The sequence below is a fragment of the Mesorhizobium sp. B2-3-14 genome, assembly GCF_006442175.1.
In the GTDB taxonomy this organism is placed as follows: Bacteria; Pseudomonadota; Alphaproteobacteria; order Rhizobiales; family Rhizobiaceae; genus Mesorhizobium; species Mesorhizobium australicum.
This window is the reverse complement of the sequence record NZ_VFVP01000004.1, coordinates 54879-163459: the sequence shown is the minus strand read 5'-3', so window position 1 is coordinate 163459 and position 108581 is coordinate 54879. Positions and strand designations below refer to the sequence as shown.

Genomic DNA, 108581 nt, shown 5'->3' with positions numbered 1-108581 from the left:
GCACCCAAGCGCGATCAGCAAAAGTGGAATCCGGTTTTGCGTCGGATCGCGCGCCAACAAGGAGTCCGCGATCAGCAAAAGTGGAATCCGGTTTTGCGGCCGGCGCGGATGGCATTTGCGAATCCTTGCCTCATCCATGCCGCTGGCGTAATGAGGCGCCGCGCAAGGGCAGCGCCCGCATGCCGCGACGGGGTCGTCCCGCAGATCAGATCCGGAAAGCTCCCGCGATGAACAGAAACTACCTCTTCCTCTTTCTGTTCAGCTTGGTCATGAGTTTCAGCGGCTTGGCGAGCCTTCCGCCGATCGACCGCGACGAGTCCCGCTTTGTCCAGGCGACCAAGCAGATGGTCGAAACCGGCGACTATATCGACATCCGCTTCCAGGATGTCTCGCGCTACAAGAAGCCGATCGGCATCTACTGGCTGCAATCGGCTGCCGTCGCATTGAGCGGCGAGGGCGCGGCCGCACCGATCTGGGTGTACCGCCTTGTCTCGATGCTCGGAATCGCGCTCGCTGTCCTAGGCATCGGCTGGACGGGCACAAAATTGTTCGGCGCCAATGCCGGCCTTGCCGCCGGCCTGATGATGGCGGCGATCTTCGCAACCGCGTTCGAGGGACGCGACGCCAAAACCGACGCCATGCTTCTGGCCTGCTGCGTGGCCGCGCAGGGCGCGCTGGCGCAAGTCTACCTGGCGTCGCGCCGCAACGAGCCGGTGGCCGGCCATCTGCCGTGGATATTCTGGTTCGCGCAAGGCGTCGGGATCCTCATCAAGGGGCCCGTGGCCCCGCTTCTGTCACTGCTGACGGCGGCCGCGCTGTTTGCTTTCGAACGCGACTGGCGCTGGCTTTTGAAGCTGAAGCTCGTGCGCGGCGTCGCGCTCGTTTTGCTCATCGTGCTGCCCTGGGTCGCTTTTATCGGCTGGAAGAGCGGCGGCGCCTTTTTTCAGGAAGCCGTCGGCAAGGATATGCTGAACAAGGTCGCGTCGGGAGAGGAATCGCACGGCCTGCCGCCTGGCTTCTACATGCTAACCTATTCGCTGTTCATGTGGCCGTTCGGCCTGATCGCGGTCGGCGCCGGCCTGCAGGCCCTCAATCGTGTGCGCGACGATTTCAGGCTGCGCTTTTGCCTGGCATGGTACATTCCGTTCTGGCTGGTGTTCGAACTCATCCCGACCAAACTGCCGCATTACGTCCTGCCGGCCTATCCCGGCATGGCGCTGCTGATCGGCTGGCTGCTGACGTTGTCGCCGCAGGACGCCAATGCGCCGCTCAAGCGCTGGCAGCAGTGGTTGTGGTGGTCGACCGCGTTCGGTCTGGTGGTGGTCAGCCTCGGGCTGGCGGCGGTCTGTATCGGGGCACCGATCTACCTTACGCACAGTTTCTCCTGGTGGAGCATTCCTGCGGCAGCGTCAGCGCTGGGCGCCGGTTATCTCGCATTCTCCAGGCAGTTGCAGGTGCCGCTGCCTCGCATTGGAGCCACCGCCGCCTGCGCGGGCATCACCTATGCCTTGCTGTTCGGGGTCATCGCGCCGTCGCTGAAGCCGATGTGGCTGAGCCCGGCGATCAGGCAAGCCGTGCTTGCCAACCAGGCATGCGACACAACGGTGCTGGCCTCGGCGCGGTATCAGGAGCCGAGCCTGGTGTTTCTGGTCGGCACGAAAACGGTGCTGACCGATGTCGGAGGCGTGGCGGAGCACCTGCTCGCCGATCCTGCCTGTGCCTTGGGGCTGGCCCCGATCGGGGATGAGCAGAAGCTGAATGGCATGCTGTCGGTGCGAGGCAAATCGGTGAACCGCGTCGCTGAAATCGATGGCCTCAACTATTCGTCGGGAGACAAACTGTCGCTCGGCCTTTATCGTGTGGCCCAATGACGGCTGGGTCGATGACAGAGTCCAGTTTCCAATGCTCGTGAAATCACGCCCACCAGTTACCAGCTTCCCCCTCGGGATAGGACGCCGGTCCCTCGGCAATTTTCGTGACACCCTGCGGATCGCAAGGCGGCGCCTCGCCGTTCGGCCCGCTCGCTATCCAAACATCTCATGGTGGGCGTGGGGACTGGTCTGGGTCTTTCTGACGGCAGCCGCCTTTGTTCGTCTCGATAGGCCGGCGGGGGTAGCCCATGGCCAATGGTCGGCGGGTGCCGCCAGGCTTGCCGAATTCTTCACGCAGTTCGGACTGGGCGGCTGGTATCTCATCCCGTCCGCGCTTCTGCTTGTCGCGGCCAATCTGACGGATTGGCGAAGCCTTTCGCGGCGCGCGCTGATGCTGGTCTACAGTTGGACTTGTCTCGCTTTTCTGGTGCTGAGCGCCGTTGGCTTGTCGGGCCTGACCGTCAATGTCCTGAAATATGCCATTGGCAGGGCGCGCCCGCTCTACTTCCAGGATTTTGGCGTCCTTGCACTGCACCCGTTTGCCTTCGATGCGCGCTTTGCCGGCTTTCCGTCCGGCCACGCCACGACGATGGGCGCCGTCTTCGGTATCCTGCTGCTTTTGTTTCCGCGGCGTTGGTATATCGCCCTGGTGGTCACCGGCTGCATCGCCTCGACCAGGATATTCGTCGGCGCGCACTATCCGAGCGACACCGTCGCCGGCTTCGGCCTCGGCTGTGCCTTCGCGGTGGCGTGCGGACTGGTCTTTGCCAGGCTCGGTTTCATCTTCCGGCCGGCAGCTTCAGGATTGCCGGTCCGCAAATCATCGTTCCGGCTTGTTGCCCCAGAAAAATAAGTCGCTGCCGAACCGTACCGCGGCATATGGCGAGGCGGACATTGCCCGCCCGCCCATAGCCCCGCGAACACGCCTGGCCTGATGTCTTAACGCAGCCGCTTTGGCCTCGGATCGGACAATTCTCCCGCCAGCCGTCGATCGAGATAATCGGAGCATTCCTCGATCAAGAGATCGGCGTCGTTGGCGAAAAAGTGGTTGGCGCCGGGCAGGGTCTTCTGCGTGATGGTGATGCCCTTCTGCGTATGCAGCTTGTCGACCAGCCCTTGCACATCCTTCGGCGGCGCCACCTTGTCGGCGTCGCCATGAATGATCAGGCCCGAAGACGGGCAGGGCGCCAGGAAGGAAAAATCATAGGTGTTGGGCTGCGGCGCGATCGAGATGAAGCCCTCGATCTCGGGCCGGCGCATCAGCAGCTGCATGCCGATCCACGAACCGAAGGAATAGCCGGCGACCCAGCAGCTCTTGGAATCCGGATGCAGCGACTGCACCCAGTCGAGTGCCGCCGCCGCGTCCGACAACTCGCCGGTGCCATGGTCGAACTCGCCCTGACTGCGGCCGATGCCGCGAAAATTGAAGCGCAGCGTGGTGAAATCACGCTTCTGGAACATGTAAAAGAGGTCGTAGACGATCTTGTTGTTCATCGTGCCGCCGAACTGCGGGTGCGGATGCAACACGATGGCAATTGGCGCGCTCTTTTCCCGCGAGGGCTGGTAGCGTCCCTCCAGGCGGCCGGCCGGACCGGTGAAAATGACCTCAGGCATGAAATACTCCACGTGACATACAAGTGCGCGGTGCCCGGAAACTGTTCCTCTGGCCCCGCTTCCACAGACCTTGACGCAGGGCGAGCGTCTTCATAGAAGCTAGTTTAGAATTGTTCAAAACTGGGTGGCCGAAACGCAATCGCCCGGTCGCCCTCGCCGCAAGCCGCGTAAATAGGACGGCTTGCCTTGGAATTTCAAGGAAATAACGCCATACGTCGGCGGAATGGCTTCTGACGGGAAGAACTGGACAAAAATGGCCGCGAGACGCGCCTATCTCGACTATAATGCCAGTGCGCCGCTGCTTTCAGCGGCGCGCGAGGCCATGGTCGCGGCGTTTGATGCGGCCAACCCTTCTTCGGTCCATGCCGAGGGGCGCGCCGCGCGTAGGCTCGTCGACAATGCCAGGCGCGACGTGGCGGCACTGGTCAACGGCAAGGCCGAACATGTCGTCTTCACTTCGGGTGCGACCGAGGCCGCCTCGGCGCTTCTGACGCCGGACTGGCGGATGGGGCGCGGCGCCATTCGCATGAGCCGGCTCTACGTGTGCGAGGCCGACCATCCGTGCCTGCTGAATGGCGGACGTTTCCCGGCAAGCCAGGTAACGCGGATCGGTGTCGACGCCGATGGCATCGTCAACCTCGACGCCTTGACCGCGGCGCTCGCCGGCCACGACAAGGCCGACGGTCTGCCGCTGGTGGCGATCCATGCCGCCAACAACGAAACCGGCGTCATCCAGCCGATCGATCGCATTGCCGAAATCGTCAAGGCGGAGGGCGGCATTCTTGTCGTCGATGCCGTGCAGGCCGCTGGCCGCGTCTCGATCGACATGGCGGCTGGATACGCCGACTATGCGATTGTGTCCTCACACAAGATCGGCGGCCCCAAGGGCGCCGGTGCCATCGTCGCCGCGGCCGACCTGATGATGCCGACGCCGCTGATCAATGGCGGCGGCCAGGAAAAAGGCCACCGTGGCGGCACCGAGAACCTGCCTGGCATTGCCGGGTTTGGCGCCGCTGCACGAGAAGCCCTGGCCGGACTGAAGGCCGTCGGTGCCGTGCGGCAGCGTCGCGATGAGGCCGAAGCCATCCTGAAGACGCTGGTGCCGGACGTGGAAATCTTCGGAACGGACGCGCCAAGGCTTGCCAACACGACATTCTTCGCTATTCCCGGCGTGAAAGCCGAAACCGCCCAGATCGCCTTCGATCTGGCAGGCGTGGCGCTTTCCGCCGGATCCGCCTGCTCGTCGGGCAAGGTCGGGCCGAGCCATGTGCTGAAAGCCATGGGGCACGGCGACAGCCTTGGCGCCCTGCGCGTCTCGGTCGGTGCCGCGACCGCCGCCGAGGACATCGAACTGTTCCGCACCGCGCTGGCAAGCATTGCCGCGCGTCGGGCGGGTAGAGATAAGGCCGCCTAGCGGTTGGAGCATCGGACCGGAGAATCCGATGCTTGAGAAAAACGGATTTGGGCCTTTCGGCCTGGTAGAGCCGTGCGTTTCATGCTGGCCGGGTGAATTTCCGGTGGAGGCGCACTATATTGAACTTACGCTGCCGCGGATGCTGCTCGGGCGTCCATTTGGCGGTGCCATAGTTTGAAAACTGTCGGGCCTTGACCCCGGCGTGGATGGAGAACGCTTATGCCTGCTGTGCAGGACACGATCGATCGGGTCCGAAAGATCGACGTCGACCAATACAAATACGGATTCCAGACCGAGATCGCCGTCGACAAGGCTCCCAAGGGCCTGAGCGAAGACATTATTCGTTTCATCTCGGCCAAGAAGGACGAACCGTCCTGGATGCTGGAATGGCGCCTCGAAGCCTATCGGCGCTGGCTGACGCTGGAAGAGCCGACCTGGGCGCGCGTCAACTACCCCAAGATCGACTTCCAGGACATCTACTATTACGCGGCGCCCAAGAGCACGCCCGGACCGACTTCGCTCAGCGACGTCGATCCTGAGATCTTGAAAGTCTACGAGAAACTCGGCATTCCGTTGAAGGAGCAGGAGATCCTCGCAGGCGTCCAGAAGACCGACGCCTCGGAGTTCGAGGAAGCCAGCGACAACGTCTACAAGTCGGGCCGCGTCGCCGTCGACGCCGTGTTCGATTCCGTGTCCGTCGTCACCACCTTCAAAAAGGAACTGGCGCAGGCCGGAGTCATCTTCTGCTCGATCTCCGAAGCCATCCGCGAGCATCCCGAACTGGTGCAGAAATATCTCGGCTCTGTCGTGCCGACCTCCGACAATTACTACGCCACACTGAATTCGGCCGTATTCACGGACGGGTCCTTCGTCTTCGTGCCGAAGGGGGTGCGCTGCCCGATGGAGCTGTCGACCTATTTCCGCATGAACGAGAAGAACACCGGACAGTTCGAGCGCACGCTGATCATCGCCGAGGAGGGGGCCTACGTCTCTTATCTCGAGGGCTGTACGGCGCCGCAACGCGACGAGAACCAGCTTCATGCGGCGGTGGTCGAACTGGTCGCGCTCGACGATGCCGAGATCAAATATTCGACGGTACAGAACTGGTACCCCGGCGACGCCGAGGGCAAGGGCGGCATCTACAATTTCGTCACCAAGCGCGGCGACTGCCGTGGCGACCGTTCGAAGATTTCGTGGACCCAGGTCGAGACCGGCTCGGCAATCACCTGGAAGTATCCAAGCTGCATCCTTCGCGGCGACGATTCCTCGGGCGAATTCTATTCGATCGCCGTGTCGAACGGCTATCAGCAGGTCGACAGCGGCACCAAGATGATCCATCTCGGCAAGAACACGTCGAGCCGCATCATCTCCAAGGGCATCGCCGCCGGCTTCTCGCAGAACACCTATCGCGGTCAGGTCTCGGCGCACCGCAAGGCGACCAATGCCCGCAATTTCACCAACTGCGACAGCCTGCTGATCGGCGACCAGTGCGGCGCCCACACCGTGCCCTACATGGAAGCCAAGAACTCGACGGCGCAGTTCGAGCATGAGGCGACGACGTCGAAGATTTCCGAGGACCAGAAATTCTACGTCATGCAGCGCGGCATTCCCGAGGAGGAAGCCATCGCGCTGATCGTCAACGGCTTCGTCAAGGACGTCATCCAGCAACTGCCGATGGAGTTCGCCGTCGAGGCGCAGAAGCTGATCGGCATCTCGCTGGAAGGCTCGGTGGGCTGACCAGCCCAGATAAATATTCAGGAAACAAAGAATGCTTGAGATCAAGAACCTGCACGCCCGCATCGTCGATGACGGCACCGAGATCATCCGCGGCCTGAACCTGACGGTGAAAGCCGGCGAGGTCGCCGCGATCATGGGCCCGAACGGCTCGGGCAAGTCGACCCTGTCCTACATCCTCGCCGGCCGCGAGGACTATGAGGTGACCGAAGGCGACATCCTCTACAACGGCCAGTCGATCCTCGAAATGGATCCGGCCGAGCGCGCTACGTCAGGAATTTTCCTCGCTTTCCAGTATCCGATGGAGATACCGGGCGTCGCGACCATGGAATTTCTCAAGGTGGCCATGAACGAGCAGCGCAAGGCGCGTGGTGAAGAGCCGCTGAAAATCCCGGAATTCCTCAAGCGCGTGAAGGAAGCCGCCGCCTCGCTCAGCATGGACATGGCGATGCTGAAGCGGCCGCTCAATGTCGGTTTTTCCGGTGGCGAGAAGAAGCGTGCCGAGATCCTGCAGATGAAGCTTCTGGAGCCGAAACTCTGCGTGCTCGACGAGACCGATTCCGGCCTCGACATCGATGCGCTGAAGATCGTCTCCGACGGCGTCAACGCGCTGCGGGCGCCGGACCGGGCATTCCTGGTCATCACCCACTATCAGCGCCTGCTCGAGCACATCGTGCCCGACAGCGTGCACGTGCTCTACAAGGGCCAGGTCATCAAGTCGGGCGACAAGTCCCTGGCGCTCGACCTTGAAGCCAATGGCTATGCCGGTGTGATCGGCGAAGCCGCGTGAGATGCCAGGTCATTTTGTGCCAAAAGACGGGGCAAAGCTGATGAATATGCACACACAACCGCAGCGCACACCGGCCGAGACAGCGTTGATCGACGCGTTCGGCGACCGGCTGTCGCTGTTGCCGGGCGACGGCGCGGTGATGCTGAAGCGCGACGATGCCATCGAAGCGATCAAGCACGGCTTGCCGACGCGACGCATCGAATCCTGGCATTATACCGACCTGCGCCGCCTTTTGAAGGCGGTGCCGGAGTTCGACCCGGCCGCCACGGCGAAAGCCATCGCGCCAATCGTCGACGGTTCGACGGTTCTAAGCCTGTTGAACGGCGTATCGAGTGCCAAGGCGCCGGTTGTCGAGGGCGTCAGCGTCCAGCGCCTGTCGGAAAAACTGACCGACGGCAGCATCGCGCCGGGCCTCGATCCCTATGGCAATGACGATGCCATCGGTGCGCTGAACACGGCTTTCGTTGCCGACGGCTACTTTGTCGAGGTCGCCGATGGCGCCGAACTGGAAAAGCCGATCGAGCTGCAGAATTTGCAGGCCGGCGGCCAGACCCATGTGCGCTTGGCCGTTCGCGTCGGCACCGGCGCCAAGGCCGTCATCGTCGAGCGTCAGGCGGGCGAGGGCGCGGCGCTGACCAGTTCGGTCAGCGAACTCGTGCTCGGCGAGGGCGCCGAGGTAACGTGGCTGATCGTGCAGGAACAGCCGGAGACGGCGACGCATCTGGCACAGTTCAAGGCCCATATCGGCAAGAACGCGAAACTGACGCTGTTCGTCATGAACGCCGGCGGCAAGCTTGTGCGCCAGGAGATCATGGTCAGGACGACAGGTGAGGGCGCCGACTTCCAATTGCGCGGCATCAACCTGCTCGCCGGCGACACCCACACCGACGTGACCATGGTGCTCGACCACGCCGTGCCGCACACGACCTCGACGGAGATCGTCCGCAACGTGGTGACGGGCAAGGCACGTGGCGTCTTCCAGGGCCGCATCAACGTCCATCAATATGCGCAGAAGACCAACGCCAAGATGGCCTGCAACACGCTGTTGCTGTCCGACGATGGCGAGTTCTCCACCAAGCCGGAGCTCGAAATCTTCGCCGACGATGTCGTCTGCGGCCACGGCGCGACGGTGACCGAGATCGACCACGACCATCTGTTCTACCTGATGGCGCGCGGCGTCGACGAAAAGAGCGCACGCGGTCTGCTGGTCAAAGCCTTCGTCGCCGAGGTGATCGAGGAACTGGACGACGAGACGATTGTCGAGGCGCTGGAAGCGAAGCTCGACGAGTGGTTTGTGACGCACGGGTGAAGCTGATGAACGCACCGGGCAAGATTGGAGATTTCTACGACGTCGAGGCGATCCGCCGCGATTTCCCGATCCTGTCGCGCGAAGTCTACGGCAAGCCGCTGGTCTATCTCGACAATGGCGCCTCGGCGCAGAAGCCGCGGGTGGTGCTGGACACGATCCAGCACGCCTATTCCCAGGAATACGCCAACGTCCATCGCGGCCTGCATTTTCTGTCCAATGCCGCCACCGACGCTTACGAAAAGGCGCGGGAAACGGTGCGCCGCTTTCTCAATGCGCCAAGCACCGACAACATCGTCTTCACCTCCAACACCACGTCGGCCATCAACACCGTCGCCTATGGCTATGGCATGCCCAATATCGGCGAGGGCGACGAGATCGTGCTGTCGATCATGGAGCACCACTCCAACATCGTGCCCTGGCACTTCATCCGCGAGCGGCAAGGCGCCAAGCTGGTCTGGGTGCCAGTCGACGATCTCGGCGTCTTCCACATCGAGGAATTCGAGAAACGGCTGACCGACCGCACCAAGCTCGTGGCCATCACGCAGATGTCGAACGCGCTGGGCACGGTGACACCGATCAAGGAGATCGTGCGCATCGCGCATTCGCGTGGAATTCCCGTGCTCGTCGACGGCAGCCAGAGCGCGGTGCACATGCCGATCGACGTGCAGGATCTCGACTGCGATTTCTTCGTCTTCACCGGCCACAAGGTCTATGGTCCCTCGGGCATCGGTGTCCTCTACGGCAAGAAGGATAGTCTCGCCGGCATGCGGCCTTTCATGGGCGGCGGCGAGATGATCGAGGAGGTGACGGAAGACATCGTCACCTACAACGAGCCGCCGCATCGCTTCGAGGCCGGCACGCCGCCGATCGTCCAGGCGATCGGACTGGGCGCCGCGCTCGACTATATGGACTCTGTCGGTCGTGAGCGCATCGCCGCGCATGAGGAAGACTTGAAGACCTACGCCCACGAGCGCCTGCGCGCCATCAACTCGCTGCGCATCTTCGGCGATGCGCCCGGCAAGGGCGCCATCATCTCCTTCGAGCTGCAAGGCATTCATGCCCATGACGTGTCGATGGTGATAGACAGGCAAGGCGTGGCGGTCCGTGCCGGCACCCATTGCGCCCAGCCGCTGTTGAAACGTTTCGGCGTAACCTCCACATGCAGGGCATCGTTCGGCATGTATAATACCAGGGCAGAAGTCGACGCTTTGGCCGAGGCGCTTGAAAAAGCGCGCAAATTCTTCGGATGACGATTTTTTCGGGTGACGACCATGGATGATGTGACCACCACCGAAGCTACGCCGGAAAACTCGGGTAACGGCGTCGTTTCCGCCTCGGCCATTCCCGCTGATGAGCTGGCGCGGCTGACCGACGATATCGTCTCGGCGCTGAAGACGGTCTACGACCCGGAAATCCCGGCCGATATTTACGAGCTTGGCCTCGTCTACAAGATCGACGTCGAGGACGACCGCTCGGTCAAGATCGACATGACGCTGACCGCGCCTGGCTGCCCGGTGGCCGGCGAAATGCCCGGCTGGGTGGAAAATGCCGTCGGCGCCGTCGAGGGCGTCTCCGGCGTCGAAGTCAACATGACTTTCGACCCACCCTGGACGCCCGACCGCATGTCGGAAGAGGCGCAGGTGGCGGTGGGCTGGTACTAGCGCCGCACCTGGCACACTTGCGCCGGTGGTAAAACTTCACCATTTTAGGTGAGGAATCATTCGGCAGGCCTTGAACCTGCATGGAATGGAGAAGGAAAAACATGGGACGCTTTGCCGTCATCACGATGACCGAAAAGGCCGCTGACCGGGTGCGCGAGATCGTCGCCACGCGCGAAAACGCGCATGGCATCCGCCTTGGCATTAAGAAGGGCGGCTGCGCCGGCATGGAATACACGGTCGATCTGGTGACCGAGCCCAACACCAAGGACGACCATATCGAGCGCGATGGCGCCCATGTCTATGTCGCGCCGGAAGCCGCCCTGTTCCTGTTCGGCACCGAGATGGATTTCGAGCAGACGACGCTGCGCACCGGTTTCACCTTCCACAACCCGAACCAGAGTTCGGCCTGCGGCTGCGGCGAGTCGGTCGAGTTGAAGCCGGCCGATCTCAAGGCGCTGGCCGAGGCGCGCGCCACGGCCTGATCTTCCTTCGCCCCGTAAACGGGGCGAAGAAAGCTACTCCACCCACATACCCGTCCGCTTGTGCCAGTCCGCGATCGATTCCTCGGGATAGACGTCGAACGTCTTGTCGCCTTTGCCGATCTCAGGCTCGACCCAGTTCGCCTTGTATTTCAGCATCAGATGCACTTTTTCGGGTGGTTTCGGCAGGTCGCTGTCGATCGCCGAGGCGAAGGGATGCACCAGCTCCGGCCAGGTTGGGTCGTAGAGCCAGAGCGCCGACCCGCATTTGCGGCAAAAATTGCGCTCCCCGGTCGAGATCTCGCAGTGGGGATGCTCGTCATCCTCGATCTCGGCGCGATAGACGCCGAGATTGCTCTTGCCCCTGATGTTCAGCGTCTCGTAGGCGGCGCCGAGATTGATGGCGAAACCGCCGCCGCCCTGCTGCTTACGGCAGATCGAGCAGTAGCACAGCATGAACGGCACGGGCGTGTGGCTTTCCACCTCGAAACGCACGGCGTTGCAGCGACAGGACCCCTTGAGCAGCACAGGCATGGCTAAAACTCCGACAGGATAGCCACAACCTGTCAGCATGATTTTGGTTGCGGCGATGACAAGGCCAAATGCCAGTGACATGATCGCGGCATGGACAATGAGCGCATCGCGGAACTGTTCGAGGGCCTCGGTCCGGTCAGCATCCGAAAACTATTCGGCGGCAAAGGCATCTATTTCGATGGCGTCATCGTCGCCATCGTGCTGCGCGGCGAATTGCTGCTGAAAGCCGACGCGCAGAGCGCATCGGAGTTCGAAGCCGCGGGCTGCCGGCAATGGACCTACACCGGCTCTCGCCACGGCAAGCTTGTCGCCATGCCCTATTGGAGCATTCCCGACAGCGCTTTCGACGATCCCGACGAAATGACGGTGTGGGCGCGACGCGCCTACGAAGCTGGGCGGCGGGCGGGGAAGTAGGCTCCCGCCAGCGCGAGGCCACCCCTCATCCGGCCGCTTCGCGGCCGCCTTCTCCCCGGCGGGGAGAAGAGGTTTGCGCTGAGGCCGCAAGTTCCTCTCCCCTCGGGGAGAGGTCGGATTGCCCCGAATTGCTCTTTGCAATTCGGTCTTGGTAATCCGGGTGAGGGGGACTCTCTTGGCAGTCCCTACAGCGCCTTGGCGATCTCAGCCGCCAGCCTTGCATTGTTCTCGACCAGCGCGATGTTGGTCTTCAGGCTGCGGCCGCCGGTGAGTTCGAGGATTTTTCCCAGCAGGAACGGCGTCACGGCCTTGCCGGTGACGTTGAGGGCTTCGGCCGCCTTTTGCGCGGCTTCGATGTAGCCCGCCATTTCTTCAGCGGGGATTTCGTGGGATTCCGGCACGGGATTGGCAATCAGCATGCCGCCGCCCAAGCCCAGAGCCAGGCGTGTCCGGTAGAGATGCGCGATATCTTCCGGTCCGTGCAAGGTCAATGGCGCCCGGAACGGTGACTGCCGCGACCAGAAGGCCGGCATCGTCTCGCAGCCATGGCCGACCACGGGCACGCCGCGCGTCTCCAGCACTTCCAGCGTCTTTTCGATATCGAGGATCGCCTTGGCGCCGGCCGAGACGACGATCACCGGTGTACGCGCCAATTCATCGAGGTCGGCCGAGATGTCGAAGCTCTTTTCCGCCCCCTTGTGCACGCCGCCAATGCCGCCGGTGGCGAACACCTTTATCCCGACCATGTCAGCCGCGATCATGGTGGCGGCGACCGTGGTGCCACCGGTGCGGCCCTGCGCGACGGCGAAGCCGAGATCGGCGCGCGACAGCTTCATGGCGTCACCGGTCATCGCCAGCGATTCGCGTTCGCCGTCCGAAAGCCCGATCTTGATGCGGCCGTTGACCACCGCGATGGTTGCCGGCACGGCGCCGCCGTCAGCGATGATCTTTTCGACGTTGGCCGCCATGGCGCCATTGTCGGGATAGGGCATGCCATGGGTGATGATGGTGCTTTCGAGCGCCACCACCGGGCGCCCGGCGGCCAGGGCCTGCGCCACCGGTGCGTGGATATCGATGAAGGGGCGGGCGGTCTCTGGCGTCATCTCTGATCTCCAATCCGGAGTGCGGCGCATCCATCAGGAAAGCGTAGCTTCACCGCGCGTTATGAACTTGCCGGGTCTCATGCCACTTCCCTGGCATCCGGCACAAGGGCCAGCGCTTCCGCGAAGCTCGCCGCGGTGAATTCGGGCACCGCGTCGGCGCTTTCGATGGCCAGCGTTGCCGCGGCGACGCCCTCGCGCACGGCGTGGCGCAGCGGCTGGCCCCGCAGCAGTGCTGCGACCGTCGCACCTGCCAGCGCGTCGCCGGCGCCGGTGACATCGGCGACTTTTCTGGGGGCAGGCGGCAGGATCGAAAAGGCGCCTGTCTCATCGAAACCCAGCACAGGGCCGCTGCCGGCCGTGACCACGCCGCTGGCAAGGCCGCTGCACCGCAACCCGTCGACCATTTCCCGCTCGGCGGCCGCTGCATTGACACCGGCCAGCACGACGGCCTCTCGCCGGTTCATGAAGAGCTGGGCCAGCCCGCCGAGAACCGGTATCAGCCGCGTTACCTTCGCCGGCGAAATCGCGATGGCGAAAACCGGTTTACCGGCGGCGAGCGACAGCAGCCGCTCCAGGGCGGCCGACGGCAGATTGGCGTCGCACAGGATGGCATCGGCGGCGGCCACCTCCTGGCGTATCTTGGAACGCCTGATCTGCTTGGGAAAAGCCAGGTCGTACAGTGCCATGTCGGCAAAGCCGACGATCAATTCGCCCTCGCGATCGATCAATGCCGTGTAGCTCGGCGTGGTACGGTCGAGGAACACCGCCGAAAGATCGGCGATGCCTGCCTCGGCGATGGCCCGTGAAACCGTATCGGCCGATGCATCGCCGCCCCGCATCGACACCAGGGAGGCCGACACGCCGCGCCGTACCATGCTGCGCAACGCGTTGAAGACGCCGCCGCCGACATCCTCGCGCATCGTGCCGGGATTGGAGGCTGCCGGCACGTAGGGACCGTACACCTGGCCACGCCGGTCGATATGGGCGCCGCCCACGGCCAGGATCTTCGGGGATTCCACCATGGCGGCGATATGACCTTTGTTGTTGCGGCCGCACAAGCGCTAGAGTGCGCGACAGAGCTTCGCATGCTGGTCGGCGATTCGGCCGGGCGATACGATCGAGCCGTCTGGCCCAATGCGGAGCCCGTTCGTGCCAGAGCTTGCGAGACAAAAAAAGAACAAACCGCGATATCCTTTGTTTTTCAGTTGGTTGTCACCCCTTGCCAAATGAGAACAAAAAAGGTACAAAATGGTAGGGATTACGGATTGTCCGGCCTTCATTGACGACCAAGGGGTGATGTATCATGGCTCAGAATTCTTTGCGGCTGGTAGAGGATAAGGCAGTGGACAAATCAAAGGCTCTGGATGCGGCGCTGTCGCAAATCGAGCGGGCTTTCGGCAAGGGCTCGATCATGCGGCTCGGCGCCAACGAGCAGGTCGTCGAGATCGAAACGGTGCCGACCGGCTCGCTCGGCCTCGACATCGCGCTCGGCGTCGGTGGCTTGCCGCGCGGCCGTATCATCGAGATCTATGGGCCGGAAAGCTCCGGCAAGACGACCCTGGCCCTGCACACCGTGGCTGAAGCCCAGAAGAAGGGCGGCATCTGCGCCTTCGTCGATGCCGAACACGCGCTCGATCCGGTCTACGCCCGCAAGCTCGGCGTCGATCTTGAAAACCTGCTGATCTCGCAGCCCGACACCGGCGAGCAGGCGCTCGAGATTTGCGACACGCTGGTGCGTTCCGGCGCCATCGACGTGCTGGTGGTCGATTCGGTGGCGGCGCTGACGCCGCGTGCCGAGATCGAGGGCGAGATGGGCGATTCGCTGCCGGGTCTGCAGGCCCGCCTGATGAGCCAGGCGCTGCGCAAGCTGACCGCGTCGATCTCGCGCTCCAACACCATGGTCATCTTCATCAACCAGATCCGCATGAAGATCGGCGTCATGTTCGGTTCGCCCGAAACCACGACCGGCGGCAACGCGCTGAAATTCTACGCTTCGGTTCGCCTCGACATCCGCCGTATCGGCTCGGTCAAGGATCGTGACGAGGTCGTCGGCAACCAGACCCGCGTCAAGGTGGTCAAGAACAAGTTGGCGCCGCCCTTCAAGGTGGTCGAGTTCGACATCATGTATGGCGAGGGCGTCTCCAAGACCGGCGAACTGGTCGACCTCGGCGTCAAGGCCGGCGTGGTCGAGAAATCGGGCGCCTGGTTCTCCTATAATTCGCAGCGTCTCGGCCAGGGCCGCGAGAATGCGAAACTGTTCCTGCGCGACAATCCCGATACCGCGCGCGAGATCGAGCTGGCGCTCAGGCAGAATGCCGGATTGATCGCCGAAAAGTTCCTCGAAAATGGTGGCTCCGAGGGCAATGGCGACGACGGTTTTGAGGACGAAGCCGGCGCGATGTAGGCAACGGTCAGAATTTGGCCATAAATCCAGACTATTAGTCAATGCTTAAGTAACAGAGTTCTGTAGTACCGCGTTCCAAACCGCCGGCCTTCGCGCCGGCGGTTTTCGTTTAGGCGGCCCCGCAAGTGCCGGTGCAAAGCGCGAATTGGCCCAATTCCGTGTTTCTGGACAGGGTCAAGAGCTACGGCTAAAAGGCCAGCTCCATCTTCTAGAAAATACAGAGCCATCTCCCGCCGGTCCGGCCGGCGGCTCTCTTGAAAAGGCAGTATCCATGAGTGGCGTCAACGAGATCCGGTCGACCTTTCTCGACTATTTCCGCAAGGAAGGCCACGAGGTCGTGGCCTCGAGCCCGCTCGTGCCGCGCAACGATCCGACATTGATGTTCACCAATGCCGGCATGGTGCAGTTCAAGAATGTCTTCACCGGTTTGGAGAAGCGGCCCTATTCGCGCGCCACCACAGCCCAGAAAAGCGTCCGCGCCGGCGGCAAGCACAACGATCTCGACAATGTCGGCTATACCGCGCGCCACCTGACCTTCTTCGAGATGCTCGGCAACTTCTCCTTCGGCGACTATTTCAAGGAGCGCGCCATCGAGCTTGCCTGGAACCTCATCACCAGGGAGTTCGGGCTGAAGAAGGACAAGCTGCTGGTCACCGTCTATCACACGGACGACGAGGCGGCTGGCTTCTGGAAGAAGATCGCCGGTTTCTCCGACGATCGCATCATCCGCATCCCGACCTCGGACAATTTCTGGGCGATGGGCGACACCGGTCCTTGCGGACCATGCTCGGAAATCTTCATCGATCGTGGCGAGCACATCTGGGGTGGACCTCCCGGCAGTCCCGAGGAAGACGGCGATCGCTTCCTCGAATTCTGGAACCTGGTGTTCATGCAGTATGAGCAGGTGACGAAAGAGGAGCGCGTCGACCTGCCGCGCCCGTCGATCGACACCGGCATGGGCCTGGAGCGCATGGCGTCCATCCTGCAAGGGGTGGAGAGCGTCTTCGAGACCGACCTGTTCCGTCATCTGATCGATGCGGCGTCCTCGGCACTTGGGCGCGCGCCCGACGCCGAAACGGTTGCGTCCTATCGCGTCATTGCCGATCATCTGCGCTCGTCCTCCTTCCTGGTCGCCGACGGCGTGCTGCCGTCGAACGAAGGCCGCGGCTATGTGCTGCGCCGCATCATGCGCCGCGCCATGCGCCATGCGCAGTTGCTGGGGGCGAACGAGCCGCTGATGTGGAAGCTGGTGCCGGCGCTGGTGCGCGAGATGGGCCAGGCCTATCCCGAACTGGCACGCGGCGAAACGATGATCGCCGAGACCCTGAAACTCGAGGAGACCCGTTTCCGCAAGACGCTGGTGCGCGGCCTCGGGCTGCTGTCCGAGGCGACGGAGAAGCTCGGCGCCGGCGACATGCTCGATGGCGAAACGGCATTCAAGCTCTACGACACCTATGGCTTCCCGCTCGACCTGACGCAGGACGCGCTGCGGCAGCGCAGCATCTCGGTCGACCTTGCCGGCTTCACCAATGCGATGGAGCAGCAGAAGGCGGAGGCGCGCAAGCACTGGGCCGGGTCCGGCGAGGCTGCCACCGAGACGGTTTGGTTCTCCGTGCGTGAAAAGACCGGCGCCACCGAATTCCTCGGCTACGAAACCGAGCAGGCGGAAGGCCTCATCGAGGCGCTGGTCAAGGACGGCAAGACCGTCGACAGCGCCGGCAAGGGCGATGCGGTCGCCGTGGTCGTCAACCAGACGCCGTTCTACGGCGAGTCCGGCGGCCAGATGGGTGACACCGGCATAATCTCGGGCGAGGGCTTCTCGATCGAGATTTCCGACACGCAGAAGAAGGCCGATGGCCTCTTCGTGCATCTCGGCAAGGTGGTCGCCGGCACGGTCAGTCCGGGTGCCGCGGTCGAACTTAAGGTCGATCATGCCAGGCGCTCCCGGCTGCGCGCCAACCACTCGGCGACGCACCTGATCCACGAGGCGTTGCGCGAGGTGCTGGGCACCCATGTCGCGCAGAAGGGTTCGCTGGTCGCACCCGAGCGTCTGCGCTTCGACATCTCGCACAACAAGCCGATCTCCGCGCAGGAGCTCGAAGAGGTCGAGCGCATGGCCAACGAGATCGTCGTGCAGAACGGCCCGGTGACCACGCGCCTGATGTCGGTCGACGACGCCATTGCCGAGGGCGCGATGGCGCTGTTCGGCGAGAAATATGGCGATGAGGTGCGCGTCGTGTCGATGGGCACCGGCTTGCATGGCGCCAAGGCCAACCGGCCCTATTCGGTCGAGCTCTGCGGCGGCACGCATGTCAGGGCGACCGGCGATATCGGCCTGGTGCGCATCGTCTCGGATGGTGCTGTCGCCGCCGGCGTGCGCCGCATCGAGGCATTGACCGGCGAGGCCGCGCGCAGGCATCTCGATGAGCAGGACCGACGCCTGAAGACCACGGCGGCGACGCTTAAGATTTCGCCCGCAGATGTGCCAGCGCGCGTCGAAGCGCTGCTCGAAGAGCGCAAGAAGCTCGAAAAGGACCTGGCCGAAGCGCGCAAGAAACTGGCGCTGGGCGGTGGGTCGCCTGCTGATGCTCCTGCCGCCAACGAGATCGTCGCTGGCGTCGGCTTTCTCGGCAAGGCGGTGTCAGGTGTCTCGCCAAAGGACCTGAAGCCGCTGGCCGATGCCGGCAAGACTTCGTTGGGTTCTGGCGTCGTCGTGTTCGTTGGCGCCGGAGAAGACAACAAGGCGAGCGTCGTGGTCGCTGTCACCGATGATCTCGTCGGCCGTTTCAGCGCTGTCGACCTTGTTCGCGTGGCCTCCGCCGCATTGGGCGGGCAGGGCGGCGGCGGCCGCCCCGACATGGCGCAGGCCGGCGGCCCGGATGCGTCGAGGGCCGATGATGCGATCGCGGCAGTGAGGGCGGCGCTCGAGGCAGCGTAGCTACCATGCGTGGGGCCAGGCGGGATCCCTTCTCTTGGGGCAGCGCTGCCCCTCATCTGGCTGCCGCCATTTTCTCCCCGTAGAACGGGGAGAAGGGCGCTTTCGTCGCGCCCTTCGCCAATCGCCCTCGTTGCAGAAGAGCGCCGACAACGCGACCAGCCTCTTTCTCCCCGTTCACGGGGAGAAATGCCCGGCAGGGGCGGCGCGACGTCGAGGAAGCTCACCTCGAGTTATACGCTTTTTCGGTACGCACGAAGCTCGGGCGGCCAGCCATTCGCAAATACAAATCCCAGATGCCTGCAAACTGCGCCAGCAATCCCCGCCCTTCTGGAACCTTGACGAAGTAGGCGATGATCGGCGCCGCGTGCAGATCGGCCAGGGTCAGCTGGTCGCCGAGCAGCCAGGGTCCATCTTGCTTCAGCGAGGTCAATACCTTCAGCACCGTCTCTGCCTGCCGCAGGCCATCCGCGATCAAGCTCTCGTCGGGCACTTCCTTCTCCAGACGCTCGACCGCGACATCCCAGACCATGGCCCGATAGCCATAGGCGTCGAACATGCCGATGATCTGGTTCATCCGCGCGCGGCCGCGCGGATCCTTTGGCTGCAAGGGTGGACCGTCGAAAGCGTCGTCGATATAGCGCGCGATCGCACTCGACTCGAACAGGCGGAACCCCTCATGCTCGAAGGCCGGGATGCGGCCGAACGGGTGGTGCTCGAAATACCAGGCGGGGATGCCCCCGGCGGCAAAGACATCGACCGGCACAAGCTCATAGTCGACGCCCTTCTCCTCCAGCGCCATGCGCGCTATGCGCACGTAAACACTGTAGTCCGCGCCGTACAGGACCGGTTTGGCCATGCTGCCAGTCCTTGCCTTCGTTTTCGTTTGACCCAAAAAGCGAAGGCTCCTTTTGGAGCCTTCGGCATGTGGAGCGGGAGATGTTTACGCCATTGCCTTCTGCAAATTCTCGTCGATCTTGTCGAGGAAGCCGGTGGTCGAGAGCCAGGGCTGGTCGGGGCCGATCAAGAGCGACAGGTCCTTGGTCATGAAGCCGCTCTCGACAGTCTGGATGCAGACCTTTTCCAGCGTCTCGGAAAAACGCTTCAGTTCGGCGTTGTCGTCGAGCTTGGCGCGGTGCGCGAGGCCTCGCGTCCAGGCGAAGATCGACGCGATCGAATTGGTCGAGGTTTCCTCGCCCTTCTGATGCTGGCGATAGTGGCGGGTGACGGTGCCGTGCGCGGCTTCCGCTTCGACGGTCTTGCCATCCGGCGTCATCAGCACCGAGGTCATCAGGCCGAGCGAACCGAACCCTTGCGCCACCGTGTCAGACTGGACGTCGCCGTCATAGTTCTTGCAGGCCCAGACATAGCCGCCCGACCATTTCAGGCTCGAGGCCACCATGTCGTCGATCAGGCGGTGCTCGTACCAAAGCTTCTTCGACTTGAACTCGGCCTCGAATTCAGCCTCGTAGACTTCCTGGAAAATATCCTTGAAGCGGCCGTCATAGGCCTTGAGGATGGTGTTCTTGGTCGACAGGTAGACCGGATAGTTGCGCAGCAGGCCGTAGTTCAGCGACGCCCGGGCGAATTCGCGGATGGACTCGTCGAGATTGTACATGGCCATGGCGACACCGGCGCCGGGCGCGTCGAACACGTCGTGCTCGATGACTTGGCCGTCCTCGCCGACGAACTTGATCGTCAGCTTGCCCTTGCCGGGAAAGCGGAAATCGGTGGCGCGATACTGGTCGCCGAAGGCGTGGCGACCGACGATGATTGGCTTGGTCCAGCCGGGCACCAGGCGCGGCACGTTCTTCATGATGATCGGCTCGCGAAAGATGGTGCCGCCCAAAATGTTGCGGATGGTGCCGTTCGGCGATTTCCACATCTTCTTCAGCTTGAATTCCTCGACGCGCTGCTCGTCGGGGGTGATGGTCGCGCATTTCACGCCGACACCGTATTTCTTGATGGCGTTGGCCGAATCGATGGTCACCTGGTCGTTGGTGGCGTCGCGATGCTCGATGCCCAGGTCGTAATATTCGAGCTTGAGGTCGAGATAAGGGTGGATCAGCTTGTCCTTGATGAACTGCCAGATGATGCGGGTCATCTCGTCGCCGTCGAGTTCGACGACCGGGTTCGCCACCTTGATCTTCGCCATGGAAAGAATGCCTCGTTGCTGGGAATGGGACGGCCTTGCCCGCGTGGCGTCGGCCGGGGATGCCGCCCGTATATCAAAGCGCTTTTGGCCACGCAAACGGCGATCGGTCACGAATGTGAGCCCACGGCGCCGTCATTTGCGAATGCTTCATTTTCGCGGCCGAATATGGCAGGGGACGCTGAAATGCCGCAAACAGCAGTTCATTGACAATCATGCCCATTACCAAAGATCCCGATAACACCGCAGCCGGCCCGGCGATCATCCTTGTCGAGCCGCAGCTCGGCGAGAATATCGGCATGGTCGCCCGCGCCATGGCCAATTTCGGACTGTCGGAACTGCGTCTGGTCAATCCGCGCGATGGCTGGCCGAGCGAGAAGGCGCGTGCCGCCGCCAGCCGTGCCGACCACGTCATCGATGCCGTCAAGGTTTTCGACGATCTGGCCTCGGCACTTGCCGACCTGAACTTCGTCTTCGCCACCACCGCAAGGCAGCGCGACGGTTTCAAATCCGTGCGTGGACCGGTGGAGGCGGGCAGGATGCTGCGCGCCCGTCACGCAATGGGGCAACGCACCGGTATCCTGTTCGGTCGCGAGCGCTTCGGCCTCTACAATGACGAGGTCGGCCTCGCCGACGAGATCGTCACTTTCCCGGTCGATCCTGATTTCTCCTCGCTCAACATCGCCCAGGCGGCCTTGCTGATGTCCTACGAGTGGATGAAGTCGGGCCTGGAGGACGAGACCAGGACCAATTTTTCGGGGCCGGAGATGAAGCCTGCAAGCAAGGAAGAATTGCACGGCCTGTTCACCTATCTCGAAGGCGCGCTCGAGGCGCGCGGCTATTTCAGGCCGGCGCCGAAGAAGCCGAAAATGGTCGACAACCTCCGCGCCGTGCTGACGCGGGCAGGCTTTGCCGAGCCGGAGCTCAAGGTGCTGCGCGGCATCATCTCTTCGCTTGACCGGTTCTCGCCGGCGATGCCGCGCGGCGATGGGTCACCTGGCGATGACCCGAGGCGTTTGCCCGCGGCGGCGGCGCGCGCCCGCAAGGCGGAGGCGACTGGTCGGGCGCCGGACGCTAGCGGCGACGACACGGACACGCCACTGCTCGGCGGCAAGGGAACCGACAATGACTGACCAGCCGATCCTGATGTTCGATTCCGGCGTCGGCGGTCTGACCGTGTTGCGCGAGGCACGCGTCCTGATGCCCGACCGGCGCTTTATCTATGTCGCCGACGATGCCGCTTTTCCTTTTGGCGCCTGGGAGGAGCCGGCCCTAAGAGAGCATATACTAGGATTATTCGCCAAACTGCTCGACCGCTTCGCGCCGGCCATCTCGGTTATCGCCTGCAACACCGCCTCGACACTGGTGATCGATGCGCTGCGCGAAAGATTTCCCGGCCATCCCTTCGTCGGCACGGTGCCGGCGGTCAAACCGGCGGCCGAGCGCACGCGCTCCGGGCTGGTCTCGGTGCTGGCGACGCCGGGCACGGTGAAGCGCCAGTACACGCGCGACCTGATCAGCAAATGGGCGCAGAAATGCCATGTCCGCCTGGTCGGCAGCGACAGGCTGGCTGGCCTGTCCGAAGCCTATATGCGCCAGGGCTTCGTCGACGAAGAGGCCGTGCGCGCCGAGATCGAGCCATGCTTCATCGAGCGCGACGGCATGCGCACCGACATCGTCGTGCTGGCCTGCACGCACTATCCCTTTCTGGTCAATCGCATGCGCAAGACCGCTCCCTGGCCGGTCGACTGGATCGATCCGGCCGAGGCGATCGCACGGCGCGCCCTTTCGCTGCTGCCGCCGATCAATGGGGCGCTGCCGCAAGCCGAGCCTGATATCGCGGTCTTCACCTCGGGCAAGGCGGACTTCGCCGTCAGCCGCCTGATGCAGGGGTTCGGGCTGACCGTTCACTTGGACAGCGGCAAAGCCGCCCGCCACTCAAACAGGTTCGAAGACGATGCTGCGTTGATCCGGATCGGCCAGGACTAGCCTAAGCGTCAGACCATCACCCTGTCTGAGCCCCGAGGCCTTCACGGTGGCAACGACAGCCATGTCGGCAAGCTGAATGCGCACGCCATAGTCGACGAAGTCGGTGACGACGGCTTTGAACGTCTCGCCCTCGCGCCCCTCCAGCATTACCGCCTCGGCAAGGTCGATGGCCGCGTGGTTGATCTGCGAAGCGCGGCTATCCGCGCGTCCCATCGCCTTCGGCAGCCTGGCAAACGCGTCGGTAACAGCCTGGGGCACGGTCTGGCCGTTGGCGATAGCCAGCGCGCAGCGCACGACATAACGATCGGCAAGGCGCCTCAGTGGGGCGGTTGCATGGGCATAGGTCGCGGCCATCGCCTCATGCCATGGGACAACGCCGTCCTGATACGGTTGATAGGATGCGCCGGGGCTTGCATGGCGGATTTCCAGCATCAGCGCCGCCTGATGCGGATCGGTCGGATCGAGGGTTCGCTGATAGTCCCGCAAGCTGGTCGAGGCCGGCCAGGACAGTCCGAGAGCCTGTGCCGCGTTGCGCAGCCTTTGAACCTTGAAGGCATCCGGCCCCGACATCACCCGAAAAAGGCCGGTATGATGCGCAAGCATGGCATCGGCGATCGCCATGTTGGCGGCCAGCGAAAGCGCGGCGTTGTCCTGCTCGGATTGCAGAAGCGGCCTGAACGAAAGCCGGAATGTGCCGTCGGCAAGCCTTTCCACCTCCTGCTCGGGTGGGTCGACGCGGGAAGCCCCACGGCGCCGCTCATTCGCCGCCATGCGCCGCGCCATTTCGGCGAAGCCGGCCGGGACATCGGAGGCCTTCACGCTGTCATAGGCGAGCTTCGCGCGGCTTTGAATGATTGCCCGCTCCGCGCCGTCCAACTTCGTCGCGCCGTCCTGCGCAACCCGAACCGTGAAGATAGCAGCTGGACGGGGTCCATCCGGCAACAGGCTCGCCGCACCCTCGGCAATTACCGGCGGATAGAGCCCGGCCTTGCCGTCCGGCAAGTAAAGCGTCTCGCCCCGCGTCCAGGCTTCGCGATCGATCGCGTCGCCGTCCTCGACGAACCAGGCCACGTCGGCGATGGCGTAATGAAGCAGAAGATCGCCACCGCTGGCCTCGATCGAGAACGCCTGATCGAGATCGGTGGAAGCAGCCGGATCGAGCGTGACGAACGGCATTTCAGTTCGATCGGCATGCTGGTTGGGCACACGTTTGGCCGCCGCCTCCGCCGCGGCAAGCACATCGGCCGGAAATCCGTCCGGAACGTGGAATTCGGCGCGGATTTTCGCCAGTCCCGCGGAGAGAACCTGTGAGGGATCGGTCAGGGATTTCATTCAGCCGTCCTACACTGGGGTTCCGGACACGAGAAGGCTGCCGACGAAAATCGCCGAGCGCGGCCAAGGGTTGGCACCAGGCGGACGGGGAGCAGCGCCACTGGCGCTGGAACCGCCGCCGAAGCGTGGCGTTTCTCCTGACAGCAAAGGAGACCCGCCATGCCAGCCACTTCGAAAGCCCAGCAGAAAGCCGCCGGCGCCGCACTCTCCGCCAAACGCGGCGAGACCAAGAAAAGCGAACTCAAGGGCGCCTCCAAGGGCATGTATGAATCGATGAATGAAAAGCAGCTTGAGGAATTCGCCGAGACGAAGCGCAAGGGATTGCCGGAGAAAAAATCCTAAGGATTGAGCGCTCGAGCCAGACTACCTTGGAATGAAAAAGGGCCAGCGACGTTCGCTGGCCCGGGAATTGTGGCGTTGAACAGTCTTACCAGCGGCAGCGCCGTACTCTCTCGACGATCACCCTGCGATGGCCATGCCGCCACACCACTCGCTTCTTCACGACGATGCGGCAGACCTGCTTGTGGCCGTGCCAATGACGCGCCATGGCCGGCTCAGGGGCCACCGCCATCGACCCGGCAAGCACCGCGGCCCCTGCCAGGGTAAGGAAAAACTTCTTCATGCAATTAAGCTCCTCTAGCTCCAGTCCCTTCCTGGTGCCGCTGGCGCAAACCTCCCGCCACATCGGCATCGCATCAACGCCTTGGACGCTATACGGTTGCGTTGCGCCGCGCCACTCACAAGCTTGACACCGGTTAAATCTCGGTTTAACCAGCCGCCAACGCCGGGCAGCGATGTCCGGTGTTTGTTTTGTATACGCAAGATCTGTCACGACAATCGTTTCCGATCTTGTTTGAACTGACGTGTCCCGTGGGTTTTCCGCCGCGTTGCGTGGGAAAACCCTGTCAGGTCTCGAAAACGGAGGCCAGAGGAGGGCGCGTTTCCTTCACCCGGACCAAGAGGTGCCGGGTGTGTTGTCTTTGAAAGGGAATGCGATGAGCAAGCGCGAATCCGCGAAATACAAGATCGACCGCCGTCTCGGCGAAAATATCTGGGGCCGCCCTAAGTCCCCGGTCAACAAGCGTGAATACGGCCCCGGCCAGCATGGCCAGCGCCGCAAGGGCAAGCTTTCCGACTTCGGCCTGCAGCTCCGTGCCAAGCAGAAGCTGAAGGGCCACTACGGCGACGTGTCGGAAAAGCAGTTCCGCAAGGTCTATGAAGAGGCCGATCGCCGCAAGGGCGACACCTCGGAGAACCTGATCGGCCTGCTCGAATCGCGTCTCGACGCGGTTGTCTACCGCTCCAAGTTCGTGCCGACCATTTTCGCCGCCCGTCAGTTCGTCAACCACGGCCACGTCAACGTCAACGGCAAGCGCGTCAACATCGGCTCGTATCGCTGCAAGCCGGGCGATGTCGTCGAAGTGCGCGAAAAGTCGAAGCAGCTGGTGATCGTCCTGGAATCGGTTGGCCTCGCCGAGCGCGACGTGCCCGACTACATCGAAGCCGATCACAACAAGATGACCGCGACCTTCTCGCGCATCCCGGGCCTGGCGGACGTTCCGTTCGCCGTGCAGATGGAACCGAACCTGGTCGTCGAATTCTACTCGCGCTAAGCGAACGCTTTTTTGCGATACCGGAAAGGCCGCCCTCGAGGCGGCCTTTTTTGTTTCGGGCACCCGTTTTGCGGCGTGTCGCTAAAATCAATTTCGATTTTCCAGACAATGCGCTAAGCCGGGCGGAAGTCACATCCGGGGCCGTCGCGCCATGAACATGCAGCCAGACATCGAAACACTAGAACCGGCCGCCGAAGGCGGCTCTCACCCGCTGTTCGCCGATGTACCGTCCTCGGTCGAGTTCAACAAGCTGCGCAAGCGACTGCTGCGGCTGACCCGCCAGGCGATCGAGGATTTTTCGATGGTGAAGCCGGGCGAGCGCTGGCTGGTCGCGCTATCGGGCGGCAAGGATTCCTACGGTCTGCTGGCCATGTTGCTTGATCTCAAATGGCGCGGGATGCTGCCAGTCGAGTTGCTGGCCTGCAATCTCGACCAGGGCCAGCCGAATTTCCCCAAACATATCCTGCCCGACTATCTCGACACCAACGGCATAGCGCACCGTATCGAATACCGGGACACCTATTCGGTCGTGACCGACAAGCTCCCCGAAGGCAGCACCTATTGCTCACTCTGCTCGCGGCTGCGGCGCGGCCATCTCTACAGGATCGCGCGCGAGGAAGGCTGCTCGGCCCTGGTCCTCGGCCATCATCGCGAGGACATCCTCGAAACCTTCTTCATGAACCTGTTCCACGGCGGGCGGCTTGCCGCCATGCCGCCAAAACTGCTCAACGACGAAGGCGACGTCATGGTGTTGCGGCCGCTGAGCTACTGTGCCGAAATCGATCTGGAGAAATTCGCTGCCGCGATGCGGTTCCCGATCATCCCTTGCGATCTCTGCGGCAGCCAGGAAGAGCTGCAGCGCAACGCCATGAAAGCGATGCTCGAGGACATCGAAAAGCGCATGCCCGGCCGCAAGGACACCATGATTCGCGCTCTGTCCAACACCAGGCCGTCGCATTTGCTCGACCGAAAGCTGTTCGATTTCGCCGCCCTCAATGAAACCCTCGCGATCAGGCAAGACATTTCCGATGACATTTGACGACACCGCGATCGACTGGCTGGCCGGCATTCTGGCCGAGGCAGCCCAAGCCGAAATCATGCCGCGCTTTCGCCGACTGGGCGACGGCGACATCAGGCAGAAGACTTCCGCCGCCGACCTGGTGACGGAGGCCGATGTCAACGCCGAGCGGCTGATCACCGCCAGGCTGCGCGATCGCTATCCCTCTGCCATGGTGGTGGGCGAGGAGGCCTGCTCCGAAGATCCGGCGCTGCTCGACGGCTTGGGCGATGCCGAACTGGCGTTCACCGTCGATCCGGTGGACGGCACCTTCAATTTCGCGTCCGGCGTGCCGCTGTTCGGCGTCATGCTGGCGGTCGTGGTCAGGGGGGAGACGGTCGCGGGCATCATTCATGATCCGGTGGGCAAGGACTGGCTCATCGCCGCCAGGGGTGCCGGCAGTCATATCAGGCATGCCCATGGCAGCCTGGAGAAAGTGCGTGTGGCGGCGCCAGTGCCGATCTCGCAGATGACCGGCGCGGTGTCCTGGCAATATCTCGACGAACCGGAGCGCTCACGCTTGGCGCGCAACCAGACCAAGGCACTGTCGCAGTTCGCCTATCGCTGCGCTGCTCACGAATATCGCCTGCTGGCGAGCGGGCATGCGCATTTTGTCGTCTACAACAAGCTGATGCCCTGGGATCATCTGCCCGGCGTGCTGATCCATCAGGAGGCCGGCGGCCATGCCGCTCGGATCGACGGCAGCGCCTATCTGCCTTCGCATGTCGACGGCGGCCTGCTTGTCGCGCCGGACCAGGACAGCTGGCAGGAACTGCGCCGCGAGCTGTGGGCGGAATAGGACCAATTCCTGTGGCTTGAACCGTTGTATGATCGAGTCGGGCGTTTTGGCGGAGGCTCTCGGATGAAACCTCGGTTCGCAATTTTTGCGGCGGCTCTTGCCGTGGTGCCGTTTGCGAACGCGGCAATCGCGCAAGAACGCCCCTGTCACAGTCCCGATCCTATCGACACCATCAAGGAGATGTCGGACGCTATCTATGCCTGCTGGAAGCCGCCACCCGGAACCGCGGGCATGTCCTTGACCATCCAGTTCTCGCTTCGTCGCAACGGGACGCTGATCGGGACGCCTCGCGCCACCTATTCCGATCTGGGGGTCGATCCGCGGCTCAGCCGAGCCTTCGTGGCGTCCATTCTCAAGGCGCTCGACGACGCTCTTCCATTGCCCTTTTCAAATGGCATGGGCGGAGCGATCGCGGGGCGGATGCTCTCTCCTCGCTTCACGGCGGCGCTTGAACGCGCATCCTGACGCCACCAGCAGACGACAATCAATGCAGGTCGGTGACGTGGCCTGAAACGGGGGCGTTCTGCGGCTGGAACATCTTGCCGCGTTCCGCAAACAGGATCATCAGCAGCGCGGCCACCGAGACGCTGCAGAAACCGGCGGCTAGCGGCGTCACCGTGCCGTTGAAAGCCTGACCGATCAGCGTGCCGAGAATGCCGCCGAGAAAAGTCTGCATGAAACCCAGGATGGACGACGCCGTGCCGGCCAGCTGGCCAAGCGGCTCCATGGCCAACGCATTGAAATTGGCTCCAAGACAGCCAAACGGCAGCATGGCACTGGCAAAGAAGGTGATGAACAGCCAGAGCGGCATCTTCGTTTCCAGTGAAACCACCAGCCAGGCCAGGCTGATCACCAGAAACAGCAACAGCGCGCTTTGAGACAGGCGGCGCATGCCGACGCGGCCGACAAGGCGCGAGTTCAGATAGTTGGAGAAGGCGAGTACGCCCGCGACACCGGCGAAGATGACGGGAAACATCTCGCCGACGTCGAAGATGTTGACGTAGATCTGCTGCGCCGAGGCGATGAAGCCGAACATGGCGCCGAAGATGAAGGTGCTGGCGAAGGCATAGCAGAGCGCGATGCGATTGGTGAGCACGATGCGGAAGCCGCCGAGGATGGATGAAACCGTCAGTGGCCGGCGATATTCGGGATGCAGCGTCTCGGGTAGGCGCAGCAGCGACCACGCCGAGACGATCATGGCTCCGACGGCCATTGTGACGAATATCCAATGCCAGGTCGCGAACAGCATGATGAACTGGCCGATGCCTGGAGCCACGACCGGGATCGCCATGAACACCATGAAGATCAGCGACATGACTTCGGCCATACGCCGGCCGTCGAATGTATCGCGCACGATCGAGACCGCTATGACGCGCGTGGCAGCCGCGCCAAGGCCTTGCACGGCGCGGCATATCAAGAGCGTTTCAAAGCTCGGCGCGATAGCGGCCGCGGCGGCCGCCGCCACATAGATGATCAGGCCGGCGACGAGCGGCGATCGACGCCCGAACCGGTCCGAGATCGGCCCGAAGAACAGTTGGCCGCCGCCGAAACCCAGTATGTAGGCGGTGACCACATATTGCCGATGATTTTCGTTCTCGACCCCCAGCGAGGCACCGATCTGCTGCAGCGCCGGCAGCATGATGTCGATGGCCAGCGAATTGAGCGCCATCAGCGCCGCGCAGAGCGCGATGAACTCCCAGCGCGGAATCGCCAATTGACTTGCCGGGGGCGAGGTGCTTGCCCCTTGCGGCGCTGATTTCTGCTGGTCCACGGCAAGTCCGATCTCTCAAACGAAAACGCGCCGGCGGGCCGGCGCATTTGGCTCGTCCTGGTCCCGGGATCCGGGCTTGTAAAATTGCCGAGGTGGGGCCGCCCCGGTGGCTTGGGCATGTCGATACCGACACGCCCAAAACTGAAGTCAGGCGGCGCCTTTGACGCTCACGCCCTTCTCGACCAGAAAGGTCTGCAATTCGCCGGCCTGGAACATTTCGCGGATGATATCGCAGCCGCCGACGAATTCGCCCTTGACGTAGAGCTGCGGGATCGTCGGCCAGTTGGAATAGTCCTTGATGCCCTGGCGCAGTTCGGCGGAGTCCAGAACGTTCACGCCTTTGTAGTCGGCGCCGATATAGTCGAGGATCTGGACGACCTGGCCGGAAAATCCGCATTGCGGGAAGCCGGGCGTGCCCTTCATGAAAAGGACGACGTCGTTGCCCTTCACTTCATTGTCGATGTAGTCGTTGATGCCGCTCATGGAATATCCTTTCACGCCTGTGGGAGTCAGGCTCGAAACATGTCCCTCAAATAAACCCATAGGTTGCCCGAAACAAGACTTTAGCCATGCCATCACCCGAATGGCGCAAAGAATGGACGGTTTTGGGCCAAGCGTGTCGGGTGGAAATGCCTCAGTCGGGAACGCTGGTCTGCAGCGCCAGCGCGTGCAGCACGCCGCCCATATTGCCCTTCAGCGCCTCATAGACCATCTGATGCTGCTGGACGCGGCTTTTTCCGCGAAAGCTCTCGGCCACGACCTCAGCGGCGTAATGGTCGCCGTCACCGGCGAGGTCGCGAATCGTCACACGGGCATCCGGTATGCCGTCCTTGATCAGTTTTTCGATGTCGTGGGCGTCCATTGCCATTGCGGAGATTCCTGTTTCGGAAGGGCGGCGGCGCGGCGGCCCATGTGATGAGAGTCGGGCAAGCCTAAAGCCTTTCCAATCCGGATTGAAGCGGTTCTGTCCAGTGTCCGTTCTGTTGGTGTTCAGGCGATGGGTTCACCCGGCCCCTGCGCCGGCTCATCCTCGCCCATCGAGAAGGCGCGGCCAAGGCTGAAGACCAGCACGTAGAGCGGGAGGTTGATCGCCATGTTGGCGATCGGCAGATAGCTGGTCATGCGCCAGGCGGGCGAGAAGAACGGCTGGCCGTAACCATCGCAGACAAGCGAAGAGCCGTACTCCCATAAGGCCCCCAAGACGACCGAGACGGCGAAGAGCTTCATGCAGGTGACGACGTGTCTCGTCCGCGCCTGGTCCGGCAGAAGCCGGTTCCAAAGCAGCAGGCAGATGATCGGAACCGCATAGATGAGGTTCTGCAGGACAAGCATGGGAAGCGTGCCGTTGGCCGCGGCGAGGAATTCTCCGCGCGTTTCCAGCCTGGGGCAAACCTCGCTCGATGTCGTCGAGAGCAGGAAGAAGACGAACGGCCCGAGGCACCAGAAGAAGAACAGCGACGGCCAGAAGACGACTGCAAGCAGCGCCCGGACGGCCAGTTTCTTATGATTGAGCAGGATCTCTGGACAAAACGGTTTTCCCTTTGTCCAAGAAAACCGGTTTCCACCTTTCGGGATCATGCCCTGGTCAACTGGCCTGATCCATGAAGCGCGGGAACCAGCCTTCATGGGCGGCGGTCAAGTCGCTGACCGGGATTGCCCTGGCATCGCCGAGCTTCAACGCGGCGCCGCCGGTCGAGCCGATCCACGGCGCGAAAATGCCGAGTTCGCCCTGCTGCTTGCGGATGGCGTCCCATTCATCGCCATGCGGATCGATCGACAACGTCAGGAGATAGCGGCCCTGGTCTTCGCCGAACCAGACCGGGATCGGATCGGTACCGACAAGCCCGGGAACGGTCGCGCCGATGCCCGACGCCATCGCCATTTCGGCCAGCGCCACCGCAATGCCGCCATCGGAGACGTCATGCGCGGCCGTGACGATGCCGGCAGCGATCAACGAGCGTACGTGGTCGCCGACGCGCTTCTCGTGGTCGAGGTCGACCGGCGGCGGCGGGCCGTCGCTGCGGCCGTGGATATCCCTGAAATAGACGGACTGGCCAAGATGCGTTCCCCAGGAAGCCGGTGCGCCGACCAGCAGGATCATCTGGCCTTCCGCGGCGAAACCGATCCGCGCCATCTTCGACCAGTCTGATATCAGGCCGACGCCGCCGATGGTCGGTGTCGGCAGGATGCCCTGGCCGTTGGTCTCGTTGTAGAGCGAGACATTGCCCGACACGATCGGGAAACCAAGCGCCCGGCAGGCGTCGCCGATGCCTTTCACCGCGCCCACCAACTGGCCCATGATCTCAGGCCGTTCGGGATTGCCGAAATTGAGATTGTCGGTGGCGGCAAGCGGCAGCGCGCCGGTGGCGGTCAGGTTGCGCCAGCATTCGGCCACCGCCTGCTTGCCGCCCTCGTAGGGGTCGGCTTCGCAATAGCGCGGCGTCACATCGGAGGAGAAGGCCAGCGCCTTGGTCGAATGGCCCTCGACCCGCACCACGCCGGCGTCACCGCCCGGAAGCTGCAGCGAATTGCCCTGGATCAGCGTGTCGTATTGTTCCCACACCCAGCGGCGCGAAGACAGGTCCGGTCCGCCAAGCAGCTTCAGCAGCGCATCGGCGAGGTCGGCCTGCGGGATATCGTTGGCGGCAAGCGGCGCCGGCTTCTTCGGCTCGACCCAAGGGCGATCGTATTCGGGAGCCTTGTCGCCGAGATCCTTGATCGGCAGGTTGGCGACCTCGTTCCCCTGGTGCCGCACGCGGAAGCGCAGATCGTCGGTGGTCTTGCCGACGATGGCGAAGTCGAGGCCCCATTTGTGAAAGATCGCCTCGGCCTCCTTCTCTTTTTCAGGGCGCAGCACCATCAGCATGCGCTCCTGGCTTTCCGACAGCATCATCTCGTAGGCGCTCATGCGCTCCTCGCGCACCGGCACCTTGTCGAGGTCGAGTTCGATGCCGAGGTCGCCCTTGGCGCCCATTTCGACCGCCGAACAGGTGAGGCCGGCAGCACCCATGTCCTGGATGGCGATCACGGCGCCCGAAGCCATCAGTTCGAGAGAGGCCTCCAGCAGGCATTTTTCGGTGAAGGGATCGCCGACCTGCACGGTCGGGCGCTTCTCGTCGATCTTGTCGTCGAATTCGGCCGAGGCCATGGTGGCGCCGCCGACGCCGTCGCGGCCGGTCTTGGCGCCGAGATAGACGACCGGCAGGCCGACGCCCTTTGCCTCGGACAGGAAGATGGCATCGGTCTTGGCAAGGCCGGCGGCAAAGGCATTGACCAGGATGTTGCCGTTGTAGCGGGCGTCGAAATTGACCTCGCCGCCGACCGTCGGCACGCCGAAGGCATTGCCGTAGCCGCCGATGCCGGAAACCACGCCCGCGACCAGATGCCTGGTCTTGGGATGGTCGGGCGCGCCGAAGCGCAGCGCGTTCATCGCCGCGATCGGCCGCGCGCCCATGGTGAAGACGTCGCGCAAGATGCCGCCGACGCCCGTCGCCGCACCCTGGTAGGGCTCGATGAAGGAGGGATGGTTGTGGCTTTCCATCTTGAAGACGACGCAGTCGCCGTCACCGATGTCGACCACGCCGGCATTCTCGCCCGGGCCCTGGATGACTTGCGGGCCGGTGGTCGGCAAGGTGCGCAGCCATTTCTTCGAGGATTTGTAGGAGCAGTGCTCGTTCCACATCGCCGAGAAGATGCCGAGTTCGGTGAAGCTCGGCTCGCGACCGACCAGGTCCAATATGCGCTGATACTCATCGGGCTTCAGCCCATGCGAGGCGATGAGGTCTGATGTGATCGGGACGGAATTGGAAGTGGTCATGGGCGGCGATTTATGTCCATGGAGCAGGGATTTTGAGTCTCCTCTTATCGCAAGCCTTGCGGTCGATACACCCGTCGGCTGAGGAAAAAGGCAGAAAGCAACAGGGCGATAGATCGCGGCAGGCCTTTTGGTGAGCAGCGAAAGGCGTCCACCCAGCTTTCAAGTCCCCGCAAAACCAAAATGGGGAACGCTCCGATGCCCCGGTCGTTAGGTCCCTATCACCGAGGAGACAGAATCATGGCTACCAAGCAAGGCAAGAACGACAATCGCCTCTCGGACAAGGAAGCTCTCCATATCGCGGAGACCACCGACGTTTCGCCGCGGCAGGCCAAGGAATTGGCTGAGAAGCACGGCAAGGAAAAAGCCGAGAAGGAAGCCAAGAACTTCAAGGCCGAAGGTTGATCCGGGTCTGGTTCTGACAAGTCCAGTGTCGCAAGTCGACGTCTCGAGGCAGCAGGGCGGGTGGCCGCGAACGGTTCAGGAAAAACTGTCGTAGCCCGCGCGGCCCTCGTCCAGCAGCCGCCTGATCACCGCGACGCCGCCGGCAACATCCTCGCGCCCGCTCGGCTGCGAAACACCGAAGCGCACCCCATGGAAAACCCGCTCCGAGCGCCCCGCCTTGAATTCATCCTCATCGTCGATCAGCACGCCATGCTCCAGGCAGGCATTCTTGAACGTGCCGGAAAGCCAGGGATCGGGCAGGGTGAGCCAGACGAACGGCACCTTGTCGTGCGATCTGAATGAGAAGCCCGCCAAACTTTCGCGCACTATGGACATGCGGGCGCTGATCTCCGCGATGCTGCGCTTGCGGATTTCGCTGGCCTGGCCGGAAAGCACCAGCCGGGCATTCACCTCCGCCAGCAGGAATGGCATGCCGCCGGTCATCATCTTGTGGGCGACCCGGATGCGATGGCGATAGGCGGGCGGGCAGGAGAGCCAGCCGCCGCGCAGTCCGGCGGCGACCGACTTCGACAGGCCGCCGGCGATGATGGTGCGCTCGGGCGCGAATTCGGCAAGCAGCGGTGTCGGGTCGTCGGTCAAATGGCCGTAGAGGTCATCCTCGATCAGGATGACGTTGTAATCACGGGCGATACGCGCGATCGCCTCGCGTCGCGCCGACGACAAGGTCACCAGGGTCGGATTCTGCGCCGTCGGTATCAGGAAGATCATCTTGGGGTGCTTTTGCGCGCAGACGCGTTCGAAATCCGCCGGATCGAGGCCTTCATCGTCCGAGGCAACCAGCGCGGTGCGCCGGCCGATCAGGCCGGCGCTGCGGGAAATCTGGGAGTAGGTGAGGTGCTCGAAGGCGACATAGTCGCCGGGCGTGGTCAGGGCCGCGATCGCGGCCATCACCGCGGCGTGGGTACCGAGGGTAGGCACGATTGTATCGATGGTTGGCCGGAAGGCATTCCGGGACAGCCAGCGGGCGCCGGCTTCGTACCAGCGATCCGGGAAGTCGCGCGTGTAACTTGAGATCTCATGCGGATGGTCCTGTGCGGTGCGCGACAGGACGTCGGCTACAACGGCGCCCTGGCCGATATCAGGGGCTGCCGTGCTGTCGAACCGCAACTTGCCCTTGGGGGCATCGACATAGCGCGTGCCTTCCACGCTGGTGTCGGGCGCCTCCGGCTTCGTAACTCCGATGTTCTGGCTAAGCACATAGGTCCCGCGTCCGACTTCGCCGCTGACGAGACCGCGCTCGCGCAGCAACTGATAGGCCCGCCCGACGGTGCCGACCGTGGCGCCGATGTCGTAGGCAAGGTCGCGCTGTGGCGGCAGTTTTGCCCCCGCGCCGATCACTCCTCGATCGATATCCGCCTCGATGGAAGCCGCGAGACGCTGATACAGCGGGCCTGAACCGGTGAGATCTGGAATCCAATTTGTCATGGTGACAATTTTCTATATTGCACCGTTTTGGGAGTCAATACATACCGGCAATGGACCCAACCGAGGGTGCAATTGACATTTGGCAGAAAGAAAATGAATACAATCGGAACATTCCGCCACTCGGAAACCCAATTGCTCGGTCAGCCTGCTCGCCCGTCCGGGCAGCGCGGCTTCGCCGGCCGAATTGTGCATGTGATCAGTTCGCTGGCGAAATGGATCGACCGCCTGCTGGAGCGCCGGCGCGGCCGACTGGCGCTGCTGGAGATGACCGACGATCAACTCAAGGACATCGGCATCTCACGCTGCGACGCTCACCGCGAAGGCATCAAGCCGCTCTGGGAATAGCGGCCCGTCTATCGGGCGCCTTTGCTCCCGAGGCGCCCGATAGCGTGGTCGACGAAAACGGCGACGACGCATATCACCAGGAAAAGTGTGGTTATGGCGAGCGCGGCCACGGCGACGCTCTCAACGCCGTTCCTGGCGACATCGAGGAAGGGATAGGGCACTTCGCCCGCCAGCGGCGCGCGAGCTAGCGCATAGGCCAGATAGGCGATGGGATAGAGCACCCACCAGGAGATGTCGCTCCATCGCGTCCTGCCATCGGCGCCCGATATCAGCCACCACAGCACGAACAGCACCGGCGCCACGTAGTGCAGCAGGACGTCGCAGAGCAGGAACAGGCCTTGCGGCTGCCAGAGCCGCGCCAGAACCGTGGCATAGACGATGAACACCAGGGTGATCGAAGCCGCGACGCCCGCGCGCATCCGCGGTCCGGCAAAGGCCGGCAGCCACGCATAGAAGCTGGATGACAACAGCGAGGCGTGGACCAGCACGGCGCCAATGTTGGTCAGGATGGTGAAGAAGCTGAAATAGAACACGATCGAGCCGAGCAGGCCGCGGCCCGCTACCATCGAAGCCGGAATGGTGATCAAGAACTGCAAAACGAGCGCTATCAAGCCAACAAACAATCCCGCGATCTGCAGGAACCGGCCCATGGCAGGCTCAGGCGGTGGCCGCGCAGGCCGGATTGCCCGCCTGCCAGCGCGCGACATCGGAGCTGATGCGTGCGCCGAGCGGGTCGTTCATCAACGGTCCGAAGACGTCGACACGGCTTGAATTGCCCTGTGCCTGCACGACCAGCAACGGTTTGCCACCATAGTGCTTGGCCGGCACCAGAAGGAAGCGCGGGGTGCCGCTGAACGAATTCAGTTCATTGGCCATCTGATACTGCCTGAAGGCCGGATCCTTGCTGGCGATCCAGCATTTGTGGGCCGATATCGCCACCTGTTCCATGGAGAGCAGCGCGGCGCTCTTGCCGGACGGCACGGGCGTGCTCTTGGGGCTCGATTGGCAAGATGCCAAGGCAAAGCCTGACACGGCGATCAGGGCGATCGTCCTATTCTTGATCAAGCGGCACCCATTTCGAGTTCGGACAGAGAGATCTTCAGGCCGTCGGTCATCTCGCCCCACACCCTGGACAATGCCGGATGCTGCGAAGCGATCTGCTCATAGGCATCGAATCTGGGATAGGCGTCGAGCAGGTCGTGGCGGCCGGTCATGGCGCGGAAATTGTTGAAGATGAACCGCGTCGGCGTCAGCCAGGCATCGGCGAAACTGATGTCGCTGCCGAGCGCGAAGGGGCCTTGCGCCATGCGTGCCTCGATGGCGGCCAGCCCATGGTGCAGACGGGCGAATTGGGCGTCGATCTCGGCAGTGTCGCGCTTCGGCACGAAATGCAGTTCGAAAAGCTTCATCGTCGGTGTGAGTACGTCGAGATCGACGATGCGGGCAAACATGCGCACCAGCGCGCGGTCCTTCGAATCGGGCGGCAACAGAGCCGGTTCGGGAAACCGTTCCTCGAGATATTCGGCGATCACCACCGATTCGACGATCGTTTCGCCCGAGCCGGTGATCAGAACCGGAATCCGGTTCATCGGCGAGATGGCGCGAAACGCCTCGGGGATCGGAAAACCGGGCGGCGGCGCGATGATCTTGATCGGCACGTCCTTGATATAGGCCAGTGCCCGCACGATCGAAGAGTAGGGCGACAACGGCCGCGAATAGAGTTTCATGACCCTCTCTCCCTCACGCTATGATCTTGAATTGCCGCAATTCTTAAGGTTGCGGTTGCAAACTTCAAGCGGCAATGCCCAAGGCGCCTTCGAACAGCGCTCTGCCGTCATTGCCGCCATGCGCTGCTTCTATCAGATTCTCGGGATGCGGCATCAGGCCGAGTACATTGCCTTGTTTGTTGACGATGCCGGCAATGTCGTTGATCGAGCCGTTCGGGTTGGTGCCTTCGGCATAGCGGAACACCACCTGGCCTTCGCCCTCGAGACGGGCAAGTGTGTCGGCGTCGGCAAAGTAATTCCCGTCGTGATGCGCCACCGGCGAGCGGATGATCTGGCCCGGCTGGTAGCGACGCGTGAACATGGTGTTGGCGTTGGCGATCTCGAGCTTGACCTGCCGGCAGACGAATTTCAGCGAGGTGTTGCGCATCAGCGCACCTGGCAGCAGACCGGCCTCGACGAGAATCTGGAAACCGTTGCAAACGCCGATGACCATGACGCCCTTGGCCGCCTTTTCGGCGACCGCCCGCATGACCGGCACGCGTGCCGCGATCGCGCCGCAGCGCAGATAGTCGCCAAAGGAAAAACCGCCTGGGATGGCGATCAGGTCGACATCGGGAATTTCGGTGTCGGTCTGCCAGACGGTTGCCGGCGCCTGTCCGGAAATCTTGGTCAGCGCCGCGATCATGTCGCGGTCGCGGTTGAGGCCAGGGAGAAGGACGACGGCTGATTTCATTTTGGTTCGTAAGGCCTTTGTGCTTCGGCAAGTTCGCGCGGGTCGAGACGGCGCTCGATATGTTCTAGCCAATCATCCCGGCGAGCGAGCACGCCATAGATGTTCTTCACGTCACTCTCGGTGGCTATCAGATGACCGCGGATGGAGCCAAGCTCGGATTTTACCTCTCCGAGCGTCAAATCCATCCTGTCCAACCGTGATTGAATGGACTTGAGGCCTTCAAATATCAAGCTTCCATCGCTCTCGGCCATCAGTTCCTCCGGCACAACTTCAGGTAAGCGTCACACTATAATTCTCAATCACCGTGTTCGCCAGCAGCTTGTCGCACATGGCCTTGAGATCGGCCTCGGCCTTGCCCTTGTCGCTTTCCGAAAGCTCGACGTCGAACACCTTGCCCTGCCGCACTTGGCCGACGCCATCGAAGCCCAGCCCCGACAGCGCGTGTTCGATCGCCTTGCCTTGCGGGTCGAGCACACCATTCTTGAGGGTGACGGTAATGCGGGCCTTGATCACGCTGGACATGCTCCTGTTCTGAACGTTGGGCGCAAGCCGCTGTCAGTGCGGCTTGCCTTTGAGGCCATCGGTCGAGGCGACAAGCACCGGACCGGTAGGACGCGGCGGCTCGTTCTCGTTCATGATGCCGAGGCGGCGGGCGACTTCCTGATAGGCCTCGACGAGGCCGCCCATGTCGCGGCGGAAACGGTCCTTATCGAGCTTGTCCTGCGTCGCCACGTCCCACAGGCGGCAGGAATCCGGCGAAATCTCGTCGGCCACGACGATGCGCATCATGTCGCCCTCGAACAGGCGACCGCACTCGATCTTGAAGTCGACGAGCTGGATGCCGACCCCCATGAACAGGCCGGAGAGGAAATCGTTGACGCGGATGGCCAGCGCCATGACGTCGTCGATCTCCTGCGGGCTTGCCCAGCCGAACGCCGTGATGTGCTCTTCCGAAACCATCGGATCGTCGAGCGCGTCGGCCTTGTAATAGAATTCGATGATCGAGCGCGGCAGGACGGTGCCTTCCTCGATGCCGAGGCGCTTGGACAGCGAACCGGCGGCGACATTGCGCACCACCACCTCGAGCGGGATGATCTCGACTTCCTTGATCAGCTGCTCGCGCATGTTGAGCCGGCGGATGAAGTGGGTCGGGATGCCCATGCGGTTCAAATGATTGAAGATGTATTCGGAAATGCGGTTGTTGAGTACACCCTTGCCGTCGATGACCTCGTGCTTCTTCTTGTTGAACGCGGTTGCGTCGTCCTTGAAGAACTGGATCAGCGTGCCCGGCTCGGGTCCCTCATAGAGGATCTTGGCCTTGCCTTCATAAATGCGGCGGCGATTTTTCATTTGAATTTTTCTCTGGATTTGCGGACAGGCGGCAAGCGACCACTTCCTGTCCGTCCGCCTGAATTAATGCGGCGACGGTGACGTTCAATGCCGGGTCTATCCCAATCACACCGTTTGCTCAATCGGCAAATCCTTTCAATCAACCGCTTTCGGGACTGAAATGCCGCAGCGCAGCATATGACGAAGCATATTGACCGGCCCGCGACCTTTTGGTTTGTGCTTCGGCAACACACATATCCATTGCCAACGAATCGGATTTGACCGGAGGGACGCCATGAGCAGCATGAAAGACCGCGAAGAGGGCTTCGAGCGCAAATTCGCATTCGACGAGGAGCTTCGGTTCAAGGCTTCGGCGCGGCGCAACAAGGCGCTTGGTCTGTGGGCAGCCGAAAAGCTCGGAAAGTCCGGCGCCGATGCCGATGCCTACGCCAAGGAAGTCGTTGTTTCCGACATTGAGGAAGCCGGCGACCACGACGTGTTCCGCAAGATCCGCAAGGATTTCGATGCCGCCGGCGTCGAGCAGTCCGATCACCAGATCCGCCGCACCATGGACGAAATGATGGCGCAGGCGATCGAGCAAATCAAGAACACCTGATCCGGCCGCTTTCTGGCCCAATCGACCGCCCGGCCGATCCGGGCGGTTTTTCTTTGCCTTTGCGGCGGTTTCCGGCTGAAACTGCCGACGTTAACGAGGAAAGAGATTAGATGTCCCTGAAGTCCCGTCTTGCCGCAGATGAAACGCTGGTAACCGCCTGGTCGGGCGTGCCGGATGCCTTGACCGTGGAGATCCTCGCCAGGCAGGACTTCGATGCCGTCACACTCGACATGCAGCATGGCGGCCATCACGAGGACAGCGTCCTGCGCGGCCTGGCACCGGTGCTGGCCCTGGGCAAGCCGGCGCTGGTGCGCATTCCCGTTGGCCGTTTCGACATGGCCAGCCGCGCTCTCGATTTCGGCGCCGAGGCGGTCATTGCGCCGATGGTCAACTCGGTGGCCGATGCAAAGCTATTCGCCGCGGCCATGAAATATCCCCCGCTCGGCGAGCGCTCGTGGGGTCCGACCTATGCCTTTCCCCGCTATGGCAAGGGCGACTATGCCGAATGGCTGCGCGACACCAATCAGCGCACCATGGCTTTTGCCATGGTCGAGACGCGCGCCGCGCTCGATGCGCTTGACGGTATCCTCGACACGCCGGGCATCGACGGCATTTTCCTCGGGCCGTCCGACTTCTCGATCGCCTGGACCAACGGCACCACGGTCAATTCGACGCTGGAAAGCATGATGGAGACGGTGGCTTCGGTTGCCGAGCGCACCCGCAAGGCCGGCAAGCATGCGGCGATCTATGTCGTCGAACCGGCTATCGCCGGCCGCGTCGTGTCGATGGGCTATCGCCTGCTCGCCACGGGTTCCGAGCACGCGCTGATTTCATTGGGAGCAAGGACCTTGCTCAAGGACATGCGGGACTCGATCGGATCCTGAACCAGCGGACTGCTGTCGCCAGCGTGTTGCTCAGGCCTTTGCACCGCGAGCGCCGTGGCGGCCGATCCGCCGCGTCTGATCCTGTCGAACAAAGCGCCGAGCGCCTGGACCCACCAGTTGTTGAAAGCCATCAGCGGCAATGCCGCGAGGATCGACCCAGATATCGCGGCGGCAGCGCCGAGTGCGGCGGAGTCGCTTGCCAACAGCGCCCATGATCCCAACGAGCAGATAACGGGTACATGCACGAGGTAGAGCGGGAAAGACAGGTCGCCCAGGAAACGTGCGGCCTTGCCGGAGCCATGACGGTGGGTCATCCATGCTCAGCACGGCGTAAACCAGCATGATGCTTGCCGGGATGGCCACGCAAGCTTGCCGCAAACCGATATCGGAAGCTGCAATATCGAGCACGGCGAAGGGCCGGTATATTCCGACAGCATCTCCTGCATAACCCAGCAGCACCAGCGAAATAATCGCCATGGCCCCTCTCACCCATCGATTCGGGCGAAATCCCATGGCGAGAAGCGGATAGAGTAGGAGGCTGGCCGGAAAGGCACAAAAAAAGAAGCTGACTTGCACCGCCAAGAATACGCCTGTTGCTATGCAAAGCCAGGACAATAGCGCCCAGCGGCCTTGGAAGAAAAAGACGATCGGGGCGAGGGCGAAGGTCAGCATGCTGCCCCAGAACTCGATCGTCATGGTCCACAGGCTGCTGTCGTAATATTTGTCGCCGTAAATGAATGTCCGCCACGCTCCTTGCAGGAATGCGTCGGAGAAACTCACTGTCTCCCGCGACAGTACCTTTGAAGCATTGCCGAATCTGCCGAGCCACTCAGATTGAGCGACCGCCGCTGCATCCTCGAAGAAATACAGATCGAGCTTGAAGATGACACAGGACGATAGAACCACAACAAGCACGGGTCCAGCCAGACGAGGCAAACGTTTGATCGCACCCAGCCGAAGGTCTTGTGCGTCGCGGGACTGGAAATAACGCTTCACAAGCACATAGGAAGAGAGGACGAAAAACAAGTAGACGGCAGAGCCGCCATTGAAAGCGATGAAAGCCAGACTTGTCTTAAGCGATTGCGCAGCCGCCTCTTCGCCCGCCGCGGACGGCGCAAAAGCACACAAGATATGCCAATTGAGAACGATAAGCGCTGCGGCACCTCTCAAGAATTCGAGTGAAGCGTCCTTGCGCAAGCATTGACCTCTGTTTCAAGGGCGAAGAATTGGCAGCCCGGTTCAAGCACGGATGATCATCCAGAAAGCAATTTCCACTGCTTCTGAATAGTTAACGCTGGCCTCTTAAATTATTATTTATTCGAGTCCTGCAGTTTGATCGAATGCCATCGTGCGTTGATTTTGGCGCGCCTCAGAGGTCCGTCAGAAACTTGGCGAAGGTCATCGATCCCTCGGGCCAGGGGCCAAAGCCTGAATCCTCGCTGAGATGGCCGGTTTCTCCGGCATCTATGAACAGCGAGCCCCAGGCGCCGGCGATGTCCTCGGCGACATCGAAAGGGCAGAAGGGGTCGTTGCGGCTGGCGATCACGATGGAGGGAAACGGCAGCGGTTCGCGAGGATAAGGGCCGAAGGTCATCAGATGTCTTGGCTTGATCTTGGGATTCGCGACGTCCGGCGGTGCCACGAAGAAGGCGCCGGCGACCGGCTTCCGGAACTGCGGAATGGCTTGTACGGCCGCGGCCACTCCAAGTGAGTGGGCGACGAGAACGACAGGTCTCTCGGCCTCGTTGACCGCCTTGGCCACACTCGCCGTCCAGTCCTCGCGCACCGGTTTCGACCATTCCGCTTGCTCGACGCGGCGCGCCGTGGACAGTTTCGATTGCCAGCGGGTCTGCCAATGCTCAGGCCCCGAATTGGTGTATCCGGGAATGATCAGAATATCTGCGTCCTTGACTTTCATGGCGCTCAGATAGCGAGCGCGATTGCCTCATGCAACCGTTGATGGGCAGGCTTCCGGTCGCAACGGTGAACACCATGTTCGCTTTTCGCTGTCTTGTGTGAACGATGAAGATCGACGATCTCTGTCGGGAGAGAAACAGCCGTGGAGGACCGGGATTTTGGCGCTGACACGACGTAGAATGATCGGCGCCGCTGGCCTCCTGGCTTTGGGAGCTTCGCGAGACGTCGCCGCAACGGAGACAATGATGAGCGAACTGCCATTTGCCGCCACCACCCCGGTGAGCGTCGCCCGCGTCGGCCTGAAGGCGCGTGATGCCGAAAGTCTTGCCGCCTACTATCGCAAAGTCGTCGGACTGCAGGAATTGAGCCGCGCCGACGGCGCGATCACGCTCGGCGCCGGCAGCCGTCCGCTGCTGGTGCTTGAGCCGGACAGCTCTGCCAAACCGGACGATCCGCGCAGCGCCGGCCTGTTCCATACGGCTTTCCTGCTGCCCAGCCGTGCCGATCTCGGACGCTGGATCAACCACGCCATCTCAGACAAGATCGCTATCGAGGGCGCTTCGGACCATCTGGTCAGCGAAGCGCTCTACCTGACCGATCCCGAGGGCAACGGCATCGAAATCTATGCCGACCGCCGCCCGCAGGATTGGAAATGGAACGGCGACAAGATCGCCATGGCGACCGAGCGGATGAACATTCCGTCTGTCGTTGCCGAAGTGCCGGCCGGCGATGCAGGATGGCAAGGCGCGCCGGAAAACAGCATTGTCGGCCATGTCCACCTGCGCGTCGGCAGACCGGAAGAAGCCGAAGCCTGGTGGAACCAGGAATTCGGCTTCGACACGGTCGCCAAATATGGCGGCCAGGCGGTGTTCCTGTCGTCGGGGCATTATCACCACCACATCGGCGCCAATGCCTGGCAAAGCGCCGGCGCCGGCCGCCGCGACCCCTCCCGCTCGGGCCTTGCCTGGGTCGAGATGCGTTCGGACAATGTGAGCAGCGAAACGACCCGTGAAGATCCTTGGGGCACGGTGATCAGGACCGTGCCGGGGAAGGGTTTATTGGCGGAAGCGTTTTTCTCCCGTACGGTGACGGAAGAAGGAAGCTAACTCACCCCTCCGAACACCCGCTTGAAGATCGTGTCGACGTGCTTGGTGTGGTAGCCTAGGTCGAATTTCTCGCGGATTTGCGCCTCCGGCAGCGCGGCTGTCACTTCCTTGTCGGCCAGAAGTTCCTCAAGAAAATCAGCGCCTTGTTCCCACACCTTCATGGCGTTGCGCTGCACCAGCCGGTAGGAATCCTCGCGTGACAGGCCGGCCTGCGTCAGCGCCAGCATGACGCGTTGCGAATGCACGAGGCCGCGAAACTTGTTCATGTTGTTCAGCATGTTGTCGGGATAGACGACCAGCTTGTCGACGACGCTGGTCAGGCGTGACAGCGCGAAATCGAGCGTCACGGTGGAGTCCGGGCCGATCATGCGCTCGACCGAGGAGTGCGAGATGTCGCGCTCGTGCCAGAGCGCCACGTTCTCCATCGCAGGCAGCGCCATGGAGCGCACCATGCGGGCAAGGCCGGTGAGGTTTTCGGTCAGCACCGGGTTGCGCTTGTGCGGCATCGCCGACGAGCCTTTCTGGCCCGGCGAAAAATACTCTTCCGCTTCCAGCACTTCGGTGCGCTGCAGATGCCGGACCTCGATCGCCAGCCGCTCGATCGAGGAGGCGATGACGCCGAGGGTCGCGAAGAACATGGCGTGGCGGTCGCGCGGAATCACCTGCGTCGACACCGGTTCCGGCTTCAGTCCGAGCTTACGAGCCACATGTTCCTCGACATAGGGCTCTATGTTGGCGAAGGTTCCGACCGCGCCCGAAATCGCACAGGTGGCAATGTCTTCGCGCGCGTGCACCAGCCGCTCGCGGCAGCGCGAGAATTCGGCATAAGCCTGCGCCAGCTTTATGCCGAAGGTCGTCGGCTCGGCATGGATACCGTGGCTGCGGCCGATGGTGACGGTGTCCTTGTGCTCGAAGGCGCGGCGCTTGAGCGCTGCAAGCAACGTATCGATGTCGGCCAGCAGAATGTCACTGGCGCGGGTGAGTTGCACCGCAAAGCAGGTGTCGAGCACGTCCGAAGACGTCATGCCCTGATGGATGAAGCGTGCATCGGGCCCGACGAATTCGGCAAGATGGGTAAGGAAGGCGATAACGTCATGCTTGGTGACGCGCTCGATCGCGTCGATCTTCTCGACGTCGAATTCGGCCGCGCTTCCCTTTTCCCAGATGGTTTTGGCCGCTTCCTTGGGGATGACGCCCAGTTCGGCCAGCGCGTCGCAGGCATGGGCTTCGATTTCGAACCAGATGCGAAATCGGGTTTCGGGCGACCAGATGGCGACCATTTCCGGCCGGGAATAGCGAGGGATCATCGGTCATTCCTGATGTGTCGGAGGGATTTGTCCGCGTCCTAACAGAGGCGGACCAAATGCTCAACGCTGCTGCCGTGCAAACCAGAGGCTGACGGCGAACAAGGCGACGAAACCAAGCGGGAAATAGAGCCGGATGCCCAGCACCACGAACTGGTAGGACGCCACCGCCATCGTGAAGGCGAGCTGAAAGCCCCAGGTGAGGGTGAATACGGGCGCATGCCATTCGGCATAGTAGGAGCGGTATTGCAGGGCATACAGCAGGGCGGTGAGGCCGATCGTTGCGGCAGCAAGCCCTACGAATATCGCCGCGAAGGCGACCTCCCGGCCCCTTCCGAGCGAAACCAGCCGTGCGGCAAACAGGCCAACCGGAAAGGCCAGGGCGCCGCCGACGGCAAACAGCAGGGACACGGTGCGGATCTTGCCCGGCGTCACCCAATTGTCCAGCAACAGGTTGACGAGTGCGCTGGCGCCCATGGCGGCGGCCCACAGCAGCGCACCGAGAAGCGCTGCACGCAGTGTCGGCATGGCGCCGCGAAGGTGGTGCAGGGCGCGATTGCGCCTGACGGGTTGGACAAGCTCTGTCACAGGCGGCCGGTCACGGCGATCCAGCGAAAGTCCGGCCCTTCGAAGCCATACTGGCGCACCGCGATCAGCACCGCATAAGCGCTGAGGCTGTCCATCGAGAACGTCTGCACCGCGCCGATGCGGTAGCCGTTCGGGCAGCCCCGGCTCTTGGGGATCGCTTTGTCCTCGTGCAGCAATTTGGTGGTGCCGCCATCCCGCGCCTCGATACGCAGCAACCGGAAGCCATTGATCTCGCCCTGGCTGGCGCAACTTTCGGTGTCATTCATGCCGATCTCGTCGAGCCGGAACTCGAGCGGCTGGTCGACAGGGGAAAAGATCGGTCGCGGATTGACCACTATGCGATGTGGATCGGCCGAAAGCTCGGTCACCGGGTTGGAGCCGGCGGTGATGCCGCGGTTGGCACTCAGCTCGGCCTGGCTGACAATGGCCTCGCCCTTTTGCCGGGCCTGAAGGCGGGCAGCGTCGAGCGTTGCCTTCTCGTCGTCGAGCCGGACCCTGACCGGCGTGCCCTTGAGAAAGCTGTCGTTGCTCGTGTCGATGTAATACCGGTTGGCATAGGGAAAGCCCGACCCGTCCTGGATGCCGTACTCCTCGAAGGCGAACACGCCGCCATCCCGGGTGAAGCCCAGGATTTCGAGCTCCGCGACATCGCCGGCCTGGGCAATCGACGCCGCGAACTGCGTGGCCAGGCAAACGGCAAACAGAAAAAGCGTCCGCATTGTCATCGCTCCTTCGGCCTGATCGCTTCAATCCCTAGCACGACGAGATCAAAACGTCGTGCGGACCAAGGCCGATGCATCCAAACCGCTCGTCATTTGTTATTGTCGGCAGTCCCAAGGGAAACCCACCCCAATGGAGAAGCTAACATGACCGACACCAGCAAAATTCGTGAGCACATGGAAGTCGTCGGCGCCGACGGCGTGCATATCGGCACCGTCGACAAGGTCGATGGTCAGCGCATCAAGCTGACCAAGGCCGACAGTGGCGAGGGGGCTCACAAGGGCCATCACCACTATATTTCACTGGCCCTGGTTGCCGAGGTCGATGGCAAGAAGGTGTGGCTGTCCGCGAATTCCGATGTCGCGGTGACGTTCGAGGAAGAAAAATCCGATCCGGTTTGATCGACGGCTTTAGCCAGCCTGGTGACGTGACGACCAGACGGGAAACAGGTCGTTGTCGGCTGGCGTCGCGGCAAACACGCCACGGCTGATGGCGCGCGCCATAGTGGCGCCGGCGGCGGCGTAGAGGTCGATTGCCGCGTCGGCGGTCAGTTCGACCCCGCTCTTGCCGGTGGCCAGCGCGAACACCAGGTCGCCGTCGGCCGGCGTATGGGTCGGCCAGATGGCGCGTACGAAGCCGTCATGCGCCGAAATTGCCAGGCGTTTGGCGGCGGCCTTGGTGAGAACCGCGTCCGTGGCAATGACCGCGATGATCGTGTTGCCGCCGCTGTCCATCTGCCGTCCGTGATCCTTGTCCCGGTATTTCAGCAAAATCCGCTTCGCGTCCTCGGGCATGGGCGAGGGATAACCAAGCCCGCCGAATTCATCGCCGATTTCGAAGGGTGCCGCCCAGAAATGGCGGGTGCGGCCGACGGTCACCGAGCCGGTCGGGTTGACGGCGGCCAGCGCGCCGATGGTGATCCCATTGTCCAGCAGTGTCGAGGCGGAACCCAGGCCACCCTTCAGCCCCGACGTCAGTGCACCGGTTCCGGCGCCCGCCGTGCCAAATTGGAAATCGACAGCGGCAGTCTGCACCGACTCGTAGCCGAGGTCGCGATAGGGGGGATAGCGGCCCCAGTCCTTGTCGCCGCCATTGCGCAGGTCGAAGAGGATCGCCGCCGGCACGATCGGTACGCGGAAGCCGCCAACCTCGAAGCCGATGCCGCGTTCGCGCAGTGCGGCCTGCACGCCGGAGGCAGCATCGAGCCCGAAAGCAGAACCGCCCGACAGCACCACGGCATGGATCGTCTCCACCAAATTGTGCGGTTCCAGCAGATCCGTCTCGCGGGTGCCAGGCGCGCCGCCAAGAATCTGGACTCCCGCGACCGCCGGCTCGTCGCAAAGGACGGTCGTCACGCCGGACTTCAGCCTGGCGTCGGAAGCATTGCCAACGCGCAGGCCCATGACATCGGTGATGAGATTGCGTGGACCGGTGCGGAACATCAGTTGTTTTCCAAGGGCACGAAGCGGGTGCCGTCGAAGCGGAAGACACGGTAGAGGCTCTGGCTGAGGTCGCCCTTGTCGTCGAAGCGGACCGGTCCGATCGCCGTGGTGAAATCATGCCCGGTGAGTGCCTCGGCCAGCGGCCCGCCGGAGCCTGCTGCGTCCGACGATGCGGCCTTGGCGATCTCGACCGCAGCATAAGCCGGCAGGGCGTAGCCGTCCGGCACGATCTTGTGCGCGGAAAAGTTTTCCAGCACTTTGGGATCCGCGACATCGGCCCATTCGGGTGGCGCGATCATCAGCGTGCCGGTCGCGTAAGGCACGTCGCCGGGCGGCGTGCGCAGGTTTTCGCCGCCGGCAAGGACGATGCCCGTCTGGAGCTGGGCGGCATCGCGCCCCATAATGGCGATGTCGTCGCCATCGCCGCCGGCAAAGACATGCGTGGCGCCGGCCTTTTTCAACCGTCCCATCAGGCCGATCTGGTTGTCGAGCTGCGGCCGGAACGTGTCGACGAAGACCGGTTTCAGTGCCGCCTGCTCGGCAGCAGCACGAAATGTTTCCGCCATCTCGCGGCCATAGATAGTGCCGTCGTCAATGATCGCGAACAGCTCGTTCTGCCATAGGCGGGTAAGGGTGGAGGCGACGGCATTGCGCTCGTCGTCGCCTCGCGGGCCGAGGCGATAAACCGGCCAGCCGGTCTTGGCGCGGCGGTCGGTCAGGCTTTCGGTTCGCACACCAACGGTGATGGCGGGAATATTGGCGTCCTTAAGGACAGGCATCGCCGCCTCGATCGCCTCCGTGCAGAGGAAGCCGATCACGACATTGACCTTGGCTGCCACGAATTCCCTGGCCGCCGCGGCGCCGCCGTCGCCGGTGCAAGCGTCATCAACGGTCTTGAGTTGGATGCCGTCCACCTCTGCCGCGAGCCCGGCGCCAGCCTCGATCTGCCTGCCGAGGATGGCCGATGGTCCCGACAGGGGGGCTGCGACGCCAATCGTGAGCGTCTGTGCGCTGGCGGCGCCGGCCATGAACAGCCAGGCCAGCGCTGCGGTTATGGTTGCCCCGGATCGCATGCTGCCGAAGAATTCCTCCAAGCCCGCGACGTCGCGCAGGCGTCAAATTCCCGCCAAGACCTAAAGGCTGCCCGGCCTTGGTGCAACACGCGAATTCGGGATATGGGCCAAGCACTTCGCTTGTGGCATGTGATGTCTGGCCATATATGTCAGGTGAACAATGGCCATGGAATCTTCCAGTGCTGAAGAAGAACGATATTGGACCGCAGGCCTATCGCGACGCGATGAGTCATTTTGCCGGTCATGTCCATGTGGTGACCACCGACGGACCCGCGGGAAAGCGGGGGACGACGGTGATCGCGGCTTGCTCTGTGTCGGATACGCCGCCGACCATCCTGGTCTGCCTCAATCGTGAAAATGCCAAGAATGAGCTGTTCGTGAAGAACGGCAAATTTGCCCTGAACACGCTGGCTTCGCACCAGGAGCCGCTGTCGATTGGATTTTCCGGCATGACTGGCCTGTCGGTCGAAGAGCGCTTCGCGCTCGGCGAATGGGATGTGATTTCCACCGGCGCGCCGACGCTGAAGGGCGCGCTCGCCGTGTTCGACTGCGAACTGATCGACACCAAGGACCTGGCCACCCATCGTGTGCTTTTTGGCAAGGTGACAGGCCTGCGTATGGGCGATAATTTGCGGCCGCTGATCTATCACGCCCGCGGCTACCACGTCCTGGAAAGTGGGGCCGCCGCACCCACGGAGAAGGAATGAGCGACTTGAACCCGCGCCCCGTGCCGCGGACGATCGACGAAACGCTCGATCTCCTGACCGGCGCGGACTATGTCGCGGACCGGTCGCTGGCAACGGTGCTTTTCCTGTCTCTGCGCATGAGACGGCCGCTTTTCCTCGAAGGCGAGGCCGGCGTTGGCAAAACCGAGATCGCCAAGGTGTTGGCCGAGGCGCTTGGCCGCCGGCTGATCCGTCTGCAGTGTTATGAGGGGCTCGACGTCTCCTCGGCCGTTTATGAGTGGAATTACGCCGCGCAGATGATCGAAATCCGCATGGAGGAGGCCGCCGGCAAGGTCGACCGCTCCGCCATGGAGCGTAACGTTTTCTCCGAAAAGTACCTGATCCGCCGGCCGGTGCTCGATGCGCTGACCGGCAAGACGGGCGCAGCCCCGGTTTTCCTGATCGACGAACTCGACCGCACCGACGAAGCCTTCGAAGCCTTCCTGCTCGAAATCCTCTCCGACTTCCAGGTGACTGTGCCTGAACTCGGCACGATCAAGGCGGAAGAGCCGCCGATCGTCATCATCACCACCAACCGCACCCGCGAAATCCACGATGCGCTGAAGCGGCGCTGCCTTTATCACTGGGTGGACTACCCCGATGCCGAGCGCGAACTGGAGATCGTGCGCCGCAAGGTGCCTCGGGCCAACCAGCGGCTTTCGGCCGAAGTGGTGTCCTTCATCCAGAAGCTGCGCCAGATCGAGCTGTTCAAGGTGCCGGGCGTCGCCGAAACCATCGACTGGGCCGGCGCGCTGACCGAACTCGACAAGGTGGCGCTCGATCCGGAGACGGTGTCCGACACGATCGGGGTGCTGCTGAAATACCAGGACGACATTGCCCGCATCGGCGCGGGCGAGGGCCGGCGCATCCTGGATGAGGTCAAGGCCGAGCTCGCGGCGGCGGAGTAGGGTGGTGAAGGCGTCCCGACCCGACCCTGGAGAGGCGACGGCGGACGGCCGGATCGCAGACAACATCGTCTATTTCGCCCGCGCCTTGCGCAAGGCCGGCATGCGGGTCGGGCCCGCTTCGGTCAAGGACGCGATCGAGGCGGTGCTCGTCGCCGGTATCGGCTCGCGTGATGACTTTTACTGGACCCTGCACGCCGTTCTGGTCTCGCGGCATGAGGATCATGCCACCTTCGACGAAGCTTTCCGACTGTTCTGGAAATCGCGCGAATTGATCGAGAAGCTGCTGGCGATGTTTTCGCCGGTGGCGCCTGACGTCAGGCAGAAGCAGAAACCGCGCGCGGCTGAAAATCGCGTCAGCCAGGCGATGTTCGAGGGTCATCAGAAAAACCAGACGCCTCAGGAAATCCCTGAGATCGAGGTCGACGCCCGCTTCACCTTTTCCGGCAACGAGCTGTTGCGGGGCAAGGATTTCGCGCAGATGAACGCAGTCGAGATGGCTGACGCCAGGAAGGCGATCGCGGCGTTGCGGCTGCCTGTCGACATGGTGCGGACCAGACGCTTCAAGGCCGATGCGCATGGCCGCCGCATCGATCCACGTGCCATGATGCGCTCGGCGGCGCGCACCGGCGGTGAATTGATCCTGCCGAAATTCCGCTCGGTCCGCGAAGTTCATCCGCCCCTGGTGGTGCTGGCCGATATTTCCGGTTCGATGAGCCAATACACGCGCATCTTCCTGCATTTCCTGCATGCGCTGACGGAAAAGCGCCGGCGCGTGCACACTTTCGTCTTCGGCACGCGGCTGACCAACCTGACCCGGCAGATGCGCCACCGCGACCCCGATGCCGCCCTTGCCGATTGCTCGGCGGCGGTCAAGGACTGGTCGGGTGGCACGCGCATCGGCGATACGCTAGCCGAGTTCAACCTTGTATGGTCGCGACGTGTGCTGGGACAGGGCGCGGTGGTGCTTCTGATCACCGACGGGCTGGAGTGCGACGATATAGGGGGCTTGGCGGAAGAAATGGAGCGGCTGCACAAATCCTGCCGGCGGCTGATCTGGCTCAATCCGTTGTTGCGCTTCGATGGTTTTCAGGCGCGCGCCCGCGGCGTCAAGGCGATGCTGCCGCATGTCGACGAATTCCGCTCGGTGCACAATCTCGACGCGCTCGCCGATCTCTGCGCCTCGCTGGACAAGAAATCGGTCCTTTCCGTCGATCCACGGCGGTGGATGGAAGCTGGCGCAAGGCGCGCCGCATAGCCATATATTTCCGGCTTTTGGAAAAAACAGACCCTGAGAGAAGCAACGATGAGTGACAGTCTTTATCTCGATGAGGCCCGCGACCCGCTGATCATCGCGGAAGCCTGGATGAAGGACGGCAAGGATGTCGCGGTCGCGACCGTTGTCGAGACCTGGGGTTCGGCGCCGCGCCCGGTCGGCAGCCACCTTGTCATCGATGCCGATGGCAATTTCCACGGCTCTGTTTCGGGCGGTTGCGTCGAGGGCGCTGTCGTGACCGAGGCGGCCGACGTCATCGGCTCCGGCAAAGCCAGGATGCTGGAGTTCGGTGTTGCCGATGAGACCGCCTGGCAAGTCGGCCTGTCCTGCGGCGGCCGCATCAAGGTTTATGTTGAGCGATTGGGCTGACCTCCGATGGATCCTTATGCGCTGAAGACGCTCAATGCCGAGCGGCGCGCCCGCCGCGCGGCGATCCTCGTCACTGATCTGGGTGATGGTCGCGACCGTATCGTGCGGGAGGGCGATCATGTCGCCGGCGATCTCGGAGCGGCGATCGCCAAGGCGTTTCGATCCGGCAATTCGGGGTCCGTCGAGGCGGAAGGGCGGACCTTCTTCCTCAATGCGCATCTGCCGCGGCCGCGTCTCGTGGTGATCGGCGCCGTGCATATCAGTCAGGCGCTCGCGCCGATGGCCCGGATCGCAGGCTATCCCTTGGAGATCATCGATCCGCGCACCGCCTTTGCCACATCGGACCGCTTTCCCGATGTCGCCTTGCATGCCGACTGGCCGCAGGACGTGCTGGAACGCCAGCCGCTCGACGCTTACACCGGGCTCGCCGCCGTCACCCATGACCCCAAGATCGACGATTTCGCGTTGAAGGCGGCACTCGACGCCAACTGCTTCTATGTCGGGGCGCTCGGCAGCCGAAAGACGCATGCCAGGCGCGTCGAGCGCCTGCTGGCGTTGGGCGCGAGTGCGGACCAGATCGCGCGTATCCACGCGCCGATCGGGCTGGACATCGGGGCGGCAAGCCCCGCCGAAATCGCCGTCGCCATTCTCGCGCAGACCATTCTTGCCTTCCGCTCACGCGGCCTCGATGCGAAGGGCGCGGCGGCGTGAAATTCGGTCCGATCCCGATCGACGCGGCCGAAGGGGCGGTGCTGGCGCATGCGACCGCGGCCGGCGAAAAGCGATTTCGCAAGGCGCACAGGCTGAGCGCCGAAGATGTCTCCACGCTCAAGGGGGCAGGTGTTTCGCAGGTCGTTGCGGCCGTGCTGGCGCCGGACGATCTCGGCGAGGACGCCGCGGCGCAAAAAATTGCCGAAAGCATGACCTTAGGCGGCATCGAGGCGAAGCCCGCCGCTACCGGCCGGGTCAATCTCCACGCCAAGGCGGCTGGCATCTTCACCGTCAATGCCGCTGTCATCGATGCCATCAATGCGGTCGATCCTGCCATCACCATCGCGACGCTGGCCCAGCACGCGTCGGTCGAAAAGGGCCAGATGGTCGCGACGGTGAAGATCATCCCCTTCGCGGTCTCTTCCTCGTTGGTGGCTGCCGTGACGGAAATCTGCGCCAGCGGCGAAATTTTTGCCGTCAACGCCTATCGGCCGATGCGTGTCGGCGTCATCCAGACGGTGCTGCCGGGCACCAAGCCAACCGTGCTCGACAAGACGCTGCGCGTCACCGAAGCCCGGCTGGCGCGCTCCGGCGGCTGGCTGACGGCGGAGCGCCGTACGCCGCATGAGATCGCCCCTGTCGCCGAGGCCGCCATCGCGCTTGCGCGCGACAACGACATGGTGGTGATCTTCGGGGCTTCCGCCATGAGCGATTTCGCCGACGTCGTTCCGGCGGCGATCGAGGGGGCGGGCGGTACCATCATCCGCGCGGGCATGCCGGTCGATCCCGGCAATCTGCTGGTGCTCGGCACACTCGGCGGCAAGCGTATCATCGGCGCGCCTGGCTGCGCCCGCAGCCCCAAGGAGAACGGCTTCGACTGGGTGCTCGACCGATTGATTGCCGGCCTGGACGTCACCGCGCGCGACATCGCCGGCATGGGCGTCGGCGGCCTGCTGATGGAGATACCGACGCGGCCGCAGCCGCGCGAGCCGCTGCCGGCCAAAAGTCGGCTCAAGGTCGGGATCGTGCTTCTGGCGGCGGGCCGGTCGAGCCGCATGGGCGGGCCGAACAAGCTGATGGCGCTGTTCGACGGCCAGCCGCTGGTGCGCCGCACCGCCGAACGCGCGCTCGCCTCGAAGGCTTCGGGCACGATCGTCGTCACCGGTCATCAGCGCGAGCGGGTGCGCGCGGCATTGTCGGGCCTCGACGTCACCTTCGCCGACAATCCCGATTTTGCCGATGGTCTGTCGACCTCGCTTAAGGCCGGCACTGCCTATCTGCCCGAAGACGCCGCTGGTGCGATGATCGTTCTGGGAGACATGCCGGGTGTCGCATCCGACGACCTCGACAGGCTTATCGATGCCTTCCGCAGGGCCGGCGGCAACTCGGTGGTCCGTGCCACGCACCAAGGCAAACGCGGCAACCCGGTGCTTTTGCCGCGCTCGTTATTCGCGGCAATCGCCCATCTCGAAGGCGACACCGGCGCTCGCCATCTGGTCGAGGCCGAAGGGCTCGATGTCATCGATGTCGAGATCGGGGAGGGCGCGTCCGTCGATGTCGACACCCGAGAGGCACTGGAAGGCGCGGGCGGCGTGCTGCAGGATTGACAAACGGAGGCGGCATTAGCATGCCTGCGGTATGGCTATTCGTACCGTCGCGTGCCGCGCTTTCGTCACGGCAATGCTTTTCTTGTTTTCCTCGGCCGCCAGTGCCGACACATTGTCCCTGAAACCCTTCAAGGACGATCTCTTCGCCTATCCGGCGACGCTGTCATCCGACAGCAACGGCGCCTACACGGTCCTCGACTACCGCGAGATGCGCGACATCAACCAGCGCGACGAGGTGCCGGAAAAACGCGTGCATGCCCAGTACACCGACACCGGCGTGCGCAAGGTGCAGCAGGATCTGATGCTGAAGACCGATGCGGGCGATGTCAGGCATGTCGCCGTCGGCAAGACGAAAGGAGCCGCCATCATCGTGCTTTACCTGCACGGGCAGGGCGGCAGCCGCAAGCAAGGCGTCGACGACTTCACCTTCGGCGGCAATTTCAACCGGCTCAAGAACCTGATGGCCGGCAATGGCGGGCTCTATATTTCTCCGGATTTTCCTGATTTCGGCGACAAGGGCGCAGCACTGGTCGCCGCCCTGATCGACCATTATGCCGAACAGTCTCCGGGCGCGAAAATCTTCGTCGCCTGCGGCTCGATGGGCGGCGCGCTGTGCTGGAAACTTGCCGCACGCAAGGATACTGGTGGCCGCGTGAATGGACTGCTGCTGCTCGGATCGCTGTGGGACGAGGGCTTTCTTGCAAGTCCCGCCTTCAAGCGTCGCGTGCCAGTGTTCTTCGGCCAGGGCAGCCACGATGTGGTCTTTCCCGTGGCCAACCAGGAAGCGTTCTTCCGCTCCATCCTTGCCAAATCAAAAAACTATCCGACCCGCTTCGTGCGCTTCGAGACCGGCACGCACGGCACGCCGATCCGCATGGTAGACTGGCGCGGCACGCTCGACTGGATGCTGTCGAAGGCACCATAAGCCTGATGCGCTAGAGGGTCTAAGGCGCGGTGTTGTAGTCGACGACCGTCTGCGGGTTCTCCTCGCCGTCATAGGACGCGTCGACGTCATACTGGACCAGCGAGAAATCGCCGTTGCGGAACAGATATGTCCCGGCATCCGAAGCATCGCCGACGCCGCGCCATTTGTTAAACGTGGTGATGGTGTGAGCATTCTGGTCATAGTCGGAATTGACCGCCCACCCTGTGGTCCGGAAGCCGATCACCGTTACACTCAACAGCTTGCCGTCGCTGTCGTTGTTCTCGTAGCGTATATCGGTCTCCGGCTCGGCGAACTGCAATTGCCTGACACCGTCCACCTCGTCGGTCATGTAATAGACCGAGCTTTCATTGTAGGCGGCGGCCGAGCAGGAGAAGTGGAACAGCCGGGTCTCCTTGTCAGGATCGTTCGGCTGAGCATTCCTGTCCTTGTATTTGATCGAAAAGACCTCTGGCTCATTGGCCAGGCGGTCCTTGTCGCATTGGTCGCCATAGGTCGCCAGGAAGGCCTTCTTGGCCTGTTCCAGTGCGGTGTCCTTTTTCGGCGGCGGCGGGCCGTCGCCGCAGCTTGGCGGCAACGCCTCGTCGAAGTCGGCGGTGGAGGGCTTCAGCGCTCCCTTGTCGATGAAGATAGGCTGGAACGGCGGCGCCTGGATCTGGGCGTTGACCTGGCGCAGCGTATAGCAGCCGGCGAAAACCTTCGCCTCGCCCTTCTTGTCGGTTGCCTGGATAGCGACCGGGACGTTGTAATAGATGCTGCCCGCCGCGCCCTCGTCCGAAATCGGACCGGTCTTGACCTCCACCTTATCGGTGCCGTCATAGCCTTTGACGAATGTGTCGAAATCCTTTGCCGGCTTTGTATCACCGAAGTAGCCCCAGGCGCGGGCGAATTCATGCCGGTTGATGGCGCTGTAGAGTGAATGCACGACCGCATCCGCGCTCGACCGATCATCGACGTAAGGCGCTTCGGGCGTATCGACTGCGGCCAATGCCGCGTGGCCTGTCGTGGCAAGGGAGAGAAGGGCAGTCGCTGCGAAAAGGGCGCGTCTCATCGGGAATCTCCGCTCGATAACGAAGATTCTACCACGGCGATTGCGGCGACGTGGTGACGCCATGCGCCCGCCGCTTGAAGAATCGCGCCTGAGAGCGCTACGTCCTCGCGCCGGCGTTCCTGCCGGACAGGAGATCCGACGTGACGATATCGATGTATGAGGCATCCGTGCCCGTGTTTTCAGCCAGGCTGAAAGCACTTTCCAGTGTGCTGGCTGCAGCCGAACAGAATGCGCTTGACCGCAAGATCGACCCGCAGGTGTTTTTGACGGCGCGGCTGGCGCCCGACATGTTCGCACTTGCCAGGCAGGTGCAGATCGCAACCGACCATGCCAAGGGCGCGCCTTCACGGCTGGCCGGCCGCGAAGTGCCTAAATATGAGGACAATGAAGCAAGCTTCGCCGATCTCGAAGCGAGGCTCGCCAAGACGGTCGCCTACCTGGCGACTTTTTCCGCAGCCGATATCGACGGGTCGGATGACCGGATGATCGAACTGAAGCTGGGGGGCCGGGAAACGACGCTGAGCGGCACGCAATATCTGCTGCATGTGGCCATGCCCAATTTCTATTTCCACCTGACCACCGCCTACGACATCCTGCGCCACAATGGCGTGCCGTTGGGCAAGGCGACATTCCTCGGATCGCATTGAGAAATCAGACTTTGGGATGTCCCGGGTCGATCCGGGACATCTCGCACCTGCTTAGCGGATGGGCATTTCGCGGGCGATGCGCGGGAAATCGGCGGGCTTGATGCCGATGTCGGCGCGCTCGGCATTGCTCATCGAATAAAGGAGCGCCAGCGCCGCGCGATATCTCAGATGTTCCTGCGGGCGCGGCCGGGCGAACATTTCCGTGAAGAAACCCATGATTCAGGCTCCTGGTTGGTCCTCCACATCAGGCAATATAGATGAATCGTGAAGATTGTGCAGTGCAGCATATGCATGCCTGCCATGTCCGGATGGTTTTTGAATTTTTTTGCAGCAAGGTGAAACTCTTGCGCCGCGCCCAACGTAGGCTTCGAAGCTGGTACATGACCAGTTTTCCTCGCCGCTCCTGGCGAATTTCCGGACTGCATGAACATGCGGTCCGGCTTTTGCCTGGGCATGCGGCAACGATCCCCTGAAGGGAAATTAGTTAAGACCGGCGGCATTTATTTTTAACGAGCTGGTTCTATGGTCTGAAACTCGACTGTCGGGCATGGGGGAGGCTGATATCGCTACCGGCGCCAAGCGGGATTTTGCGTCACTGCTCGACGACCTCTTCGTTGCCACCGAAAAGGGCAACGGCAGTGAGGGCGTAGAGACCGGCGCGCGCCCATCCATCCCGTTCGACTATCTCTCGGTCGCCGATGAACTCCATTCCGGCCGCATCAAGGTATCCGCTGCGGAATATCGCGAGGCCGGCGCTGATCTGGCCAGCGAATTTGCCGCCGTGCTTGAACAGGCAAGGCTGGCGCTGGCTGGCGAAGAGCCGAAGCCGGAAGAAACATTGCCGCCAATCGATCCTGAATCGATTGCGGTCGAACTGGGTCTGGAGCAGTTTAAGAGCGCCGCCGACTTCGGCCGCATGCGCCGCAGCTTTGCTTTCGCCAACCATCCCGATCGCGTCGCCCCGCATTTGCGCCAGCGCGCCATGATCCGCATGCAGGTGGCCAACATGCTGATCGACGAGGCCAAGCGCCGCGCCGTGGCCGCCGCACGACGCTAACCCCGCTCTGCTCACGCAAAAGTCGGCCTGGCAAGGCTTGGAGAGCGCTTCCGCTTTTCCTATAAGATGCGAACTCCTCCCCGCGCAGCCGCGCATACATGCCCTCCGGAGCAGAATTCCATGCACAAACGCCGTCTCGGTCGGACCGATCTTCTTGTTACCCAGATCTGCCTTGGTTCGATGACCTGGGGCCAGCAGAACACCGAGGCCGAGGGCCATGCCCAGATGGACCTGGCCTTCTCGCGCGGCGTCAATTTCATCGACACCGCCGAACTCTATCCGATCCCGCCCAAGGCGGAGACGCAAGGACGGACGGAGAAGATCATTGGCAGTTGGATGAAGGCCAAGGGCAACCGCGACAAGGTGATCCTGGCCTCCAAGGTCGTCGGCCGCACGGCCAACAGCTGGTTTCGCGGAGACCGGCCCTCGCAATTGGTGCGGGCCGATATCTTCGATGCCATCGACAAGTCGTTGGCCAAGCTTGGCACTGATTATCTCGATCTTTATCAAATCCATTGGCCGGAACGGGACATCCCCTGGGGCGCCAACCCGACGCGCGTCGGCGCCGTGGCGCGGCGTGCCGATTCTGTCGGCGCACCGGTCGGTGAAACGCCGATCGCCGAGACGCTCGCGGTGTTCGATGACCTGGTGAAGGCAGGAAAAATCCGCCATTTCGGCCTGTCCAACGAGAGTTCCTGGGGCGTGATGCGCTTCCTTGCAGAGGCCGACAAAGGGATCGGTCCTCGCGTCGCCTCGATCCAGAATGCCTACAACCTCGTCAACCGCACTTTTGAGGTGAACCTCGCCGAGGTCTGCGAGCGCGAAGGGGTGTCGCTGCTTGCCTATTCGCCGTTGGCCCAGGGTTATCTGACCGGCAAATACGATCATGGCGCCCGCCCGCAGGGCTCGCGCTCGCAGCTGTTCAACCGCGGCCAGCGTTACGAGACGCCCAATGCCGCCGAAGCGCAGCTCGAATACAATGAGCTGGCGCGCTCTTTCGGCCTGGAGCCGGCGCTGTTTGCCAATGCCTATGTCTCGAGCCGGTCCTTCGTGACCTCCAACATCATCGGTGCGACAACCATTTCCCAACTGGAGATGGCGCTGTCTTCGGTGGATGTCGTCTGGACTGAAGAAATGCAGAAGGCGGTGGATGCCGTTCACCAGAGGGTCGGCAATCCCTGCCCGTGACCGAGCCCGGAATTGTCGTGTAGCAGCAAAGGGATGGAGACGATGGTGGATTTTTCGATCGAGGCCGTGCGTGGAAAATTCCCCGCTCTCTCACTGACAGACAACGGACGCCGGCGCATCTATCTCGACAATCCTGCCGGCACGCAGGTGCCGCAGGCCGTGGCCGACGCGGTGTCGCGCTGCCTGCTTACGACCAACGCCAATCTGGGCGGTTATTTTGAAACGACGATCGCGGCGCAGCAGGTCGTTGACGAGGCGCACCTGGCGATGGCCGACTTCCTCGGCGCGGCGAGCCGGCACGAGATTGTCATCGGCGCCAACATGACGACGTTGACCTATCATATGTCACGTACGCTCGGCCGCACGATGAAATCAGGCGACGAGATCATCCTCACCCGCATGGATCATGAGGGCAATGTGTCGCCCTGGCTGCAACTGGCCGAGGACCTCGGCCTCGTCGTGCGCTGGCTGCCGTTCGACGAAAAGACCTGGCAGGTCGAGGAGGCGACGCTCGCCGGTCTGCTGTCCACGAAGACAAGGCTGCTGGCGTTGAACTACGCCAGCAATCTCACCGGCTCGATCAACCGGGTCAGGTCCTTGACCCAACTTGCAAAACAGGCCGGCGCGCTGGTTTATGTCGATGCGGTGCAATTCGCACCGCATGGGCTGATCGATGTGCAGGAGCTCGGCTGCGATTTCCTGATCTGCTCGGCCTATAAATTCTTCGGTCCGCATATGGGTATCTTGTGGGGCCGGCGCGACGTCATCGACGGTCTGCAAGCCTATAAGTGCCGTTGCTCCTCGAACGGCTTGCCCGAGCGGTTCGAACTCGGCACGCCGCAGATCGAACTGATGGCCGGCTTGACCGCCGCGGTCGACTATTTCGCCGAGCTCGGCGCGGCGGCAGGTGAGGGTGGTTCAAGAAGGCAGAAGATCGCCAAGGCGTTCCAGGTCTCCATTGCCCATGAAAACCCGCTGGCGCAAAGGCTGATCGATGGCTTGTCCGACATTTCCGGGCTGACGGTCCGAGGCATCACCGACCCGAAACGGCTCGGCGATCGTGTGCCGACCGTCTCCTTCACCGTCGATGGCATTGTCCCCGAAACGATCGTGCGGCAGATGAACGCCGAGAACATCTTCGTGTGGTCGGGCCACAACTATGCCTGGGAGATCGTCCATCAGCTCGGCATTCCGGCCGAGCAAGGCGTCGTGCGCATCGGCATCGCCCACTACAACACCGCGTCCGAAATCGACGAGACGCTGGAGAGCGTGCACCGGGTGATTGCCATGCTCAGGCAGCAACGCTCCTGACTTGGGTTTGAACTCTCACCGCGCCTTGCCGCCAAGGCCGGTGAGGAATGCGGTGAGATTGTCGCCGAGTTCGTCGCAGAGATAGCCGCCTTCCTGGACGATGACCGCCGGTAGGCCGAGCCCGGCGATGGCCTCGCCGATGCGCGAGAAGCCCGGCGTCGTCACCGAAAGCCCGCCGAACGGATCGCCCTCGAACGCGTCGAGGCCGAGCGCCACGACCAGCACATCGGGGGAGAAGGCGCGGATACGCTGGAACGCCACGCCGAGCGCTTCCAGAAACGCCGCATCCGCGGATTTGCGCGGCAGCGGCAGGTTGAAATTATAGCCAAGCCCGGGACCTTCGCCGCGCTCGTCGGCATGGCCCCAGAAGAACGGGTAGAACCGCACCGGATCGGCATGCAGCGACACCGTCAGCACGTCAGGTCGCGCATAGAAAATGCCTTGCGTCCCGTTGCCGTGATGCAGGTCGACATCAAGGATCGCCACGCGGGCCGCCTGCCTGCGCAGCACTTGCGCCGCCACGGCTGAGTTGTTGATGAAGCAGAAGCCGCCGGCGACATCGGCGAAGGCGTGGTGGCCGGGCGGGCGGCACAGCGCATAGGCGGCCGACGCTCCGGCCATGACGGTTTCGGCGGCCTCGACCGCGCTCCAGGCGCTCCACAGCGCGCTCTGCCATGTCTCGCCCGATATCGGGCAGGCGGTGTCGGCCATGTGGTAGCCGGCTTGGGCCACTGCTGAGGCCGGATAGGAGCCGTTGCGGGCGATCGGGTGGATGTTGGGAATGACCTCGGCCGACGCCCCGTCGATCCGCTGCCAGCGTTCGAAAATATGTTCGAGGAAGTCGAGATACTCGGGTGTGTGCACCGCCGAGATCGGACCGAGGCCGTGATCGCGCGGTCGCTCGATCGTGCAACCGGAGGATTTTGCGCCGGCTAACAATCTTTCGACGCGCTCCGGCTGTTCAGGGTTGGGCTGCGCCGCGCCACTGGAAAGAAAGGCCTTGGGATCGTGGCGCTTCTGCTCCTGCGCATAGAAGGCCTTCATTGCTGCTCCCCATTTTCCGGCGCATCGGCGAAGGCGAAAAAGGCATCACCGATGATTTTCTGCGTCTGCTCGTAGCTTGACCAGGCAATGCCCAGCCGTTCGTAAAAGGCCTTGGCACCCTCATTGTCGGTGTCGACCGACAGCCTCAGATACACGCCGCCCTCTTTGCGGCACTCGGCAGCCACGCGTCGCAGCAGGCGTTCGCCGATCTTGCGGCCGCGAAACCGGTCCTCGACATAGAGGTCCTGCACATAGACGCCAGGCCGTCCCATCCAGGTCGAGAAGATCGGGAAATGCAGGCACAGCCCGGCGAATTCGCCGTCGACTTCTGCGATGAGGGTCGAGAAGGCGGGTTTTTCGCCAAAGCCCCAGCTTCTGAGATCGTCCGCCGTCGAGATAATTTCCTCGGGCGCCCCGATATGAGTGCCAAGCTTCAGGATCGCCGCGTGAATGGTTTCGACGTCATCGATGGTGCCGGGGCGAAGGATAACCGCACGCGTGACAGGTACAGTGGCAGGAGCGGGCGCTGTCATCTCGTCAAAAAGCCACCCTGTCGCCGCCCTTGAGCGCCAGCATGTCACGCGCTTCGGCCGGCGTGGCGACCTCCAGCGACAGTCCATCGAGAATGCCACGGATGCGCCGCACCTGGTCGGCGTTGGACTTCGCCAACTGGCGGCCATCATAGAGGCTGTCCTCCAGTCCGACCCGCACATTGCCGCCCATGGCTACGGCGATCGAGATCAGCGGCATCTGGTTGCGGCCGGCGGCCAGCACCGAAAACTGGTAGCTGTCGCCGAACAATTTGTCGGCGATGCGCTTCATATGGATGAGGTTGTCCGGGTCGGCGCCGATGCCGCCCAGGATGCCCAGCACGAATTGGATGAACAGCGGCCCCGAAACCAGCCCCCGGTCGCGGAAATGCGCCAGCGAATAGAGATGGCCGACATCGTAGCACTCGAACTCGAAGCGGGTGCCGCAGCCCTTGCCTAGCCGCTCGATCACGCCTTCCATGTCGGCGAAGGTGTTCTTGAAGATAGTGTCGCGGGTGGCTTCGAGCAGCTTCGGTTCCCACTCGTGCTGCCAGTCCCTTGGCTTGTCGAGCATCGGGAACAGCGCGAAATTCATCGAGCCCATATTGAGCGAGCACATTTCGGGCTGAGCCCGAAGCGGCGCCGCCAGCCGCTGGTCCAGCGTCATCAGCGAGGAGCCGCCTGTCGTGATGTTGATCACCGCATCGGTCGCCTGCTTGATGCGCGGCAGGAACTGCATGAACACTTCGGGGTCGGCGGTCGGGCGGCCATCCCGGGGATCGCGGGCGTGCAGATGCAGGATCGAGGCGCCGGCCTCGGCCGCGGCAATAGCGTCCGCGGCGATCTGGTCCGGCGTCACCGGCAGATAGGGCGACATCGACGGCGTGTGTACCGAGCCTGTAACGGCGCAGGTGATGATGACTTTTCGCGGCGCCATTTCCGCTACCCCCGACCTTCGACCGGCAGGTCGAATTCGCCCGCCAGAACCTCAAGCGAGTCGCCGATGATGGAGATGATCTCGCCGACCTGCTCGCCGGTGACGATCATCGGCGGCGCGACCATGAAATTGTCGCCGTCGACGCCGCCCTTGACCCTGCGGCCATAGATGATCAGCCCGCGCTCATAGGCGAGATCGAGCAGGCGCTGCGTGGCTTTCTTGCCCTGCTCGATCGGTTTCAGCGTATCGGGATCGGCGACCATTTCGGCGCCCGTAAGCAGCCCCTTGCCACGCACATCGGCAATGAACGGGAACCGCTTCGCAAGTGCCTTCAATCCGTCCATCAGCACGTCGCCCATGGCAGCCGCATTGGCAATCAGGTCGAGCCGGTCCATTTCGCCCAACACCGCAAGCCCTGCGGCGCAGGCGAGCGGATTGCCGGCATAGGTGTGGCCATGCTGGAAGCCGCCGGAAGCGAGCAGCGGCTCGACCAGTCGCATCGGTGCGGCCAGCGCGCCGAGCGGCGCATAGCCCGACCCCAGGCCCTTCGACAGCGCGACGATGTCAGGCTTGCAGTTCCAGTGGTCGCCGCCGAGGAATTTGCCGGTGCGGCCGGCACCGCTCATCACCTCGTCGTGGATGAGCAGGATGCCGTAGCGATCGCAGATTTCGCGGATGCGCGCATAATAGCTGTCGGGTGCCACCAGGGCCGCGGTCGCAGCACCCCCGATCGGCTCCATGATGAAGGCGACGACGCTTTCGGGATCTTCGGCGAGGATCTTATCCTCCAGCATGTCGGCGTAGCGGACGCCACGCTGCTCCATCGAGAGATTGTCGCGATCGCGCCAGGCGGCCGGTGCTGGGACGGTCGGCATCACCCGCATCATCGGCGTAAAAGTTTCGGCCAACGCGTCGTCGCCGGTGATCGAAAGCGAACCGAGCGTGCCGCCGTGGTAGGAAGGAAACCGCGTGATCACCTTCCAGCGGCTGGCCTGGCCGGTGGCCACAGCCCATTGCCGCGCCAGCTTGATGCAGGATTCCGTCGCTTCCGAGCCGCCGGACACGAAAAAGATGCGGTCCATGCCTTCCGGCAACTTTCCAGCCAGTTCGCGCGCCAGTTCTTCCGCCGGCTCGTTCTCGAAATGCAGCCGGTAGGCGAAGGTGGCGCGGTCCATTTGCCGCTTCATCGCATCGAGCACATTGCGGTTGGAGTGGCCGATATTGGCGACCATCGGGCCGCTCGATCCGTCGATGAAACGGCGACCGTCCTGCGTCCACATGTAAATGCCTTCGGTGCGGTCGATCAGCGGCCGGCGCAGGCTGGAGAGGTAGAACAAATGCGATTGGCGCCGGGCATCAGTGTCTTGAACGGCGGTCTGGGCTTTCGACATGTCAGGACTTTCCGAGATAGCGGTCGAGGACATTCTGGGTGACCCGTTCGACCATCGGGTCTTGTCTTAGCAGGCCGGCGACCCATTCGCAGCTTCCGGCATGGAACACCTCGCCCTTGCCGCGCGGGAAGTTGACGATCATGCCATTGCCGCGTTTGACCTTTTCGAGATTGGCGTCGCTTGCCTCGCCAAACAAGGTTTCGGCGGTGAAGCGGCCATCCTCGTCGGTGAGGAACTGGTCCTCGATCGGAATGTCGGCGCTTTCCTCGACCTGGCTGGCCATGCCGACGGCCAGCACTTGCAGGCCGTCAGGCGCGCCGCTGTCTGGCGTGGGGTAGGGCAGCCCGCCGCGGATCTCGAAATCGAGCCCGTCGACCTCATAGCCATAGACATGGCTGTCGGCGCCCAGCAGGTCACCATAGTAGATGCCGGTGCCGGCAAAGGCCCAGTGCTCCGGCCGATAGACCGGAAAGCCGCGTACGCCACGTGGCGCGCAGCCACCCCAGCCGGCATAGACGCCCCGTGTCGCATTGAGCCCGAAGGTCGCCGAACCCGGCCGGCCGATTTCCGGTGCTTCCCAGGAATTGGTGGCGCGGGTCACGTCGCCGCCGCGATAGGCCGGGTCCTCGGTGCGGGCGCGATATTTGTAGCAGACCTGCCGGCGGCCCTCATCTTCCAGCCGCGTCTGCCACATGAAATTGCCGGCAAAACGCGCCGCATGGCCGCCGCGTTCGACATAGAAGTCGACCGCGTCGCGCATCTCCCAGGTCCAGTATTCGTCATGGCCGACGAAGACCGCGCAGTCATAACCGTCGAGAATCTCGGGCGAGAAGTGGAGGTCATGCTGACTGGCGAGGTCGACGCCGTAGCCTGATCGTTCGGCGAAGCGAAAAAAATGACTGTCGTAGCTGGCCCAGCCCGACGAGGCGTATTTCTTCGAATGGCCGGTGGCGAGCGCCCATTCCATGTGCGGATAACGCGGCACGGTCTTCGGCGGCACCGCCACCTCCAACGGCACGCGCGGTGCATCCCCGGGCAACACGACGAAGCCGCGGCACCAGGGGCGCTGCGTTGACACGATGGGCGAGTACTGGTCGCGGTCGGGCCCGGTGATGCCCTGATAATGGTTGGAGCCGCCCCAGGTGTTGTAGGCAAGCCAGGTGCCCGTCGCCGCCACCTGCAGCAAACGGCCAGGTTTCTTGCCGGGCTGGGGAGAGACGATGAAAATGTGGTGACTTTGGATCGGCTTGCCGTCACGTCCGTCGGCGGTCAGCGTTATCAGGTAGGCGCCGGAGGGCCAGTCGCTCTCCACGCGAAATTCGAAGGAGGCTTCCCAGCCGCAGCCTTCGACCGAGCATTGCTCCGGACTCTCCTGCCAGCGCGCCGCAATGTCCGATTTCTCGAATACTCTCGTTTCGGTGCCGCCATCGCGGATGATCCTCATGCCGAAGGACGGAGCGGTCGAGCTGACATGCAGCGTAACTGTCTCGCCGGCGCGATACGAAAACCGGTCGCTGTAGCACCAGATTTCGCCGCGCTCGCCATCCATGCCCGGCCACTCGTAATAGTGGCCGCGCACCGCGTGGCAGCGCTGCTCGGCTGTCAGCCCGAAATCGGGGAATTCGGTCGGCGGATTGATCATGAAGCCCTGGCCCATCTGAGGCCCATTTCGGCGATCCGCCCGCCAGGCGTCAAATGGAAACGATCATGCCAGCATTCGTTAGCCGCACCCTTGGCCGCCTTCGCCAAACCGACTATCTCAGTAAGACGGCGGCAGTTCCGCCATGGGGACAGGGCATGCTCAGGGTTCAACAGGTCAAGGTCGACGACATCTACGTGCCCACGGCGCGGAAGAAGACGCTGCACCCCGAGACCGTCCGGCATCTGGCCGAGGACATACTCGAGAACGGCATGAAGACGCCGATCCAGGTCCGCCACGATGGCAAGCGGCACATACTTGTCGAAGGCCTGCACCGGCTCGAAGCCGCCAAATGGCTGGGCGAGACCGTAATCGACGCCTACCTGGTGCAAGCCAAGCGGCACTGACACGCGCTCCGCTCACGGTTTTCAACCTGCGTTTCCAGAATTTTTCGCGGGCGATGTCGGTTTGCTTTGCGTCGGCTCGTCCTTGGGACGGAAGCCAGATCAAACCGAGGAGACCACCGTGGCCACCAAGCTCGACATCGCCCCCGCCGACGACCGCGAACTGGTTCTCGCCCGCATCATCGATGCACCGCGCGGGGACGTCTATCGCTGCTGGACCGAACCGAAATTGATCACGCAATGGTTCGCGCCAAAGCCGTGGACGACGCCGCGTGCCGAGATGGATGTGCGCACCGGTGGCAACAGCCTGGTCGTCATGGCAGGGCCCGACGGCAACGAGTTCCCCAACCCCGGCGTCTTCCTCGAGGTCGTTCCCGGCGAGAAGATCGTCTTCACCGATGCTTATACCCAGTCATGGGTGCCATCGGAAAAACCGTTCATGACAGTCGTACTGACCTTCGAGGACGAGGGCGAGGGCAAGACCCTCTACATCGCGCGCGTCCGGCACTGGAGCGTCGCCGACCGCGAGCAGCACGAGGCCATGGGCTTTCACGCCGGTTGGGGCCAGTGCACCGATCAGCTCGAAGATCTCGCCAGGACGCTCTGACAGAGCCACACCGGAGGAGTTCGATATGTCCAAAGTTCTGTTTTTTGCCATTTTGCCTCGGCCCCTGCGCTTCTCGCTTGCCCGGGCACCATCAATGCAGAGGAGACAAAGCCTGCCATGACGACCGAAACGAAAACACTGCCGAAGCCACAAAAGTCTGGCCTGCTGCCGATCAACGGCGTGAATTACTATTACGCCGTCTATGGCAAGGGTGAGCCGCTGCTTCTGCTGCATGGCGGCCTCGGCTCCACCGACATGTTCGCGCCGATCCTGCCCAAGCTTGCCGAAAACCGCACCGTCATCGGCGTCGACCTGCAGGGGCATGGCCGCACCGCCCTTGGCGACCGGCCATTCAGCCTGCAGGCGATCGGCGACGACATGGCTGGTATCGTCAACACACTCGGCTACGACAAGGTCGACGTCATGGGCTATTCGCTGGGCGGCGGGGTTGCCTTCCGCATGGCGGTCCAGCATCCCGAGGCCGTGCGCCGGCTGGTCCTTGTTTCGACCGGTTATGCCGCCGACGGCTTCTACGACGAGATGCGTCCGCAGCAGGCACAGGTGAGTGCCGCCGCCGCGACGTACATGAAAGACACGCCGATGTACAAATCCTACGTCGCCGTCGCCCCGCATCCGGAGGACTTCCCGAAACTGCTCGACGCGCTCGGCAATTTCATGCGCCAGAACTACGACTTCTCGGCCGACGTTCCCAAGCTGAAGATGCCCGTGATGCTCGCCTATGGCGACAGCGACATGTACAAGCCCGAGCACGAGATCAAGTTCTACCAGATGCTCGGCGGCGGCCTGAAAGATGCCGGCTGGATGCGCGAGAACCTGTCGCGGAACCGGCTGGCCATCCTGCCCAACCGCACCCACTACGATGTCTTCTTCGCTCCGGAACTGACGGCCGCCGCATTGCCGTTCCTCGACGGCGAGACCAGGGTGAAGAGCTGGGACGAGGTGGTCGGCGAAGCCGAATGACCCCTGCCTTCTCCGCCGGCCGTCTCCTGCGAGACAGCCGGCGTGCTGTTCAGGAAGCCTTGGCCCGGCGCGGCTGCCTCAGATGCTTGATGCCGCTCATTTCGACGAAGTTCGTCGCCGACTCCCAGAGATAGTCGCCGTAAAGAAACGGCGCGAAGGGTTCGGCGCCGTCCAGCGGCAAAGGCGAGATTTCCGCGTCGACGCGTGGCTCGTGGAAGAACGGGATCGAGAACCGCACCGTTTTTGGCGCAATGACCCGGTGCCGTGTCGCCCGCACGCGGCCGCCGGTCCAGCGTTCCAGCAATTGGCCGAAATTGACCGCCAGCGTGCCATCGGCTGGAGGCACGTCGATCCATTCGCCGGCGAGGTTCTTCGCCTGCAAGCCCTCGACGCCGTCCTGCGCCAGCAAGGTGACGAAGCCTGAATCGGCATGTTCGCGGCCTATGATGGTGCGCGTCTCGCCTTTGTGGGTCACCGAAAACTCGGGCCCACTGGTATCGACGCCCGCACTGGCGTCGCGCAGCGGATAGCGGATCAGGCGCAGCGTCGAGATGCCACCGTCGAAATAGGCATCGAAGGTCATCTCAGGCAGGCCAAGCCCGCGGGCGATCGACCGCATCAGCATGGTGCCGACCGTTTCCATCACGCGATAGTAGTCGGCTGCGGCAGCGCGCCAGCCCGGCAGGGCATGCTCGTCCGGCAAGGGTGTCGGCTCGCACAAGGGATCGTCGGAAGCCGTGCCTCGCGCCGCATCGGCAAGGTCTGGCCCCATGTCGATGCCTTCCTTGTAGGAAACGGCTTGCGGCTGCAGCGGAAACCAGCCGCGGTAGAAATTTTTCTTGGTGTGATCGAAATTCCAGCGCAGCAATTCCTGCTTCTCGGCGTCAGGAAGCGCGAAGATGCGCAGCAATTGCGCGCGCTTGTCGGGCGTCAGCCAGTCATCGCCGGGAAAATCCCGGACCGCCAGGAAGCCGATGCCGGCCGCCGCGGCCATGATCCCGGCGTCGGCGCGGTCGCGCGCGGGCGAGGGCGACCCGAACAGGGCCGCGATGCCGATCGTTTCGATGTCGGGTGTCATGACAATCCTGCTGCATCACGATAATCGATGACCTTGTATCAAAGCTTTTCAATTGACCCAATCGACCTCGCCGTTACTTTTGCCGCCTGTTCACTCCACCAATGGATCCAGGCGATGGCAAAATACGAGGGCGGATGCCTGTGCAGGGCCGTGCGCTATCGCACCGATGCCGCCCCCATCAACGAGCGCATCTGCCATTGCCGGCTTTGCCAGAAGGCGATCGGCGCGGCGTTCAATGCGCGTGTTCTTTTCCGCATCGATGATGTGACGGTCGACGGCCCGTTGGCCACGGTCAACACCTCGCCGGACCTCAAGCGCGGGTTTTGTCCGGCCTGCGGCACGACGCTGTTTTCGCGGCGCGATTCCGCCGGCATCATCGGCGTGACGACCGGTTCGCTTGACGACCCGTCGCTGTTCAGGCCCCAGATGCACATCTGGACCGTCTCGAAACAACCCTGGGTGATGCTGGATGACGGCCTGCCGCAATTTGAAGGCGCTCCGCCGGCCTAGCCTCCTTCTTCCCCGCCAACGGAAAGGACGTGCCCCAGGATGACCAAAAATTAATCCAAAGAGACACGTGATAGCCGGCAAAGCGTCATTGGCGGGCCATCTTTGTCTCCCTATCTAAGCGTCGCGGGCCCGGCATTCGAGGAGACGACGGATGAACGACAGCATCAGCACCCTGGACGAGCTTTTGAGCGATCCTATGGTCCTGCTCGTGATGGAACGTGACCGTGTGCGCCCGGAACAGGTGCGCATGCTGCTCGAGCGGGCTCGCCGGCCCTCCACGGAGGAGCCTGTCGTGCCGCCCGCGCATGTTATTGCCAGGACCTGCCAGAAACTTTGGCTCTGCCCGTAATCGTCTTGCCAACCTCCACCCATGGGAGCATCGCCGGCCCTTCGGGCCGGTTTGAACCGTGCGCGTCCGACGCGGCGGTGCCAGCTTACAAATCCGTAAATTGATTATCCGCCGCATGACGGTATGCCTTGCCGGGCACCGATCTCCTCCGACGGTGCCTCCGCAACTCCGATCTCTCCCCGGATGGAACCCGACATGGCTGATATCTGCACGCAAGGCGTCGACACGGGCTTTGTCGGCCTTGGATTTGCCAAGGTCGCATTCCTCGGCCTGGTGCAAGGCATAACCGAACTGCTGCCGATTTCCTCGACCGCCCATATGCGCATCGTGCCGGCGGTGCTTGGCTGGCAGGATCCGGGTTCCGCCTTCTCCGCCGCCATGCAGCTTGCCGCCCTTGCCGCCGTGGTCAGCTATTTCTGGGCCGATGTCAGGGATCTCCTGTTCGGTTCGATCGACGCTCTCACACGGCGCGATTTCGCCGATCGGCATTTCCAGCTGGCTTCCTGGATCGTGCTGGCGACAATCCCGATTGTGATCGCCGGCGTGGTACTTTCGGGTGTTCTCAACGCCTGCAATTCGCCGTTGCGCAGCCTGAGTGTGATTGGCTGGGCCTGCATAGGCATGGCGATCCTGCTGGCCCTGGCCGAGATTTTCGCCCGCCACAAGCGCACCATCGGCGAAGCGTCGCTCGCCGACGCGCTTCTTGTCGGTGTCGCCCAGGTCGGCGCGCTGATCCCGGGCGTCTCTCGCTCCGGTTCGACGCTGACGGCGGCACTGGGGCTCGGCTTCAAGCGGGCCGAGGCGGCACGCTTCTCGTTCCTGCTCGGGCTGCCGGCCATCGCGCTCGCCGGCCTCAAGGAATTGTGGGAACTGCACAAGGTGCATCTCGATGCCCATGGATGGTCGGTTCTTGGCCTGGGGCTGCTCGTCGCCTCGATTTCGGCCTTCTTCGCCATTTGGGGCCTGATGCGTGTTCTGGAACGCTTCTCCGCCTGGCCCTTTGTCATCTACCGTGGCCTGCTTGGCGTCTTCCTGCTGCTGGGTGTGGCGATGGGATGGCTCGTCTAGCTCCCTAGCCCGAACCTCGGTGTTGCGCTGCTGCAACCCTCGAAGGGCATGCGGCGTCCCTCAAAGATGTGATCGGCCGGTTTGGTTGACTTCGGGATATAACCGCCCTTAACGTTCTGTTAACAAAACAGATGGGCGGGGCCGGATGGCATCCTCGATGGGTTGGCGCCGGAAGGCGAAGGGGCTGGGGCTGGCGATTGCCCTAATTGCTTTCTGTTCGGCGGCGAATTCCGCTTACACGGCTCCCGTTTCCATGGCTATCGGCGGCTCGACGTCCCAGCCGATTGGCCACTATGATTTTTGCAAGATTCATGCCGCCGAGTGCTCGATCCGTTCATCCGACAGCGAGCCGGAACAGATGACTGGCAAGCTGTTGCGGGAGATCAGCGCCGTAAACCTCTCGGTCAACGCGCGCGTCAAGCCGATGAGCGACATGGACAATTACGGCAAGGAGGAATGGTGGGCCTATCCGGACAATGGCTTCGGCGATTGCGAGGATTACGCGCTGGAAAAGCGGCGTGAGCTCAACAGCCTGGGCATCGCCATAGCCAATCTCCTGATGACGGTGGTTCGCAAGCCGGACGGCGAAGGCCATGCCGTGCTGACGGTGCGCACCGACAAGGGCGACTTCATCCTCGACAATCTCGTCGACAAGGTTCGCCTCTGGAACCAGACCCCGTATCGCTATCTCAAAAGACAGGCGAGCGACAATGCCGGGCGCTGGGTCTCTATTCTTGCCGGCGAGGAGAAGCTGGTCAGCGCCGTCAAATAGTCGCTGCCGACGTCCGGGCGATAACCATACTTCTTTCAGCAAATCCTTCATCGTGCCGGCAAGCGGTGCTATCCACGACAGTTCGTAATGGCAATCCGGAACGCGCATGGATTTTTTGACCGTCCTGTATTCGGCGCCCTTGCTGCTGAGCTTGTTCAAGGCCGCGTTGCCGTACGCGGTCGCCACGACAGCGGCATTCGGCCAGTGGTTCGCTTCGGTGCCGCCGTGCCGCGACGTCTCCTTCGAGGCTACGAGCTTCCTCGTCTGCGAGGTCGATCCGAAGCTCTATTCGATCGAACTGTTCTGGAAAGACCCGGCAGGCAAGCCTTTTCAGTCGCTGCACAATCTCGACAACGCCCAGCGCATGGCGGGCCGGACCATGCTGTTTGCCATCAATGCCGGCATGTACCACCCCGATCTCAGGCCGGTCGGCCTTTACGTCGAACGCGGCCAGGAAATGGCCGGTGTGAAAACGGGATCGGGAAGCGGCAATTTTTCGCTGCAGCCGAATGGCATTTTCTATATCAGCCGCGGCAAGGCCGTGGTGCGGGCGACCAAGGACTTCGTCAGGCAGCGGCCAGCCACCGACTATGCGACACAATCAGGGCCAATGCTGGTAATCGACGGCCAGCTTCACCCGAAATTCCAGGCCGACGGCACCTCGCGCAAGAGCCGCGACGGCGTCGGAGTGCGAAAGGACGGTGTTGCCGTCTTTGCCATCTCGAACGGCACGGTGACGTTCCATGCCTTCGCTCGCCTGTTTCGCGACGCGCTCGGCTGCGACAACGCGCTCTTTCTCGACGGCACGATATCGAGCCTGCTCGCTCCGGCCATCGGCCGCAACGACGACTACTGGAATCTGGGGCCGATGATCGGCGTCTTCAGGAAGCGCGGCTGATGCACGGCGCCCTCAATCGCGAGACGCGCTAAATCCGTGCATCATGCCTGCCGCGCAGTCTGACGACCAGCACGGCGACGATGATCGCTACCACCATGGCCGCGATCACCGCCAGGCCGAACAGGCTGGTCGCGTCGAGTTCGGGCAGATTGTCGGCTCCTTTCGCCACCAGCCATCCAGGCGACAGCACGACCGGCGCCCAGATGATCGCCGACAGGATGTTGGCGACCTGGAAGCGCCGCCTGTTCATGCCCATCATGCCGGCGACCAGCGGCACGGTGGCACGCACCGGACCGAAGAAGCGGCCGACGAAAACGGCGGCGACACCGTAGCGGTGGAAGAACAGGCGCGCCCTGGCAGTCTCGCGGCGATAGCGGTTGAGCGGCCATTTGTGGACGACGCCACGCCCCAGCCATTTGCCGAGAAAATAGGAAATGGTGTCGCCAAGCGCCGCGCCGAGCATCGCGGCGAGGAGAACGGGCAGGGGCTGGACGATACCGGCGCCCACCAGCCCGCCGACGATGATCAGCACCGTGGTGCCAGGCAACAGGATGCCGACCAGCACCAGCGACTCGCCGAAGGCCAGCAATCCGACCACGAGACCCGCCCAGGCCTGATGGTTCTCGATGAAACATACGCTCTGGTCGATGAACGACTGCACGCAAGCTCCGTGTTGAAAGTGTTCCTCAGCTGCCCTGTCGAGCAAGATCCTGAGTTCGTCGAGCTTGCCGTCGACGAGCCAGCCGTAATAATTCTCGACCGGCAGCTTGCGGCCCTTGGCGCGGGCAGGGCCGCCGCGCCGCACCCCGTTCTCAACAGCCACATCATGGCCCTGTCAAGGCTTGGCCGGGCCGCTGCCGACGACTGTCGGAACGCGGCCACAGCTATGGTAAAAAACTTGATTCAAACTTTATTGGTAATTTCTCGTTCATAACTCGTCTGGTTGTCCGTCGGCCGTCGCCTTCGGTCTGTTGTGTTCGAGTACAGGTCCAGATGCGGTTACCAGGCGTCGTGAGTTTCGTGATCGCATCGCTCTGCCTTGCCGGCTGTTCGTCGACATCGGGCATGGATGCGCTCGACATGCAGAAGCCGTCCAATGAAGTCACCAGTTCGGTGGTGCGTCCAAGCGCGCCGATCGCGTCCGTTCCGGTGGCCAGGGCAAACGCGGCGCGCAAGCGGATTGAGGCTGCGGCAGAGGACACCACCGCTCGGCCTTATGGCCTTGCCGAGGAAGAGACGGTGGCGTTTCCCGCACCCGAACTGCCCGACAGCGTCGAGCCGCCGATCGAGGAGGCAGCCCTGGTGTCGCCGCCGAAGCTGTTGTCGCGGGCGGCACCGCCCATGCTGGCCGGCCCGGTCACGCGTTATGGCTTCCGCGATGCCAAGCCGATCAATTTCGGCCGCTCGTCGCCCCGTCACCTTGCCGTGCACGGGGTGGACGTGTCGCGCTGGCAAGGCAACGTCAACTGGGAGAAGCTGCGCGCCCAGGGCGCCAACTTCGCCTACATCAAGGCGACCGACGGCGGCGACCACCTCGACCCCCTGTTTATGAAGAACTGGCGTGATGCCGACGCGGCGGGCCTGAAGCGCGGTGCCTATCATTTCTTCTACTGGTGCCGCACCGCCGGCGAGCAGGCCGACTGGTTCATCCGCAACGTGCCGAAGGTCGACGGCGCGCTGCCGCCGGTGATCGACGTCGAGTGGAACGGCGACTCCAGCTGCCAGCGGCGCCCGTCGCGCGAAAAGGTCCTGGAGAAGATGCAGGTGTTCATGGACAAGCTGGAGCGCCATTACGGCCAGCGGCCGATCATCTACACGGCGCCCGATTTCTATCGCGACAACCTTCAGGGCGCATTCCCGGATTACCCGTTCTGGCTGCGCGCCGTGGCCCGGCATCCGTCAAAGGTCTATCCCGATCGCAAATGGCTGTTCTGGCAGTATTCCGGCTCCGGCCTGTCGCATGGCGTGACCGGCCGCATCGATCTCAACGTCTTCCATGGCGATGAGCGGCAATGGCGCGCCTGGGCCGGCGGTGGAGGTCGGGCCATGATGGCCGACGCGGATTAGAACCGATGGTTTCGCGTCGGCGCTCGTCCTGTCCACCTATTGGAAGTGGTTGCTCCCGCCGTTCTTTTCCTCGCTCAACCGCAGCCGCGCCCTCAAGCCCATGATCTCGGCGATCGCGGCATCGATCATGGCGAGAAGGGTCAACGTGTCGTGCTGGGTCGGATCGGCCCTGACATAGGCGAGCTGGTTCAGTATATCGGTGTCATCTTCGGTTTGTTCGCTCATGAGCATCGTCCCGGCTGTCGTCTCCTGGATATTTCATCCGATCGGATCGATCGTCCTTTTATCACGTCATCGTGCGGATGGCCCGCCGCATTGGCCACCAGTTCCTGGCGCGGTTCCCACCGTGCTTCGGATACGTTCTCGGAGGCAAGATGGAGAACATCGGTGTGAGGCTTCGGCTCGGTGGGGCACTGGTCTGCTTGCTGACATTGCTATTGCCCGCGAGCCCGATGGCCGCGGGTCTGCAAGACGCCACCGCCGATACGCTCGACCGCTGCCTGGATGATCCAGCCAATGGCTCTACAGCAGGCCAAACCGACTGCGAGGCGACGGCATCAGGCGACTACGATCGCCGCATGAATGCCGCCTATGCGACACTCCTGCGCAAATTACCGCGCCAGGCAGCGCAAAATCTTCGTCTGTCACAACGCGCCTGGCTGGCCTTCCGCGACAGCGAGGCGAAGACACGGGGCGCTCTCTATGAAACAAGGCAAGGCACGATGTACGTGCCCATGCAGGCTGCCGACGCCACCAACATCATCCGGGATCGCGCCCTTCAGCTGGAGGGCTATGTTCGTGTCATGGCAATAGAGGATGCCGAATAGCGGCTGGTCGCCGCTCCCATGGCCACGCGACAGCATTGAACCTTGCCGGCGGTCATTTCCTGATCTTGCGAATAGACAAGACATTGCCCTCGCCATGCTGTCTATATGCGTGCTGCTGTACTCTAGTCGTCGGGGGGACGAGTTGGAGCTCAAGTTTCTGTTGGTCGGCTTTGCCTGCGCGGTCGCTGGCATGCTGTCGATCGTCACCTTCCTGAAATGGCTCGAGGTCAAGGCGGCCAGCCGCTGGTTGCCGACGCCTGGAAAGATCGTCTCGTCGCGCGTCGAGGCGCGCGAGGTGACAAGCTCGGGTACCGGCTCGGAGAGCAGCACCTCGACCGAAATCCGCAACTTTCCGGCCATCACCTATGAGTACAAGGTGGGCGGCAAGACATTTCAAAGTTCGCACTACAGCGTGCAGGAGAACCTCGGAAATTTCGAAGTCGCGGAAACCCTTGCGCGGTTTCCGCGTGGCGCGGCGGTAACCGTGTTCTATGACCCGTCCAGCCCGGGCAAGGCCGTGATCGAGCGCACCATGCCGGACGGCGCCTTCAAGTTCATGGTCCAGCTTTCGGCGGGGCTCGTGGTTGGTGCGCTGGTGTTGGTGTTTTCGGTCGGTGGCGTGCTGGAGGCTATCGGGCCGCATCTGCCCAAGCCGCGGAACCTCGGTGCGGCGGCATTCCTGCTGTTCATGGGGCTTTTTGTGCTGCGCATGGGCTTTGCCCAAAGATCGATGGCCGGACAAGCGGCAACATGGCCGACCGCTGCCGGCCGTATCGATGCGTCCGGCCTGCAGGCAATCAAGACCCGCGACCGGTTTGAGGGCGGTGGGTACCGGCCCTGGCGCACGGTGTTCAAATCCCGCATCGTCTACAGCTATGGTGTCGCCGGACAGCGCTACAGCGCCGATCGCGTCGCTTTCGGCGCCAGCGTGACGGCCTCGCTGCCCGGCCTCGTCGGCGGTCAGGCGCGGCGCTATGTCGAGGGCAGCAAGGTCGACGTTCGCTATGACCCCGCCAACCCCGCCTCGGCGGTGCTCGAATGCCGGGTGCGTGGGCTATGGCTGCTGTGGGTCTGCTCGGCAGGCTTTCTCGGCGGCGCGGCCTTGCTGGTCGGGTTGGTCTGAGTGTCACCGCCTTCAGCAGCGCACGAGAGGTCCGCTGTCGAATCCGCGCCAGCTCAACCGCACCGTCGCGCCGTCGATTTTGATATGGATGGTGCGAGAAAATGGCTCGTCGAGCGATGGGTCCGCGCCGTAGCACTGGCTGGCGCGAACCACCCAGCCGATGGCGGTCTTGCGAAAGATCGCGTGCTCGCAGCCAAGGTTGGGAAACGACAGGGCCGACTGATCCACAGTGAAGACAGTCTGGCGCTGGACGTCGGCGGTCGCATGGCAGTTCAACCTGTCCCTGGACCACGTCCCGACATAGGGCGCTGCCGCTACGGCCGGCACAATCGCAGTTGCGGAGATCGCTATGATCAGTGCCAAACGCTGCATCTTTTGTCTCCTGGGCCGCTGCGTTCGATCATACAGGTTGCGGGTTTGTGTGGAGCAAGTTTTCGATCGAGGCACGATAAACGCAGCGGTTCCGGATTTCGCTTATGGTTTTGTACCGATGATGCGACTGTGCAGCCCGGCACGCAGCCGGCCCTGCTTCACAACAGATTGCCCGAGATTTCGATGATCATTCGCAAACTGGCCTTCGTTGCCCTGGGTTCGCTCGGGCTCATGCAAGCGGCGGGCGCCAAGGAATGCCTCCTGAGCCACGCCACCTACCAGGAGCCACGCTCGGGCGCGGTCATGCAATTCCGGCCGCTGGGCAACGAACCGGCGGCACTGACGACGCAGGTGTTCTCGCTGGCCGTGCCTCATACCGGCATAAGCCTGCCGGCCGATATTACCTGGACCAACGGCAAGAACTCGTTTCCGCTCGGTACCATCCGCCACCCCTGCACCGACGACGACCGCGAAGCGGGTCTGCAAGACGACAGCGGGCTTTGCCGGATATGGGACGGGCAGGTCTATGCCTTGACCGGAGGCGGCGCCGAGCAGCTGAATTCGCGCGAAGCGACACCGGCGCCGAAAGGGTTGCTGTTGCCGGATTTCGGCGCGGCTTTCACCGAATGGGCCGATTTCGCCAATGCCAATCCGGATGGCTGGGCATGGGATGCCTTCACTTTGACGGGATGCAGCGATGAATAGTGCCATGAGATCGATCGTCTGGACCTGCGCCCTGTTCGCGTCCGTGACGGTATCTGCCGGGGCGCGTGCGGAGGAGCCGGTACCATCGCGGCAGCCGATCGACAAATGCGTTTGGGAAAAACTGACGGACAGGACGATCGGCCTGGTCGCATGGGCGCAGCGCTGCGATTCCGGCTTTCGCCAGATCCATTTCGAGTTTGTCGGCAATGCGCTTGCCATCAAATACAGCGATGGCGGTGCGCCAGATCCGCTTGTCGAGATGTTCGACATCCAGCCTGGCGAAACCGCGGAGGCTGCCATGCGGCGTGTGTTCCTGGAAAAGACCGACAAGGCCGTCAACGCCCGCTGCGTGCTCGCGCCTTACACGGAGGGCACCGTGCCCGCCGGCGTCAAACGCTACACATTCAGCCCCGACGCCGCTTATGCGAAAGAGCTGAAGGCGCAGGCCAATGATGAGGTACCCGAACCGCCCTGCGGCGATTGGGGCGAAATGCCGGACGGGATTCAGTATTTCGAGGTGCCGGCGGGTGCGGCGCGAAAACTGCTGTTCGTCCGCGTGGGCCAGGATGAGCCGTTGTTTGATGAGCAGACGCTGCGGGTGTTGCCGTAGGGTAGGCACAGAGCAAGAGACGATGATTCAACTGAATTAGGCCGGTTCGTATTCCTTCCAGAGCTTTTCCCACATCTCTAGAAGAGATGCGTACCGCCTAACAAATTCGTCTCTCTCGTGGCCGCTGAAAGCAAGATCAGAAGGCGCAAAAGATTGGCCTCGTATCACATCGAGAATCCTAAATTCATCAAGAGGATATTTGCCCACTGACGTAATGATTGCCCAAAGCCCAAGCCGCGCTCCGTCGGCAGTTAAGGGAGGTTCTTCCGAAAAGTATGGGTAGATGATGCGGTTCTTCGAATGCCCGATTGCAAGAGCGAATAGGTTTTCGACCTTGACCGTGCATTCAAGTTCCTGGAAATCGATTGCTCCTTTGACCGCCAGCATCTCAGATTTGGAGGCTTCGTTCGTCCATCGCCGTTTGTTGTCCCACCAATCAAGAAATCCATCCCTTAGCGCGCGGTACAAGCGCTCGCGCCCTTTGTTAGTGGCGATCCGCTCAATGACAGCGAAGTGAAGGTCTTTCTCGCCGTTCACGTGGGCTTTCGCATCGTGCCAGAAGGGCACATGGAAATCGCCGCCTTCGGCTTTTGCCCCTGCCTGTTTCCGAATCTCATCACGAATGTCGGCCCGAAGAATCGATACTTTCTTCGCGTCTTCGGCAAACATCAGCGTGAGCACCTTACGCAGATGTATTTTCTTAAGTGACATCGATAATCTCCAAGAGAAAGGGTGCGAATGAAGAGGCCACCCCAAGGGGTGGCCTCTGGATCACTTTTCTTTGCGCACGCCTTTGAAAGGCTTGTCATCAGCCTTCTGATCCATGAACTTGCCGGTATCGGTATCCCGTTTAGTCCAGCGATCATTCTGGGGATTGTAGACTTGGGACCGGTCGCGCACTGCGCCATTCCGGTGACCGTCATCCTTTGGTGGGTTGGTGGCCATGCTCTTTGCTCCTTTCTCCCGCATCACTTTGGTGCCCCGCGCTTTTGTCACGCTTGACATCGGTTGATCACGAGAACAGCATGCCCACGCTTTAGCGAGCGAGTGAGCGGCAAGGGCGGCGGGTCCGCCTTGGCTGTTCACGAAGGGCGGTGCGAGAAATTGCACCGCCTTTTTCTTTGCACGTGTGAATCTCTGCCATGATTCGGTGTTTGCCAAGCCCCACTGTTATCCACAGGGCCATGTTGACGAATCAAGGCGTTGACTGTTATTCCTTTATAGCTACATCTACGCATGCGGACTTCCTCAAGCACCATATCTATGTGTTTGGGCCAGTCAATGCCTTTGGTGCGAGAGCTGTGGACAATCATAGTTATCCACAGCCGCCATCCTAGATTTCATCTCAATTTCCGTCGTCGAAAAACCGAATCACCTCAGGTCGAGATTCCGTGCGAGCTGGGCGTCTGGAGGTCTTATTGGGCGAAGGTCTTGTTGGCCTAAAATGAACGGCCCGATCTTGCGATCGGGCCGACGACTTTACGGTTCCGCCGCTACTTTCCTCAGCTGCACCCGCTCGTGGCACCGCAAGTATCGCACTTCTCGCAAGTCCCGTTCCTTACCATCGTAAAGTTCTGGCATTCGGAGCAGGAATTGCCGGTGTAGCCCTGCAGCAGCGACTTAGCGCGGCGGTCGGCGGCGAGTTTCTTCGCTTCGGCCGCTTCATGGGCCGCCGTATCGGTGAACAGCGCCGCGGTGGTATCGGTCGAGGCATCGGAGGCCGCTTCCTCGAAGGCGATGTCTTCCGCCAATTCCCTAGCCCGCTCCTCGTAGTCGCGCTTGTAGGCGACCGCCTCGTCGGTTGCGGGCTTCAGCGCCAGCACGTTGGAGCCGGAGAAGGCTGTCGGCGCCGAGCGGGCAGGGGTGCCGGAGCCGGCAAAGCCCTTCGGCTCGCCTGCCCTCGACACCAGCTTCACTGGCGAACCGCGGGTCAGGCCCTTGGAGACTGCGTCGGTCTTGCCTTCGCTGATGCCACGGCCGAGTGCGGTGTTGGAGAAATCCGACTGGTCGACATGGGCGAGATCGTTGCGGCCGAGATACGAAATGGCCAGCTCACGGAACACATAGTCGAGGATCGACGTCGCGCTCTTGATGGCATCGTTGCCGATGACCATGCCGGCCGGCTCGAACTTGGTGAAGGTGAAGGCGTGCACATATTCGTCGAGCGGCACGCCATACTGCAGGCCAAGCGAGATCGCGATGGCGAAGTTGTTGAGAAGGCCACGCAGGGTGGCGCCCTCCTTGTTCATGTCGATGAAGATCTCGCCGAGACGCCCATCGTCATATTCGCCGGTGCGCAGGAAGATGGTGTTGCCGCCGATCTTGGCCTTCTGCGTATAACCCTTGCGGCGGCCGGGCAGCTTTTCCTGCTCGCGCGACACGCGTTCGATGATGCGTTCGACGATGCGCTCGGTGATCTGCGCGGCGCGCGCCGCCGCCGGTGCCTGGATCAGCTGCTCGACCGCATCATCCTCATCCTCCTCGCCATCGGCGAGCAGCGAGGCATTGAGCGGCTGCGACAGCTTCGAGCCGTCGCGGTAGAGCGCGTTTGCCTTCAGCGCCAGCTTCCACGACAGCATGTAGGCGCTCTTGGCGTCCTCCACCGTCGCGTCATTCGGCATGTTGATGGTCTTGGAAATGGCGCCGGAAATGAAGGGCTGCGCCGCCGCCATCATCTGGATATGGCTGTTGATAGACAGCGAGCGCTTGCCGATCTTGCCGCAGGGGCTGGCGCAGTCGAACACGGGGAGGTGTTCGGCCTTGAGGAAGGGCGCGCCTTCCAGCGTCATCGCACCGCAGACATGGATGTTGGCGGCCTCGATGTCCTTCCTGGAGAAACCCAGTGCCGGCAGCATTTCGAACGAGAAGTCGTTGAGCTGCTCGTCGGTGAAACCGAAGGTCTCCTTCACCCAGTCGGCGCCGAGCGTCCACTGGTTGAAGACGAACTTGATGTCGAAGGCCGACTTCAGCGCCGCGTTGAGCGCCGCGATCTTGTCGTCGGTGAAGCCCTTGGCCTTGAGCGAGCCGGGGTTGACGGCCGGCGCCTGGTTGAGATTGCCGTGGCCGACGGCATAGGCCTCGATCTCGGCGATCTGGCTCTCGGAATAGCCCAGCGTGCGAAGCGCTTCCGGCACGGCGCGGTTGATGATCTTGAAATAGCCGCCGCCGGCGAGCTTCTTGAACTTCACCAGGGCGAAATCGGGCTCGATACCGGTGGTGTCGCAATCCATGACCAGGCCGATCGTGCCGGTCGGCGCGATCACGGTTGCCTGTGCGTTGCGGTAGCCATGCTCCTCGCCGAGTTCGATGGCGCGGTCCCAGGCGGCCTTGGCGTGGATGGCCAGATCCTGCTGCTTCAGGTCCGATGCGACGAGAGGCACAGGATTGACGGCCAGCTTCTCGTAGCCGTCCTTGTCGCCATAGGCGGCGCGGCGATGATTGCGCATTACGCGCAGCATGTTCTGGGCGTTGCGGTCATAGTCCGGGAAGGCGCCGAGCTCGGAGGCCATCTCGGCCGAGGTGGAGTAGGCGACGCCGGTCATGATGGCGGTCAGCGCGGCACAGATGGCGCGGCCCTCGTCGGAATCGTAGGGAATGCCCGAGGTCATCAGCAGGCCGCCAATATTGGCATAGCCGAGGCCCAGCGTGCGGTAGTCGTAGGAGAGCTTGGCGATCTCCTTCGACGGGAACTGCGCCATCATGACCGAAATTTCCAGCACCATGGTCCACAGCCGCACCGTGTGCTCGTAGGCTGCGATATCGATGGTGCCGTCGGTGTTGCGGTAGGGCAGCAGGTTGATCGAGGCGAGATTGCAGGCCGTGTCGTCGAGGAACATGTATTCCGAGCACGGGTTGGAGGCCCGGATCGCACCGGCCGAAGCGCAGGTGTGCCAGTCGTTCATCGTGGTGTTGAAGTGCAGGCCGGGATCAGCCGACGCCCAGGCGGCGTAGCCGATCTTTTCCCAGAGGTCCCGCGCCTTCAGTGTCTTCAAGACCTTGCCGTCCTTGCGGGCGGTCAGGTGCCAGTCTGCGTCCTCTTCAACGGCGCGCAGGAAATTGTCCTTCAGCGACACCGAATTGTTGGAGTTCTGGCCCGAAACGGTGAGGTAGGCGTCAGAATCCCAGTCGGTGTCGTAGGTCTTGAACGCCATCGAGGTGTAGCCCTGCTTGGCGAACTGGATGACGCGGTAGATGTAGTTTTCCGGCACAGCCGATTTCTTGGCCAACTTGATTTCGCGCTTCAGCGCCGTGTTGATGGCTGGATCGAAGCAGTCGTTGTCATGGCCTTCGCAGTTCACACAGGCCTTCATGATCGCTTCGAGATGCTTCTTGACGATCTTGGAGCCGGTCACCAGCGAGGCGACCTTCTGCTCTTCATTGACCTTCCAGTCGATGAATTCCTCGATATCGGGGTGGTCGGCGTCGACGATGACCATTTTCGCCGCACGGCGCGTCGTGCCGCCCGACTTGATGGCGCCGGCGGCGCGGTCGCCGATCTTGAGGAAGCTCATCAGGCCGGACGAGCGGCCGCCGCCGGACAGCTTTTCGCCTTCGCCGCGCAGCAGCGAGAAGTTCGAGCCGGTGCCGGAGCCATATTTGAACAGGCGCGCCTCGCGCACCCACAGATCCATGATGCCGCCCTCGTTGACGAGGTCGTCCTGCACGCCCTGGATGAAGCAGGCATGCGGCTGCGGATGCTCGTAGGAGGATTTCGACTTGGTCAGCTTGCCGGTGAACGGGTCGACATAGAAGTGACCCTGGCTAGGACCATCTATGCCATAGGCCCAGTGCAGGCCGGTGTTGAACCATTGCGGCGAGTTCGGCGCGACGCGCTGGGTCGCCAGCATATAGGCAAGCTCGTCGCGGAAGGCGCGCGCGTCTTCCTCCGACGCCTTGAAGTAGCCGCCCTTCCAGCCCCAATAGGTCCAGGTGCCGGCCAGCCGGTCGAAGACCTGGCGGGCGTCGATCTCGGAGCCGTAGCGCTCGGCCTCGGGAAGCTTGGCGAGTTCGGCTTCGTCGGCGACGGAACGCCACAGGAAGGAGGGGACGTCGTTCTCCTCGACCTTCTTCAGGCGCGCGGGAACGCCGGCCTTGCGGAAATATTTCTGAGCCAGGATGTCGGCGGCGACCTGGGAAAACTGCGCAGGCACATCGATGTTGTCCAGGCGGAACACCACCGAGCCATCCGGATTCTTGATCTCGGAAAGCGCCTTGCGGAATTCGATCTCCGCATAAGCGGCCCCTTCTTGGCCTGCATGTCCTGGCTTGGTGAAACGACGCTCGATGCGCATTGGTCCGGTCCCTTTTGTCTACATATAGCGCTTTCATCAGGGGATTTCTGCCCCAAAAGACGAAACGCGCAGTCCGCCGTTTGCCGGCATTGCGAACAATGCCGGCATCTCCTCTTCGCAGGCTCGGCCACGCACACGACAATACGCCTTGCCAGGCATCTGCCGAGGCTGCCAACCGGCCCGCGGGCCCCTCAAAACTGAATTTTTCGATTCCCTCACTCGAGGGAAATTCACACTATCTAGCGTCGAACTTAGCTGCAAACACTAAATATAGTATTAACAGACAATTTATTCCAGTCCGACAATTCTCCCTTTCGTCGCCCACCCAACCCACGATCCCAACGCTTCCGCCGGCCTCGTAAACAGGCGGAAATGCGGGCAAAACGCACATAATCCGGGAAAAAGACCGGGCTCAGAACTTTCCGGTCGCGCTCTCAACAGGAGCGCATGGCCTATAAAAGGCGACTCGTTTCGAGCCGTCAAGGATTCGTTTGCGTAGCTTTTGTGACCCCAACATCTTGTGTGTCACACATGTGGATAACGGGGATAGAATCGACCCGCCGTCGGCCATCTCCCGGCGGTAAGCCGGTGCGATCGTTGGCCAGCGGCACGGGCGCTGCGAAACATTTGCTGGGATGCCGCAAAAAGCCAGCCAAGCCGGTGGGCCGGGCCTCAGCCGTAGTGTAGCTTCGGCTTGGGTTCGGTCCCGTTGAACTGTACGCCGATCCGGTCGCTGCGGCGCCAGCGGACCTCGCAGCGATAGGCGACGCCGTCGAGCGGTATGTAGAGAAGGAAATGATCGGGAACCCTGGCTTCGGCCGGTAATTTCAGTTCGGCGCCGCCCGCATGCTGGTTGCGCACCATACAGGCGACTTCGGAATTCTGGATCCCCGTGATGACTGTTCCACCTTTGAGCACGCGCGGGCGATGCTCGCGCTGCGGCTCGCCGGGGTCGTGCTGAAGTGGGTCTGCGGGATTCGCCATCGATCAAACGCCAGGAACGATCGATCCTAACCACCAAAAATTAGCAAACCCTTGCGGCACAAGGTTGTGCGTCTGCCGCGAAAGGCGCCGATCAGGAGAACCTGCGTGGGTCGGCACAGAAATAGGCGATGATCTGGCAAAGGTCGGGTTCATTGACCATGCGCACGGCTTCGCTGGAACTGACCCATTTGCGGGTGCGGGAGTGCTTTTCCTTCCAGCGGTCCGCGATCTTGTCGACGTGCAGTGGGAACACCAGAACCTCGCAAGGCACTTCTTCGCCCGAAGCCAGCACCTTGGCATAGAAATAGCGGCCGGCTTCGAGATGAGAGATGTTTCCGCGCAAACCGGCTTCCTCGGCGGCCTCGCGGGCGGCCGCTTCGCAGAGCGGCTCCCTGGCTTCCGGCCAGCCTTTTGGAAGCACCCAGCGGCCAGTATCACGGCTGGTGATCAACATGACCTCGACGCCGTTCCCGACATCGCGCCAGGGCAGGGCGGCAACCTGCAGACGGCACGGCGCCGTGCCGAAGAGTCGCCTGACCCTTTCAGCAAGGTGGTTGTGCGTCGTTGGCCGTGTCAACATCGGAGAAGCTAGCCCCAGCCTCCAGAATCGTTTGCCGTCTCATGAATCTTACGGCTAATTGTGACCAATAAAAGTAAAAACTTCGGTCACGCTGGCTGATTTCCACCAACAAGGGTCGATTTCACAGGATATCTTGGCGGCGGGTGCCTCCGCGCAAGCAAATATTGGCCGTCGGCGCTGGCTTGATTGGAAAAAAGCAGCTTGCCGCGAATCAGCCGGCGTGATCGTCGGCGATTGGCTTCTGATAGGTGAAACCCATGTCCCAAGGGAAATAGATCCAGGTGTCCTGGCTGACCTCGGTGACGAACGTATCGACCAGCGGCCGGCCTTTCGGCTTGGCGTAGACGGTCGCGAAATGGGCCTTCGGCATCATTGCCCGCACGATGCCGGCGGTCTTGCCGGTGTCGGTCAGGTCGTCGACGATCAGCACGCCGGCGCCATCGTCGGCCAGCAAGGCCGGTGTGATCTCCTTCAGCACCTGCAACTGCCCTTGGCTGGTGTAGTCGTGATAAGAGGCGACACAGACCGTCTCGATCACGCGGATGCCGAGTTCGCGCGAAATGATCGCCGCCGGGACCAGGCCGCCACGCGTGATGCAGACGATAGCCTTCCACTGACCTTTGCTGGTGCCGGCAAGCCGCCAGGCAAGTGCGCGCGCGTCGCGATGGAACTGGTCCCAGGAGACCGGGAAGGCTTTTTCGGGAAGGGACATGTCTCGCGCACTCCACGGCACGCGGCGGCCGCGTGCAAGAAACAGGGGAATGCGCGCGGAATTAACTGGAAACCCCCGGACTTGGCAAGGGTGGCCGGCAGCAATCGCTGTGGACTTATCGCGACAGGAAGGCCGCGACCTGTGCCGAGCGCAGCACCGTGCGTGTTACCCCGCCGAACAGCAGCTGGCGCAGCCAGGAGTGGCTGTAGGCGCCAAGCACCAGCAGATCGGCGCCGGTCTCGGTGATCCTGTTCTGGATTATGTCGTCGACCGAGGTGCCGCCCGATTTCTGCACCGAGACGCTAACGGTGGCGCCGTGGCGCGACAGGGCCGACGCGATTTCGGCGCCCGCGGCCTCCGGGCGCTCGTCGAGCGTATCGGGCGGATCGATGACCAGTATGTCGGTTTTCTCGGCCTCGATGATGAAAGGCAAGGCATCGAACGCGGCGCGCGCGGCCTCCTTGCTGCCGTTCCAGGCAAGCAGCACGCGTTTGAAGGTGGTGACCAGCGGACCCCCACTCGGCACCACCAGCACCGGCCGGCCGGCGTCGTAGACAAGCGTATCGACGTCGGCACTCGGATCGCCGCCGGTCTCGCGTTGGGCGGCGATGATGAGATCGGCGGCGCGCACGCTTGAGATGCCGGTCAGTGCGCTGTCGCCGGAGAAGCTCTCCAGGCTGCGCCATTCGAAGGAAAGGCCGGAATCCTCGATCCGCTTCAGGAAGACAGCCTGGAGTTTGTCGGCCCGCTCCCGGTTCATGTCGGCAGAAACCTGCAGGAATTCCGTATCGGGAAAGCCCGTCGCCGACGTGTAGGGCACCGGGAGCGCCTCGGCATGGATGCCGATCAGATGGCTCTCGAAGCGGCTGGCAAGCGGAATGGCGCAGTCGAGCACCCGCTCGGCGTCCTGCTCGTTCTGCAGAATGGCAACGATGGTCTTGAAACGCATGATGACCCCTCGATCGTGCGAGCGACGAGCCCCGCGCCATGGAAACGCTGTAGCGTCGTTCTTGGTTCCGGTTTGCAGCGGATCAGCTCGCCTCAGCCGCGAAGCCTGCCACCATGGCCTCGACGTCGGCGCGCGCGGCTTCAAGCGCCTCCGCGCTGCGGGCACGAACGACCAGTTCGGTCCAGAACTTGCCGTCGCCATACTTGGGGTAGGAGCCGATGATCGTATCCGGATGGGCTTTCTGGATCTCGCCCAATGGCCCGCCGACAAGGCCCTCGCCGAACGGACAGTGCACCGTGGCCGACAGCATTTTGGTGCCGGCTCTCAAGGTCGGCACGACATTGTCGAGCATGGCCTGGAAGATCGAGGGCACGCCGGCCATGACATGGACGTTGCCGATGCGGAACCCGGGCGCCACGGAGACGGGGTTGTCGATATGGCCGGCGCCGCGCGGCATCCGCGCCATGCGCTTGCGCGCCTCGGTGTATTCGATGCCGCGCGCGGCATAGCTCGCCTCCAGCAGGGCATAGGCCTTGGCATCGTATTCGCAAGGCACGCCGAACGCCTTGGCGATCGAATCGGCTGTGATGTCGTCATGCGTCGGGCCGATGCCGCCAGTGGTGAAGACATAGGTATAGCGTGCGCGCACGGCATTCACCGCCGCGACGATCTCGTCTTCCTCGTCGGGAACAATGCGCACCTCCTTCAGGTCGATGCCGATCGCCGTCATGATATCGGCGAGATGGCCGATGTTCTTGTCCTTGGTGCGGCCGGACAGAATCTCATCGCCGATGACGAGCATGGCGGCAGTGACGATTTCAGGCATGGAACGCTCCGGCAGGACGGGTCGCCTGAAATAGCGCGGCGGATGGGCGGCGGCAATGCCGTCCAAAGGCGAACGATCCGACACGTCCACCACACCTGCATTGCAGTACCAAGCGCGGCTTGACCAGGATGGGAACAAGCCCTTCCGGATTGTCCTCGGTCGCGGAGGGCGACCAGGGCCGAGGTGGTGCCGCAATCCGTCGCGCCCGAACAGGTCACAGCCTTCGAGCGCATGGCGGCACGCGCTTTTGTCACCCGACATCACCGCCACTTCACGAGAATTTCAGGGAACCATTCGGCTGACGGTCAGGTTTACCCCGTGTCGCATCCCAAGGCGGCCAAGATCAAGATACGGAGTAAAATCAATGTACAGGAAACTTTTCGCAGCATCCGTCCTGACGATCGGTCTCGCCACATCGGCGATGGCCCAATCGTCGGACGCTACCTATTCCAACCATCACAATTGGTGGCTGTTCGGCAATGAGGATTCCTCGGCCATCGACCAGAGCACCACTGGCAGCATCAACGCCGACGGCTCTGGATTGAGCACTCTTGGCAACCCCGGCCCGGCCGGGCCTTGTGCCTCAAGCACGCCAGGCCCCGATGCGAACGCTCAGGGCAACGTCAACGATCAGTATTGCGGCAAGTAAATAGGCAGCCGCGTATTGCCTGCCGCGGGACGCCGTCTCTCCTGGCGTCCGCGGCTGGCGCAGGGCTGGCTTAATCCGAGATTTCAGTCTGAGGCCGATCGCGGCCGTCGGCCAGTTCCTCGTGCCATTTGCCCTCGGCGTCCTCATACTGGATACCATCGGTGGAGCCCGCCACCTGCTGTTCGGCCGAAGCGATCTCGGCGGCACGCAATGCATCCTGATGGGTCGGAAATGTCTCCGAGAAGGTCGCACCGACCTTGTAGGCCCAGCCACCGTCATGCTCGACGATCTTGTAAGTCAGCTTCGCCATCAAAACCTCCAGTTAAAAGGTCCGCCTGCTCAATGCAGCCGGTCGTCGGGCAGCCGGTCGTCGGGCAGCTTGTCGTCGGGCACCAGCACTTCCGATTCCCTGGCCGCCTCGATCAGTGCCCGGCGCGCTTCCGCTGTCGAACGATAACCTTCCAGCACTTTGAGGCAAGTGTCGAGGGCATCACGATGACGAGGCCCGCGATTGAGCGGCCACACCGTCATCAAGCACTCGGCCGCCTCCTGGGTCGAGCGGATATGGCGATATTTGCCGACATGGCCAAGCTCGACCACGACCGGCGTTTCAAAAGGTTTGTTGTCCATCATCATGGCCGCAACGCAAAGCAGCCAATTTGGTTGCAAAAGTGGCCTTCGGCCTGCGCCCAAAGGTCGCGACGCCGTTGCGCAAGCGCGCCGGCGTCGGGAGAAAGGGCGATCAGCCGGCGGCCTTCATCCAATGTTCCATCGTCGTCACCGAGCGGGCGAGCTGCGGCGCCGGATGAATCTTTTCGCTGAACGTGGCGGCCGCACGCCATCCCCAGCGCGGATCGGCGAGGAAGGCTCGCGCCAGCGCCACCATGTCGGCGCGACCCTCGGCGATAACAGCCTCGGCCTGTTTCGGGTCGTCGATCAGGCCGACCGCCCGGGTCGGGATGCCCGCGCCCTTGCGCACGGCTTCGGCCAGATGCACCTGATAGCCGGGGCCGGTGGGTAATTTCTGCAATGGCGAATTGCCGCCGCTCGAGCAGCAGAGGTAGGCGACGCCTTCGGCCTTCAGCGCTTTCGCCACCTCGACCGCGTCCGCGACGTCAAAGCCGCCATCGACCCAATCCTTCACCGACAGCCGTGCGCCGAGCATCAGTTTCGGCGCGGCTTTCTTCACCGCCCTGGCGATCTCGACGACGAGACGCATCCGGTTTTCCAGCGAGCCACCCCAGCGATCCGTGCGCTGGTTGGACAGCGGCGACAGGAACTGGAAGATGAGGTAGCCATGCGCCGCATGCAGTTCGATGAAGTCGAAGCCGGCACGGTCGGCCCGCCTTGCGGCGTCCGCGAACCGCTCGACGAGCTGCAGGATTTCCTCGTCGTCCAGGGCGCGCGGCACGTTCCAGCCGGTGTCGTAGGCGATGGCCGAAGCCGAGACGGTCTGCCAGGGATCCTCGTTTGGCTGCAATGGGCCGCCGCCTTCCCAGGGCTTGCGGTTCGAGGCCTTGCGGCCGGCATGCGCCAGCTGCGTGCCGAACTTAGTGCCGGGTGCGGCCACGCGCTTGGCCGCATCCAGCGCGCGCCGCGCGGCGGCTTCATTGTCTTCGGAATAGAGGCCGAGACAGCCATGGCTGATGCGCCCGCGCCGCTCGACGTCGGTCATCTCCACGGTGACCATGCCGGCACCGGACATGGCAAGGTTCATCCAGTGGTAAAGATGCCAGTCGCTGGCCGAGCCGTCCTCGGCGGAATACTGGCACATCGGCGCCACGGCGATGCGGTTGGGGAAGGTGAGCCCATCGAGGGTGATCGGCTGGAAAAGCGAAGTCGTCATGGAAAAACTCCGGGAAGGGGAATGCGCTATCTAGGCGACGGCAACCGTCCATACCACACACGAGACGGTGAAGCGCGCGCTGGCCCAATCGCCGGATTGCGCCTGTTCCGCTTCGCGGCTACGCCTGCGTCCGCCAGCCAGCATCGAGGTGTCATATGGAAGACCGCGTTCGTATCCGCTCGGAAGAGGTTCTCTCCGACGACTGGGCGGTCCTGAAAAAGACCGTGCTCGACTATCGCCGGCGTGACGGTCAATGGGAGACGCAGGTCCGCCAGACCTATGATCGCGGCGACGGCGCGGTGATCCTGCCCTATGACCCCCAGCGTTCGACTGTGCTTCTGGTGCGCCAGTTCCGTTATCCCGCCTATGTCACCGGCCACCGCGAGCCGCTGATCGAGGCCTGCGCCGGCTTGCTGGACGAAAACGATCCGGAAACCGCCATCCGCAAGGAAGCCGAGGAAGAACTGGGTTACCGGTTGAAGGACATCGAGCGGCTGTTTTCGCCTTATATGAGCCCGGGCAGCGTCACCGAGCGGCTCTGGTTCTTCGTCGCGCGCTACTCGCCCGCCGACCGCATCTCGGCCGGCGGCGGCGCTCCGGAGGAGGGCGAGGACATCGAGGTCCTGGAAATGCCGCTCGACGAAGCGCTGGCCGGCATCGCCGATGGCCGCATTGTCGATGCCAAGACCATCATCCTGATCCAGCACCTGAAGCTGAATCCGGTGACGGCTTGATCAGAGACCGAGCGATCTCAATTCAGCCCGCGTGACCCAACAGTCGGGTGGTGGCCGCGTCACGATGATGTTCGGAATTAACGCGATCGACGCCTTCGACGGTTATGGCGAACGTGCCGTTTTCCGTCCTGGCTATCCAGCCCTTTGCTTTCAGATACCAGAGGTGAAACTCGAGGTGCTCTTGCGGACAGCCTGACATTCGTTCGAGTTCTTCGTCGCCTATCCCGGGATGATTGACGTCCTGTCGGCGTTTTACATACAGCAGTGACAGCACTTTGGCTTGAATGACGGAATCTCGATCGAAGCCCTTTGTGTTGCTCGCCTCATCGGTCAGCTCGGCCCGGTGGTTCAGATGCGCCTTGTACTGAATGTCGTACTGCGCACGCTTGACCGGATCCTTGAGCGTGTTGTGAGCCTCAAGAATATCGCTGAAGCGTGACTCGTTGCCGGTGACTTGGTTGTCGGGGTGGTAGCGCATGGCAAAATGCCGAAAAATGCGTTCTATCGTCTCCGAATTGGCATTCGGACTGATTTCCAGCATTTCGTAGAAGTCGATGAACATACCTGGCTTCCCCCATGCCATTCTCGCCGTTTGTGTCTCACCGTCAGGTGACAATTTTGGCAACGACCATAGAGTATATATTTCACGATTTACTAATGTGCCGAGCGTACAAAGGGTCAGATACACGAATTAAGCGAAAACGTCAGACCTTTGCGTCCTGAGCTGCAGACCTTGGTCTGGTAGCATTTCGCTCGTCGGAGGCGGCTTGCCATGACCGATAAACCTTCTGAACCTCCAGTAGAGCGTCGAACGCACTTACGCGAGGTGGTTTTGAAGGAGGCGTTCATAATCACGCAGGATGGCGAAATAGGCTGCGCCGTCAGAAACCAGCATGAGCATGGCGCCGAGTTGCGTGTCGCTGCGGGGGTTGAAGTGCCAAATACCTTCCGGCTGCGCGTGCCGTTGGACGGTGCGACTTATCGAGCGGAAGTGCGCTGGAGAAAGGGCGAGCGACTGGGCATCCAGATCCACGGCAATTTCACGCTGAAGATCACCTAAAGGCGGTAAGCCGGTTGATATGAGGGCACCCAGCACTGCGTTGCCGGTGGCTTTCGTCGTCTCGCATCCCGCCGCCATCTCATCAATTCTGACGTTGTCGCCGATCGCTTGCTATATATTAGAGCAAGCGCATATTATGCCTTGGGGACCAGGGCGGGGAATTGAGAATGTGCAGCACCTGTGATGGCAAAGCGGTCGACCGGAGGGACTTCCTCAAAGTCGGCGCGGGGCTCGTTGCATTCGGCGTTGGTGGGGCCACATGGTCGGCGCGCGCGGCCCAAGGTGCGGTGACCGCGCTGAGCCTCGATGACGCGCTCGCCGCACTGAAATCCGGCAACGAACGCTACGTCGGTCACCCGGAACTCTGCTCGATAGACCTTGCCGCGCAGCGGAATGCTGTCGCCGCACACCAGGCGCCCTGGGCCACGATCATCAGTTGCGCCGACAGTCGCGTTCCGCCTGAACTGATTTTCGGCGGTCACGGCGTTGGAGAGCTGTTCGTCGCCCGGAATGCTGGCAACCTCGTCGACACCGCCACGCTCGGTACGGTCGAATACGGGGCAGCGGTGCTCGGCTCACCCTTGATCGTCGTTCTCGCGCACACAAACTGCGGCGCCGTCAAGGCGGCGTGCGACGTAGTGACCAAGAACGCGACCTATCCTGGCGCGATCGGTCCGATGATCGAACCGATCCTGCCCGCGGCGATAGCAGTGCGGAGCGAAGCGGGCGATTTCGTCGACAACACCGCCAAGGAAAGCGCACGGAGGACCGCGAGGCGCCTAGCCGCCTCGAGCAAGGTGCTAGCCGGCCTCATCAAGGCGGGGAAGCTGAAGATAGTCGCGGCAATCTATGATTTGCAAACGGGTGCGGTGACTTACATCGAATGACACACCCGTCATCGAGATCGAAGGCTCTGGGGGCCTCGATGCGTCGGGGTCTGGCTTCGCTTGCCTTTCGGGGCGGTGACGGCCGCAATATCGGCCACAAGGGCCGCAGCAGGCGTTCGGCAGGGCGCAAGGACGCGCCGGAATAGTGATGGCGGTCATCAACTGACGCCTTGCCATTGCCAATCGGAATGAGCGGCATGCGCGAAGCTTTCATCGCAATGGTAATCTTCCTATGCCTGACGGTGGCCGCGCTCGCCAGCACGGCGATATGGCCAAAATTGCCGGCCAAACATCGTGACGACGACACGAACACCGTGGTTCGGCACGCCGCGAACCTGTTCGGGGTCATGACCTCGCTGATGCTCGGCCTGATGATCAACTCGGCCAGGAACACCTTCGAATCGATCGACCGCAACGTGCACGCCTATGCGACCGAATTGATCCTTCTCGACAGGACCTTGCGCCAATATGGCCCGCAAACCGACACGGTACGCCAGCCGCTGGTCGTCTATGTGCAACGTGTGGCGGGTGATTCTTCGCCCACCAGCGAGACGCTGGTCGCCGCCAACCGGCTCTCTGAGCAGTTGCTGGCCGAAATCGACACCCGGCTGAGTGCGCTGGCGCCGACCGACGATGCGCATGGCTTCATTGTGCAGGACGCCCGCCAGCATTTGCAGAAGGTGCTGGAGTTGCGCTGGGTGCTGATCGAGCAGTCGGAGGGCACGATCCCGGTGCCTCTGATCACGCTCCTGGTTACCTGGCTGGTGCTGATCTTCGCCAGCTTCGGCTTCAGGGCGCCACGCAATACGATCACCGTTTCGACCTACGCGGCATCGGCGGCTTTGGTTGCCGGGGCGATCTACCTGATCTTCGACATGGACGTGGCTTTTTCCGGCCCGATCCAGATTTCAATGGCCCCGATGGAGAGGGCGCTGTCCGAGTTACAGCAGTGATCCGTAGCAGTGGCACGCGGCTAAATGATGCTGCGGCGGTTCAACAGAGAAAATCAAAACAAATCTGAAGACTTTTTCTGGTGCGGACGACGGGAATCGAACCCGTACGATCAGAGATCGAGGGATTTTAAGTCCCTTGCGTCTACCAATTCCGCCACGTCCGCAGGCACGTCCTTTTCAGATGCCAGACACAGCCCGTCAAGTCGTGTTCTGCGGTGGCCGAACGCGCACCCAGAGGAGGTGGCATAACGATACTGGCGCGATCGCGGAATTATCCGCGCCGCGGGCATCGGTAAATATCTGCGTGGCGGATCTGATCCGCCTAGGCCGGCGCCTCTCAGGCCAACCCATCCCCCCGCCCACTTGGGGGCGCCGGCCGCCCCCTTTCCAGCGAGTGGCCGCGGCCGTTGTAAGCCAGGGCCGAAAACGTCGCCCGTGGAACTACGTTCAGAATTTGTAACTGAGATTGATGCCGACCGTGTTCAGTTTCACGCTCTGATCGCGGTCGTTGAAGGGGGCTGGTGCCTCGTGTTTCTCTGAGCCGAAGTCGTAGTAGCGATATTGCGCGCCGACGACGAACTTGTCGGTCAGCGCGTAGTCGACGCCTGCGCCCACGGTCCAGCCGACATTTGTGCCCGTGTTGTCGAACCCTGGCCCCGAGGTCTGCGACGTCTCGATGCCGGCAAAGGCAATGCCGCCGATGCCATAGACCAGCAGGCGGTCCATTGCGAAGCCGGCCTTGGCGTTGACCGACCCGAACCACTTGATGTCGGCGCCGAATGTATCTCCCAGGCCCGATTGCGCCGTGCCGTCGACCGAGGAATAGTTGAGGTCCGCCTCGGCGCCCAGCACTGCCTGATCAAACTGCCAGAGGCCGGCGACATGGCCGCCGACGAACCCACCGCCGACGTCCGGCGTGATGGAAAACGGCGCGCCTTCCGTCGTGGTGATCTCGGAGCGGCCCCAGCCATATCCTGCCTGCAGGCCCGCATAGTAGCCGGTCCAGTCGAAGCCAGGCGCGGTCATCGGCACATCGACTGTCGCGTCGGCAGCAAATGCCGGCAAGGACAGGGCAAGAAGACCGGCACTTGCGACCATCAGGCGATGCATCGAACTCCCCGAGAAGAGTCATAGACCCCAGGTCGGAGCCTAACCTGATTTTCGGCAAAACGGAATCGGATTTCTGCAAACGCGGTTAGCGTCCTCGCGGGTCTCGAGGAGTTGGCGGGTAGCGTGCTGCCGCGATTGCGGTGGCGCGCGCCTCGTGCGAAACACCGCCATCGTGAGAGGATCCTTTATGCGCATCTTGTTCCGCTTGGTCGCGGCCGTCGCGGCGGTGGTGCTGGTCGGTCAGGCCGCCGTGGCCGAACCGCTGACGCTCATCATTGCCAAGGCCGTGGCCGTTCCCGATTCTGTTTCGGGGCAGGCCATGCTCAGCCTGAAGCTCACTCCCGACAGCGGCAAAGCCTGTGCCAGGTTTACGGGGGCAAATGTCGGCAAGATTGTCGATCTCAGCATCGACGGCGCCGTGGTGATGTCGCCGCGCGTCGTGGAGCCGATACGCGGCGGCGAAATCATGGTCAGCGGCACGTTCAAGGGCGGCGAGGTCGAGCGTATCGCCGAGCGGATTTCAGCCGGCGACGCCAAGGTCGAAGTCGACGTGAAACCGGAGTAATCCGGCAATCTCCAAGCAAATCCATTCTTCCTCGCTGGCCAAAACGCCGTCGGCTTGGCACAGTCGGACAAACAGGAGTCTTTGATGATCAGGAAGCCGCCCGTCCGCGCGACAAAACCCAAACCGTGGACCGAAATGGCGACCGATCTGGTCGATGTCGCTATGGGCCGCAAACCCGCCGATCTGGTCATCCGCAACGGGCGCTGGGTGAACGTCCATTCGGGCGAGATCATCGCCGGCACCGACATCGCCATATCGGGCGGCCGCTTCGCCTATTGCGGGCCGAATGCCAGCCACACGATCGGGCAGGGCACCAAAGTGGCCGACGCCGGCGGCCGCTACCTCGTGCCCGGCCTTTGCGACGCGCACATGCATGTCGAGAGCAGCATGGTCACGGTCACCGAATTCTGCCGCGCCGTCATCCCGCACGGCACCACCTCGATGTTCATCGATCCGCACGAGATCGCCAATGTCCTGGGCCTGCCGGGCGTGCGGCTGATGCATGACGAGGCGGTGGCGATGCCCATCAACGTGCATGTGCAGATGCCGTCCTGCGTGCCGTCGGCACCCGGGCTGGAGCATGCCGGCGCCGAGCTGACCGTTGCCGACGTTGCCGAGGCCATGACTTGGGAAAACATCATCGGCCTCGGCGAAGTGATGAATTTTCCAGGCGTCGCCGCCAACGATCCTGTCATGTCGGGCGAGATCGCCGCGACGGTTCGTGCAGGCAAGACGGTTGGCGGCCACTATGCCTCGCGTGACCTTGGCTTGCCGTTCCACGGCTATGTCGCCGGCGGACCCGAGGACGATCACGAAGGCACGCGTGCCGAGGACGCCATCGCGCGCGTGCGCCAGGGCATGAAGGCGATGCTGCGGCTGGGCTCGGCCTGGTACGATGTTGCCTCTCAGATCAAGGCGGTGACGGAGAGCGGCATCGATCCGCGCAATTTCATCCTGTGCACCGACGACAGCCACTCCGGCACGCTTGTCCAGGACGGCCACATGGATCGGGTGGTGCGCCACGCCATCCAGCAGGGGCTGAAACCGGTGACCGCGATCCAGATGGCAACGCTCAACACCGCTCAGCATTTCAAACTGGAACGCGAGATCGGTTCGATCGCGCCGGGGCGGTTGGCCGACCTGCTGGTCGTCTCCGATCTCGCCGCAATGAGCATCGACGAGGTCTATGCGCGCGGCGTCAGGCTGGCCAAGGGCGGCAAGCTGGACATCGATATCCCGGCCTATGATTATCCGAAGACGGCGAAGAACACCGTCAAGTTGGGCAAGGAACTGAAGGCCGGCGATTTCGATATCGCGGCACCCAAGGGCGCCAACGAGGTGCGGGTGCGGGTGATCGGCGTCATCGAGAACCAGGCACCCACGCGGGCTCTGGAGGCCGATCTGCCGGTCGAGGATGGACTGGTCGCGATGGATCGCCGCAACGACGTCTGTCAGATCGCGTTGGTCGAACGGCACAGGGGCACGGGTGGCGTCACCAATGCCTTCGTCTCCGGTTTCGGTTACATGGCCGACTGCGCCATGGCCTCCAGCGTCGCCCATGACGCCCATCACATCATCTGCGTTGGCACCAACAAGCAGGACATGGCGCTGGCCGTGAACCGACTGGGGGAAGTCGGCGGCGGGGTCGTGCTGTTCTCCAGGGGCAAGGAACTGGCGCTGGTCGAAATGCCGATCGCCGGACTGATGTCGGACGAGCGGGCCGAGATCGTCGCCGCCAAGGCCGAGAAACTGACCGCGGCGATGCGCAAGATGGGTTGTTCCCTGAACAATGCCTACATGCAGCACTCGCTGCTGGCGCTGGTGGTCATTCCCGAGCTCAGGATTTCGGACGTCGGCCTGATCGACGTGACGACGTTCCAGAAGGTCGATCTGTTCGTCTGAGACCAGTCGTCCGCTCGTGGCTGCTCAGCCGCCGGTGGCGATGGTCAGCACCTTGAACGGCGTCGTGATGATGACTTCGGCGGCGGAGCCGACGACCTTTCCCAGGCCCTGACCGATATTGGCGAGCTGTGCCGGGTTCTCGTCCGCGGCGAGCCCGGCCGGCGTGCGCAGCCGGTCGCCCAGCAATTGCACCAGGAACGGGTTGTCGGCGAATTTCGCGTGGTTGAGGCCGCCGTCACCGCCTTTCGTTTTGGTCAGATCGACCACCGACACGCCATAGGAGGCGAGATCGGCGGCATCGCCATAGTCGCCGACGCGCGGTTTGTCGCCGGAGATGAACGAGGACAATTTGAGCGCCCGGTCGTCGCCCGAAAGCAGCACGGCGAACGGCTTGTTGGGTTTGCCATAACGGATCATCTGCTTCTTGAACACGTCGACATCGATGTCCGGTGAGGCAAGGATGACATAACCCAGTTTGCCGCCGAGATCGCGGTCGCCGGTGATGGCAAGTTGGCGCAGCGCCTCCATCGTCAGCCAGGTTCCCATCGAATGGGCGATGATGTCGATGCTCTTGACGCGCGTCTTGGCGAGCATCCTGAGCGTTGCCTCGAGATCGTCACGGGCGGCGGTGGAACTGTCCTTGTCGTAGATGTAGCCCGTCGTCTTGGCGCTCGATGCCCATGAGAACAGCACCGGAGTGCCCGGATATTTGGTGTCGTGGGCGATCTGCGTCAGCCGGTAGATGCCATCGTCGAAACCATTGTTGAAGCCATGCACGAAAACCAGCGCCCGGTCGCCGCGCATGGCGATGTCGGAGCCGACCGCCTTGGCGAATTGCGGCGCGCCTTCGTAGAGGGTGACGTCCGTGGCCGCAAAATCCTTGGCCGGATTGCTGTTGGCGGAACCCTTGGCGCGCTCGATGTTGCCGACCTGATGGCTCTTCGGAACCGTGACGTCGACCCGCGCGAAACTGGTGGTCAGGGAACGGTCGCCGTCGAAGACCTGTCGCGGGTCCTTCACCGCTTTCTGGCGGGTGGTGGCGACAAATATCTCATGGGTGGCCGCAATATCGGATGCCGGTACGGTGACCGTCGTCTTGTTGAGCAGATCATGCGTATTTCCGGCGCAGCCAGCGACCAGCAGCGCGAACGCGACGACACCGAAACTCTTCAAGCCCAAGGCCACGCGTCGGCTCCCGCATAGGGGGACGTCAAACGCATGACGTCGCTCGATACTCCGATAAGGCCAGAGGCGGGCGCGGTCCAGTTCAAAGTGAGCCGATCGTTCGGCGATGCCGGACAGGCACGGCGAAATCCGCTGCGCCGCATCTACTGCCCAAGCAGGCTGATGCGATCGGTCACGTCCCGGTCGCTGGCGAAACCATCGTCCTCGCGCAGCCGCTGGCCGATCATCTTCACCAGTGCCGGATTGTCGGCGAATTTCGTGTGGTTGAAGCTGTCGCTGCCCTTGACCTTGGAGAGATCGACGACCGTCACGCCATAGGAGGCAAGGTCCGCGGCATCCTTGTAGTCGCCGACGCGTGGGCGCGAGCCGGCGATCAGGCCGGACAATCTCAGCGCGCGATCGTCATCAGACAACAGCAGGATGAACGGCTTGTCGGGCTTGCCATAGCGGCGCATCTGGCTCTTGAACACATCGACGTCGATGTCGGGAGAGGCGAGCACCACGTCGCCGAGCTTGCCGCCGAGGTCGCGGTCACCGGTGATGGCGAGCTGGCGCAGTGTCTCCATCGTCACCCAGGTTCCCATCGAATGGGCGACGATGTCGATGCGCCGCGCGCCGCTCTGCGCCAGCATGCGCAACGTCACTTCGAGCTGGTCGCGGGCGGCACTGGCACTTTCCTTGTCATAGACATAGTCGGTGGTCTTGGCTCCCGAGGCCCACGAGAACAGCACCGGCGTTCCCGGATAACCGGAATCGTGGACGATCTGGGTCAAGCGGTAGACGGCGTCGTCGAAGCCGGTGTTGTAGCCGTGGACGAAGACCATGACGCGGCCGCCGCGTGCCGCTATGTCGGCGCTGAGCGCGCTGGCGAATTTCGGCTGCGTGTCGTAGCCGACGACTTCGGAAGCCATGAAATACTTGGCCGGATCGTTCGATTTGCCGCGTGAGCGCCGCTCGATCTGCCCGGTCTGGTGGAGACCGGGAACGGTGACGTTGACGCGGGCGTAGTTCAGCGTCGCCGAGCGTTCGCCGTCGAAAACCTTGTTTGGATCGTCGGAGGCCTTACGGGTCGTGGCAATGAAGATCGAGTGGTTGCCTGCGATTTCCGTTACCGGCGCGGACATGACCGCGCTGCCGAGCAGTTCCTCGGTTTTGCGGCCGCCGCAGCCCGCCACCAGCAGCGCAAGCGCAAGAATGCAAATCGTCTTCAAATGCACGTCAAAAATCCACTCGAGCCCAAAAAGGGCCAATCCACCCTCCGCGATATCTCCCCAGCAGGCGAAGTGCGGCAGAAGTAAGTCGTGTCCAGCCAAAATGCGGTCGGCGCCTCGCGACCGTGGGCGCAGTGTTGCGCGAAAGCCAAAGCGGGTGGCAAGGCCGCAACGTCGCACAAGTCAGGCACCTGCAACTGGCCGGATGTCGAACTTCCGCGTCCACCAATGCGCGGCTCAGCGCGACGAAGAGGCATGAACAAACGTCCCCAAGTGCTTGCTAGCATTTCGGGAAGGCGCCGTTGCGGGCACGGGCTCGACCGGGCAATGGTCTTGCGGGGCCGGATGTGTAATAGGGTTCTCCTCTAACTCGCCCGCGGGCGATCCCGGGATGATCTTGCCATGACCAGCTTTTCCTCGCGCGTCGCCACCGCCGCCTCCGCGATCCGCCAGATCTTCCCGGAAACGCCGCTGCAGGAAAATGACTATCTGTCGAAGAAGACCGGCGCGCGGGTGCTGCTGAAGCGCGAGGATTTGAGCCCCGTGCGCTCCTACAAGATCCGTGGCGCCTTCAACTTCTTCCGCAAGGCGCTTGGCGAAGGCAACCAGGCCGAGCTGTTTGTCTGTGCGTCCGCCGGCAACCACGCGCAGGGCTTCGCCTTCGTCTGCCGCCATTTCGGCAAGAAGGGCGTGGTGTTCATGCCGGTGACGACGCCGCAGCAGAAGATCGACAAGACCAGGCTGTTTGGCGGCGATTTCGTCGAGATCAGGCTGGTCGGCGATTTCTTCGACGACTGCTACCGCGCCGCCTTCGAATTCACCGAAAGATCCGGTGCCCACATGGTGCCGCCCTTCGATCACAAGGATATCATCGAGGGCCAGGCGACGGTCGCCTACGAGATCGCGGACCAGATGCCGGGCGGGCGCATGCCCGACATCGTCATGCTGCCGGTGGGTGGCGGCGGGCTCGCCGCCGGAGTGACGCACTATTTCGCCGATCAGGGCCGCGAGGCGCGTTTCGTCTTCTGCGAGCCGGCCGGCGCGCCGAGCCTGCGCGAGAGCCTAGCCGCGGGAAAACGGCTGAAGCTCGCCAAGGTCGACAACTTCGTCGACGGCGCGGCGGTCGCCGAGATCGGCCGCGAACCTTTGCGCTATCTCAAGGAGTTTGCCGCCGACAGCGTGCGGCTCATCCCGGAAAACCGGCTCTGCGCGACCATGATCGAGATGCTCAACATCGAAGGCGTGGTCCTGGAGCCCGCCGGCGCGCTGGCGATCGACGCGCTGAAGGATTTTTCCAGGAAGGAGATCAGGGGCAAGACCATCGTCGCCGTGGTCTCCGGGGGCAATTTCGATTTCGAGCGGCTGCCGGACGTCAAGGAACGGGCGCTGCGCTTCGGGGGCCTGAAGAAATACTTCATCATCCGCTTTCCGCAGCGGCCGGGTGCGCTGCGCGACTTCCTCGACATGCTGGGTCCGGACGACGACATCGCCCGCTTCGAATATCTGAAGAAGTCGGCGCGCAATTTCGGCTCGGTGCTGATCGGCATCGAAACCAAGGATCGGCGCAATTTCGATCTCCTTGAGGCAAATTTCGAGGCCGAGGGCGTCCAGTATCAGGACATCACCGAAAACGAGACATTGGCCGGGTTCATCATATGAGCGGAAAGATCTTCATCGCCCTGTTTTCCGGCATCAATGTCGGCGGCAACCGCATCGTCAAGATGGCGGAGTTGCGGGCCTTCTTCGAGGATCTCGGCTTTTCCGATGTCGCCACCTATGTGCAGAGCGGCAATGTCGTGTTCCGGGCCGACAAGGGTGATGCGGCCGCGCTGACCAAACGGATCGAGGCGGCCTTCGAGACAAAATGGGGTTTCCATTCGCGCATCATGGTGCGCGATTTCAAATGGTTCGAAAGGCTGGTGCGCGAAAATCCATATCCGGAAGCGGCCGCCGACCACACAAAGCTCCACGCCTATGCGCTGGAGCGTGAGCCGACCGCCGACGAGGTGGCGCGGTTGGCGGAAAAGTGCACTGGTCCCGAGCGTTTCGAGGTCAAGGGCGACGTGCTCTACCTCAGCGCGCCGGACGGGCTCGGCAAATCGGTGTTCGCCAACCTCATTCCGCGCACGTTGAAAGTGCCGGGCACGGCACGCAATTGGCGTTCGGTGCTGGCGCTGCTGGAGATGGCGGGCAAGTCCGGCAGCGATTGATCCATGCGTCTCGCCGGAAATGCGCGGCGGCGACACGCATGAACGAACTATGCCGCCTCGGCGCGTTTCCAGTCGAAGGCCAGTTCTTCGCGGAACGCAAAGCGCTTGATGTGGTCGGCAACGACGCTTTCGAGGCGCTCGATCGAAGCGGGCTCGTCGGTCGATACCGTGATGTGCAGCGCTGCCCCGTCGGCGTCCATGACCGTACGGCCGAGTGAAAGGTCGATGATGCCGTGGTTGGGGTCGAACTCGACGGGAAACTTGTGCGCCCAATGCTTGCACAGCTGTTGCAGATAGCGGCTTGCATGGGCCGTGGCGACATTGGCATGGCTTGTCGGCATGAAGGTTCTCCGAAGCTCAATCTCATACGAGGCGCCGCTCTTCCGGGCAGGCGCCATGGCTGCATAGATAGGCACAACCTCGCCAAACACCATCGAGTGGCCGCCGGCCACTCGAAAAGGTGATCGATTACCAGCTTCCGGTATTCGCCATCGATGCCCACGGCTCGGCCTTGGCCTTCGCTGGGCCTTTTTGCAGAAGCTCGATGGAGATGCCGTCAGGCGACTTGATGAAAGCCATGTTGCCGTCGCGCGGCGGCCGGTTGATGGTGACGCCATTGTCCATCAGATGCTGGCAAGTGGCGTAGATATCGTCGACCTCATAGGCGAGGTGACCGAAATTGCGCCCGCCCTTGTAGTCTTCCGGATCCCAATTGTAGGTGAGTTCGACCAGCGGCGCCTTCTCGTTGATGCCGCTCTGCTCGTCTTCCGAAGCGGCCAGGAAGATCAGCGTGAAGCGGCCCTGCTCGTTTTCATAGCGGCGAACTTCCTTCAGGCCGAGCTTGTTGCAGTAGAAATCGAGTGAGGCATCGACATCGGCGACGCGGACCATGGTGTGCAGATAGCGCATGTGTTTTCCTCGATCTGTTGGGTTGCGGCGCAACATAGGGTCGGCCCGGTCAAAGGGCAATCGTGGGGCGGCAAGCGGTGCCGGCAAAGAACAAATCCGGTATTCCCGCAATGAACCGTGAAAAAAGGCACGTCAGGTCTTGCACACACCGGAAGCCGCGGTGTTAATCTGGTGTCAAGAATCAGTTGCGGTGTTCTTGAATAAAGGGGGCATTCTTATGGGGGAAAAGGCCTCTTTGACGGGGCGGGCCAATACCCTTGGCGACGCTTTGTCTCACGATGAAGGCGGCGATGCCGACCTGGCCGAGATTGCCGGCGCCATCAAATGGTTCGATGTGGCCAAGGGCTATGGCTTTATCCTTCCCGATGACGGTGTTTCGGGCGATATCCTCCTCCATGTGACTTGCCTTCGACGGGACGGCTTCCAGACTGCCCTGGAAGGCGCGCGCGTGGTCTGCCTGGTCAAGCAGGGTGAGCGCGGGCTGCAGGCGTTCCGTGTGCTTTCCATGGATGTCACCACCGCCGTCCATCCCGCGGAAATGCAGGAACAGCGCACCCACGTCTCCGTGACTCCGGAGAGCGGGCTCGAACGCGCTTTGGTCAAATGGTTCAACCGAACCAAGGGGTTTGGTTTTCTGACGCGCGGCGAGGGCACCGAGGACATTTTCGTCCATATGGAAACCTTGCGGCGCTACGGCATCACCGAACTTCGGCCGGGGCAGGTCGTGCTTGTCCGTTTCGGCCGCGGTGACAAAGGCCTTATGGCCGCCGAAATTCACCCCGATATGGGCACCTTGCCGGTCTCGCATTAGGGCGATCCGGCCGAGGATTTCATATGACACACAGGAACGGGCTGACGGCGGGCGTGATGTGCGCTGTGGCTGCCGTCATGGTCGCCGCCGCCGCATTCTTCTATTTCCAGGTACCCAGCGCGGCCGATGGCCGGGCCATGATCCTTCCCGTCGATCCCGCGCCGCTGGTTGTGGCGACGAAAAGCGGAGATCGCTCGTTTTCCATTGAAGTCGCCGACACCGACGCGGAGCGGGAGGCCGGGCTGATGTATCGCCAGGAGATGGCGGACGACCATGGCATGCTGTTCGTTTTTCCGATCCAGCAACAGGTCGGCTTCTGGATGAAGAACACGCCGATGCCGCTTGACCTGATCTTTATTGGTCAGGACGGCAAGATCCGGGCTGTCAAACAGGGCGTACCGCAGTCCGAGGCCGTCATTTCACCTGGCATACCCGTGCGTTTCGTACTTGAACTCAAGGCCGGCACGGCCGCCAGGAACGGCATCGAATATGGCAATCTGTTGAGCCATCCGGCCATCGGCACGGTCTCCGGTCCGAGCTCGCCGCCGGCGGACAAGGGCGATGCGCCAAGTGGCGGCGGCTGAATGCCGATGGTGGTGTAGCCGATGCAGTTTTTCTCTCATGACGGGTTCGATCTAGCCTTCCTCGACCGCCAGCCGGCATCTGGCGAGGGCGATCCGGTGCTCATGATCCACGGCTTTGCATCGAGCCATTATGTCAACTGGGTGTCGCCCGGCTGGTTCAAGACGCTCAACGATGCCGGCTACCGCGCCATTGCCTTCGACAATCGCGGCCACGGCTCGTCATCCAAGAGCTATGAGGAGGCCGACTATACACCGGCGAAAATGGCTTCGGACGCGGCAGCCCTGCTCGGTCATCTCGGCATCGAGCGCGCCCATGTCATGGGTTATTCGATGGGCGCGCGCATCGCGGCCTTCCTGGCACTGTCCGACCCGGACAAAGTGGCGACGCTGGTTTTTGGTGGCCTCGGCATCGGCATGATCGATGGAGTAGGCGATTGGGATCCGATCGCGGCCGCCCTTCTGGCCGAGGATCCGGCCGCGACCACCCATCCGCGCGGTCGCTCTTTTCGCGCCTTCGCCGACCAGACCCGCAGCGACCGCCGGGCGCTTGCCGCCTGCATCGTGACCTCACGGGAACTGCTTGATGAGCAGGATATTGCCCGCATCGCCCAGCCGACGCTGATCGCGGTCGGTACCACCGACGACATTGGCGGATCGCCGGACGAGCTTGCGGCGCTGATGCCGAACGCCAGGGCCTTCCACATCGAGGGCAGGGACCATATGCTGGCCGTCGGGGACAAGACCTTCAAGCAGCGCGTGCTGGAGTTTTACGCCGAAAATCCGCTCTGAGGCTCCGGAGTTTGGGGACGAGCATCTCGGGTCGCGAAATGATCTAAATCAGGTCTAGGCCTGCAGCGACCGCGCTATGTTCCGCCTTGCCTGCGGCTCGAAGCGCTGCCGGAACTCCTGCGTGTGAAAAATATGCGGGCGGGCAAGGAAGCTTTTCAGCACCGCGCCGCGGCCGGCACGCCACATCGGCTCTTCCACCCAGCCATATTCGTGGCGAACCGCGCGTTCATAGGCGTCGAATGCATCCGGCGCGGCACCCAGGATCGAAAGATCCATGTCGAGGAACAAGCTGGCGTCGCGCGTCGCCGCAACGTCGTCGAACAGCGGCAACTGGTGCGTGGCGGTGGCGAGTATCATTGCGCTGACGCGGCTCAGGCGCCCGGCATCGATGCGGCCGGCGAGCTTTTGCTCGGCAAGGGCGGCACTTTGCGCTTCGTTGTCCTTGGCCCTGCTGTCATACACGGCGTCATGGAACCAGATCGCCGCTTCGACGGCCTCGGGGTCGTCCAGAAGCGTTCGATAGTCATCGGCCAGCTCCAGCATCGCTTCGATATGGGTGAGGTTGTGATAGTGGCGATCGCCGGCCTTGTAGAGGACCGAAAGCTCGGTTTTCAGGGCATCGTCGATCAAGGGTTCGTTTTCCATGGCTGCTTGAATTCCCGCGAACCAAATCCATTTGACACAGCACTAAGGAAAATTGAGTTCAATCATGCTATGAACTGGCTTATATGTGCGGCCAGATGGCAGGCAGACTAGCAGGACGCAGGACGAGACGTCGATGAACAGCATCAGCATTTCCCGCCAAAGCGCGTTGCAGCCGGTCGATCCGATCTGGCGTTCGATCCGCGACGAAGCGATGGAAGCGGTCAACCGCGACCCCTTGCTGGCCGCGTTCCTCTATTCCACGATCCTTAACCAGGAGAGTCTGGAAGAGGCTGTCATCCATAGGATCGCGGAGCGGCTTGCTCATCAGGATATCGGCTCCGATCTCATCCGCCAAACCTTCAAGTCGATGCTCGCCGACGACAAGGACTGGCCGACCACGGTACGCGTCGACATCCAGGCTTATTATGACCGCGACCCGGCTTGCGACCGGTTCATCATGCCAGTGCTCTATTTCAAGGGCTTTCATGCCATCCAGACCCACCGGCTGGCGCACTGGCTGTGGAACCACGGCCGCAAGGATTTCGCGCTCTACCTGCAGAGCCGCTCGTCCGCGGTCTTCCAGACCGACATCAATCCGGCCGCGCGCATCGGCAAGGGCATCTTCATCGATCACGCCACCGGCCTCGTCGTCGGCGAGACCGCGGTTATCGAGGACGACGTGTCGATTCTGCATGGCGTGACGCTGGGCGGCACCGGCAAGGCCGGCGGCGACCGCCATCCCAAGATCCGCCACGGCGTGCTGATTGGCGCCGGCGCCAAGATTCTCGGTAACATCGAGATCGGCCATTGCTCCAAGATTGCCGCCGGATCGGTGGTGCTGTCGCCTGTGCCGCACAACAAGACGGTAGCCGGCGTACCGGCCCGCGTGGTTGGCGAGACCGGCTGCGACCAGCCTTCGCGCCAGATGGACCAGCTTCTGCCGTCGCAGAAGATGGACCATGTCATCAGTTTCGATATCTGATTTGCCGGCAGTTGCCCCGGATGAATGCCCGGCAGCGCTGCCGCTTCCGGTGCAATAAGGCCGGCTTGCCTTTACATCGCCATTGTCGACGTGCCAGAAGCGCCGTTCAAACGAGCAAGCCGATGATCGGAGAAGACTGTTGAAGCCGGACGAAATCAGAAAGCTGGACGCCTATTTCAAGCGCGTCTTCCAGAACCCCAAGCTTGAGGTCAAGGCACGGCCGCGCAAGGAAGATTCGGCCGAGGTCTATGTCGGTGACGAATTCCTCGGCATCGTCTTCAAGGACGAGGACGACGGCGACTACAATTTCTCGATGGCGATCCTGGACATCGACCTGGCCTGAGCCCGCAATGCCACGGCAGGCCGCATCGAGCGCGGCCGGCCTCTTCTGCCTGTCAATGTCCGGTCTTTAGGATTCGCCCCGCCTTGGCCGTGATTGCCGCGTCTAGCGTCTGCCAGTCGTCAAGGAATTCCCTTGGGAAGCGATAGGTAAGGCTGAGATCGTCCCCGACATGGATATCCCGCTCGCAGGGCGCCAGCGATTCGCCGGCGCTCGGCCCGCTGAGGCAGCGGGCCACGAAAGGGTCGGTGCCCGCGCGCTTGCCGACGACCAGCACCTCGTTCAGGTAGCCTGATTTCTCATTGAACCCGTAGACCGTCGTGCCGCCGGGGCCTGGTATGCCGGGCTGGATGATGAGCGCGCTGTAGATCGGCCCGAACCGGCCGCTCATGTCGCGCGACATCATCTGCTGCTCGAAGGACAGGAAAATGATGTTCCTGTTGGCTCCGGCGTGATTGAAATCATCGCGCGACGCCTCGCTGTAGCCGTCCAACTGGGGATAGCGCATATAAAGGTCGAGGCGCGCGGCGACGCCGTCGCGCCGGGCCTGCTCGAACCGGATGAAATTGGCCGGCACGGTGATGACGTTGTTGCCGATCACCACTTCGCGCACGGTCGCGTCGTCGGTGTAGCCGGCCATGGCAATGGAACGGCCGAACCATTTGCCGCCGAGGCTGATGGCTATCGACAGCAAGGCCAGAGCCGCGAACGCGTAGAACACCCGCTTCATCAGCATGGAATCGACCACGGTCAGTTTCGGGCCGTCGGCGATCGCTGCCTGCTTCATCTCGGTCCTCGTTCCACCGCCAAACGGCCATCCGTGTGTCCGCGGTCCAAGTGTCCCTTGACGGCACACTTCGCACGGCACGGCCCTTGCAGACTTCCTGAAACGACTGTGCGATTGCATGGTAAATGGAGGGTTAATGTGGCCCAGATGGAACTCTTGCTGTTCGCTTTTGTCGTCGGCTTGACGGTTTGCGGTCTGGCGGGCTCGACAATGGAGCTGGTATCGGGTCGCAAGGTCGCCTTCACCGAACCCTATGTGTCGCCCGCCCATGTGCTGCGCTCGCTGGCTGTGACCGCGGGCGCCGGGCCGTTCATGCTGGTCAACGATGCCCTTGACGCCAGGCGCGCGAACCGCATCTCGACAGTGGCGCTCCTGTCATGCGGCTGCACCGCTATTGCCTGGTCGTTGGCGCTGGGCATCGTCGTACTGGCCATTGCTTCCTGGGCCGTCGGTCTCCTAGGGTTTCCAGCCTGAGGCGATTCGGAGACCGACAATGCCGCTTTATGCGATCGATGGAACGGAGCCGAGCTTCGCCGACGCGGACTCGAACTGGATCGCGCCCGATGCGACGCTGATCGGCGACATCAGGATCGGCCGCAATGCCGGCTTCTGGTTCGGCGCCGTCATCAGGGGTGACAACGAGCCCATCGTCATCGGCGCCGACACCAATGTGCAGGAACATACCGTCATGCACACCGATCCCGGCTTTCCGCTGACCGTCGGCGAGGGCTGTACGATCGGCCATCGCGCCATGCTGCATGGCTGCACGATTGGTGACAACAGCCTGATCGGCATGGGGGCCATCGTGCTCAACGGCGCCAGAATCGGCAAGAATTCACTCGTCGGCGCCGGCGCGCTGGTCACCGAAGGCAAGGAATTTCCGGACAATTCGCTGATCGTCGGATCGCCAGCCAA

At 62.5% G+C, this 108581-nt stretch carries 124 protein-coding genes and 1 tRNA gene (1 of these 125 only partly in view); 66 read left to right on the top strand and 59 right to left on the bottom strand.

Annotated elements, in window-relative coordinates; translation table 11 throughout:
• Positions 1–227 precede the first annotated feature (227 nt).
• A complete protein-coding gene (locus tag FJ950_RS12545; RefSeq protein ID WP_015318174.1) occupies positions 228–1871 on the top strand; it encodes a glycosyltransferase family 39 protein in 1644 nt (547 codons plus the stop codon).
• Between the two features lie 31 nt (positions 1872–1902).
• Positions 1903–2724, top strand: coding sequence for a phosphatase PAP2 family protein (locus FJ950_RS12540; RefSeq protein WP_140617010.1), 822 nt, complete (start codon positions 1903–1905; stop codon positions 2722–2724).
• 86 nt (positions 2725–2810) lie between these two features.
• Here the strand turns inward: FJ950_RS12540 and FJ950_RS12535 are convergent, their stop codons facing one another.
• A complete protein-coding gene (locus tag FJ950_RS12535) occupies positions 2811–3485 on the bottom strand; it encodes an alpha/beta hydrolase (RefSeq protein ID WP_015318172.1) in 675 nt (224 codons plus the stop codon).
• A gap of 253 nt (positions 3486–3738) precedes the next feature.
• Here FJ950_RS12535 and FJ950_RS12530 point away from each other — a divergent pair, with 253 nt between their 5' ends.
• The 8 genes from FJ950_RS12530 to sufA all read left to right on the top strand — a co-directional run bounded on the left by FJ950_RS12530 (position 3739) and on the right by sufA (position 10875).
• Positions 3739–4899: a cysteine desulfurase family protein gene (locus FJ950_RS12530; protein ID WP_140617009.1), complete on the top strand. Its 1161-nt coding sequence runs from the start codon at positions 3739–3741 to the stop codon at positions 4897–4899.
• 28 nt (positions 4900–4927) lie between these two features.
• Positions 4928–5077: a hypothetical protein gene (locus FJ950_RS29485; protein WP_181171053.1), complete on the top strand. Its 150-nt coding sequence runs from the start codon at positions 4928–4930 to the stop codon at positions 5075–5077.
• Positions 5078–5118: 41 nt separating this feature from the next.
• Complete coding sequence (gene sufB, locus FJ950_RS12525) at positions 5119–6636, top strand: Fe-S cluster assembly protein SufB (protein ID WP_140617008.1); 1518 nt, start codon at positions 5119–5121, stop codon at positions 6634–6636.
• Positions 6637–6667: 31 nt separating this feature from the next.
• Positions 6668–7423, top strand: coding sequence for a Fe-S cluster assembly ATPase SufC (sufC, locus tag FJ950_RS12520; RefSeq protein ID WP_015318168.1), 756 nt, complete (start codon positions 6668–6670; stop codon positions 7421–7423).
• A 40-nt stretch (positions 7424–7463) separates the two neighbouring features.
• Positions 7464–8732 (top strand): Fe-S cluster assembly protein SufD, encoded by a 1269-nt coding sequence (gene sufD / locus FJ950_RS12515; protein ID WP_140617007.1) that lies wholly within the window; start codon positions 7464–7466, stop codon positions 8730–8732.
• Between the two features lie 5 nt (positions 8733–8737).
• On the top strand, positions 8738–9982 hold the full coding sequence (locus FJ950_RS12510; RefSeq protein ID WP_140617006.1) for a cysteine desulfurase: 1245 nt from the start codon (positions 8738–8740) through the stop codon (positions 9980–9982).
• Between the two features lie 21 nt (positions 9983–10003).
• Complete coding sequence (locus FJ950_RS12505; RefSeq protein ID WP_015318165.1) at positions 10004–10393, top strand: SUF system Fe-S cluster assembly protein; 390 nt, start codon at positions 10004–10006, stop codon at positions 10391–10393.
• Between the two features lie 101 nt (positions 10394–10494).
• Positions 10495–10875 (top strand): Fe-S cluster assembly scaffold SufA, encoded by a 381-nt coding sequence (gene sufA / locus FJ950_RS12500; protein ID WP_015318164.1) that lies wholly within the window; start codon positions 10495–10497, stop codon positions 10873–10875.
• A 33-nt stretch (positions 10876–10908) separates the two neighbouring features.
• Here sufA and FJ950_RS12495 read toward each other — a convergent pair whose 3' ends face one another.
• Entirely contained in the window at positions 10909–11406 is a 498-nt protein-coding gene (locus FJ950_RS12495; protein WP_015318163.1) for a GFA family protein, read from the bottom strand.
• Between the two features lie 90 nt (positions 11407–11496).
• Between FJ950_RS12495 and FJ950_RS12490 the strand changes: the two genes are divergently transcribed.
• Complete coding sequence (locus FJ950_RS12490) at positions 11497–11820, top strand: TfoX/Sxy family protein (RefSeq protein ID WP_015318162.1); 324 nt, start codon at positions 11497–11499, stop codon at positions 11818–11820.
• Positions 11821–12005: 185 nt separating this feature from the next.
• On the opposite strand, the gene FJ950_RS12485 is transcribed toward FJ950_RS12490, so the two are convergent.
• A complete protein-coding gene (locus tag FJ950_RS12485; protein ID WP_140617005.1) occupies positions 12006–12923 on the bottom strand; it encodes a pseudouridine-5'-phosphate glycosidase in 918 nt (305 codons plus the stop codon).
• Positions 12924–13000: 77 nt separating this feature from the next.
• Positions 13001–13945, bottom strand: coding sequence for a carbohydrate kinase family protein (locus FJ950_RS12480; RefSeq protein ID WP_015318160.1), 945 nt, complete (start codon positions 13943–13945; stop codon positions 13001–13003).
• A 281-nt stretch (positions 13946–14226) separates the two neighbouring features.
• On the opposite strand from FJ950_RS12480, the gene recA reads away from it, so the two are divergent.
• Positions 14227–15327 (top strand): recombinase RecA, encoded by a 1101-nt coding sequence (gene recA, locus FJ950_RS12475; protein WP_013895892.1) that lies wholly within the window; start codon positions 14227–14229, stop codon positions 15325–15327.
• 271 nt (positions 15328–15598) lie between these two features.
• On the top strand, positions 15599–18265 hold the full coding sequence (gene alaS, locus FJ950_RS12470) for an alanine--tRNA ligase (protein WP_140617004.1): 2667 nt from the start codon (positions 15599–15601) through the stop codon (positions 18263–18265).
• A gap of 220 nt (positions 18266–18485) precedes the next feature.
• Here the strand turns inward: alaS and FJ950_RS12465 are convergent, their stop codons facing one another.
• Entirely contained in the window at positions 18486–19121 is a 636-nt protein-coding gene (locus FJ950_RS12465; protein WP_140617003.1) for a glutathione S-transferase family protein, read from the bottom strand.
• 84 nt (positions 19122–19205) lie between these two features.
• Entirely contained in the window at positions 19206–20417 is a 1212-nt protein-coding gene (locus FJ950_RS12460; RefSeq protein ID WP_140617002.1) for an NADP-dependent isocitrate dehydrogenase, read from the bottom strand.
• 212 nt (positions 20418–20629) lie between these two features.
• On the opposite strand from FJ950_RS12460, the gene FJ950_RS12455 reads away from it, so the two are divergent.
• Both FJ950_RS12455 and murI read left to right on the top strand, forming a co-directional pair.
• Positions 20630–21547, top strand: coding sequence for an RNA methyltransferase (locus FJ950_RS12455; protein ID WP_140617001.1), 918 nt, complete (start codon positions 20630–20632; stop codon positions 21545–21547).
• Complete coding sequence (gene murI / locus FJ950_RS12450; RefSeq protein ID WP_140617000.1) at positions 21540–22403, top strand: glutamate racemase; 864 nt, start codon at positions 21540–21542, stop codon at positions 22401–22403. Before FJ950_RS12455 ends, murI begins: the two co-directional genes overlap by 8 nt.
• Here murI and FJ950_RS12445 read toward each other — a convergent pair.
• Positions 22353–23735, bottom strand: a complete 1383-nt coding sequence (locus tag FJ950_RS12445) for an RNB domain-containing ribonuclease (protein ID WP_140616999.1) — start codon at positions 23733–23735, stop codon at positions 22353–22355. The genes murI and FJ950_RS12445 overlap by 51 nt on opposite strands.
• A 159-nt stretch (positions 23736–23894) precedes the next feature.
• Here FJ950_RS12445 and FJ950_RS12440 point away from each other — a divergent pair, with 159 nt between their 5' ends.
• Positions 23895–24077 (top strand): DUF3008 family protein, encoded by a 183-nt coding sequence (locus tag FJ950_RS12440; protein ID WP_015318153.1) that lies wholly within the window; start codon positions 23895–23897, stop codon positions 24075–24077.
• A gap of 85 nt (positions 24078–24162) precedes the next feature.
• Here the strand turns inward: FJ950_RS12440 and FJ950_RS12435 are convergent, their stop codons facing one another.
• Entirely contained in the window at positions 24163–24357 is a 195-nt protein-coding gene (locus tag FJ950_RS12435) for a hypothetical protein (protein ID WP_041163853.1), read from the bottom strand.
• Between the two features lie 373 nt (positions 24358–24730).
• Between FJ950_RS12435 and rpsD the strand changes: the two genes are divergently transcribed.
• The 4 genes from rpsD to FJ950_RS29775 all read left to right on the top strand — a co-directional run bounded on the left by rpsD (position 24731) and on the right by FJ950_RS29775 (position 27669).
• Complete coding sequence (gene rpsD, locus FJ950_RS12430; protein WP_015318151.1) at positions 24731–25348, top strand: 30S ribosomal protein S4; 618 nt, start codon at positions 24731–24733, stop codon at positions 25346–25348.
• A gap of 151 nt (positions 25349–25499) precedes the next feature.
• A complete protein-coding gene (gene ttcA / locus FJ950_RS12425; RefSeq protein ID WP_140616998.1) occupies positions 25500–26387 on the top strand; it encodes a tRNA 2-thiocytidine(32) synthetase TtcA in 888 nt (295 codons plus the stop codon).
• Positions 26377–27204: an inositol monophosphatase family protein gene (locus FJ950_RS12420; protein ID WP_140616997.1), complete on the top strand. Its 828-nt coding sequence runs from the start codon at positions 26377–26379 to the stop codon at positions 27202–27204. Before ttcA ends, FJ950_RS12420 begins: the two co-directional genes overlap by 11 nt.
• Before the next feature lie 231 nt (positions 27205–27435).
• Entirely contained in the window at positions 27436–27669 is a 234-nt protein-coding gene (locus FJ950_RS29775; protein ID WP_224582991.1) for a hypothetical protein, read from the top strand.
• A gap of 19 nt (positions 27670–27688) precedes the next feature.
• On the opposite strand, the gene FJ950_RS12410 is transcribed toward FJ950_RS29775, so the two are convergent.
• From FJ950_RS12410 to purL, 5 genes are all read right to left on the bottom strand, one after another.
• Positions 27689–28912, bottom strand: coding sequence for a multidrug effflux MFS transporter (locus FJ950_RS12410; protein ID WP_181171231.1), 1224 nt, complete (start codon positions 28910–28912; stop codon positions 27689–27691).
• A gap of 210 nt (positions 28913–29122) precedes the next feature.
• Positions 29123–29458, bottom strand: a complete 336-nt coding sequence (grxD, locus tag FJ950_RS12405; protein ID WP_013895877.1) for a Grx4 family monothiol glutaredoxin — start codon at positions 29456–29458, stop codon at positions 29123–29125.
• A 151-nt stretch (positions 29459–29609) separates the two neighbouring features.
• Complete coding sequence (locus FJ950_RS12400; RefSeq protein WP_140616995.1) at positions 29610–29843, bottom strand: BolA family transcriptional regulator; 234 nt, start codon at positions 29841–29843, stop codon at positions 29610–29612.
• Between the two features lie 122 nt (positions 29844–29965).
• The gene (locus tag FJ950_RS12395) at positions 29966–30553 is read right to left on the bottom strand and encodes a hypothetical protein (RefSeq protein ID WP_246681309.1); all 588 of its coding nucleotides are present in this window, start codon (positions 30551–30553) and stop codon (positions 29966–29968) included.
• A gap of 7 nt (positions 30554–30560) precedes the next feature.
• A complete protein-coding gene (purL, locus tag FJ950_RS12390) occupies positions 30561–32792 on the bottom strand; it encodes a phosphoribosylformylglycinamidine synthase subunit PurL (protein WP_140616994.1) in 2232 nt (743 codons plus the stop codon).
• 237 nt (positions 32793–33029) lie between these two features.
• On the opposite strand from purL, the gene FJ950_RS29480 reads away from it, so the two are divergent.
• Positions 33030–33194, top strand: coding sequence for a hypothetical protein (locus tag FJ950_RS29480; RefSeq protein ID WP_015318143.1), 165 nt, complete (start codon positions 33030–33032; stop codon positions 33192–33194).
• 75 nt (positions 33195–33269) lie between these two features.
• Here the strand turns inward: FJ950_RS29480 and FJ950_RS12385 are convergent, their stop codons facing one another.
• Positions 33270–34679, bottom strand: coding sequence for a PLP-dependent aminotransferase family protein (locus FJ950_RS12385; protein ID WP_140616993.1), 1410 nt, complete (start codon positions 34677–34679; stop codon positions 33270–33272).
• Between the two features lie 93 nt (positions 34680–34772).
• On the opposite strand from FJ950_RS12385, the gene FJ950_RS12380 reads away from it, so the two are divergent.
• On the top strand, positions 34773–35024 hold the full coding sequence (locus FJ950_RS12380; protein ID WP_140616992.1) for a DUF1127 domain-containing protein: 252 nt from the start codon (positions 34773–34775) through the stop codon (positions 35022–35024).
• Between the two features lie 8 nt (positions 35025–35032).
• Here the strand turns inward: FJ950_RS12380 and FJ950_RS12375 are convergent, their stop codons facing one another.
• From FJ950_RS12375 to purC, 7 genes are all read right to left on the bottom strand, one after another.
• Entirely contained in the window at positions 35033–35674 is a 642-nt protein-coding gene (locus FJ950_RS12375; protein WP_140616991.1) for a Pr6Pr family membrane protein, read from the bottom strand.
• A 7-nt stretch (positions 35675–35681) separates the two neighbouring features.
• Positions 35682–36089 carry a hypothetical protein gene (locus FJ950_RS12370; RefSeq protein ID WP_015318139.1) on the bottom strand — a complete coding sequence of 136 codons (408 nt, stop codon included), beginning with the start codon at positions 36087–36089 and terminating at the stop codon, positions 35682–35684.
• The gene (locus FJ950_RS12365; RefSeq protein WP_015318138.1) at positions 36086–36751 is read right to left on the bottom strand and encodes a glutathione S-transferase family protein; all 666 of its coding nucleotides are present in this window, start codon (positions 36749–36751) and stop codon (positions 36086–36088) included. The genes FJ950_RS12370 and FJ950_RS12365 overlap by 4 nt, the downstream gene beginning before the upstream one ends.
• Positions 36752–36815: 64 nt before the next feature.
• On the bottom strand, positions 36816–37484 hold the full coding sequence (gene purQ, locus FJ950_RS12360) for a phosphoribosylformylglycinamidine synthase subunit PurQ (protein ID WP_140616990.1): 669 nt from the start codon (positions 37482–37484) through the stop codon (positions 36816–36818).
• Positions 37481–37735, bottom strand: coding sequence for a hypothetical protein (locus FJ950_RS12355; protein ID WP_140616989.1), 255 nt, complete (start codon positions 37733–37735; stop codon positions 37481–37483). The genes purQ and FJ950_RS12355 overlap by 4 nt, the downstream gene beginning before the upstream one ends.
• A 19-nt stretch (positions 37736–37754) precedes the next feature.
• Positions 37755–37997 (bottom strand): phosphoribosylformylglycinamidine synthase subunit PurS, encoded by a 243-nt coding sequence (gene purS / locus FJ950_RS12350; RefSeq protein ID WP_015318135.1) that lies wholly within the window; start codon positions 37995–37997, stop codon positions 37755–37757.
• 42 nt (positions 37998–38039) lie between these two features.
• Positions 38040–38834 carry a phosphoribosylaminoimidazolesuccinocarboxamide synthase gene (gene purC / locus FJ950_RS12345; RefSeq protein ID WP_013532127.1) on the bottom strand — a complete coding sequence of 265 codons (795 nt, stop codon included), beginning with the start codon at positions 38832–38834 and terminating at the stop codon, positions 38040–38042.
• A 274-nt stretch (positions 38835–39108) separates the two neighbouring features.
• Here purC and FJ950_RS12340 point away from each other — a divergent pair, with 274 nt between their 5' ends.
• Positions 39109–39429 (top strand): DUF1476 domain-containing protein, encoded by a 321-nt coding sequence (locus FJ950_RS12340; RefSeq protein ID WP_015318134.1) that lies wholly within the window; start codon positions 39109–39111, stop codon positions 39427–39429.
• Positions 39430–39539: 110 nt separating this feature from the next.
• On the top strand, positions 39540–40313 hold the full coding sequence (locus FJ950_RS12335; protein ID WP_015318133.1) for an HpcH/HpaI aldolase/citrate lyase family protein: 774 nt from the start codon (positions 39540–39542) through the stop codon (positions 40311–40313).
• A gap of 30 nt (positions 40314–40343) precedes the next feature.
• Here FJ950_RS12335 and FJ950_RS12330 read toward each other — a convergent pair whose 3' ends face one another.
• Together FJ950_RS12330 and FJ950_RS12325 are read right to left on the bottom strand one after the other, a co-directional pair.
• Positions 40344–41510, bottom strand: a complete 1167-nt coding sequence (locus FJ950_RS12330) for an acyltransferase (RefSeq protein ID WP_246681308.1) — start codon at positions 41508–41510, stop codon at positions 40344–40346.
• Between the two features lie 172 nt (positions 41511–41682).
• Entirely contained in the window at positions 41683–42231 is a 549-nt protein-coding gene (locus tag FJ950_RS12325) for an alpha/beta hydrolase (protein WP_140616988.1), read from the bottom strand.
• Between the two features lie 244 nt (positions 42232–42475).
• Between FJ950_RS12325 and FJ950_RS12320 the strand changes: the two genes are divergently transcribed.
• The gene (locus tag FJ950_RS12320) at positions 42476–43336 is read left to right on the top strand and encodes a VOC family protein (RefSeq protein ID WP_140616987.1); all 861 of its coding nucleotides are present in this window, start codon (positions 42476–42478) and stop codon (positions 43334–43336) included.
• Here the strand turns inward: FJ950_RS12320 and purB are convergent.
• Genes purB through FJ950_RS12305 form a run of 3 tightly spaced genes read right to left on the bottom strand, consistent with a single transcriptional unit; the run spans position 43333 to position 45947 of the window.
• Complete coding sequence (gene purB / locus FJ950_RS12315; RefSeq protein ID WP_140616986.1) at positions 43333–44643, bottom strand: adenylosuccinate lyase; 1311 nt, start codon at positions 44641–44643, stop codon at positions 43333–43335. The two genes, FJ950_RS12320 and purB, sit on opposite strands and share 4 nt — an antisense overlap.
• Before the next feature lie 60 nt (positions 44644–44703).
• A complete protein-coding gene (locus tag FJ950_RS12310) occupies positions 44704–45168 on the bottom strand; it encodes a hypothetical protein (RefSeq protein ID WP_015318128.1) in 465 nt (154 codons plus the stop codon).
• 56 nt (positions 45169–45224) lie between these two features.
• On the bottom strand, positions 45225–45947 hold the full coding sequence (locus FJ950_RS12305; RefSeq protein ID WP_015318127.1) for a DUF2259 domain-containing protein: 723 nt from the start codon (positions 45945–45947) through the stop codon (positions 45225–45227).
• A gap of 147 nt (positions 45948–46094) precedes the next feature.
• Between FJ950_RS12305 and FJ950_RS12300 the strand changes: the two genes are divergently transcribed.
• Complete coding sequence (locus FJ950_RS12300) at positions 46095–46349, top strand: DUF2171 domain-containing protein (RefSeq protein WP_023773164.1); 255 nt, start codon at positions 46095–46097, stop codon at positions 46347–46349.
• Positions 46350–46358: 9 nt separating this feature from the next.
• Here FJ950_RS12300 and FJ950_RS12295 read toward each other — a convergent pair whose 3' ends face one another.
• A complete protein-coding gene (locus tag FJ950_RS12295) occupies positions 46359–47390 on the bottom strand; it encodes a P1 family peptidase (RefSeq protein ID WP_140616985.1) in 1032 nt (343 codons plus the stop codon).
• Positions 47390–48463 (bottom strand): ABC transporter substrate-binding protein, encoded by a 1074-nt coding sequence (locus FJ950_RS12290; RefSeq protein ID WP_140616984.1) that lies wholly within the window; start codon positions 48461–48463, stop codon positions 47390–47392. The genes FJ950_RS12295 and FJ950_RS12290 overlap by 1 nt, the downstream gene beginning before the upstream one ends.
• 179 nt (positions 48464–48642) lie before the next feature.
• Here FJ950_RS12290 and FJ950_RS12285 point away from each other — a divergent pair, with 179 nt between their 5' ends.
• From FJ950_RS12285 to FJ950_RS12255, 7 genes are read left to right on the top strand one after another with little or no spacing between them, the layout of a single operon-like run.
• Positions 48643–49170, top strand: a complete 528-nt coding sequence (locus tag FJ950_RS12285) for a flavin reductase (protein ID WP_140616983.1) — start codon at positions 48643–48645, stop codon at positions 49168–49170.
• Complete coding sequence (locus FJ950_RS12280; protein WP_140616982.1) at positions 49167–50096, top strand: MoxR family ATPase; 930 nt, start codon at positions 49167–49169, stop codon at positions 50094–50096. Before FJ950_RS12285 ends, FJ950_RS12280 begins: the two co-directional genes overlap by 4 nt.
• A 4-nt stretch (positions 50097–50100) precedes the next feature.
• The gene (locus FJ950_RS12275) at positions 50101–51351 is read left to right on the top strand and encodes a VWA domain-containing protein (protein ID WP_181171189.1); all 1251 of its coding nucleotides are present in this window, start codon (positions 50101–50103) and stop codon (positions 51349–51351) included.
• 48 nt (positions 51352–51399) lie between these two features.
• Positions 51400–51738 carry an XdhC family protein gene (locus FJ950_RS12270; RefSeq protein WP_140616980.1) on the top strand — a complete coding sequence of 113 codons (339 nt, stop codon included), beginning with the start codon at positions 51400–51402 and terminating at the stop codon, positions 51736–51738.
• Positions 51739–51744: 6 nt separating this feature from the next.
• Positions 51745–52449, top strand: coding sequence for an XdhC family protein (locus FJ950_RS12265; protein ID WP_140616979.1), 705 nt, complete (start codon positions 51745–51747; stop codon positions 52447–52449).
• Positions 52446–54056, top strand: a complete 1611-nt coding sequence (locus FJ950_RS12260; protein ID WP_140616978.1) for a molybdopterin-binding/glycosyltransferase family 2 protein — start codon at positions 52446–52448, stop codon at positions 54054–54056. The genes FJ950_RS12265 and FJ950_RS12260 overlap by 4 nt, the downstream gene beginning before the upstream one ends.
• A gap of 31 nt (positions 54057–54087) precedes the next feature.
• Positions 54088–54981 carry an alpha/beta fold hydrolase gene (locus FJ950_RS12255; RefSeq protein ID WP_181166377.1) on the top strand — a complete coding sequence of 298 codons (894 nt, stop codon included), beginning with the start codon at positions 54088–54090 and terminating at the stop codon, positions 54979–54981.
• 19 nt (positions 54982–55000) lie between these two features.
• Here the strand turns inward: FJ950_RS12255 and FJ950_RS12250 are convergent, their stop codons facing one another.
• Positions 55001–56050, bottom strand: coding sequence for a DUF1176 domain-containing protein (locus tag FJ950_RS12250; RefSeq protein ID WP_140616977.1), 1050 nt, complete (start codon positions 56048–56050; stop codon positions 55001–55003).
• 140 nt (positions 56051–56190) lie between these two features.
• Here FJ950_RS12250 and FJ950_RS12245 point away from each other — a divergent pair, with 140 nt between their 5' ends.
• Positions 56191–56697, top strand: coding sequence for a DUF1993 family protein (locus FJ950_RS12245; RefSeq protein ID WP_140616976.1), 507 nt, complete (start codon positions 56191–56193; stop codon positions 56695–56697).
• A 51-nt stretch (positions 56698–56748) separates the two neighbouring features.
• Here FJ950_RS12245 and FJ950_RS12240 read toward each other — a convergent pair whose 3' ends face one another.
• Positions 56749–56913 (bottom strand): hypothetical protein, encoded by a 165-nt coding sequence (locus FJ950_RS12240; protein WP_140616975.1) that lies wholly within the window; start codon positions 56911–56913, stop codon positions 56749–56751.
• 331 nt (positions 56914–57244) lie between these two features.
• Between FJ950_RS12240 and FJ950_RS12235 the strand changes: the two genes are divergently transcribed.
• From FJ950_RS12235 to FJ950_RS12225, 3 genes are all read left to right on the top strand, one after another.
• Positions 57245–57754 carry a hypothetical protein gene (locus tag FJ950_RS12235; RefSeq protein WP_181171187.1) on the top strand — a complete coding sequence of 170 codons (510 nt, stop codon included), beginning with the start codon at positions 57245–57247 and terminating at the stop codon, positions 57752–57754.
• Positions 57755–57874: 120 nt separating this feature from the next.
• Entirely contained in the window at positions 57875–58942 is a 1068-nt protein-coding gene (locus tag FJ950_RS12230) for an aldo/keto reductase (protein WP_140616974.1), read from the top strand.
• A 42-nt stretch (positions 58943–58984) separates the two neighbouring features.
• Positions 58985–60253 carry a cysteine desulfurase-like protein gene (locus tag FJ950_RS12225; RefSeq protein ID WP_181171185.1) on the top strand — a complete coding sequence of 423 codons (1269 nt, stop codon included), beginning with the start codon at positions 58985–58987 and terminating at the stop codon, positions 60251–60253.
• 15 nt (positions 60254–60268) lie between these two features.
• Here FJ950_RS12225 and FJ950_RS12220 read toward each other — a convergent pair whose 3' ends face one another.
• From FJ950_RS12220 to FJ950_RS12200, 5 genes are read right to left on the bottom strand one after another with little or no spacing between them, the layout of a single operon-like run.
• Entirely contained in the window at positions 60269–61297 is a 1029-nt protein-coding gene (locus tag FJ950_RS12220) for a histone deacetylase family protein (RefSeq protein WP_140616973.1), read from the bottom strand.
• Positions 61294–61830: a GNAT family N-acetyltransferase gene (locus FJ950_RS12215; protein WP_140616972.1), complete on the bottom strand. Its 537-nt coding sequence runs from the start codon at positions 61828–61830 to the stop codon at positions 61294–61296. Before FJ950_RS12215 ends, FJ950_RS12220 begins: the two co-directional genes overlap by 4 nt.
• Before the next feature lie 4 nt (positions 61831–61834).
• A complete protein-coding gene (locus FJ950_RS12210) occupies positions 61835–62764 on the bottom strand; it encodes a 3-keto-5-aminohexanoate cleavage protein (RefSeq protein ID WP_140616971.1) in 930 nt (309 codons plus the stop codon).
• Between the two features lie 5 nt (positions 62765–62769).
• Entirely contained in the window at positions 62770–64155 is a 1386-nt protein-coding gene (locus FJ950_RS12205) for an aspartate aminotransferase family protein (RefSeq protein ID WP_140616970.1), read from the bottom strand.
• A gap of 1 nt (position 64156) precedes the next feature.
• Complete coding sequence (locus tag FJ950_RS12200) at positions 64157–65797, bottom strand: N,N-dimethylformamidase beta subunit family domain-containing protein (protein WP_140617246.1); 1641 nt, start codon at positions 65795–65797, stop codon at positions 64157–64159.
• 155 nt (positions 65798–65952) lie between these two features.
• Here FJ950_RS12200 and FJ950_RS12195 point away from each other — a divergent pair, with 155 nt between their 5' ends.
• From FJ950_RS12195 to FJ950_RS12185, 3 genes are all read left to right on the top strand, one after another.
• Positions 65953–66201, top strand: coding sequence for a ParB N-terminal domain-containing protein (locus tag FJ950_RS12195; RefSeq protein WP_140617245.1), 249 nt, complete (start codon positions 65953–65955; stop codon positions 66199–66201).
• A 118-nt stretch (positions 66202–66319) separates the two neighbouring features.
• Positions 66320–66805 (top strand): SRPBCC family protein, encoded by a 486-nt coding sequence (locus FJ950_RS12190; RefSeq protein ID WP_140616969.1) that lies wholly within the window; start codon positions 66320–66322, stop codon positions 66803–66805.
• 117 nt (positions 66806–66922) lie between these two features.
• Positions 66923–67786: an alpha/beta hydrolase gene (locus tag FJ950_RS12185; protein WP_140616968.1), complete on the top strand. Its 864-nt coding sequence runs from the start codon at positions 66923–66925 to the stop codon at positions 67784–67786.
• A 49-nt stretch (positions 67787–67835) separates the two neighbouring features.
• Here the strand turns inward: FJ950_RS12185 and FJ950_RS12180 are convergent, their stop codons facing one another.
• Entirely contained in the window at positions 67836–68864 is a 1029-nt protein-coding gene (locus FJ950_RS12180) for a 2OG-Fe(II) oxygenase family protein (RefSeq protein WP_140616967.1), read from the bottom strand.
• Between the two features lie 114 nt (positions 68865–68978).
• Between FJ950_RS12180 and FJ950_RS12175 the strand changes: the two genes are divergently transcribed.
• The 5 genes from FJ950_RS12175 (at position 68979) to FJ950_RS12155 (ending at position 72461) form a co-directional block, all read left to right on the top strand.
• Positions 68979–69374 (top strand): GFA family protein, encoded by a 396-nt coding sequence (locus FJ950_RS12175; RefSeq protein WP_140616966.1) that lies wholly within the window; start codon positions 68979–68981, stop codon positions 69372–69374.
• Between the two features lie 151 nt (positions 69375–69525).
• The gene (locus FJ950_RS12170) at positions 69526–69723 is read left to right on the top strand and encodes a hypothetical protein (protein WP_140616965.1); all 198 of its coding nucleotides are present in this window, start codon (positions 69526–69528) and stop codon (positions 69721–69723) included.
• 195 nt (positions 69724–69918) lie between these two features.
• Entirely contained in the window at positions 69919–70791 is an 873-nt protein-coding gene (locus FJ950_RS12165) for an undecaprenyl-diphosphate phosphatase (protein ID WP_140616964.1), read from the top strand.
• A gap of 145 nt (positions 70792–70936) precedes the next feature.
• On the top strand, positions 70937–71563 hold the full coding sequence (locus FJ950_RS12160; RefSeq protein ID WP_140616963.1) for a transglutaminase-like cysteine peptidase: 627 nt from the start codon (positions 70937–70939) through the stop codon (positions 71561–71563).
• Between the two features lie 106 nt (positions 71564–71669).
• The gene (locus FJ950_RS12155; RefSeq protein ID WP_140616962.1) at positions 71670–72461 is read left to right on the top strand and encodes a phosphodiester glycosidase family protein; all 792 of its coding nucleotides are present in this window, start codon (positions 71670–71672) and stop codon (positions 72459–72461) included.
• Positions 72462–72489: 28 nt separating this feature from the next.
• Here the strand turns inward: FJ950_RS12155 and FJ950_RS12150 are convergent, their stop codons facing one another.
• Positions 72490–73122: a DedA family protein gene (locus FJ950_RS12150; protein ID WP_348641169.1), complete on the bottom strand. Its 633-nt coding sequence runs from the start codon at positions 73120–73122 to the stop codon at positions 72490–72492.
• A gap of 332 nt (positions 73123–73454) precedes the next feature.
• On the opposite strand from FJ950_RS12150, the gene FJ950_RS12145 reads away from it, so the two are divergent.
• Positions 73455–74528 (top strand): GH25 family lysozyme, encoded by a 1074-nt coding sequence (locus FJ950_RS12145; RefSeq protein WP_140616961.1) that lies wholly within the window; start codon positions 73455–73457, stop codon positions 74526–74528.
• Positions 74529–74564: 36 nt separating this feature from the next.
• On the opposite strand, the gene FJ950_RS12140 is transcribed toward FJ950_RS12145, so the two are convergent.
• Complete coding sequence (locus tag FJ950_RS12140) at positions 74565–74753, bottom strand: hypothetical protein (protein ID WP_140616960.1); 189 nt, start codon at positions 74751–74753, stop codon at positions 74565–74567.
• 149 nt (positions 74754–74902) lie between these two features.
• Between FJ950_RS12140 and FJ950_RS12135 the strand changes: the two genes are divergently transcribed.
• Both FJ950_RS12135 and FJ950_RS12130 read left to right on the top strand, forming a co-directional pair.
• On the top strand, positions 74903–75355 hold the full coding sequence (locus FJ950_RS12135; protein WP_140616959.1) for a lysozyme inhibitor LprI family protein: 453 nt from the start codon (positions 74903–74905) through the stop codon (positions 75353–75355).
• Between the two features lie 142 nt (positions 75356–75497).
• The gene (locus FJ950_RS12130) at positions 75498–76478 is read left to right on the top strand and encodes a DUF3592 domain-containing protein (protein WP_224582947.1); all 981 of its coding nucleotides are present in this window, start codon (positions 75498–75500) and stop codon (positions 76476–76478) included.
• Positions 76479–76490: 12 nt separating this feature from the next.
• Here FJ950_RS12130 and FJ950_RS12125 read toward each other — a convergent pair whose 3' ends face one another.
• Positions 76491–76850 (bottom strand): hypothetical protein, encoded by a 360-nt coding sequence (locus tag FJ950_RS12125; protein WP_140616958.1) that lies wholly within the window; start codon positions 76848–76850, stop codon positions 76491–76493.
• 183 nt (positions 76851–77033) lie between these two features.
• Between FJ950_RS12125 and FJ950_RS12120 the strand changes: the two genes are divergently transcribed.
• Both FJ950_RS12120 and FJ950_RS12115 read left to right on the top strand, forming a co-directional pair.
• Positions 77034–77555 (top strand): hypothetical protein, encoded by a 522-nt coding sequence (locus tag FJ950_RS12120; RefSeq protein WP_140616957.1) that lies wholly within the window; start codon positions 77034–77036, stop codon positions 77553–77555.
• A 4-nt stretch (positions 77556–77559) separates the two neighbouring features.
• Positions 77560–78165 carry a hypothetical protein gene (locus tag FJ950_RS12115; RefSeq protein ID WP_246681306.1) on the top strand — a complete coding sequence of 202 codons (606 nt, stop codon included), beginning with the start codon at positions 77560–77562 and terminating at the stop codon, positions 78163–78165.
• A gap of 36 nt (positions 78166–78201) precedes the next feature.
• On the opposite strand, the gene FJ950_RS12110 is transcribed toward FJ950_RS12115, so the two are convergent.
• The 8 genes from FJ950_RS12110 to FJ950_RS12075 all read right to left on the bottom strand — a co-directional run bounded on the left by FJ950_RS12110 (position 78202) and on the right by FJ950_RS12075 (position 87507).
• Positions 78202–78876 carry a hypothetical protein gene (locus FJ950_RS12110; RefSeq protein ID WP_140616955.1) on the bottom strand — a complete coding sequence of 225 codons (675 nt, stop codon included), beginning with the start codon at positions 78874–78876 and terminating at the stop codon, positions 78202–78204.
• A 60-nt stretch (positions 78877–78936) separates the two neighbouring features.
• Positions 78937–79326, bottom strand: coding sequence for a hypothetical protein (locus FJ950_RS12105; RefSeq protein ID WP_140616954.1), 390 nt, complete (start codon positions 79324–79326; stop codon positions 78937–78939).
• A gap of 341 nt (positions 79327–79667) precedes the next feature.
• Positions 79668–83456 carry a vitamin B12-dependent ribonucleotide reductase gene (locus FJ950_RS12100; RefSeq protein ID WP_140616953.1) on the bottom strand — a complete coding sequence of 1263 codons (3789 nt, stop codon included), beginning with the start codon at positions 83454–83456 and terminating at the stop codon, positions 79668–79670.
• Between the two features lie 672 nt (positions 83457–84128).
• The gene (locus tag FJ950_RS12095) at positions 84129–84440 is read right to left on the bottom strand and encodes a PilZ domain-containing protein (protein WP_140616952.1); all 312 of its coding nucleotides are present in this window, start codon (positions 84438–84440) and stop codon (positions 84129–84131) included.
• 91 nt (positions 84441–84531) lie between these two features.
• Positions 84532–85020: an NUDIX hydrolase gene (locus tag FJ950_RS12090; RefSeq protein WP_015318085.1), complete on the bottom strand. Its 489-nt coding sequence runs from the start codon at positions 85018–85020 to the stop codon at positions 84532–84534.
• A gap of 211 nt (positions 85021–85231) precedes the next feature.
• On the bottom strand, positions 85232–85732 hold the full coding sequence (gene gpt, locus FJ950_RS12085; RefSeq protein ID WP_015318084.1) for a xanthine phosphoribosyltransferase: 501 nt from the start codon (positions 85730–85732) through the stop codon (positions 85232–85234).
• Between the two features lie 115 nt (positions 85733–85847).
• The gene (locus FJ950_RS12080; RefSeq protein ID WP_140616951.1) at positions 85848–86681 is read right to left on the bottom strand and encodes a universal stress protein; all 834 of its coding nucleotides are present in this window, start codon (positions 86679–86681) and stop codon (positions 85848–85850) included.
• Between the two features lie 82 nt (positions 86682–86763).
• Complete coding sequence (locus tag FJ950_RS12075; protein ID WP_015318082.1) at positions 86764–87507, bottom strand: competence/damage-inducible protein A; 744 nt, start codon at positions 87505–87507, stop codon at positions 86764–86766.
• A 364-nt stretch (positions 87508–87871) separates the two neighbouring features.
• Here FJ950_RS12075 and FJ950_RS12070 point away from each other — a divergent pair, with 364 nt between their 5' ends.
• The gene (locus FJ950_RS12070; protein WP_015318081.1) at positions 87872–88156 is read left to right on the top strand and encodes a hypothetical protein; all 285 of its coding nucleotides are present in this window, start codon (positions 87872–87874) and stop codon (positions 88154–88156) included.
• 70 nt (positions 88157–88226) lie between these two features.
• On the opposite strand, the gene FJ950_RS12065 is transcribed toward FJ950_RS12070, so the two are convergent.
• The 3 genes from FJ950_RS12065 to FJ950_RS12055 all read right to left on the bottom strand — a co-directional run bounded on the left by FJ950_RS12065 (position 88227) and on the right by FJ950_RS12055 (position 90002).
• Positions 88227–88466, bottom strand: a complete 240-nt coding sequence (locus FJ950_RS12065) for a DUF2188 domain-containing protein (RefSeq protein WP_015318080.1) — start codon at positions 88464–88466, stop codon at positions 88227–88229.
• A 29-nt stretch (positions 88467–88495) separates the two neighbouring features.
• Positions 88496–88789, bottom strand: coding sequence for a DUF982 domain-containing protein (locus FJ950_RS12060; protein ID WP_032922516.1), 294 nt, complete (start codon positions 88787–88789; stop codon positions 88496–88498).
• Positions 88790–88898: 109 nt separating this feature from the next.
• Positions 88899–90002 carry an NADH:flavin oxidoreductase/NADH oxidase gene (locus FJ950_RS12055; protein WP_023773122.1) on the bottom strand — a complete coding sequence of 368 codons (1104 nt, stop codon included), beginning with the start codon at positions 90000–90002 and terminating at the stop codon, positions 88899–88901.
• 155 nt (positions 90003–90157) lie between these two features.
• Here FJ950_RS12055 and FJ950_RS12050 point away from each other — a divergent pair, with 155 nt between their 5' ends.
• Positions 90158–90736 carry an NUDIX domain-containing protein gene (locus tag FJ950_RS12050; RefSeq protein WP_023773121.1) on the top strand — a complete coding sequence of 193 codons (579 nt, stop codon included), beginning with the start codon at positions 90158–90160 and terminating at the stop codon, positions 90734–90736.
• A gap of 22 nt (positions 90737–90758) precedes the next feature.
• Here the strand turns inward: FJ950_RS12050 and FJ950_RS12045 are convergent, their stop codons facing one another.
• Positions 90759–91298, bottom strand: a complete 540-nt coding sequence (locus tag FJ950_RS12045) for a J domain-containing protein (protein WP_015318076.1) — start codon at positions 91296–91298, stop codon at positions 90759–90761.
• A gap of 210 nt (positions 91299–91508) precedes the next feature.
• Between FJ950_RS12045 and FJ950_RS12040 the strand changes: the two genes are divergently transcribed.
• The 3 genes from FJ950_RS12040 (at position 91509) to FJ950_RS12030 (ending at position 93636) form a co-directional block, all read left to right on the top strand.
• Positions 91509–91796 (top strand): PilZ domain-containing protein, encoded by a 288-nt coding sequence (locus tag FJ950_RS12040; protein ID WP_140616950.1) that lies wholly within the window; start codon positions 91509–91511, stop codon positions 91794–91796.
• Between the two features lie 167 nt (positions 91797–91963).
• Positions 91964–92683 (top strand): carbonic anhydrase, encoded by a 720-nt coding sequence (locus FJ950_RS12035; protein ID WP_140616949.1) that lies wholly within the window; start codon positions 91964–91966, stop codon positions 92681–92683.
• 197 nt (positions 92684–92880) lie between these two features.
• Positions 92881–93636 (top strand): DUF4239 domain-containing protein, encoded by a 756-nt coding sequence (locus FJ950_RS12030; protein WP_140616948.1) that lies wholly within the window; start codon positions 92881–92883, stop codon positions 93634–93636.
• Between the two features lie 78 nt (positions 93637–93714).
• Here the strand turns inward: FJ950_RS12030 and FJ950_RS12025 are convergent.
• Positions 93715–93800, bottom strand: a tRNA-Leu gene (locus tag FJ950_RS12025).
• 283 nt (positions 93801–94083) lie between these two features.
• Entirely contained in the window at positions 94084–94746 is a 663-nt protein-coding gene (locus FJ950_RS12020) for an outer membrane protein (RefSeq protein WP_140616947.1), read from the bottom strand.
• A 187-nt stretch (positions 94747–94933) separates the two neighbouring features.
• On the opposite strand from FJ950_RS12020, the gene FJ950_RS12015 reads away from it, so the two are divergent.
• Both FJ950_RS12015 and ade read left to right on the top strand, forming a co-directional pair.
• Positions 94934–95311 carry a hypothetical protein gene (locus FJ950_RS12015; RefSeq protein WP_140616946.1) on the top strand — a complete coding sequence of 126 codons (378 nt, stop codon included), beginning with the start codon at positions 94934–94936 and terminating at the stop codon, positions 95309–95311.
• An 84-nt stretch (positions 95312–95395) separates the two neighbouring features.
• Positions 95396–97213 (top strand): adenine deaminase, encoded by a 1818-nt coding sequence (gene ade / locus FJ950_RS12010; protein WP_140616945.1) that lies wholly within the window; start codon positions 95396–95398, stop codon positions 97211–97213.
• A gap of 24 nt (positions 97214–97237) precedes the next feature.
• Here ade and FJ950_RS12005 read toward each other — a convergent pair whose 3' ends face one another.
• Together FJ950_RS12005 and FJ950_RS12000 are read right to left on the bottom strand one after the other, a co-directional pair.
• On the bottom strand, positions 97238–98398 hold the full coding sequence (locus FJ950_RS12005) for an alpha/beta hydrolase (protein ID WP_140616944.1): 1161 nt from the start codon (positions 98396–98398) through the stop codon (positions 97238–97240).
• Positions 98399–98541: 143 nt separating this feature from the next.
• Positions 98542–99615, bottom strand: coding sequence for an alpha/beta hydrolase (locus FJ950_RS12000; RefSeq protein WP_083883249.1), 1074 nt, complete (start codon positions 99613–99615; stop codon positions 98542–98544).
• A gap of 396 nt (positions 99616–100011) precedes the next feature.
• On the opposite strand from FJ950_RS12000, the gene ilvA reads away from it, so the two are divergent.
• Positions 100012–101268 carry a threonine ammonia-lyase IlvA gene (gene ilvA, locus FJ950_RS11995; protein WP_140616943.1) on the top strand — a complete coding sequence of 419 codons (1257 nt, stop codon included), beginning with the start codon at positions 100012–100014 and terminating at the stop codon, positions 101266–101268.
• On the top strand, positions 101265–101819 hold the full coding sequence (locus tag FJ950_RS11990; protein ID WP_140616942.1) for a DUF1697 domain-containing protein: 555 nt from the start codon (positions 101265–101267) through the stop codon (positions 101817–101819). The genes ilvA and FJ950_RS11990 overlap by 4 nt, the downstream gene beginning before the upstream one ends.
• Positions 101820–101866: 47 nt before the next feature.
• On the opposite strand, the gene FJ950_RS11985 is transcribed toward FJ950_RS11990, so the two are convergent.
• Together FJ950_RS11985 and gloA are read right to left on the bottom strand one after the other, a co-directional pair.
• Complete coding sequence (locus FJ950_RS11985; RefSeq protein ID WP_041163846.1) at positions 101867–102160, bottom strand: DUF2218 domain-containing protein; 294 nt, start codon at positions 102158–102160, stop codon at positions 101867–101869.
• A gap of 127 nt (positions 102161–102287) precedes the next feature.
• Positions 102288–102728, bottom strand: coding sequence for a lactoylglutathione lyase (gene gloA / locus FJ950_RS11980; protein WP_015318065.1), 441 nt, complete (start codon positions 102726–102728; stop codon positions 102288–102290).
• Positions 102729–102945: 217 nt separating this feature from the next.
• On the opposite strand from gloA, the gene FJ950_RS11975 reads away from it, so the two are divergent.
• From FJ950_RS11975 to FJ950_RS11965, 3 genes are read left to right on the top strand one after another with little or no spacing between them, the layout of a single operon-like run.
• Positions 102946–103539 carry a cold-shock protein gene (locus FJ950_RS11975; protein ID WP_015318064.1) on the top strand — a complete coding sequence of 198 codons (594 nt, stop codon included), beginning with the start codon at positions 102946–102948 and terminating at the stop codon, positions 103537–103539.
• 23 nt (positions 103540–103562) lie between these two features.
• A complete protein-coding gene (locus FJ950_RS11970; protein ID WP_140616941.1) occupies positions 103563–104123 on the top strand; it encodes a DUF192 domain-containing protein in 561 nt (186 codons plus the stop codon).
• A 21-nt stretch (positions 104124–104144) separates the two neighbouring features.
• Positions 104145–104912 (top strand): alpha/beta hydrolase, encoded by a 768-nt coding sequence (locus tag FJ950_RS11965; RefSeq protein ID WP_015318062.1) that lies wholly within the window; start codon positions 104145–104147, stop codon positions 104910–104912.
• Positions 104913–104966: 54 nt separating this feature from the next.
• Here the strand turns inward: FJ950_RS11965 and FJ950_RS11960 are convergent, their stop codons facing one another.
• A complete protein-coding gene (locus tag FJ950_RS11960; protein ID WP_140616940.1) occupies positions 104967–105557 on the bottom strand; it encodes a hypothetical protein in 591 nt (196 codons plus the stop codon).
• Between the two features lie 133 nt (positions 105558–105690).
• Here FJ950_RS11960 and cysE point away from each other — a divergent pair, with 133 nt between their 5' ends.
• A complete protein-coding gene (gene cysE / locus FJ950_RS11955; RefSeq protein ID WP_015318060.1) occupies positions 105691–106539 on the top strand; it encodes a serine O-acetyltransferase in 849 nt (282 codons plus the stop codon).
• A 139-nt stretch (positions 106540–106678) separates the two neighbouring features.
• On the top strand, positions 106679–106882 hold the full coding sequence (locus tag FJ950_RS11950; protein ID WP_006200852.1) for a DUF3126 family protein: 204 nt from the start codon (positions 106679–106681) through the stop codon (positions 106880–106882).
• Positions 106883–106934: 52 nt separating this feature from the next.
• On the opposite strand, the gene FJ950_RS11945 is transcribed toward FJ950_RS11950, so the two are convergent.
• Positions 106935–107666 (bottom strand): hypothetical protein, encoded by a 732-nt coding sequence (locus FJ950_RS11945; protein WP_140616939.1) that lies wholly within the window; start codon positions 107664–107666, stop codon positions 106935–106937.
• A 138-nt stretch (positions 107667–107804) separates the two neighbouring features.
• On the opposite strand from FJ950_RS11945, the gene FJ950_RS11940 reads away from it, so the two are divergent.
• Both FJ950_RS11940 and FJ950_RS11935 read left to right on the top strand, forming a co-directional pair.
• Entirely contained in the window at positions 107805–108140 is a 336-nt protein-coding gene (locus FJ950_RS11940; RefSeq protein WP_140616938.1) for a hypothetical protein, read from the top strand.
• 19 nt (positions 108141–108159) lie between these two features.
• On the top strand, positions 108160–108581 hold the 5' portion of the coding sequence (locus FJ950_RS11935; protein ID WP_140616937.1) for a gamma carbonic anhydrase family protein. The gene runs 106 nt beyond the window's last position; the window shows 422 of its 528 coding nt (coding positions 1–422); the start codon lies at positions 108160–108162; the stop codon falls past the right edge of the window.

Bases quoted from the DNA above. Each gene is read 5' to 3' on its own strand.
- FJ950_RS12280 (WP_140616982.1), top strand. From the start codon at position 49,167: ATGAGCGACTTGAACCCGCGCCCCGTGCCGCGGACGATCGACGAAACG.
- FJ950_RS12135 (WP_140616959.1), top strand. From the start codon at position 74,903: ATGGAGAACATCGGTGTGAGGCTTCGGCTCGGTGGGGCACTGGTCTGC.
- purB (WP_140616986.1), bottom strand. From the start codon at position 44,643: ATGATCCCTCGCTATTCCCGGCCGGAAATGGTCGCCATCTGGTCGCCC.
- FJ950_RS12325 (WP_140616988.1), bottom strand. From the start codon at position 42,231: ATGAAAGTCAAGGACGCAGATATTCTGATCATTCCCGGATACACCAAT.
- FJ950_RS12195 (WP_140617245.1), top strand. From the start codon at position 65,953: ATGCTCAGGGTTCAACAGGTCAAGGTCGACGACATCTACGTGCCCACG.
- FJ950_RS12160 (WP_140616963.1), top strand. From the start codon at position 70,937: ATGGCATCCTCGATGGGTTGGCGCCGGAAGGCGAAGGGGCTGGGGCTG.
- FJ950_RS12155 (WP_140616962.1), top strand. From the start codon at position 71,670: ATGGATTTTTTGACCGTCCTGTATTCGGCGCCCTTGCTGCTGAGCTTG.
- sufB (WP_140617008.1), top strand. From the start codon at position 5,119: ATGCCTGCTGTGCAGGACACGATCGATCGGGTCCGAAAGATCGACGTC.
- FJ950_RS12270 (WP_140616980.1), top strand. From the start codon at position 51,400: ATGAGTGACAGTCTTTATCTCGATGAGGCCCGCGACCCGCTGATCATC.
- alaS (WP_140617004.1), top strand. From the start codon at position 15,599: ATGAGTGGCGTCAACGAGATCCGGTCGACCTTTCTCGACTATTTCCGC.
- FJ950_RS12120 (WP_140616957.1), top strand. From the start codon at position 77,034: ATGATCATTCGCAAACTGGCCTTCGTTGCCCTGGGTTCGCTCGGGCTC.
- FJ950_RS12075 (WP_015318082.1), bottom strand. From the start codon at position 87,507: ATGCCTGAAATCGTCACTGCCGCCATGCTCGTCATCGGCGATGAGATT.
- FJ950_RS12175 (WP_140616966.1), top strand. From the start codon at position 68,979: ATGGCAAAATACGAGGGCGGATGCCTGTGCAGGGCCGTGCGCTATCGC.
- purQ (WP_140616990.1), bottom strand. From the start codon at position 37,484: ATGAAATCAGCCGTCGTCCTTCTCCCTGGCCTCAACCGCGACCGCGAC.
- FJ950_RS12340 (WP_015318134.1), top strand. From the start codon at position 39,109: ATGAGCAGCATGAAAGACCGCGAAGAGGGCTTCGAGCGCAAATTCGCA.
- FJ950_RS12490 (WP_015318162.1), top strand. From the start codon at position 11,497: ATGGACAATGAGCGCATCGCGGAACTGTTCGAGGGCCTCGGTCCGGTC.
- FJ950_RS12255 (WP_181166377.1), top strand. From the start codon at position 54,088: ATGGCTATTCGTACCGTCGCGTGCCGCGCTTTCGTCACGGCAATGCTT.
- FJ950_RS12365 (WP_015318138.1), bottom strand. From the start codon at position 36,751: ATGAAACTCTATTCGCGGCCGTTGTCGCCCTACTCTTCGATCGTGCGG.
- FJ950_RS12090 (WP_015318085.1), bottom strand. From the start codon at position 85,020: ATGTTGACACGGCCAACGACGCACAACCACCTTGCTGAAAGGGTCAGG.
- FJ950_RS12510 (WP_140617006.1), top strand. From the start codon at position 8,738: ATGAACGCACCGGGCAAGATTGGAGATTTCTACGACGTCGAGGCGATC.
- FJ950_RS12140 (WP_140616960.1), bottom strand. From the start codon at position 74,753: ATGAGCGAACAAACCGAAGATGACACCGATATACTGAACCAGCTCGCC.
- FJ950_RS12465 (WP_140617003.1), bottom strand. From the start codon at position 19,121: ATGGCCAAACCGGTCCTGTACGGCGCGGACTACAGTGTTTACGTGCGC.
- FJ950_RS12355 (WP_140616989.1), bottom strand. From the start codon at position 37,735: ATGGCCGAGAGCGATGGAAGCTTGATATTTGAAGGCCTCAAGTCCATT.
- FJ950_RS12045 (WP_015318076.1), bottom strand. From the start codon at position 91,298: ATGTTCATCGACTTCTACGAAATGCTGGAAATCAGTCCGAATGCCAAT.
- FJ950_RS12220 (WP_140616973.1), bottom strand. From the start codon at position 61,297: ATGAAGGCCTTCTATGCGCAGGAGCAGAAGCGCCACGATCCCAAGGCC.
- FJ950_RS11945 (WP_140616939.1), bottom strand. From the start codon at position 107,666: ATGAAGCAGGCAGCGATCGCCGACGGCCCGAAACTGACCGTGGTCGAT.
- gpt (WP_015318084.1), bottom strand. From the start codon at position 85,732: ATGTCCCTTCCCGAAAAAGCCTTCCCGGTCTCCTGGGACCAGTTCCAT.
- FJ950_RS12125 (WP_140616958.1), bottom strand. From the start codon at position 76,850: ATGCAGCGTTTGGCACTGATCATAGCGATCTCCGCAACTGCGATTGTG.
- FJ950_RS12375 (WP_140616991.1), bottom strand. From the start codon at position 35,674: ATGGGCCGGTTCCTGCAGATCGCGGGATTGTTTGTTGGCTTGATAGCG.
- grxD (WP_013895877.1), bottom strand. From the start codon at position 29,458: ATGAGCGGCATCAACGACTACATCGACAATGAAGTGAAGGGCAACGAC.
- FJ950_RS12400 (WP_140616995.1), bottom strand. From the start codon at position 29,843: ATGGCAATGGACGCCCACGACATCGAAAAACTGATCAAGGACGGCATA.
- FJ950_RS11985 (WP_041163846.1), bottom strand. From the start codon at position 102,160: ATGCCGACAAGCCATGCCAATGTCGCCACGGCCCATGCAAGCCGCTAT.
- FJ950_RS12435 (WP_041163853.1), bottom strand. From the start codon at position 24,357: ATGAAGAAGTTTTTCCTTACCCTGGCAGGGGCCGCGGTGCTTGCCGGG.
- FJ950_RS11960 (WP_140616940.1), bottom strand. From the start codon at position 105,557: ATGGAAAACGAACCCTTGATCGACGATGCCCTGAAAACCGAGCTTTCG.
- FJ950_RS12210 (WP_140616971.1), bottom strand. From the start codon at position 62,764: ATGGCGCCGCGAAAAGTCATCATCACCTGCGCCGTTACAGGCTCGGTA.
- FJ950_RS12455 (WP_140617001.1), top strand. From the start codon at position 20,630: ATGCCCATTACCAAAGATCCCGATAACACCGCAGCCGGCCCGGCGATC.
- FJ950_RS12170 (WP_140616965.1), top strand. From the start codon at position 69,526: ATGAACGACAGCATCAGCACCCTGGACGAGCTTTTGAGCGATCCTATG.
- FJ950_RS12460 (WP_140617002.1), bottom strand. From the start codon at position 20,417: ATGGCGAAGATCAAGGTGGCGAACCCGGTCGTCGAACTCGACGGCGAC.
- FJ950_RS12505 (WP_015318165.1), top strand. From the start codon at position 10,004: ATGGATGATGTGACCACCACCGAAGCTACGCCGGAAAACTCGGGTAAC.
- recA (WP_013895892.1), top strand. From the start codon at position 14,227: ATGGCTCAGAATTCTTTGCGGCTGGTAGAGGATAAGGCAGTGGACAAA.
- murI (WP_140617000.1), top strand. From the start codon at position 21,540: ATGACTGACCAGCCGATCCTGATGTTCGATTCCGGCGTCGGCGGTCTG.
- FJ950_RS12185 (WP_140616968.1), top strand. From the start codon at position 66,923: ATGACGACCGAAACGAAAACACTGCCGAAGCCACAAAAGTCTGGCCTG.
- ilvA (WP_140616943.1), top strand. From the start codon at position 100,012: ATGACCAGCTTTTCCTCGCGCGTCGCCACCGCCGCCTCCGCGATCCGC.
- FJ950_RS12265 (WP_140616979.1), top strand. From the start codon at position 51,745: ATGGATCCTTATGCGCTGAAGACGCTCAATGCCGAGCGGCGCGCCCGC.
- FJ950_RS12020 (WP_140616947.1), bottom strand. From the start codon at position 94,746: ATGCATCGCCTGATGGTCGCAAGTGCCGGTCTTCTTGCCCTGTCCTTG.
- FJ950_RS12540 (WP_140617010.1), top strand. From the start codon at position 1,903: ATGCTCGTGAAATCACGCCCACCAGTTACCAGCTTCCCCCTCGGGATA.
- FJ950_RS12300 (WP_023773164.1), top strand. From the start codon at position 46,095: ATGACCGACACCAGCAAAATTCGTGAGCACATGGAAGTCGTCGGCGCC.
- FJ950_RS12480 (WP_015318160.1), bottom strand. From the start codon at position 13,945: ATGGTGGAATCCCCGAAGATCCTGGCCGTGGGCGGCGCCCATATCGAC.
- FJ950_RS12080 (WP_140616951.1), bottom strand. From the start codon at position 86,681: ATGCGTTTCAAGACCATCGTTGCCATTCTGCAGAACGAGCAGGACGCC.
- FJ950_RS12060 (WP_032922516.1), bottom strand. From the start codon at position 88,789: ATGATGGACAACAAACCTTTTGAAACGCCGGTCGTGGTCGAGCTTGGC.
- sufA (WP_015318164.1), top strand. From the start codon at position 10,495: ATGGGACGCTTTGCCGTCATCACGATGACCGAAAAGGCCGCTGACCGG.
- FJ950_RS12380 (WP_140616992.1), top strand. From the start codon at position 34,773: ATGAATACAATCGGAACATTCCGCCACTCGGAAACCCAATTGCTCGGT.
- FJ950_RS12440 (WP_015318153.1), top strand. From the start codon at position 23,895: ATGCCAGCCACTTCGAAAGCCCAGCAGAAAGCCGCCGGCGCCGCACTC.
- FJ950_RS29485 (WP_181171053.1), top strand. From the start codon at position 4,928: ATGCTTGAGAAAAACGGATTTGGGCCTTTCGGCCTGGTAGAGCCGTGC.
- FJ950_RS12095 (WP_140616952.1), bottom strand. From the start codon at position 84,440: ATGGCGAATCCCGCAGACCCACTTCAGCACGACCCCGGCGAGCCGCAG.
- gloA (WP_015318065.1), bottom strand. From the start codon at position 102,728: ATGCGCTATCTGCACACCATGGTCCGCGTCGCCGATGTCGATGCCTCA.
- FJ950_RS12145 (WP_140616961.1), top strand. From the start codon at position 73,455: ATGCGGTTACCAGGCGTCGTGAGTTTCGTGATCGCATCGCTCTGCCTT.
- cysE (WP_015318060.1), top strand. From the start codon at position 105,691: ATGAACAGCATCAGCATTTCCCGCCAAAGCGCGTTGCAGCCGGTCGAT.
- ttcA (WP_140616998.1), top strand. From the start codon at position 25,500: ATGAACATGCAGCCAGACATCGAAACACTAGAACCGGCCGCCGAAGGC.
- FJ950_RS12395 (WP_246681309.1), bottom strand. From the start codon at position 30,553: ATGATCCCGAAAGGTGGAAACCGGTTTTCTTGGACAAAGGGAAAACCG.
- FJ950_RS12530 (WP_140617009.1), top strand. From the start codon at position 3,739: ATGGCCGCGAGACGCGCCTATCTCGACTATAATGCCAGTGCGCCGCTG.
- FJ950_RS12335 (WP_015318133.1), top strand. From the start codon at position 39,540: ATGTCCCTGAAGTCCCGTCTTGCCGCAGATGAAACGCTGGTAACCGCC.
- sufC (WP_015318168.1), top strand. From the start codon at position 6,668: ATGCTTGAGATCAAGAACCTGCACGCCCGCATCGTCGATGACGGCACC.
- FJ950_RS12035 (WP_140616949.1), top strand. From the start codon at position 91,964: ATGTGCAGCACCTGTGATGGCAAAGCGGTCGACCGGAGGGACTTCCTC.
- FJ950_RS12205 (WP_140616970.1), bottom strand. From the start codon at position 64,155: ATGTCGAAAGCCCAGACCGCCGTTCAAGACACTGATGCCCGGCGCCAA.
- FJ950_RS12445 (WP_140616999.1), bottom strand. From the start codon at position 23,735: ATGAAATCCCTGACCGATCCCTCACAGGTTCTCTCCGCGGGACTGGCG.
- FJ950_RS12055 (WP_023773122.1), bottom strand. From the start codon at position 90,002: ATGACGACTTCGCTTTTCCAGCCGATCACCCTCGATGGGCTCACCTTC.
- FJ950_RS11990 (WP_140616942.1), top strand. From the start codon at position 101,265: ATGAGCGGAAAGATCTTCATCGCCCTGTTTTCCGGCATCAATGTCGGC.
- FJ950_RS12050 (WP_023773121.1), top strand. From the start codon at position 90,158: ATGGAAGACCGCGTTCGTATCCGCTCGGAAGAGGTTCTCTCCGACGAC.
- FJ950_RS12250 (WP_140616977.1), bottom strand. From the start codon at position 56,050: ATGAGACGCGCCCTTTTCGCAGCGACTGCCCTTCTCTCCCTTGCCACG.
- purC (WP_013532127.1), bottom strand. From the start codon at position 38,834: ATGAAAAATCGCCGCCGCATTTATGAAGGCAAGGCCAAGATCCTCTAT.
- FJ950_RS12110 (WP_140616955.1), bottom strand. From the start codon at position 78,876: ATGTCACTTAAGAAAATACATCTGCGTAAGGTGCTCACGCTGATGTTT.
- FJ950_RS12420 (WP_140616997.1), top strand. From the start codon at position 26,377: ATGACATTTGACGACACCGCGATCGACTGGCTGGCCGGCATTCTGGCC.
- FJ950_RS12305 (WP_015318127.1), bottom strand. From the start codon at position 45,947: ATGCGGACGCTTTTTCTGTTTGCCGTTTGCCTGGCCACGCAGTTCGCG.
- FJ950_RS12015 (WP_140616946.1), top strand. From the start codon at position 94,934: ATGCGCATCTTGTTCCGCTTGGTCGCGGCCGTCGCGGCGGTGGTGCTG.
- FJ950_RS12225 (WP_181171185.1), top strand. From the start codon at position 58,985: ATGGTGGATTTTTCGATCGAGGCCGTGCGTGGAAAATTCCCCGCTCTC.
- FJ950_RS12290 (WP_140616984.1), bottom strand. From the start codon at position 48,463: ATGCGATCCGGGGCAACCATAACCGCAGCGCTGGCCTGGCTGTTCATG.
- FJ950_RS12385 (WP_140616993.1), bottom strand. From the start codon at position 34,679: ATGACAAATTGGATTCCAGATCTCACCGGTTCAGGCCCGCTGTATCAG.
- purL (WP_140616994.1), bottom strand. From the start codon at position 32,792: ATGACCACTTCCAATTCCGTCCCGATCACATCAGACCTCATCGCCTCG.
- sufD (WP_140617007.1), top strand. From the start codon at position 7,464: ATGAATATGCACACACAACCGCAGCGCACACCGGCCGAGACAGCGTTG.
- FJ950_RS12295 (WP_140616985.1), bottom strand. From the start codon at position 47,390: ATGTTCCGCACCGGTCCACGCAATCTCATCACCGATGTCATGGGCCTG.
- FJ950_RS12040 (WP_140616950.1), top strand. From the start codon at position 91,509: ATGACCGATAAACCTTCTGAACCTCCAGTAGAGCGTCGAACGCACTTA.
- FJ950_RS12065 (WP_015318080.1), bottom strand. From the start codon at position 88,466: ATGGCGAAGCTGACTTACAAGATCGTCGAGCATGACGGTGGCTGGGCC.
- FJ950_RS12545 (WP_015318174.1), top strand. From the start codon at position 228: ATGAACAGAAACTACCTCTTCCTCTTTCTGTTCAGCTTGGTCATGAGT.
- FJ950_RS12200 (WP_140617246.1), bottom strand. From the start codon at position 65,797: ATGATCAATCCGCCGACCGAATTCCCCGATTTCGGGCTGACAGCCGAG.
- rpsD (WP_015318151.1), top strand. From the start codon at position 24,731: ATGAGCAAGCGCGAATCCGCGAAATACAAGATCGACCGCCGTCTCGGC.
- FJ950_RS11970 (WP_140616941.1), top strand. From the start codon at position 103,563: ATGACACACAGGAACGGGCTGACGGCGGGCGTGATGTGCGCTGTGGCT.
- ade (WP_140616945.1), top strand. From the start codon at position 95,396: ATGATCAGGAAGCCGCCCGTCCGCGCGACAAAACCCAAACCGTGGACC.
- FJ950_RS12180 (WP_140616967.1), bottom strand. From the start codon at position 68,864: ATGACACCCGACATCGAAACGATCGGCATCGCGGCCCTGTTCGGGTCG.
- FJ950_RS12230 (WP_140616974.1), top strand. From the start codon at position 57,875: ATGCACAAACGCCGTCTCGGTCGGACCGATCTTCTTGTTACCCAGATC.
- FJ950_RS12495 (WP_015318163.1), bottom strand. From the start codon at position 11,406: ATGCCTGTGCTGCTCAAGGGGTCCTGTCGCTGCAACGCCGTGCGTTTC.
- FJ950_RS11975 (WP_015318064.1), top strand. From the start codon at position 102,946: ATGGGGGAAAAGGCCTCTTTGACGGGGCGGGCCAATACCCTTGGCGAC.
- FJ950_RS12535 (WP_015318172.1), bottom strand. From the start codon at position 3,485: ATGCCTGAGGTCATTTTCACCGGTCCGGCCGGCCGCCTGGAGGGACGC.
- FJ950_RS12070 (WP_015318081.1), top strand. From the start codon at position 87,872: ATGTACAGGAAACTTTTCGCAGCATCCGTCCTGACGATCGGTCTCGCC.
- FJ950_RS12320 (WP_140616987.1), top strand. From the start codon at position 42,476: ATGAGCGAACTGCCATTTGCCGCCACCACCCCGGTGAGCGTCGCCCGC.
- FJ950_RS29775 (WP_224582991.1), top strand. From the start codon at position 27,436: ATGTCCTTGACCATCCAGTTCTCGCTTCGTCGCAACGGGACGCTGATC.
- FJ950_RS12100 (WP_140616953.1), bottom strand. From the start codon at position 83,456: ATGCGCATCGAGCGTCGTTTCACCAAGCCAGGACATGCAGGCCAAGAA.
- FJ950_RS12215 (WP_140616972.1), bottom strand. From the start codon at position 61,830: ATGACAGCGCCCGCTCCTGCCACTGTACCTGTCACGCGTGCGGTTATC.
- FJ950_RS12165 (WP_140616964.1), top strand. From the start codon at position 69,919: ATGGCTGATATCTGCACGCAAGGCGTCGACACGGGCTTTGTCGGCCTT.
- FJ950_RS12310 (WP_015318128.1), bottom strand. From the start codon at position 45,168: ATGCCGACACTGCGTGCAGCGCTTCTCGGTGCGCTGCTGTGGGCCGCC.
- FJ950_RS12115 (WP_246681306.1), top strand. From the start codon at position 77,560: ATGAGATCGATCGTCTGGACCTGCGCCCTGTTCGCGTCCGTGACGGTA.
- FJ950_RS11965 (WP_015318062.1), top strand. From the start codon at position 104,145: ATGCAGTTTTTCTCTCATGACGGGTTCGATCTAGCCTTCCTCGACCGC.
- FJ950_RS12485 (WP_140617005.1), bottom strand. From the start codon at position 12,923: ATGACGCCAGAGACCGCCCGCCCCTTCATCGATATCCACGCACCGGTG.
- FJ950_RS29480 (WP_015318143.1), top strand. From the start codon at position 33,030: ATGGCTACCAAGCAAGGCAAGAACGACAATCGCCTCTCGGACAAGGAA.
- FJ950_RS12030 (WP_140616948.1), top strand. From the start codon at position 92,881: ATGCGCGAAGCTTTCATCGCAATGGTAATCTTCCTATGCCTGACGGTG.
- FJ950_RS12240 (WP_140616975.1), bottom strand. From the start codon at position 56,913: ATGGGTTTCTTCACGGAAATGTTCGCCCGGCCGCGCCCGCAGGAACAT.
- FJ950_RS12235 (WP_181171187.1), top strand. From the start codon at position 57,245: ATGGGGGAGGCTGATATCGCTACCGGCGCCAAGCGGGATTTTGCGTCA.